We start from the raw sequence: 115,343 nt of genomic DNA, 5'->3' as shown, positions 1-115,343 counted from the left end.
AAAATGATTTAATCTGATTTTCCTGTTATAAAATTTTTCATCGTTCCATTTCCATTGTTTCTCTTTTTCTACTTGATTTCTTTGTAGCCTTCGACTGCTCTACATTACCAGGCTCTGGCTCCTTGTCTTTTTCTTTACTATTCGTTTGTTTTCCGTTCAATGGCTGAATTTTTTTATCTACATCCATTTCCTTTGAAGTTGTAGACTGATTCACCATTATTCCTTCTTTCCCAAGCTTCTCATCCACCTGGTTTTCTAATTTCACTACGTGTTCCTGGCTTACCAGCTCATTATCAATCGAAACGTACTTTGTTCTATAATACCGCTCTTCAGCTTTTACACGAGTGACAATACTATCAATATTATCTGGTGTTTCTTCATATTGTGAGCGTCTGTATGCTTCGTATTTCCGGCTTAAATCCTTATCTAAAGTAGCTGACTCTTTTTCTTTTGAAGGTTGAATTTGTTGATCTAAAGAAGCAATAGGTGCATATCCTTCCTTTTTCATTTCTTTATACAATTCCACTTCTTTTTCATTAAATGAGGAATCTTTTTGTTCTTCCGCTTTATCAACTAAGATTCCATATCGTTCATCTTTTACAATTTCATCTAGACTCAAATTTGCATCCTTTTCATAAACAACAAATGACAAATTTCCTCTTCCATCAAATATAGAGCTTTGAACCTTTTCATATAAATCTGGTTTCAAAATGTTATCTAGATACACATTTTCTCGTTTCCCGTTCTTTTCCATGAGGGAAACATATAAATCGTCCCGATCTGTTTTATCTTGATTCCATACAGACAAATAATTGATATCTTTCGTAACGGCATCCATCATGTGGATTCTTGCCTGCTCTTCATCTTGTATACTGTTTGCTAATACTTCAATTGTAACTAAGTGATTGGGTGTCTCTTTCGGTTTTTCTAATGGATTTTCTTGTGCTTTTTCCATCGGTATTTCTTTGTTATTTCTATAATTCATCACTTCATCTCGTAACGCTTGTTTTACTTCATCCGATAAATACCTTTTCTCGTTTAATATTTGTTCATACGGTGTCTTGTAGTCCCCATCCCCCATATCCAAACGATCCATACTCACAAGCTCCATTCTCCCAAAATCTCTATCTACTTCTTTTGGAATGGCAATATGATAACGAGTTTTATCATATGGTACGTATTCATCCCTTTCTCTTGCTTCCTCTTTTGCTTTTTCAATATTTTTAATGACTTCAGCCATTTTTTCATTGGCTTCTCCAAATGGAATCAACTGACTACCCTTAAAATTTTCGTTTTCGCTCCATTGAATTAACATAGTTGGACGAGTAATTTCATCCTGATTTAATGCTGCATACTTCTCTTGATTTGCCACGTTAAATGCATCAATAAATTCTTTATCACTCAATTTTTCTCCACCTTCTACAGGTTCAAACTCACGGTTCCTATCTGCTTGTTCCCTTAACTCTGTAACAGAAACAAGTTCTTGTGTCGTGTTACTTAAACTCATAAATTCGACCAATAAAATATTTTTTTCGTCCTGTTTTTCATTTTGATTCGCCATACTTTCCACCTCTTTTTCATTTATTTGTTCTTTTTCCTTTTCTAATGTGTTTTCAATTGTCTCAATAAATTCAATCGAAGTTTCATGTACTTCTTTCAACAACTTGGTTTTATCTTTCATTTCTTTTCCTTGTGTCCAGCTCGCTAAATATCCTAATGAATATTCGCTTGTATCAATTCCAAAATAAGAAGAAACGGCGTAAGCTGTCATTTCTGCTTGAAACTCTTTTTCTGGTGCTGTGTAATTCATATGTGTCTCTGCTGTATGAAGTTTGGCATGTGCCAATTCATGAAGAAGTGTTTTAACATTTTGTAATTCACTGTTTCTAGGATTCAAAGCAACCTCTTTTGTTAAGGTGTAACTAACTCCCTTTGCGACCCCAAGTTCTTGCTTCGGCTCAATAATTTTTACACCGTTTTTTTCCGCAATGGCTTCCATTCCTTTATACAAACTCTGGTAATCCGTAACGCTCCCTTCTAGCCAACGATTCGGAAAAATACGAGGTATATCTTCCGCTTTTGCGTTTGTTTGAGACAGGTCAAACACATGACCGACAGCAAAATATAAGCGACCAGGCATCACTTCTACGCTTTTAGATTCAATTTGTTTCTTCTCTTCCTCATTTGCCTTAGTTACTGTTTTCCAAGTGCCTTCTTTGTCCTTAAATTTTGCAACAGTTCGGTTTGGAACAAGAATTTTAATTCCTTTCTCACCCTTCTTAACCGGAAATCCTTTTTCTTTCCAAAAAGAAAAGGAACCAACTGCACTGGCTCCCTGGAATTGACTTTGTATTAATGAAATATTAGATGGTGAATAGTGATAAAACTTTGCCATAAAGGTTAAGTACTCTTTTAAATCTTCCGGTGTACGAAAATAACCTTCTACACTTTTTTCCATCTTTTTTATTAAAGCTTGCACCGCTTCTTTCTTTTCTTCTGGTGATTTCGTTTGATACTTTTTCTTATAACTTTTACTCATGATCTTCTCCTACTCTTTCACTCGCTTTTTGTAATTCCTCCATTTCTTCTTCATTCCATCTCTCAGCTGTATCAAAGAAAAGCTCATGAGTTTTTACATTAACCGGAACTAACATATTTTCTTGATTCATAACATGAACTGCAAGTTCTTCCTCTTGTTCTCGTGTAATTTTGATTGTTAGTTCTTCCTCTTTTACAAGTAAAACAAGTTCACCTTCTCCAACCTCTTTAATGACACCTAATGTGATATCTTCACGAAATAATAACATCCTACTAACCTCCTGTTTTTTTATAAAAAGAAACAATGTAGCTTACGTTACATTGTTCTTTGCTGCTTCATGATCTATACGTTTTTGTCTTGCGTTACTTATTCGCTCCGCTACGACTTCTTTTGCTATTTTCACACTTCCCATCTCTTGTTTATCAGTCGTAATAAGGCTATCTACGCCCTCTAAAAAGAAATAACCATTTAATAACTCAATTAAAATTTGCGTATTTCTATCCGCACTATTTGCACCAAGACGAATTTTTGTTAGCTCACTTTTTAACACATCATGTAAGTTTTTTGATACCACTTCTGTTATATAATTTAACGACCATTCTGTATTTTTTGCCGCTTCATGCTCCTTGCAAATTCTTCCCATTGCTTCCCCTGTGTATCGAATTCCGTGTTCCTCCATGTAATCCTTTATATAATCCTCTGTCTCTTGATCCATCGTTACCTGTCTTCTAATTGTACTCATTTAATAACCCCTCTCATTTTGGTATGCACTTTCTTTTTGCATACGCTCATAATACTTTTGGTTCTTCCAGCTTTCATATTCACTTTTAAAAGCACGTTCCACTTTTCTCATAGAATACTGAATAGAAACATTCTGTTGAAATTTTTGAAACGGCTTTGATTTCTTCATGTGATGGATTCTCTTTTGTTCCTTATCATATGCCTTCATTTCTTGTAAAAAGGCGTTCCCCATTCTTTTATACAAGTCATTAATTTTATTCGTCTTGTAATTTTCATATTGCTTCTTATCATACTTGCCTTCTCCATATGCTTCTTTAAAAACTTGCACTTCTTTATCTAACTTTTGGAGAAACTGATCGTAATCTTTTTTATGATGATGCTGAATATATCGACTGCTTAATTTGTCAATTTCCGGCTTTAATGGTTGCATCGTATTGTAGCTATATTGCCACTGTCTTTTGTCACTTGGTAGCTGTTTATAGATTTGTAAAAATAACGGCTTAAGATGTTGATTGCGCCAATCAAAAACGGAATCTTCTTTTTTCCTTCCCACCATATTGTTTCGAATCAGATCATTAATTTGTTTTTGTTCCTGCTTACGATCTAACAAATTGTTTACGACTTTTCCCTTCATCGCATCTAATGTTTTGGGTTTTCTTTTACCACGTTCTCTCGTTGGGAATGGCTCAACAGTTGCTACATGAATATGAATATTGTCCGTGTTAAAATGAATAGCTGCTGACCAGATTGAACTTTTTTCTATCCCCTCTCTTTTTTGCATTTCCTTCATCGCAAGCCGTGTTACATCCATTAACTTTTTTTCATCCAATGTTTTTGTTTTCTCATCATAAATCCCTTGTTTCTCTAACCAGGGATTATGAAAAGAAATGACATCTTGCCACATGATACTTCCATTTTCATGAGCGGTTTTAAACATTTCCTTTAAGGACTTTTTTTCACTTTCTGTTAAACGATTTGCGTGTTCCGTAAATAGTGCCGATGTCTTTTCTGAATTCCCCATATAGTCTTGATACGTTTCGAACATTTTCGGATTCAGCTTCACTTCACTTTTCGCTTCCTCTCGATCTACATACTCAATATAGTTCTGAAACGCATCGGAACTTGGTAACACAAATTTCGTTTTTAAAACAACACCCGGTGTGACGGAAGACTGAACAGGAACCGCATTACTCATTTTCAACATCCTGCATCATCATTTGAATAAACTCATTCATTTTTTCCATTGCACTATAACAATCACTCATCATATGGATGTTCTTTTCAATGAGATTTTCTAATTCCATTTCCCTTTTATTTTGCTGCTGAAAAAATGCCAGCATTTCAATTTGGTCTTTCAAAAATTTCTGCCGGGATAATCCTTTCCTCTTTGCAATTTCATCTATTTTCTTTACGGCAATTGGATCTACTTCTCTAATTCTAATTTCCACTTTTCCCTCTCCTTTCTGCAAATCTGGGTAGAGATCAAAAAATAGTGAGAAGAGCATAAGGGGTTTTTGTTCCCACCTAAGGTGTGAAGCTAGGCGGAGCCTAGCAAAACGATGGGAACAAGAAAACCTGCAAGGTGAGTACTCACTGATGACACAATTTAAACTGATGAGTACTCACTGATGACACAAAAACCAACAAATGAGCACTCAATGAGTACTCAAATTTCACTGGTGAGTACTCACTGACGATATGACTTTTTTCACTTTTTATTAATTTCTTGTGCCTTTTGCTCTAACTTTTTGATTTTATCTCGTGCGATTTTTTGTTCTCCTTTAAACAATTCAACGTTCTTTTCTGATGATTTTATTTTTGATTCTAAGGATGCTATTTTGAATTGTGTTTCCGTTTTTTCTGCTTCAGTTTGGTACTTCATTTCACCTTGTAATTCTTTTACTTTTTCATAAACTGTCTTCGCATTTTCTTCTTCCAGTTTGATTGCTTTCCCATAATTTTTTATCTTTGTTTCGATATCCTTTTTGTCTCTTTCTATAAAATCTAGCTCATATGTTTTTTTATCTTCGGCTAACAGTTCATCATTTGCTTTTGTTTTTCTTTGATCTGTAAAAATTGTCTGAACTAATTTATTCGGACTTTTTGTTGCTGCATTTTCTTCTTCATATTCATTAACATCTTGTGTGAATTTACGAATATCCATTTGTTCTTTTTCACCGTTTTTATTGTAAATATCGAAAGCTAACGCTCCCCAATTCGGAGATAACTCTTTTACTTCTACAACATATTTTCCGTTCTCTTCATACAATACTTTGACAGGTAACTGAACACCTGGATTTGCTTTTTGCTGTGCCTTAAATGTATATCCTGTTTCCTCATATCCTTCTAATCGAAAGTAAATTTGTATAAAGTTTTTGTGTGGATTGTATTCCCTTTTTTCTACAATCAATTTCCCCATACCCGACAACTTAATTACTTTATTTGTCTCTGTATGGAATAGTTTTTCATCGTTTGGCATGTAAATTTTAGATGTCAAGAAAGCGAAAAATCCAAAAAATAGAAAGCTGATAATTGTTAGGTAGATCCACGACTTATTTTTTCTTAGATTGATTCTTTCACTCTTCTTACCAATTGCACCTATCACACTCTCACCCCACCTTTTTCGTTATAAAACTTTCATATTTAACTCTTCCACACTTGTAACTCGCCATGTTTCCTTATCTTTTTTCATGATGATTCGTAACACATTGTTTACTTTTTCTTCTCGGTTTTGCGTTGAATCTGTCGTGACATTTATAAATTCAGCTAACATATTTACCTCCTCTTTATCGGGTTCATTTTCTTGTAAATAAAACTTCATTTCTATTGGTTTCGTTTTATACGTATCTCCTAATTCGTATTTATCAGTTGGATAAAATTGTTGTAAAAGTTCTTCGCTCATAATGGATTTTGCCTTTTCTTTTCGCTCGCTGTACCCTTCTTTTTCTCTGTGAAATGATAATTGTATAAATGTTTCGGCTGTCGATAAGTATGCCCTTCTCTGTTGTTCCTGTGCGGAAGGAAGCACCTTATCTAGTCGTTTTTTTAAGTCTTCATTTTGTTTTGTTAGTAATTCATTTGAAAGTTTTAACTGTTTTTCTTTGCCATCACTCATTGACTTTTTGCTCAAATAGATATTAAAAGCTGTCACACCTACAACTAAAATGACAAACACAATAAACAAAAATTTTCGTTTATCTTTCATTCTTTCAGTCTCCCATTCCTTCTGTTTTTAGAACCTTCTTACATGACCAGAAAAGACTTTTTTCCAATACGGATTATTTAAATTTTCAATAGAAACACCTTTATTCGTTTGGCATCCTATGAACGTATTCTTATCAATTACAATTCCAACGTGTCCGTCATGTTTGTAGGTATCAAAGAAAATAACATCACCCGGTTTCATATCATTTGCGGATACTTTTGTACCGATTTTATTTAATGTTTCCGTACTTACAGCTCCTATCGGACTGGTGTACATCCCTACTTGTTCGAATGCCCAACGTACAAAACTTGAACAATCAAAAATCCCTCTTGCAATGTCATTTGTGTTACGTCCCCCACCAAATACATAGGTAGAACGCCCTATCCATTGGCGACCTACATCGGCAACTTTTGAACCGCTACTGCCTCCACTTCCTGGATTTCCTCCTCCACCAGAAACGACAGAACCCGGCTGATAATATTTTAAAACTGCGTCAACGTACAAAATGTCGCCGTAGCACGCTTGATATGGTACGGCTTCTGGTCTAAGGCAATGATACATGCCAGTATGTTTTACTTTTTGATACTGTTGTTGTGAAAATTTAATTGCTAACTCTTTCGTATACTTGCCACCATTTGCGCCAACAAAATCAAAAAATCCTGTTCCAAAATTGTATGCTTGAAGGGCTGTTTTGATATGATCCATATCACCAGGACTCGTTACACCAGCTCTTTCTATCGCATGTTTAAATTCCTGTACACCAGCCCATATACTGTAGTCTGGATCTGTAATACAGTTAGGTGATTTACAATATTTCGTATTAAAAGCCCCCTCTGATGATTGCATCGGATCGCTACCTCGGCCTCCACTTTCCTGCATCATTTGAGCAAGCATTAAAGCGACAAATGGTTCCACACCAAAGGCTTTCGCATGCTTCCGAATAGTTGGCTCCCATTTTAAAACTTCGGGCGAAACATTCATGACTTGCCCTTCACCTGTATACGTAATATCACCTGTGTCTGTTCCACTATCGCTCCCCATTGCTGCAATAAAAATGCTTAAGATTCCAAGTAAAAGAAAAGAAAAAAGACCCATCACAAGTAGTGCTAAAGTGATGAGCCATTTTTTTGGTATAACCTTTAAAACTAGATGCATGGTATTAAGCACCTCCCCCGAATAACATCAATTCTTCATCTGTTACTTCTACATGGAAGTGAATGTTTTTGACAGCCCCAATACTTAAAATGACATCCCCTGTTGGTAAATGTGGAATCGCTGCAATTTCACTTTCACTTAACTGTCCTGCAAATACTTTTCGTAACATATCTAAACTGTTATTATCTTGCTGCATAATAAATTTGTACTGTGTAAGTTCAAATAACTTTTTAATTTCATCAATCATTTCTTGTGAAGATCCTTCCGGTACAAAATCCCGAATCGTGTGACTTGCATATAAAAGCCCTGCAAAATATTTTCGATCTTCTCGGCTAAATTTCGTTAAAAATTGTAGCGCATGAGCGCTTTCTTTTTTCGTGTTTATGATATGATGCGCCTCGTCAATAATAATGAAATAACGAATTACATCTTCAAAAGCAAGTTGTTGTTTAGTATATGCCTCTAATTGTGGCGCACCATTGGATATCATTTCATCCCATATTAAATTAAAAACATTAAAAATTTGCGCTTGGAATACTTCCGGTTTAAAATTTGAAATGTTTCGTAAGGAAAACGATACAACTTGTTCTTTTTTAAAGTTTTCAATAGTGGAATGACCATCAAATAATTGTGCATATGCTTCTACTAAATTTACAAGATTTAATTCAATCAACTCTAAACGATGTTTTCTGCTTTCTCCTAAATTCTCATGGTGTTTTCTATTTTTTACATTCTCATATAATTCATCACGAACAAAAGATAAAAAGTTTGAGAAAATGGGATACTCATTTGGTTTTCTTGTTGTAATTTCATTTTTCGCTCCTTTTTCGTCATTCCATAATCCCATTCGAATATATAATTTACGAAGCAAGTTTTCATATTCTTTAATTTCATCATCTTTTGCTTCTGGCGCAATGAATCGATAAAAAATTGTCAATTTAGATAAATGTTGAGTGAAACTAACTTCTTCAAGTTCTGCTGTCTTATATACTTGAAGTGGGTTAATTTGACCTTGTGAACCATCTAATGCAATTGTTTTCCCGTTCAGATCACGTACTGTTTCCTCAAATTCACCAACAATATCAAAAATACGAATAAAATGCCCTTTACTTGCATAGTCTACTGATTTCTTTTTTAGTAATGTTGATTTTCCAGCACCAGGCTTTCCAATCATTACACCGTTATAAAACTTTCTTTGTTCGTCTTTATGAAAAATATCAAAAATAACATTTCCTTTTGTTTTCGTTGTTCCATAATACGTACCGTATGGATCGTGCAAATAAGAATAATGAAACGGACACCCACCAGCCAAACTGACTGCCGGAATTTCTTTCCCTTTTCTTCGGTTCACATAATTTTTTTGTGTATCAAAGCTTGTTACGAGTGCATCCCACTCATACTCTTGTTCATTTAAAAAAACAGCTCCACGAAAGTTATAAGACTCTAATGTTTCCATGATTTCTTTTACTTGTTTTTCTAACTCATCTAACGTTCTAGCGGAAACATAGATACGGATATGAATACGTTTCATGACCTCACCTTGTTTCAAATCCGTATAGAGAGCTTCCAACTCTAAAAATTCATTTTTCGCATCAATCCGATCTATATTATCCTTTGCTGTATCATGCCGAACACTTTGTTCACTCATGGATTTATTAATCGATTCAACTACTTCTTTTCGATCATCACTCATTACATCTAATGTTGTGATCACATTTGGCATATTCATAATTTGCTCTAACCAAAAATCATTTACCTCTGCTGGAAAGTCAAAAACATGAATACAAGTAGCAAATCCATCACCTGTTTGCACATAGCTTTCTTTAAAGCTGATTCCCCCTTGTGGCTGAACTCTAGCCACTAAATAAGGGTTGTAACCTTTCTTCTTTTTTAGTTCTTCTTGTTTTTCCTTTTTGGATTTTTTACTTTTGTACGCAAACATCTTGTTTCCCCCTTACTACCATATATTTTTCGTTCCCAATTTTGCATTTTGATTAAACAATTTAAACATAAGCTCTAACTTTTTCTCTTCATCCACATCTAATAGTTCGGTAGAGCGTTTAATATACCGCTTTGCTGCATCTACACGTTCTTTTACGATTAATTCCGTTTCTCCGTAAATAAATAAGAAGGCTTCCCGATTTGTTCTGCCCCATTCTAAAAACTGCAGTTCTTTTAACTTTTGATTTAAAATCCGTTCATACAAAGGACTAGTACATTCTTTAATTTTCTTCTCTATATAACGTTGTTGTTCAGTTGTTTGACATGGAAAGTTTAAGAAAACAAGTTTAATGGACTGTTTGTAGGCTTGATAAAAATAAGCATGTGAGAAAATAACAAATGCTTGCTCATCGCTATTTTTAGAGAACATATCGTCACCTTCCACTTGAAGAATTTCTAAAAACTCCTCATTTTTCAGTTCAAATATGCCATCCTCCGTCATGTCTACAATTTGCATAATTTCCGCAATACTTTTCTTTACCTTTGGTGGTGCTTCTTTCTTTTTTCTAGATAAAAAACCTAACAGTTTTGGATTTTTCTTTTTCGAAACGTCTTTCTTTGGCTTTTCTTTCTTCTGTTTTTTTACTTTTGGTTCTACCTTTGGTTTTTCTTCTTTCTTTTTGTCGGGTACCACCTTAACAATATCTTTTGGCTCGGAAAGTTTTTTTTCTAACTGTATTTCGTTAAAATGAAATGCCTTTTTGATCGGTTTTTCTATTTGTTTGGGTTTCTCTTTTTCTACATCTTTTTCGCTGAATAACGCCATATGTGACCCCTCCCTTATTGATCGTTATCAATGGCGCAATATGCACCTTTTCTTCTTAGCAATGTAATAATCAACACTTCATACATTCGTTTTTGAGGATTCGTACTTGGTCGCCAAATCATGATAATTGCAATAACTGCCATGAAAATAACAAATGGTAATTGAAAGGAATCATGTACAAAATTCCTAAGAATCATCGTTACAACTAATAAGCCAATTAATAAAAAGAAATCTATTAAATAAAGCACTTTATTAATCCGTAATTCTGTACTGATTTCCTTCGGAATCCGATAGCTTCTCATCGGGATTCCCTCCTTTTCGACAATAAAAAATAAGCGTAATCGTACGCTTATTTTTTATCTGTATTATTTTTATTTTTGTTTACAATATCTCTCCAACTTTTACCCGTGTTTTGCCCCAACTGATAAAAACGCTTTGTATTTTGTACCGTTTCAGAATTATGAATGCGTTCTTGTACTCCTCTTACCTTTTGTTTCACGGATGATGTTGTATTTTTAACTTTATCAGTTGTATATTGTCCTAATGTCCGTGTTTCCTGACTTCTACTTGCTGCCACTTCCTTATCACTTTCATAAGGAATAATTGGGCTACTATGTGTCACCGTTACATTGTCGGCTGATGCCGGACTTCCTCCACTTGGTACTGGTCTTGGTGTTTCTACTGGTGCCGGGCTTCCTCCACTTGGTACTGATCTTGGTGTTTCTACTGGTGCCGGGCTTCCTCCACTTGGTACTGATCTTGGTGTTTCTACTGGTGCCGGACTTCCTCCACTTGGTACTGGTCTTGGTGTTTCTACTGGTGCCGGACTTCCTCCACTTGGTACTGGTCTTGGTGTTTCTACTGGTGCCGGACTTCCTCCACTTGGTACTGATCTTGGTGTTTCTACTGGTGCCGGGCTTCCTCCACTTGGTACTGATCTTGGTGTTTCTACTGGTGCCGGACTTCCTCCACTTGGTACTGGTCTTGGTGTTTCTACTGGTGCCGGACTTCCTCCACTTGGTACTGGTCTTGGTGTTTCTACTGGTGCCGGACTTCCTCCACTTGGTACTGGTCTTGATGCTTCTACTGGTGCCGGGCTTGATGTTTGACCTCCTTCATTTGCTCCTTGTCTTACTGTTCCTGCTGTTTGACTTCCTTCACTTGTTCCTTGTCTTACTGTTTCTGCTGTTTGATTTCCTTCACTTGTTCCATTTGATTTTCCAGCTTCTTTCATTTCATCTTGAAGACTTGTTGTTCTCGATTCTTGCCCATTCGCTACCCCTGGGTTTTCGTTCCCTCCTTTTTTCATTTCTTCTTGAATAGATGGCATACCACCATTCTTTTTATCTTTTTCCTTATTTGCTACATCATTTCCATTTGCTTCCTTCTCACCAGCTTTTTTCATTTGATCTTGTAAGGAATCTTTATTTTCAGATTCATTTTCATTTTTCAAGCCACTTATGAGACCAGCCATTCCACCTGTTGCCATCGCTGCCGCACTTGCGGTTTTAGCCGCTGCAACACCAGTTCCTTGTGCTGCACCTTTCGCTCCTTTTCCAATCATATTTCCGAGACCCTTCATTGGTTTTGAACTTGCAAGACCAGCGATTCCTTTACCAAGTGCGTAACCACCTACTAACATGCCCCAACTACTCTTTAAACCAATATCTATTCCAAATAGTCTTTCTACGACTGCCGGGCCATCTAGAACTGCCATACTAAATGCGGCTAATGCAATCAGATACGGTACACCATTTAATTTGTCATGGAGAAACGCTGTTCCCATTATATATAGTTTCAAAGATAGGAATATCATAATCGTTGCTATAAATATATTGAGGATATTAGATAATACAGCTTTTAACTTTTGACCATTCGCAACATCCGCTGGTGCTAATATGTTGGCTAACAAATAGTTAAATGCTAATTCATAACATAATCTAGCTAATTTAATACTTACCAATAACAAAGTTAATCCTGTTATCAGTAAAGTAAAGAATATATTCCAAAAATTCCAATGCCAGCGATAATACTTTTCTGGAAAGAAATCAAACCACCCATCTTTTAGTTCAGCTAAAGATGCAACTCCTAATGCATCCATCACCCTTTTATTCTGTAGGATTTTTTGACCACCATCTGATAAATCCTTGTCTTCCGTAAATTTGAAATCGGAATCAATTTTTTCTGTAATATCTATTTGTCTAATATTTTTTTCAGGAATATTATTTTTCGGATTCAAATCTTCTTTCTTTTTCCATCCATTTTGATCTATTACTGCAACATCTGTTATGTTTTTCTTAATAATTTCATCACTTAAGGAACCTTTTTGTTCTGATTTTACAACAGCTATGGCATCATCGGTGAACTTATCGACCTTTGTCATACCAGTACTTAATAAACAAAGTACACTCAATGTTACGAAAATATTGATGATAATTTGAGAACGGTTCATTTGTTTGTTCATAATGAACATGTAGCCAATATATAAAAATGATATGGCTAGCAAAACGACAAACAATGGATATAGCATATCAACAAAATTTTGTATTTCTGGTGAATTAAAGAACCCCTTAATCCCCAGTATGGCATCTGTCACACCTTCTAAAGCATCTACAACTAAAGATAAACCTACAATTAGGAACCATCCTAGCCAACGCAATACATAATTCACGATATCCCCTACTTGAAGATAATCCGAGAACGTTTCTAAGACCTTTAAAATCTCTTCATCTTTCACTATTTATCCTCCTCTCATGCTTGCTATTGCCCTAATACTTCTTTTGCTGTCCATTTCACTCTTTCATTCAGTCTGTCCATACGAATAATCAATTTCCCTTTTTGTTCCCGATCTACTGAAAGGAAAAGAACCGCATCTTCCAGACCAAGAATGACCTCATTTTCTTCTGTTACAAATGACGAGTAACTATCTAAAATCAATTGCATTTTATCCGTTATTGTCGGTACACCCATTACCTATTCCCCCTTTATATTTGGATTCAAAAAAGCACTCAATCATTTGAGTGCTTTGTTACTTGTTCTTTTTCTTCTAAATCACGCAAGGTTCGATTAATCTTGTTTTCGACTGCTTGATAAACACTTTTGTCGATGTGGTCATTGTGAGCTAACATTTGAAATTCACTGTAAAACTCGCCCATTTCTTGATTTTCCACTTCATCTATTGATTTGCCTAACTGTGCTAAAAAGAACTTATCAACCAGTTTCAAAAACGCTAAATCAGATTCGAAAAATTCGTTAACCGTTTTTCCTTTCCAATTTTCAATGGAGAGGGAATCAAACGGGCTAACTTCCTGTTGAAACGCCTCTTCCGGAATCTCTTCATCAATTCCCATCATTGTTGGCTCTTCTACTGGCTGCGGTGTCTCTACTGGTGGCAAATCTTCCTGTTCTGGCTCTGATGGTTCTTTCTGAATTTGTTCTTCCTTTCTTTCTCCTAGAAAATCTACAATAAGTTTTTTCGGTTCTACATCATCATGTAAGGAGTGGATATCTATATCTAAAATAGATTTATCTGTATCGAACTCTTTCCCTAAGTACTCCCATCTATACTTCAAAGCTGTTTCTCCTGTATTATAAATTGGACGTGGTCTGATACGCTTTTTATTATTATCTTGACGTTTTATGACACGAATAACGGCACTTTCTCCTTCTTTAAAATTCATCAGTTCATTTGATGTTAACAGTGGACGTTGATCTAGACCTTCCGTTTTATTTTTATCAGTAGAAAGACCTTTTCCACTTCGGGAAGGTAGGTTAATCGTCTGATTCCCTAGTTTTTTGGAAACCTTTTCAGCGGTTTCTTGATCGTTAGTTAGAATATAAATTGTATTCCCACAGTTTCCATCAATTGTATCTGCATCCTCACCATACTTATTTTTCAATTGTGCATATGCCTGGATCACAAGGTTAAAGCGAACATTTCTACCGAGACAAACTGTAATAATATTAGCCATTCCTTCTATACTCGGCATATTTCCATACTCGTCGAGGCAAAAAACTACCTCACGGTAACATTTCCCTCCACGAGCGAAGGATGCACCTTTAGCCAATATAAAATAAAGCTGCCTTACAAAAATAGAAGCAATCACATGATTCGAAGAATCAAAGTCTGGTGTAATCATAAAAATAGCCACTGGTTTATCGAAATAATCCACTTTTGTTATTTCCATACCTTCATTTTCTTCTACTACTTTAAATTCTGTATGACCCGTTTTTCCATCTATTTTTGTAATAGAAATAGATGTTTTCGTTTTAGGCTCTTCCTTTTCATTACATTGAATGGTATCTCCAACTTGTATTACTTGTTTAAAGTCTAATGCAAAACGTCCTGTAATATCTGCCTTAATAGATTCCTTTGAACCATCTGGAAATACAATTTCTACTCGTTTTCTCGGTGTTACTTTTCCTTTTATCGTTTTTCCAAAACCGACACATTTTAAATCTACACTATTTTTCGCTGTCATTTTAGCGATTTCATCAAATGTAAAAATAGAAAGTCCGTTCATTGTTTGGGTGAAAATTCCGCCTCGTGTTGTTCCTTTTGAGAAGTTTGAGGTTGCATATTGCATTTTCGCAACGCTATCCGCTGGTAAGCCTTCAAAGTATAAATCTAATGCATTTTGTGGATCAGCTTCCGGATCTACGATTACCTCTTTTGAACCAAGTTCCGATAACATATTTGCAACTGCATACATTGTGATTTTTTCTTCTGTACCTTCCGCAATACATTTATCTGTAACTGCTAATATCATGGCGTTGCACAAGCTCATAGCACACTGTTGCCAAAAAGGATCTTTTACAGTTGGGTTGTAATACAAAGTGTGTGAGAGTGTTTTACATAATGCCTGGGCCGTTGAATAGTCTCCATCTTTATAGGCATCTTTGACAAGCTGCAACAAGTTGTAGCTCATAGAATCAAGTGGGTTTAATAAATTCAAAACTTCAATGTGATATCTCCGTTTTTCCAACGTTTCTTTGGAAGCACTAAAAATTTCACCTTTTGGATCATTAATTATTAATGAAGGCTTATGTTCCGCTCTAGAATAGACATCAATTGTAGGAAATACAAAGGTTTCCCCTTTACCAGAGCGTGTTGTACCAATAATTAAGTTGTTTACCGGGCTATCATCAATAACTACCTTGTCACCTAATCGTGAGATAACAACACCACCGCCACCTTTAAATGATTCTTCTCGATCTGGTACAGCTCGGTATTGCTTTTTCAACTCTTCAACTGTTGTAAAACGACTAGACCCTTTCTGATGATTATTTAAGTTTTTAAAGGAAGATTTCAATTTGTACACTGTTCTCGCTATAGTTCCAATCACTACAAGGAAAACAAGCAAGTAGTAAATTGGATGTTCTGCAATTGGCATCTGAAAAAGAAATCCTACCTCCATATGAAATGGTTTAGGATGTAATAAATCACTAAATGTTGTTTCTATCAGCTCTAAAGATAAGTTGAGTAAAAAATTAGCGATCAAAAACATTCCAACAAACAAAAAAGCACTCAATGGAATGAGTACTTCTTTTTCAGCTAATTTATATTTGATTGATATCTTTTCACTATACATATCAAAGCATCACCTCTGTTCAATCTAGCCACACGTATTACTTTTTCAAGCCAAATCCCGAATCATAATTATATTTTTCATACTCTGTTATCTTATCGAAATCATTCGTTACATCTAAAGATATAATATACACAAATTTCTTAGTAATTTGGGCATCTGAAGGCATTTGTTGAAAACTTGCTATTACTTTTATATCGGAATCCTTCATTTGTTGAAGAAAGTATATAAAATCTTCCTGACATAAATAATTGGTTTTATCTACAATTACATATTCAAATTGTTTAGCTACATTTATCACATCATCTGTAATTTTAAAATCTCTATATTCTTCATTTGATTCACAATCTAAATATTGTAAAGTTACATGCCCTTCTGTTTGATTCTCTAATTCTTCGTATTCCTTAAATGGATCTAACACTAATACTTTTGATAAACTTAAAGCCATTTTCTTCAATTCCCTCGTTTTCCCTGTTCCCACTCGACCTACCACCATTAAACTTTTATCTAGACTTGAAATTTGTACTAAATTTGCACTATTAACAAACATCTATATGACCCCTTTCAAATTAAAAAGGTACTCTTTTTATGAGTACCCTTTTTGACAATATCAGTTGATTTTTTCTTTATTTACTTGCTACCATCTTTTCATTTTGTTTCAGAACTGGCTTTTCTTGATTCGTTGGTTTCTCTGGATTTGTTGGCTTTTCCGGTTCTGTCGGCTTCTCTGGATCTGTTGGCTTCTCTGGATCTGTCGGTTTCTCTGGATCTGTTGGCTTCTCTGGATCTGTTGGTTTTTCTGGATCTGTTGGCTTCTCTGGATCTGTTGGTTTTTCTGGATCTGTCGGTTTCTCTGGATCTGTTGGCTTCTCTGGATCTGTTGGTTTTTCTGGATCTGTTGGCTTCTCTGGATCTGTTGGTTTTTCTGGATCTGTTGGCTTCTCTGGATCTGTTGGTTTTTCTGGATCTGTTGGCTTCTCTGGATCTGTTGGTTTTTCTGGATCTGTTGGTTTTTCTGGATCTGTCGGTTTCTCTGGATCTGTTGGCTTCTCTGGATCTGTTGGCTTCTCTGGATCTGTTGGTTTTTCCAGTTCTGTCGGTTTCTCCGGATTTGTTGGTTTCTCCGGATTTGTTGGTTTTTCCGGTTCTGTCGGTTTTTCCGGATTTGTTGGTTTTTCCGGTTCTGTCGGTTTTTCCGGATTTGTTGGTTTTTCCGGTTCTGTCGGTTTTTCCGGATTTGTTGGTTTTTCCGGTTCTATTGGTGGCTCTATCGGTGGTTTTGGTTTTTCTGTCCCTGTATTTTCCGTATTACCATTCTCACCCTCCGTTATAATTGGTGGGTTCACAATTGCATCTGGTTTCTTCTCTGGTGGAAGAATATCTCCTATACTCGCTACTGAAGAATCAATATTTTGATCGCCAAATGCAAAATGATCTCCATTCACGCTGACTTGTGGCTTATTATCCGTAATGGCTGCAATCACATTATCCTTTGCTGTATCCTGAATTGATTGATCTTTCGTTTCTTTATCAAAGAGTGCTAGAACACGGGAAGTCGTTTCATCTCCATTTTGAAGATTACCTACAATAGATTTCTCTTTAAAATTAATTTTCGATTTATCCAGTTCTTCGAGAACATAAGCAACTTCATTATCCTTACTTTGAATTGCATTCTCTGTAATTGCTTCGAAATCTTGTTTGTTCAGATCTTCTTTCTTTTCATCCGGCTTATTCTTATCTACTTTTTTTGTAATAGCTGATTTACTTTTTGATGACTCCTTACTTCCAAACCAACTGCAACCTGTCGTACTCAATATCAATGAACCACCAAGAAAAACAATCCCCATTTTTTTATACAGATTCTCATAATTTAAAGGCATGTTATTCTCTCCCCCTTAGATGTTCTGTAGATCTTTATCAATTTTTTCAATCTTAGCTTTCTTTTCTTCTTCACTTATCGTAGATTGTTGAATATCTCGTTTCTCTAATTCTTTGACCTCTTTTATTATGTTTTTATTTCCTTGCGTTTTGGCAAAAGAATAACAGTCTTCATATTTTTTTAGATTTACAAAAGCTTCAACAATGAGTTTTTCACGTCTACCGTCCATATTGACTTTCCCTTTAAGCTTAACTACCTCCTCATATTTCTTATTAAGTGCTGCTCTTTCAAAGTCGATTACATCATTTTTGACATCAATTTCATTGATTTTATTCATATTGTCTATTCCGATAAAATAAGCAACCACACTTTCTGCAAATTTCGGCTCATATTGTAATGCCTTATTCGCCTTTCCATTTAATAAATAAGTAAATAGAACTGCCTTCTGACTATCTTTGTCTAATTCTGTGTAATTGACCTTATCGAAGTATTTAACGGCTTCTCCATACTGTTGAATGGCTGCCTGTTGTAATCCTTTTACTACATATTGTTCAGAGCCAGCATTTGCACTCGAAACTGGCTCGGAAGAGAATAACTTAAAGGCGAATATGGCACCAGCTCCAATTAACACCATGCTTCCTATGACACTCGCAATAACCTTGAATCCTTTTCTATTTTCCTTTCCAGGCTTTATTTGTGTTTTCACTTCATTCGATGGACTATAAGAGGCTTCTCCCTTCCTTTCTGGTGATTCTTCTTGATATTCATATTCTTCATGAAAAGGAGATTCATTGATTTCTCTTTCTAATGTTTCTAACAGCTCCTTCTTTTGTTCCTCTTGTTCCGGATCTAATTGCATCACATTCATTTTTTTAGAAATGTGATCAAAAATATGATCTGCATATCTCGAACCAAGTGATAACGTACCGTTATAAATTTCATTGGAATGACCATCTAACAAATCGAAATCAATATGTTCTTGCCGGCCTGTCTCTCTATAAACTCGTTCTAATCGCTTCGTTAAGATATAAGCTTCATGAAACGAATATTGCTTACCCGACTCAATTTCTGTTCCATTACTACTCTTAAAAATGACAAACATAGCTTCTCCTCTCTCTCATTTACTTTAAATTCCATGAAAAAAGGCAACAAAAAAAGCCATACCCTTTGCATAGCCTCCTCATTGCCTTAATTATATTTTTTCACTAGTTCATCCAGAAAAACGGGAATAAGATTTGACCAAATTTAATATTACTCGTTACGCTCTCTGATAAGTACATGCATCCCATTACGATAACGAGTCCGGCTGCCCCACCAATAAACCACCAAACACATTTATGTCTTCCTCGTTCACCACCCCAAATTAAAAGATAAGCGCCCCAGCAAAATACAATCGCTGTACTAACCTGTGCTCCTCTTTGCATCCATGTAATAAATGAAATTCCTGTATTAACTAGGCCATCCATCGCATCACCTAACACTAACATTTGAGATAATGTTTCCAACATTGACATATACATTCACTCCCTTTTCATTTTTAAATGCTTATACATTACTAAGCTGACTTGATTCATTCGCCTTACTGTATTCCTTTACTTCTGTTGATGTTGCTTTATAGGCCTGTAAAGCTTTCATTACTAAATCTTGATTTTCTTCAATGTATTTCTGATGATGTAAATGAAGCCAATGGTTATAATCCTGACCATTGGCTCTTAATAGGTTTGCTACCATATCTTTTTCTTTTTTTAATTCCCTCTGTGTAATCGCCACTATATCACCACCTTTCAATGATTATGTGATTACTTCTGATATTGCTCTTTGCAATTTTGAACAAAATAGGTTACTTCCTTTTCAAGTTCCGAAAGTTTATCACTTGTAAATTTAATCTCTTTTTTTACCTTACCTTTTTCATAATATGCAAGAGTATCCCTTCTTTGCCATAATCCCCAATCATGAGGGTTACTTGTACTTGGAATATCGTCACGATTTTCATCTAAACCTTTTACTTCAATCTTTTCTTTTTCAGCTATTTTTTTTACAAGGAAGATCCAATCTTCACTATGCCTCATGTTAGACGTTAGCATAACAAAACCTGTGCCATCCTCACTCATGAACTTCTTCATTTCTAACGGACTAAGTCCCATTACTTCCCCTTTTCCCGAACTAAAGACAAATGTTGAACCAATACCAATTGCAATTAACAGTCCAACAACAGCGGAAATGATCCACCCTTTACGACTCATGTATGTTCCTCCCTATATCAAATTTTTACAAGCGATTTTGAAGTGTGATGAGACACATTTAAACTTAAACATTTGTCTTTATTTCATAACATTTATCGTTTTCCGACAGAAGACTCCTTCCTCAAAAATGTGAAGGTGTGAAACACCAATTTTAGGTGGGAGATGATTGTCGGTTGGCGTAGGCCAACATGTTTGCTATCATTTACTTGTACAGATTGCTCTTTGAAAACTAAAGATATGAGGTTGGTTGCAGAAAAACGTTGCAACCGTAAAATCTTCAACGTTCTATCGCCCACACTTGCCGAAGTTGCGAAAACCAAGCTAAAGTAGGGAGTGTGGTGAGTCAACGTACAAGATACTTATGTTCTCACCGTAGGGACTACGGGTAGAGCCTGCTAAGATAACTGGTGGATAATCGGTGTTCGCAGGAATCTCCCACTTCAAACAGTCCGTTAGGACGTTAAGTGGTGAGTAGTTCAAAAGAAATAAGTGTATAAAACGGAAATATCATTTATGGCTGGAATGACGAACCCTGTATTGGCATGCGTATAGAGACTAATCCCGACCTAGCTTCTATATGCCCAATACCGCACTACGTATTTTGGCGTGAACGTAGAACCTTATGTATCTACTGTTGTGATGTTCCTCGCTTCTTCAGAATGTCAAAATGGGATATTCCTCACGAGTACTGACACAAACAGGTCTTTGATACAATGCATTTCCCAGTGGTCACAGATGAGTTTTACGATCTTACTCACCCAACAATAATCGTATACCTACCCCCTCTAGTGACCTTTCGAAGGGAAGCACGCATATATATTGAAAGCCGTATATCATCCTTCTACATCATTACGAAAAGGAAAAGATACACAATATATATATTCAAATTTTCAAAGAGCAACTTGTTTTGTGCTATATTCTCAGCACACTTCAAAATCGCTTTTTTTATTTACACTTTTGTTTTACAGCTACTAATTCCGCATGTTTATTTTTTCGTTTAGCAATTAAGTTTTGATGCTCATCTCTTACCGAGCGCACTTGATAATAAATTTGAGCTACCTTTTCGATGCTTCCTGTGCTATTTTCAATTGCGATGGTACCTTTCAGTTCGTATGTTTTTCCATCAAAAGTTTTAACACTGTGAGCTTGTGATGCGGCAATATCATAAAATGTGAGTCTTTTTTCTTTTCCCATATGAACGCCTCCTATTTTGATAAAGAAGGGAGAAAAATGCTTCTCCCTTGTCTAGTTTTCTAGCCATCTAGATAGGATGAAATAGTGAACGAGTGCTTCATATCATGCTAAGATTGTTGTGTTATACGAGGTCATGATGCGTTGCGCTGCTTCTTTTCCGTATATGTGTTGTAATGCGGATTGAGATTCAACTACGATTGAATGCTGAATGTGGTATGTTGCGCTTTCTTTTAAAAACTGCTCCATATGAGGGATTGGGTACAAATCATATTGATGAAATACCAGGTGAATCGGTCTTATATTCTTGCATTCTGTTAGATATTGAAGGAAATTTGATAATGCTTCCCCTCTCTCTTGATACGTACTCGTTTCCGTTTCTACACTGATGTACACAACGGATTTTTGTTTTAGATCCATTTGTAGTGTTTCATAACCAGTTAGTAAATCATGTTTGATGATTTGATATCCTTGTTTTCGTTTTTCTTGATGAGTATCTTCATAAAAGTTGCCTTTCGGATCAAAAATGAAAATAAAATCATCTGTTGTTTCTTTCACACCTTCTATGACTGATTTATACGCCCCAAAACGAGCTTTTATCACGCCTGCGACCTTTTCCCTTTCATTCAGCTCTTTCAACGCTCTAATCAACTTTGTATACTTCTTAGCTACACCTAACATACGTTGCACTCCTTCCTATTTCATTTTCCACTAATAACTAATACTGAAACCCAAGATACTCTCTCTGTTTCTCTAATTTTTCATATTGTTCTTGCTGCTCATCTAAAATTCGTAAAATTGTACTGATTGTGCCTTGCCTTGTTTCTTTTGCTGATAAGGCTAATACGCTGAACATTTGATAGGCCGGATGATCTTTCTTCAATAACTCACTTAACTCCAAAAGATAGGGATCTTTTTCTTTTGCTTGTTGTACAAATTCCCTAACCTTTTCTAAATCTAAATAGTACAAATCTCCATGTCGTTGATTTAAGTACAAAATAATTCCTGCTAGTAAGGTCGTAGCGGATTCTATCCAGAAATCATACCGTTCTTTTAGCTTGATTACAGTTTGAGCGATTGAAATACCTTGTATAAGTTCTTTAGAAAGCCAAGCATTCTTGCACCGCATCACGGCTTCCCCAAGTTTCCCTAAATTTTTTATTTTACCGACGTAGATTTCTGACATTTCATATCATCTCCCTCTCGGTTTCTTATATCTTGCTCTCTATCCAAAAAATAACCGTCCAAATGGGAATGACGAGTAAACATGCATTCCGACATCCAATAACGAGGCTTAACGGACTTTCAGCTACATCACTAAAATGAGGTTCATATTCTTTTATATCACGATTGAGCTTTCGTACGGATTCTAACTGCAAATACGGCTCCAATTAAGTCAAGTACAACACATGCAAGACTGATCCATCTTATGTAAGGATTTTCGGCTTTTCCGCCTGTTGTTGGAAGATAAATTTCAATTTTCTTTGGTATTTGTTGTGGTTGTGGTTTTATAACAATCTGTAGTGGTTTCTCTAGTGTGGAATGACAGGTTTTCCGGTTACTTTTGGTTGTTCCGGTACCTGTGGTTGCGATGCTTCTGATTGCTTCGGTTTTTATGATTGTTCTGATTGTGGTGTCTCTGGTGTAGTTCGTGTCAGTTTCTTCTAATCCTTTACCATGTACTTAATAAATCGACCCACTTCTTTAATTTTAAAAGAGAGTATTTCCTCCTTCGGTAATATCCGTCTGGTGCGGATGTTTCTTTATATGTCTACTATCCATATGGAAGCTTCAGCGTTCAGAAGTTTATTGTTGTCGGAAATAGGAGGTTTAATGCTACAAGGAGCGTAGTCATTGTAATGAGTAGCATTTGACTTGAACGTTTCAACATGACTAACAGCTTCCTCATATGTTATGCAATTTATAAAGTTCGCCAAAAACTAAATTTTCAGTTTTATCAACTTAAAAAAGTAATTATGTTACCCCTTTTCTGTATTGTTCATTTACAATATAGATGTATAATTATTGTTTAATGAGTAAATGAAATTTGTTTTATTCTAATCTTGCACGATAGTACGTAGCAAAAAACAGTTTTTCAATTGGCTCATTGAAAATATCAGCAAGAACTTTTGCCCTATTTTCAATAACTCCTTTGGTACCAGTTTCAATGTGATACAGAGTTTTCATGGGTATTTCAGAAGCATCCGACAGCTCTTGAATTGATAACCCTTTTGATTCTCTAATATTGCGTATAATAGTCAATTTCTCACCCCCTTACTCACATTCTATTCTCCTTAAAGTAGAATGTCAATCCCTTCGGGATACTTTTCTATCCTTAAGGTGAATTTAATTCACCTTAAGGAGTTGATTAATATCCTAAAGGTGAAAATATCGATTGGAGTGAACTAGATGATACAGAATTATTTCGGGGAAAATGTTAGAATTCTAAGAACACTTAAAGGATTAAATATGAAGGAACTTGGTGCTGTTTTAGGAGTCGCTAGTAGTACTATTTCCAACTGGGAAAATAACAGGAAAGAGCCAAGTTTTGAAATGCTCCAAAAGATTTCCATTTATTTTAATGTAAGTACTGATCGACTCCTAAATCATAAAATTGGTGATAGTGAAGCTCTTACAACTGAAGATCGAAAATTAATTGTAGAACGTTTAGCACAAGATTTGTATGAAAGTTATAAAAGCATTCCTGATAAAGATAAACCATTATTAGAAAATGAGTTAATTGAGTATGCAAAATACTTAACGCACAGAATTGAGACTAAAAATAAATTAAAACATAGCTGAAAGGCATTATTTTTCTTGGAAACTTCCAATTAACAGTAATAATTCACGATAAGTTTCTAAAATATTATTATCCTGGTTAATCATTTCATTAAACCACTCTTGATTAAGATTCATCTTGTAAACCTCCCGTATTTTGCACAAATTGTATGTGTTAGTGGCACGAAATTTTTACGCTTTTTAATAATGAGCCACCATTATAAAGTACGAAAGACGCTACTTTTTAGTAGCGTCTTTCTTGCTTAAACGGCTTAACCACCACCGGGGTCGACCATCCTTTGCATAACATATTTATTTGTATCTTGCGCTTTTGCGTGTTGTGAATCTGGTGTTTCTAATTGAAAAAACGATGTCAATAGCATTACGGTATATAACGTAACCGCTAAAAATTTATTCACTTGACTTCACCTCTTCTTTTAATAGGTCTTTCTTGACGTATTGCGAATAAAAAATATTACCTGTTAATTCAAAAGATTCTAACGATTCTTTTAATCCTATTATATCATTATTTACTTTTGAAAACGAATACTGCTGGAAAGCCGTGAATTTTTTACCATCCTTTCTCAAATCTTCATATAGTTTAATTCCTTTTTCCCAATCACCATGCATACATTCAAAAAAAGCCTTCTCAGACGAATGAATAAGATCAAATCTTATCTCATCTAAATTAATACCATTTTCTATATACAAATGCGCTAGTGTGGTATGAAACGCTAAATACTTTTGTGTTTTTTGTGGAACTTGAATACTTTCACAAAGAGAAATGGCTTTCTTAATGTACTTCTCAGCCGTAGATGGACATTCAAACGTAAAACTTTCTCCTAAACAGCACCAAGCTGTAGCCTTGATAATGGAAATATCCAATTCAGAGTCTAAAATTTCATAACATGTATTGCGGCATCTATCTAAGTCATTTCTCATTAAATATATATAAGCCAGTCGCTCTTTATATTTCATTTGCATGCATCTCTTAACGTACTCTTGTTTCACTTCTTTTAAAATAACATTGGTACGATCAGCATAAGGAATAACCGCATTATAATTTTGCTTATCGTACATTGCTTCCATATATAAAATATTTAAAGCTGCTTGACACACTGTATCTGAAGAGAAATCTTTGGTATACATCTCATCCAGAAGTTGCTGACCTCTTGCTATATTTTGATTTCTTTTATTCTGTATTTTATAAACTGTTATGTACTTCTTTAATCCCTTCGTATCAGCATGCTTTTCTATAATATCCGTTATTACTTTGTATTCTCCCATTGCTTGGCAATAGCATAATGCTTTTTGTACATTTAATGGTGTTTTACAAAGAAGAATATATTCATGAATGATTTTTCTTTGCTCTTCCAAATTATCACAAATGGCTTGAACTAATTTTAAGAAAACCTCAAATTTAAACTCTTCTGTTTTACATTGAAGTCCGTTATCAATTGTTGTTTTACTTGTTCCAATTTCCTTTGCTAGTTGTCTACTACTGATTTTCTTTTCAGCTTTAATTTTCGACAATTTCCCCATTAAATTCTCCAATGTAAAGCCCCCTTCCAAGCACAAGACACATCACCCAATATAAATTATTAAAAAGACGTTTTAATCTATAGTGTAGTATTTCAGTATATTCTTGGAGGTTAATAATTAAATTTAATCATTGGGTAATCAAAACTTGTCATTATATTATCTAATATTTTTTCACAAATTTCATAATTAGAAATATTTTAACACGAAGGCCTTATAGTTATGTGTAAAGTGCCCATTTTTAAAATTTTATATTTATTTATCCGAAAATTCAAAAAATTAATAGGATATAAACATTTAAATACAGATATGTTTAAATGAATTAAAATGTTTTTTTACAGATGGGATAACAAAGGCTACTTAAGGGGATTGATATTATTTTAATAACAATATAAGATAGATAGAAAGATTGTATTTTGAAGAGAAAATGTTTTTTAAAAATATGTACACATAAAAAAAACCCCACTATACTCAGTTTTAAATTGGTCTCTAGTTTGGCGACATGAACCAATTTAAAACTCCTATAATAGCAAGGGTCTTATTTAACATTTTTTAATGTTCACTTATGACTATAATTATAACATAAAGTGAATTTAATGTGAATAAGAACCTCTATTTTTCCATGTTTTTCTGTATGTGTTTAGTGGGAGAAATAGGAGGTTTTTTTGTGATTTTACAAAATTTTTTGCTCAGTCGAGCAAAAGCTGAATTAAGTCCACGTATCAAACACTTATCAAAGACTTCTGGAGCTATAAATCAAGCAATAAAGAAAATTACTACTTATATTGATACTATTGTCCTAGAATATGAGGGTGTTACCACTAAAGATTATCTTACCAAAAGAAAATATGAAGCTTTAGAGACTGTTTTATCTTATTTAGTACAAGAAGGCTATAGTCAAGTTAGGCAAGAACACATTAGCAAAAAATCAGGCATTTCAAAACCAGTCATTAACTACGTGTTAACATGGCTGCAAGATCTGGGCGTATGCCAACAAATTAAAGTGCGAAGACATGGTAAAATCGCCCCTTCAATTTACATATTAACCATACATAACAACTATTTAAAAATCATTGAATATTTTAAGATAAAATGGGCTTTAGCAATTGATGTGTGCTCTACTTTCACTAAATTTCTACGTGAAAAACTCTTTAAGAAAAATTTTGTAGCCAATCCTGAAAATCTAAAGAATGATATACAAGTCTCGTCTAATTCTTTAGATGTTTTCGACATAAATAAACAAGAAAAATCAGATAAGGATTGTGTATTAAAAGAAAAGCATAACAGATTACAAGATTTAGATGACTATCTAAGTGAGGATCAGAGAAAAGCTTATTACTACATTTTAAGCCAAGAACTAAATCATCTTAGTGAAAAAGATGCATATACAATTGCTTTAAGGATGCCACATTATATCGACCGCTATGCTAGATGGGATTTTGAAGAATGTGTGCAATGGTTCCAATACAATGAAGCTCAAAATAGCAATCCTGCACATTTTATAAAAATGTTTGGGCAAAAATCTAAACAAAACTGGGAACGAAGAAATCAAAACGCATTAGAAAAGAAATCACTGCATGGTTTAAATAAAAAAAGAGAATTTGTTTTCTATAATTTTTTAGAAGAGAGTAATTAAATTTAAAAAATCATACTAGTCTGTAGCCTTGCTTAAAAAAATCAACCATAGCAAGGCTATTTGTCATATCCTCTTATAAACAGTCATAAACTTGCTATTTTTCGACACAAGAAACTTCAAAATACAAATCATCTTATAGGATTTGTATTTTGAAGTTTCAGGAAATCTACGTATACAGTTAACCATAATATATTTATAGTTAGCTCTTCTTTAACTATCAAATTAAACTTGAAATTTACTAAGAGAAAATGCTGAATAGCTTGCTAGAGTAAGTTTAAAAGCATCATTATTTATTCTAATGTTATTAATGCTTTTACTTTTTAAAACAAGATTTATTTAATATAGCATTCTGGAATTCTTTCTCTTTTGTCTAATTTTAGGGAATCCGATTCAACTTGCAAAATATATAAATGATTATGTAGATGCCTGTAATCAGCTTCCCTAAAATCTGATAAAATTCTATTCATTTCAAATGGAATCTATATGCCTCCCCCTTCCTCCCCCACTTCTAAAGAATATCACTAGCTATTGAATACACTTTAAAAAGATAGACCATACTAAAAAACGTAAACTATTAAATATAACCTAGTAGCATTATTTTTGTTTAAGATTAAATACCTCTAATACTTTGTAGATTATGTAAAAGTTTAAAACACCTTATAAGCCATTTTGAGGAAAAAAATTTCATTAGAAGTATCTCTATTTCACATTGAGTATTATTATTTACTAGTAAAACGCTATTTAAACGCATAGCGTTCAATACACCCCCTCATTATTTTTTGTATTTTGAATTAAAAGAATATTAACTGGATACTAATTCTATTAATGAAAACTTTGATTCTTGCACATATATCTAGTAAAATTCTTATATTGGAAACAAACTTTTAATAATAAAATTTTAAGTAATTCTTTAGTTATTCTATTGTCTACTAAATATCTTTTTACTTCCAAAGGTGAACGTTATCAAAACGGATAACCTTTATAATTTAATTCACATTAATACTAGATACATAGACTAATCTAGCACACAAGTAGCTGCACTGAAAACATTTTAAAGATAGTAAAGCTTCTTACCTAGTGGCCCAATAAAGATTTTTATTATTAGAGGAATGATCCTTCTAATAAAGAAAGAATATCTAACACACAAATAATGGAGGTGTGAAGTTTGGAATATGGATATTTTGCACAAGAAGTAGCAAAGCAACTGGATATAAACACCAATACACTTCGTAGATGGTCAATTGAACTAGAAAAAATGGAGTACATATTTGAAAGAAATGAACGTAACCAAAGAATTTATTATGAAAATGATATAGATATTTTAAAACAAATGAAGGAATACCTAAATCAAAACTGGAAATTAGAAGAGGCCGCTACACGAAGCATGGAGACAGCCGAAGAAAACGCCCCGAAAACGGATAGTGTTCAGGAAGAAAATGAAACTGAAGTAACACTTCAGAAACGTTCACAAACAGATATTTCAATAATTCAAGATAAGTTTTCCTATATGTTTAACCAGCAAGAAAAAATTGTACAACAAAACCAAGATATTATTAATTTATTATTACAAGAACGCTCAGAAAAGGAAGAAAAAGATTTACAAATCCAGTTACTACAGGAAAAACTGGATAAAGCCATTCAATTGTTAAATGAGGATCGCCAAGAACAACAAGATAACAGTAAACAAACGTTCATTCAACGTTTGTTCAATCGAAAATAATTGGGCGATTTTCTTTTAAACACATTTCCCAAATAAGAAAAAGCGGTAATTACCGCTTTTTTTTATTTGGGAAATCACCTTCACAAGGCTAAATATACATCATTAAAAAGAATTCCTCTTATGTCTGTCTTTAATACTTATTTAACTTCAAAAGTAAAACGTATATTTACTAATATACATCTAACTAATACTCATTAAAAGTTCATATACTTTTTTACTAAAGTTCATACATATCGCCTAAGTATAATAAAGAGAAAAACACTTAATTTCAATTATAATATTATTAGTTGAAAAAGCCAAAAAACCCTGTCTTTTTCTCAACCTTTTCTTAATTACTTTTCTTAATTTAAACATATCAAAGTCATCTTAATCCTTTTAATATCAAAGGATTAACGCACCATAAACGCCTAGCGTTCACGACAAATCTTAATTTTTCTATACTTCAATTCTATATAGTTAATCCTCAACTCAAATTTAAATTTAATTTTGTATAAAATTTAGAGTATTACTTTCAATTTTATTGCGTTTAAGGTACTTCCACCATTTCAACAATTAGACGTATTTATATATTTCTTTGGCCTTACCTATGACTCCCAAAAATCATCGGTATTAATTAATATCAATGTATAGATCGTTATTTTCAAAATCATCAAAATTCCATCAGTTTTTCGGGAAGCTTGGTTAGACGCTGTAACGCCCTAACTTCTTAATATTTTCATATCATGGAACTTAAGTAAGAATGCCTTAACCCCATAAAACAATGGGTTTAACGGATTATGAACGCTATGCGTTCACGTTTGTTAGAACGTTAATTTACCACTTCACAAGCGTTCATTCTGTATTCATTTTAATCTTGTTGTAATGAAATTATATATTGAATACTTAAATTACGTTTCTTTATTACAAATATAGAATGCTAGCTTATTTTAAATGAAACTACAAATTTAAAATAACGCGTCCCTAAGATCCTCAACTTTCAGCTTTACCAGCAAATCTTTTATCATTATCTCTAAGCAATCTTAGTACAAGTCGCATCCCTCTAAATAGATGAGCCCTCATAAACGTTGATATGAAAGGGATAGTCGTTGCAAAAACGGATAGCGTTTACGTATTCTTAAACACTAAAATAACACTTTGATAACGTTTACGATTTAGGGGGTTTAGTTACATTCTCTAAAACATCACATCCTCTTGGAAGTATTAAACTTTCAGATCCAACTAACTACTTTATTTACTTAAAAATGAATTCTAACTTAAATAATTAGGTTGGTTCATATACAAATTACTCGCTCTAATTAATGCTTTCATTATTACTTTTGGACACTATAACTTAAGCTGTCTATCAGTTATTACACTAAATCTAGAGGGTCATGCCGAATGTTATTATGTAAACTGTGAACTCACGTTTATATACATGGATCAGAGAAAGCAAAACATCCTAAATTAATCTATTTAATGGCTTACATGTTCTTCTGAAATATTGACAGATTATAGGGATGAGTGACTAATATCAGTTAATAAGATAGAAGAATATTGGCATATGTACGCGAGAGAAAATGAGTTAAACATAAGTGTTCCAGATGCATAGGTGTTCAGAGATGATTCCAAGGAAATGAGAGATGAATTAAGAAGTTTGATTGTTAAAGGAATCAAAACAGGAACATACGCTGCACATTGTGTTTACGGGCTTGAAGGAGAGGAAATTCAAAAGTTTGGTCAGTACGATATTGTATTGGCTGGAGACAATACTCGATTAGCAATTATAAAATATACAGAGATTGATTTTTTAAAAATGAATGAAGTAACAAGTGATTTTTCCAGATCTGAGGGTACAGGTGATTTAAGCTATGATTATTGGTATAGTGAGCGTGTTGAATTTCTCACTTGGGAATTAAGCCCGTATGGACTTACTTTTGCTCCAGACTTATTGCTAATTTCTCAAACGTTTAGGGTGATGGATGTTTATAAGGATAGAGTATAAATTGAAATCCAAACATGCTTTATTCTAGCTATATACAAGAAACAGGCTGTAAAAATCCGATTTTACAGCCTGTTTCTAAACAACTATTTTATTTTTAAAACAACTTTATTATTCGTTAACAAAAACCTTACAAACGTTGTTATTAAAGGGATAAACGCCATAATAACGTATAGCGTTCATGTATTATTAAACACCAAATTAACACTTCAATAACGTTTGTCTGTTAGCGGATTTTATACATCCTCGAAAACTTCAAATTCTCTTAAAAAGATTATAATTTAAATTATTAATTCTAACTTAATTCCTAAGAATATCTTAAAGGAATTCATTCAACTCATATAGAAAACTTCTCCAAGGTTTATATAAATGCCTTACAAAAGATACAATTAACTCAGAAAACAATTAATCTAGCAAACGAATTGAACCTAATTCTAATAAATATAAAATAAATATCTAATTTATATTTATTTTATATAAAAACCTGATTAATTAACTGTTGAATTCAAACCAATTCCATTAAATATTAATTTTATATTTAAATTATATCTAATTGATATTTAATTAAGGTTAATTCCTTTCAAAACCTTGTAATCACTCTAATTTTAAGGTATAATATATTTATTAAATATAAATAAAAAATAAATTTTATAGAGGTGATGTATAATGAAGAATTCAAAAGGGAAAACTCTTCATATAGACATTGAAGGCGATATTGGGAACGATTCTTTTAAAGGTTACATTAATGGTGAATACATAAAAATGAAAAACGTATATCAAAGCGTTTACTCAATGCCAAATGTAACAGAAACAAACACTCAAAAAAATGTGATTAATCTAGTAGACAATATGTTTGTAAATATTGCTAGTAAATCAATTAGAAGATCTGGTATGTACTTTATTGGTAATCGAGCGATGCTGACAGGGAAGAACCCAAAAAACATGAACATTAAAGTAGGTCAAAAATATAACGATGATTTGCCGTTAATTAATATGCTAGGACTAATTGCAAATAAATCCGTTCAGCTTGAGTGGGAAAGAACTGAACAACTACCACAATCAATTAATGTGACTGTTGATCTTATTTCAGCTATTCCAGCAAGCCAATGGACACCAGTAAATGCAAAACACCTAGAGCAACGTTTTACTAATTCAAATCATGTTGTAGTTGTTTATGTAGGGGAAGAACAAGTAACAGTCAGCTTAACATTCAACAGTGCAAACATTACCCAGGAAGGCGTTCCTCCTTTATATGCAATCCTTGAAGGCGAAGAAGATATGTTTAGTGACTTTATTAAACTATATAAAGACAAACTTGAGGTAGAGACAGTTGAAAAATCCTTCTTTAAGAACAAAAAAATCTTACATAGCGACATTGGAGATGGAACAACTGAGTATATATACACAGTTGGTGTAAATCCAGTCATTGATGCTTGTAGTGGAGAAAGACGTGGAGTTGGGCATGCTACAGAAGAAGCTGTTAAGCTATTAAACCAAGAACGTGGAACAAACATTAAACGCCAACAATTCTCACAAATCCTTCAAGATCCAGATCATAAATACTATGAAGAAGCAACTGGGTACTTTAATATTACAAAAGTAGAACAAGCTGAACTTATCTTAGAAGATACAAGTGAAAAGTATGTAAGCAATACCGCCAGTGAAGCTGAAATTTTATGTGTATACGGTGGGGGAAGTGTTACTTTTAAAGATGAGTTATATAATCAACTATTAGAGTATTGTGAGCAAGTTGGTATGTACTTATTATGGATACCAGAAAAATATGCTGTAGATATGAATGCTAGAGGGATGCAAGTAATCAAGAAGATTCTTACTCGAAAAAAGGTGAGATAATATGGCTGACAAGAAAAGAGAATCTTTCTTTTGGAATCTCAAAAAAATTGAGAATGAAGAGTTCTTTAAATGGTTTGAATCTCAAGGGAATATAGCAGATTCATTATATAAACTTGTCTGTTACTTTATTGATAAACATGGTTTACAAGATGTTGGTGATTATAAGATTCAACAACAAATGCAAAGAGAGATCTTACTTCAAGATAAAGATTTTTTAAATGAGGTTAAACGGGTCCTATTGAATGATTCAAAACTCATTATCAAAAATGATGATCAAAACATCCATAATGAGATTAAATCTTCTAATGAAGTAATTGGAACTTCTGAAGAGAAGCCCGATAATGAAGATGAAAAAAAAGAAGACGTTTCTAAATCTGAAACAAATGTTTTGAATGATGAATATGATGATCTTGATACAGCAAGTTTATTTGGTAATTAGTATGTAAATACTCTAAAAAAAGAGTCCTAGAAATAGGACTCTTTTTTTAGGTTTAATTTTCAACTTACATCTTATCAATGATTAACTGTCGTTTATACCATTGATTTAATTTGCTTCTCGCCGTACTAGAGAGACGTTTTGTTTTTTTATTATAAAATCTAGAAAGAGTAGGCTGCGATATACCTATCTCAATTGAAAGTTCTCGCATAGTTATATTCTTTTTCATATGCACAAACTCTATTTTTTCTCTAATTACTTGTTCATTTTCAGTTGTATCTAATGGTTTTTCTACAATTTTTATTGGCTGATTTTCCTCATGTATTGTATCAATTGTTTTCTTTTTTGCTAAGTTTTCCATTGAACTAATTAGTTCTTTTGGCGGCAATATTACTATTCCTAACTGTGAATAATAGTTTTTAAACCAATTCTTTTTTGTTAGTTTTTCTTCTTCTAAACCATTATCATATTCCCAATGAGAAATTACCTCTTCTTTTTCTAGATCCATAAGAACATTTTCTAATTGTTCGCGAATACGATTCGGTTTTTGTTTCTGGTTTATCCCCATAACTGCTAACAAACCTTTATCTCCACCTATGGAATAAGGTCTTTGTAAACTAGAAAACATTTGACGTATTCTCCATTGCCATGTCAAATATCGAATTAACCTTTTATGATATTTATGTCTATAACTATTATATTCAAGTGCCTTTTTTGATAATAATGCGGTAGTACTATTAGATCCATATAAATATCCAGATAAGAAACTTCCTGGTTTGATTCGGCACGATTCTATTCCCATGTATTCGTTTGTGTTTTTATCTCTCCATAAAACTACAGAATCTAATACGAATAGTCTTTTAATTACCTCACGTTTTACTTCATAATGCTTACCTGTTTCAGCACGATCATTTAATACGACTACTTCATTGTCATCATTTAGATATATAAAAATACTTGCTAGGGCCGCAATCCGCTTCGCTACTTTAATTTTATCTTCTACCCTGTAGTATTCAACACCATTTGCCTTAGCCTTTGAAATACTGCACATCTCTAAAACTTGTTCATATGAAAAATCAATAAATTCATCGGGCGATTTTGCTTCATTCAACCATTGAATCGTGATGGTATCTAAACAATCTGCAGTTAAATCATCCATATTACTCATTACACCATCTACTAATGTATTCCATCTTGCTGCCTCTTCAATATTCGTTAATTTTAGATCTTCATCTTTATGAGAGGAAAGCTGTGCCACTCCATTACTATCCTTTGTTTCAATAGGATATGATTTTAACAGTGTATTTTCATCTTCTTCAAATTGATTTTTAGCTATTCCATCCCTTAACTTATAATATACTGCGGAGTTATTCACTTCTAAATAATTTTCATTCAATGTGCTTGCATTTGATTCACTTGTTGCTGTATGCACTTTATTACTAGCTGTCTGATTTTTACGAAACTCTTGTTCAATAAAGACACCTATTGTCTCATCAATGATTAATCTATATTCATCAATATTTCTATATATATCTAGAGGAGAAATACCTTTTCTTTGTTGTTGCTCTAGCCACTGTACGAGCATTGAAAATGATGGAGAAAGGTATTCTGAAGTCACAATTTTACTTTTATCTGTTTCAACCTCAACATAATAGGACACCCATTTTTGCCACAATTGCTCATCTTTTTTATACAATTGTTCCGTTATTGATAGTGCATCTCTAAACAATTGTAGAACGTCATCCATATAAATTCTGCTCCTTATATACATTTAGTTATTCTTAATCTGAACTTGAAAATAATTAGCTATATGATGTTCCTTTTTATAAAAACTAGAAACGAAGTCAGAATATTCACATTCCTGTTTCGTTGTTAACATGTTAAAGGCTCTAGTTTGCATACTTATAGCCCGCTCTGTAACTGATTATACAAGACTCAATCAATTTGTAAAATCCAAAGTGATAGAACAGAGCACCTTTTTTATAAAAAGATAATCTTTTTATAAACGGTTAAACTTTATTTCAACTTCAAAAAAAGATTGCTTCCGTTTTCTTTAAAAATTATTTGTGACAAAAATATAGAAAAAGAAAAAGCAGCTAAAGCTGCTATGGAATAAATGAAAAAAGAAAAGATTAGATACGAACAAGTCGCTTTCTTTTATAAGGAAGAACAAAGAAAGAGTGGAAAGCAATACACAAACAGGTAAATCACATGAAGTAAACTGATAAAGAGATTGAAAATTCTGACATTTTAATCGCTAAGGGTTTTTGTTTACTCTTTCTTTGTTGAAATGAGTTTAACATGAAAAATAATATAAATCAACAAAAAAATACAAAATTCTTATAATTACGACATTTTATTCGTCTTTCCTTACATTCACGTTAAACACATTGTTACTATGGTTTGAAAAAACAGTTTAATCGTTTTATAACTGGTACTCAACAGTGACACTCGGCTTAACAAGTCTTGTTTAATGCTGTTATTTTTCGATTACTTCGAACACCACAAATTAATCAATATGAAAATTTATAGTCATATCATGTCCCTTTTTTACAAAACATGAAACAAAAATAACATTATGTGTCTCTTTCTTACTAACTCGAAATTTTTTTCTAATATTGCTTAAACCTTGATATATAAGCTTTTCTATTACAGCAATACTATTAGTTATGAAAATTTACAGCTATATGATGTCCCTTTCTTTTTAGATAAAAAGCCCATAAACCCTTTCATATTAAGGATTTACACGTTTCTAACTCTATTTTCATGTATTTATGCAACATGAAAACATATAGCTATATGATGTTCCTTTTTTTAACCGAACATGAAAACTCGCCTAGCTAATTCATGTCCCTTTTTCAATTGGAAAATTACAGATAAAGCCCATTAACATCACTATTTAAAGAGTTATTCCTATTTAACTCATGATTATTAACATGAAAATTTATAGCCATATCATGTCCCTTTTTATTTTTTAAAAATCGATATAATTGTTGATTTAATCATGTTTATAAGGTTTTTTTTCTATTTTTCATCTTTTCTACCAATATGAAAATCTATAGCTATATCATGTCCATAAAAAAAAAAGAACAAATCCTGAAACCCCTTGATACACAAGGGATTAAAGGGCGTTTCATCTTTTCATTTTTTCTCTTAAAGGGACGCATTTCATCAAATTTCGATTTGATATAATCAAAATTGATATATTTTATAGTTTTTGGTATTTATTTCAATATTTATAGGTAGGAGGTGAAAAAGATGGGAAAATCATTTATTATTCGTAATCAACGTAGTCTAAATGGACAATCTACAAATGCAGTTTTAGTAACACTGAAGTCTTGGCAAAAACTTGTTGAAACTTTCGAAGAGAAATACTACAGCTATAAAGATACATACCTTGAGGATATTGTTGATGATATGACATACGAAGAGCGTATTGCCGATGTGGATGGCTTCGTAGCACAGGCTAAACCATCTTTTTCACGTCGTACACTATCTGCTATTTCGGAAACAATGGGAAGAAAGCATAAATTATATGGCATTACAAACGCAGATCTGGAGGTCTTCTTATATCTACATAAAAAATGTTACACAAATGGAGTCATTCCAAATGTAACAATACATATGATGTGGGAAGATTACAAACTGTATAAAGAAGAATTTGCTTACATACAGCATTCTCAATTCTATATTGCATTAAAGAAATTAAGTATACATAACATTATTTCGATTGAAAATGAATTAGATGGCCGATATACAATTAAATTAACTCATTTTATGAATGAAGAAACTGAAAAGGCCAATGCATATGTTTATATTAGCCCAGTGGTATTTACAAAAGCTTTCTTTGAGTTATCAATTGCATCTAAGAAACTATTCTTAGATATGGCTATGCAACAGCACAGTGAAACTACACTAAAACGTTCCTTAGACAAACAAGATGAAAGAGGGAATAGAACTCATTTTGGTGGAATGTACCGCTTCTTGCATAAAAAATACCCACATCAGATACGTGCGGTTATAACAGAGTTAACAACTGCATTACCATGTACAGGGACTCCACTATTCAAAATTTGTAAATTACAAAAAGGGGTTAAGAATAAAAAAAGATATACAACTCTATATCTATCCTTACATACGGATTTCTTATGTACAAAAGAAATCGGAGAAGTACAGTATCGTGATCCATTCACACCAAAGCTTACTTATGCTCGTAAAGCTCGTTTTATCGAATCCGTACTACAAGAGATGAGTATTGGAGAATTTACACAAGACATGAACAAATTTATTCATGTGCTAAAACATACATGCAATCGACAAATTCGAAGTGTAATCCATAGCTTACGTGACATGATAGATCGTAATGAAGAATATCCAAGCAAGTTAGTATATACACTGAAGAAATTATTAAATCAAACATCACAATATAAAATTCTTGATACAGCTGCTAAAGAGGGTATCTATCCTCTTATTACACAGCATGTTCCAAAAGAACAAAAAGAACAAGCTGTATTTGATTTCGGATTGCATTTCTCTATGTACTCTCTGCGAAACATCAAAAAGTTGTTCCGCAAAACGTATGAATTACTAAACTCTAAATTTGCTATACCTGTTACAGAGGAATCGTATCACCGCAACTATCTAAAGTATCAAGAAGAAACGTTGTTTAGAAAGTACGCCTATGAACAAGGTACAAACCTAAACGCTTATATGGCTTTAGAAATTGAAATACGTGAACTCTTAAAAGCAAGAGGGCATAAAGAGCGTATTATTCCTAGTGATGTTCGTGAATTGTTCATTGAAAAGATAGATAGATTACCGAAAGAAAAGCTTCGTGTTATTGAAGTACCAGATAGCTTCAATTTAATTACATTTATGCGTGCCTTTGAACAGTTAATACGCGCTGGTATCCAAGTAACAACAGCTGAGCAAGTACTGACAGCAATGAAAGCGAACTAATCATCATTAGCTCTCTATTTTTGAAAAAATTCAAGATAGAGGGCTATTCGTGTTGATCCGTTTATTTAAAAGAAATTTACTCCTTCTTCACAATAAATAACTTTACTCGATTCTATTCATAATAGAGTCTTTTTTTATGCAATCATATACAAAAATAGTATGGTACTTATCTCAATTTCCACACATACTTTCATAAAAAGACGTTATGAGTTGTCTAAATACATTCAAATACCTACAAGAAATCATAAGAAATAAATTAAATCTCGTGGATAAGTAGATAAATAGCACTTAATGTGAGTAATTTAGTGCAATTATCATTGATATAAATAGCTTATAGGCCTTCATCTATCAAAAATCATCAATATTCATGTGAGTTATGTGCTAAATATGGATTATGTTGATTAATTAACACATAATGTGAATCTTTTGTGGGTAACTTTAATCAAATTGTGGAGATTCCGTTAATTCATATGAAATTTCACGATTGAATAAATATGTTTAATAATGTATTAATTTGTTTCATTTTTTATGTAGAAATACTAAGTTTCATTTATGATTATTTGTAGTTTTTAGAGCTTAATATGGTTTGTTTTTTTGCTGTAAAATTCTACTATTTATGATTTTTTACGCTATGTAATGTTAAAAGGCTTTGTTACAGTAAGGATAAACGTACATTTCTCAGTCCTATATAAGTTTTATCTTTATATTTTAAATATATATAAGATATATATTTATATTAGATTTTATTAACTAATATTCATAAACAAACTAATATAGTATAACGATAAACAATAATTATAGAAAAACTAACAAAACTATAGTCTTCATTAAATACCATTGTGTGTTCAAAAATAAATCTATAGATATCCTCACAGTTATTTTTTAAGGCTATAGCAACATGTCAGAGAATTTAAGATTCCTGTTAAACGTCATTCCTATTTTGGAATGACGTATTTTTTTAGGGACAAATTCGAAAACTCATATCATTATCATATGTATTTAGTGTATCTAGAATTCTATATGGATGGTGAAGACATATGAATCAATATCAAATGCTGTATAGTACACCTTATCTGTATTCTTCTCGAACATTGAAACAAATGTACAAAGCGACTAAAAATGAAGAAAACGTATGTGCTATACAAGAACACATGCGACGACATGAAGTATACTTAGACCGACAATACCGAGGGTATTATTATTTAAGTCAAAAAATTGAAGAGGATCTATATGGTGATGAACTGGCTGTCTCCTGGAATCAGCTATTAGATGAATATCAACTTTTTAAGAACGGTAAAGGGAATTTGTCCATTAAACCAAAAGGATGGGGTTAATATGACTATCATAGGAGAGCTAGGGATTGTGTATGGCGTGACGGGAGCTTCAGTTTTAGGAATACAATTGCTGAAGAAGAAAGGTTTTTATCTTCCAGGTTGGTTGCTACGTGCGGGTCTTAAATGTTTACTAATTGGGAGCGTTTGGTACGTTCTAATGGATATGCTAGATGTGTTTCTACGCTAGCATTACATCTGGTAGTTGAAAATGATTATAATAGCGCATTTTAAACAGCTTTTTCTAAGCTTCCATACAGGCTCAACTACCTTAAGGAGGTATGGAGGGAATGTTGTCACTTTTATTAATCCCAGCAACCTTTATAACTGTGGCTTATTTTTACCAAAGTAATGGACCGAATGATAAGAAAAAAATTGCAACGTTTTTTGAAATTACAAAGGTTTGTGTTCAACATAAAGGTGAATTACAATATCCCATTTTTATAAAAGAAATTAAAGATGATATAAGTATGAATTATGTTTACAAGTTACCACTTGGTGTACCTAGTCAACTAATCCAAAAGTTAGCTGAAGTATTAGAAGAAGGTCTATATAAACCTGTTAAAATATCGTTTCATCAAAGAGAGCTTCATATTCGAGTATTTAGCCAAAGAATACCTGAAATGTGGAATTGGTCTAAGGATCTATTAAAAGAGCATACATGGAGAGTTATGGTGGGGAAAGCGTTAGATAAATATGTATATCATGATTTTGAGAAAACACCGCATATGTGTGTAAGTGGAATGACTCGTTTTGGAAAGACAGTATTCTTAAAAAATGTGATGACTAGTTTAATTTTACAACAATCTCAACACGTGAAATTTTTTATTATTGATTTGAAAGAAGGGTTAGAGTTTAGCCCTTACAAAGAGTTATCCCAAGTTGTAGAAGTCGCTGAAAACCCGAAACAGTCATTAGAAATGTTGGGAAGAGTACGTGAAAAGATGGTAAAACAGATTGAAATAATGAAGAAGTCCTATTTTACCAATATCATAGACACATCAATTAGAGAACGTTGCTTCATCATAGTAGATGAAGGAGCAAATCTTTGTCCGACACAAGGATTACCTAAAAAACAACGTGATGTTTTATTTTTGTGCCAGGAGATGCTATCTGAAATCGCAAGAATTGGAGGTAGTTTAGGATTCCGGCTCATATTTTGTACGCAATATCCAACCTCTGATACATTACCAAGGCAAATTAAACAGAATGCTGATGCGAAAATAGGCTTTCGATTACCAACGGTGGTCGCTTCACAAGTTGCTTTGGATGAACCAGGTCTTGAAGATTTACCTTCTCTTCCAGGAAGAGCATTATTTAAGACTGATCGTACAGAAGAAATTCAGGTACCTTTTTTAAAGGATACAGATATGTGGGAGTTACTAAAGCAATATAAGGTGGTGAAGCAAAATGAGGCATCAAACACTCAAACAGAAAGCGAGACAAATCGAGATTTTATCCACTTTGAGTAAGTTGGATTTTTTAACTAGGAGGCAATTACAAGCCATCCACTGTCTAGGGAGTATTCGAAATGCAAATCGTGTATTAAAGGATATGCACCCGTATTGTCACATTACAAAAATGGCTCGTGAACACGTATATTATTTAAATAAAAAGGGACGGGATTTATTAGGAATTACAAAAGAAGTAAAGAAAAGTAGTCAATTACAGCACATATTAATGCGAAACGAAAGCTGGATATGGCTTGGATTTCCAGAATGGAAAACAGAAAGACCTATCGAGTTTTCAATTAATGGTCAACGGTATCAGATTATTCCTGACGCAACGTATTTTGAAGATAATGTTCCCCATTTTGTTGAAATAGATCGTATGCAACATATGAAGGCAAACGAACATAAAATACAGTTATATGGCCATATAACAGATATCTACAAAAGACAGAATGCTATTGTTCCAGTAATTAATTTTTTTACATTATCAGACTATCGACAATCAAAGTTAGAGCAATATGCTATAAACCGAAATGTGTTTATGAGAACATTTGTAATGGAAGATATATTTTAGTTGTTTTAAGCATTTATGTCCCAAAAATCATGATAATCAATACGTTTATCAAATTTCCTTAGTGTTTTAATGATTTTAGTTGCGGATGTTAAGGTGGGGATTCGATTCTTCTTATTTGCTAAATCACTTATTAAAGATTTACTTAATCCAGTTCGTTGTACTAACCATTGTTGTTTAATCCCTCTACGGTCTAAATATTCACCAAATGGAGTTCTCTTTTTTCCTAACCCAAACATCGGGATCCCCCCTAAGTAAGCTTGTGGTAATAATAACTTGTCCAAATTTCCATAAATCTAAACTTTTGTTCATAAATATGGAATTATAATTTTAAATAAAGCATAGAATAATATAAAGAAAATCTAAAAAATGTGTAATAATTTTGAAGAATGTAGCATTCATAGTAATAGCTACAAGTTGCTGATACACTATCCTAATGGCAACTTGTTGCAAAGGGTATTCTTACAAAATAAAAAGCTTAAATCCATTGGTGCATAAGGATTTAAGCTTTTTTAAATTTATGAAGAATTGAGGGTGAGTTTAATAAATTAAGAGATATTAGACTGTTCAGCATTCGAATTTTGAAGAACATTGTACTTATTTCATTGGTTTTAAAGAAATAAGTATTTCTCTTTTATAACAATCTGGGTATAACGTGTTTCTTAAGAATTTTCCGCTGTTCAGTATCCAATAGGATCCACTCTTTAAAATGATCTGGATATGTATCATGCAATGGTTGATTTAGGTTTCCATGTAAAGAGATAGACATGACTTAAGGAGGGGATGTCTATCTTCTTTATTAATCCAAGACTTAATTAAATTTCACGTACTGGAATTTAATTAAAAAATGTTTGTATAAACCAAAACAAAAGGTTTATAGTAAGAACAAAGGTTCTGTTTTGGAGGGTGAAACAATGTTTGATTACTCGAAATGAGTTAAGAGTTATTGATAAACATGAAAAGGTGATATGTATATACATCAATCATATTACAGACATAAAACATACATAATTTGAAAAATAGGATAGGTTGTTATATTGAAACGAACAGGTGAAGATGTAATTGGACTGATTGGTACGTTGTTAGGATTACTATGTTCGCTAGTCATTCTATTTCTAGGGAGACTAGCATACGAAATGGGAGAGTTAGAAGGAGCTGAAAAAGGTCTTACTGTTGGATGTATGGGAGCATTTTTTTCTATTTTAGGATTCTTTGGCTTTATAAAAGCTAAGGGTGCATGTAAAGAGGCTGGATTTTTGATGATTGTATCCGCAATAGGTTTATTTGTTTGTGTAAATAAAATTACATTTTATCTATTCCCTGGCTTGGCACTTTTACTTAGTGGACTAAATAATATTTTTGGCAAGAAATAATACATAAATAGCAAAAAAATATTAATTAAGGAGTGGTAAGTGTGAAATATTTTGTATTTGAAGATGATGAATTAATAGGGGGATGTGAAGAGACAATATACGTTTTTGAACAAACCAAAAGAAAAAATAACTACGACAGTATTAATGATTTGGAGGAGTTTGCAGTACAATGCCTATTCATTGAACGGAGAAATACACATTGGTATTGGTATAAAGGAAAAAATGAGATGGAAATGACCATGCAGGAACTCGAAGAGGGGATTAGAGCGGAACTAAAAGAATTGAAAATGATATCCAAAGAAGAATTTACAGAAGTAAGAAACAGATATTCTCCTTATATCAAACCTATCGAGTTTCCTCGAAGTGGAATCAGATGTGCATATGCTTATGAACCAGACTGGAATGATGTGTTCTTTGTTATGGAAACAGAAGAAAGTTATTTTGCCCTTTATTGGTTCACAGGGGCGTGAAATTCACACTCCCTTATAATAAGCATTAATTCTAGATTCACTTAACAAGTTATATTTTTTAATAATCTTATTTGATTGTTTTAAAACATCACTATGTTATTAAATATAAGCCTCTTTAAATATATCTAAGAAGACATACTTACTTACTATCCTCTTCATCTATCTCATAAGAATTCCGGTCTACAGTTAAATAAGTAGCAGTACACTAAACCCTACTATAAAGTGACAAATTACTTTGGATACAGTATTTTGTTACAATGAATTCAAGAGTTATGAAGCTCATTATTTTTAAATACAAACGTGATTTAAACGTTAGTTTTTGTTACAAAACATAGACCAATTATAATAAAACAGGAAAACTCACAAAGTACTTATGCCTGTGGGTGACGAAGGGAATGTGTACGAAATTGAGTAAATCAAGTGAAATAAGTAGATTTGAAAATAGATTCTCAGAAAATGTGATTGAAATAGCAGCTGTCACAGGGGCATTAGGAATTGGTGCATCAAAAGGCGGTGACAACATTTTGTGGACTGCGTCAATTGATTTGATTGCGTGGAAAGACTTACATAACAATGAAACGATTACAAAAGAAGACATACGACTCGCATGGTTGGTTGATGATGAAGAATGGAGAAAATCAAAAGACATTTTGACAGCAAATACAGTTGTAACATTACAGGTGCGTAAGTCAGAAAATTCATTGATGCTTGTTAAGGTTTTGGAAACACCATATAAAGATGATGAGTTGGAAATCATCTTACAAGATGCGATGAAACCGGTTTTTTATGATGATGGGATCTTGGGTGAGTTTGAACTTGATAAAAGAGTGAAAACTTTTGAAAAGAGAATGTCTTGGGCTGGTGAAGAATGTCATTTATATTTTGATTGGAATGAAGACAAACATATGATGAAGTCTGCACTGGAAACAGCACATGTACTTTTCAAAGAGCAATATGAATGGAACATGAAAATGAAAATGTACGCCGCAAAAGAACTGGTAGAGTTAGCAAATGAATGGCTACAAGATGATGAAGAAGCGGAAATCGACGAAATTACAAAAGAAATGTTCATCGATTCCATCACATTAAGCAGCTTAAGCGTTTATTCAGAAGGTGATTTTGAAATATTCTTTTTGGATGGAGATATATTTTGGGGACATTCCATCATTGTAAGTGGTAATATTCATGAGGGACTATCTTCGGCTGAGATTGCAGGATAAATTGAAACTTCCATCAGTGGGGATTTTTCTTCATCCCTACTGATGGATTAGTTGGACCAATCGGGCTCTTACTGCTCTAAAGTAGCGGGATAAATTGTTATACTTTTTGATGTGTACCGATAATAAAATGGTTTAAAAATCTAAGTTTTATTCAAAAAATGGCGCTCGATTGTTAAACCATCTAACATTGTTTGCGAACTATAAAGTAAAGGCTTAGTTTATTTTTACCAAATTTCTCATTACCACGCTTGAAATTACCCGTAATTTTAGCTAACAATAACTGTACCTCGGTTATATTATCTTCAACTTTTTTGATTCTTGTTATAAGGGATAGCACCTCATACGCATCAAGCTAAGATTTTATAGTACCTCCAAAACGAATCTTTGTACTAACTTGTAACAAAAATTCGTTCTGGGGTATTTATTTTTCTTAAATTGATGGGCATATAGGGTACCCCAAAATGGAAAATAGCAGGATTTTCGTTAGCATGCAATAATGCATGTTCATTCAGCGAAAAAATCTGGTAAAATCTAAGCACCTGTTCTATTTTTCAGTTATCTTGGAAACTTTACTTTTTAATTACCCAAATGGGGGGCGCTTTATCGCGTCTTTTTTTTATTTTCAAAAGGATCGGCTCAATTTCTTCTTAGAGCCGTACTTTAATTTAAATGTGATACGATAGTTGTATATAGACAATTATGAGAGGCAGCAAGTATTAGAAGATAAGTAGATATAATTAGGGGGCGCATTTCATGTATAACTTACAAGAAGATATGTATGAACAATTGAAAGAAAAAAAGGGGAAGTTACTGTGTTTTTAAAGAATGGCGTTCCAGTACGTGGGCAGATCCTTGCAATGGATAAATTCACCGTTCTTATGATGGCTCATGGTAAGCAACAACTAGTCTACAAGCAAGCAATTTCCACAATTCTTAAGTAATTCTTTTTCCTTTTTTCGAGGGAGGAGGAAAAAACACAAAAAAAATAGAAGATTGAGATCAACCTTCTTCAAAAAAAGGAACAGATGACAGATTACTATTCCAACTCTTAATCAATTATATATAAGCGTATGGGAATATTCAAGTCGTTCGAAATTTTCTCAATTTATTTATATTATTTTTAAATTAAAATATAAGTAATTCTTTTTATTATTATATATTTGTTCTTTCCTGTTGCAGAATCCTTATTATAAGGATTCTCTTTTTTATATTTCAAACCCAAAAACAAAAAAGATAAGATGGCGTACCATTACAGAAGATAGATATTAGCATAATTTTCTCAATAAGGAATTTTTTGCTTTTAATATAATTTTTTCACAATTCATGGTATATCTGTATTAAGGGGACCTTTTCGGTTGATTAGGGAGAAAGATTATAAAAATGATATGGGAGGAACAAAAAATGTCATTGAAAAAGAAATTAGGTGTTGGAGTGGTTTCAGCCGCTCTTGGTTTATCTTTAATTGGTGGGGGAACATATGCATATTTTAGCGATCAAGTGGTGACAAATAATGCATTTGCTGCAGGTACATTGGATTTAGCTATGCAACCAACTACTTCACTTAACTTAGAAAATTTAAAACCTGGGGACAAAATATTAAAGAAATTCAATTTAAAAAATAGTGGTACATTAGATATTAAAGATATCATGATGAAAATAGACTATACTGTAAACGATTTAAAACAAAATAACACTACAGAAGATTTCGGTAAACATATTAAAGTACAATTTCTTTTGGATTGGGATCCTGCGAAAAGCCCTGTATACGAGACAACTCTTGCAGAACTAAAATCACAAAGCCCAGAGATTGCCTCCAAAAAAGTATTTCATTCTAAGTGGACTGAAACAGGGGGATTAAAACCTGGGAAAATGGATTGGTTTTGGATAAAGTTTGTATTTGAAGATAACGGCACAGATCAGAACGTGTTCCAAGGGGATAGTATTGCGCTAAAAATGGAGTTCCAAGCCAATCAAACAGATGGACAAGAAAGATAAAATTAAGAGCATATTACTGGTAAAAAGTAAAACTGAGCTTATGCCTTTTAATTATTTAAAAAATTGTAGGTTATTTAAAATAAAACACAAAAAGAACTTGTAGGAATCCCTACAAGTTCTTTTTTAGATAATGCAAAAAAGGTGAAACAAACTATCTCATAATTTGAATCGGAGCAAACACTCTAACTACGGGTTGCCTTTATTATATATCAAATCTTAAAATGTGAAGTTATAATATTTGAAAATTATGTGAATTCAGAGAGAAAATAAAACCCTGATTATAATTCCTAAAAATATCCAAAGGTTTTGCAATTAGACTATTAAAAAGAGTCTTATTTAAGATATTTCTATAATGAAAAAAGACACCTGTGAAGGTGCTTTTTCATCTCTTCTTATTAATCCTAGGCAGAATAATATTTATAACAATAATAGGTAGTAGGTACTCTTAGGTTAATGGCGATATGATGATACCCCTAAATGAATAAAACAATTTAACATAATAAAATAATACTCGGATGGGAGCCCAATACATATTATTAAAATTAAAGTGGTTCAAGTCGGAAGGCACCTTTGGGTGTCTTTTTTTTATTTTCCTTCGACAGAATATGACAAAATAGTTGTAACCGTTTCTGTTATGATAGTTTTGGAAATCTTACATTTTACATAACTGGAGGAAACATAATGTATAAGAAATTGGGTACAATCGCTTTAACAGGAGCACTTGCTTTTAGTTTAGCTGCATGCGGATCTAACGAGAAGACTAGTAATGGAGTAGAAACAAAAGAAAAAGAGCAACCAAAACAAGAAACAAAAAAAGATAATTCAAAAGAAGGAAAAACAGAATCCGCTAAGGGTAACCGTTCTAATCCTATAGCATTTAATGAAACTGCTTCTATAGACGATGTTATTTTAAATACTGACGGTGGAGAATTTAAGAAATTCAAAGCGAAAGTTGAAGTTTCCATTTTAGAAGTTATACGTGGTGAACAAGCTTTTGGAATTCTAAAAAAAGAAAATGAATTCAACGAACCTGCTCCTGAGGGAAAAGAATGGGTATTAGTTAAAGTAAAAGGGAAAGTAGTAGATGCTGAAACACAAGATTTTGAATATTTACTGTCTGATATGAACTTTAAATTAGTATCAAAAGAAGGACAAGTATATAATCATGAACTATCCGCTGTAACACCTAACCAGTTACATCAAAAATTATACAAAGGCGCTGAAGGCGAAGGTTATATTTCACAAGTTGTAAATGCTGGTGATGACTTTACGATTCAATTTGAAACTCAGAAACAGAATAAAGTATTCTTTAAATCTAAATAATTATATAGGGAGTTAAACATGAAACGAACAGCTGAATTTGTATTAGGACTTATTGGTGGTATTTTTGGTATTATTTGTGCATTTGTTGCACTATTAATCGGTGGTATGGGAGCAGCTTTCGAAGCTGATGGTGCAAATACGATTATCGGATTAGGTTGGGGCGCTGTAGCTCTATCTGTATTAGGAATCGTTGGATCTGTTATGGTAAGAAGTAAAGCGAAAGTTGGCGGTATCATGATGACTGTTGCTGCTATCGGAGGATTTATTTGTATTTCTCTGATTTACTTATTACCAGGAGTATTATTATTAATCGGCGGATTAATGGGTATCTTCCGTAAAGATAAAGCTACTGTATCTGCATAAAATAGGCACTCGAAAGAGTGCTTTTATTTTGATTCGATAAATAAAATCTAACATCCGAGAACAATCGATTGGAGGAATGTATATGAATAAAAAAATTATTGGCAGTGTCATTGGTTTTATAGTTATAATAATCGCACTTGTATCTATGAACATGGTACAAAAAAATTCGGAAGAAACCGAAAAGCAAAAAAAGAAAGAAGCGAATAATATTGCATCTGCTGCTGCATTTTATATCGCAACGGAAACAATGGGTATGATCTCCGAGGATGTATTATCTGGATACTCAACAACCTGGTCAAACGCAATTAATAATCGTAAGGATTTCAATCTAGCTATCGCTGAAAAGAAAAAATCATTTGATAAAACAATTGATACTGTGTCCTCAACCTATATCGGCATGGAAATGAGCCTAAGAGAGTTATCTGAAGCTGCAAAAGAACAACCAGAAAAGTATAAGGAACTTTATGAAGAATATAAAAAAATGTACAGTACCATTACAGCTTTAAAAGAACAAATGGAATCACCGAGCGGGACATTAATAACGTTTAATCAAAATGCGAATGAATTACTTCAAGAATACAAAAAAACAAAAGGCAATATTGATGTTATTATCTCTGACGAAATTAAAGGGAAAATTATAAAAGTTAAAGAAGAAGTGAAAAAAAACAAATAGTATACTTAATAAAATATAGATTTGAACCATATTTTTCAATAACCAACATTACTTAAAATAATATTTGGATGGGAGTCCAATACATATTATTAAAATTAAAGTGGTTCAAGTCGGAGAAAGGCACCATGAGGTGTCTTTCTTATTATTTTTCGACAAAATACGACATTATACAGATAACTAGTTTGCTACCATTAGATTAGAAATCTTACATTTTTTCTGAAATAACTAGTATATACTGGAGGCACTCAACATGAAACGAAAATTACTTACAGCATTAGCATGTAGCGCATTATTTATTGGAATGGTTGCTTGTAGCTCAAATGAGAAGACCACAAATGAATTAAAACCTAAACAAGAAGAAAAGGTTCAGGAAAAGCCGAAAGTTCAAACCATTCAAAAGCAACCTAAAGATAGTTATGTAGTAAATGAAGATGATTTATCTAAAGCAGCACAGTCGATTGGAGAAATCCGAGATGAGCAAACTATAAATGACATGATGATACATATGTGTCTCCAAAAAATCACATTTCATGGGAATAATCTTCATGGTCCCGGTACCCGTTTTATAGGTCAATTTCAAGTGACCAAAGAAAACATTCAATACCTAAAAAACAACTTAAATGTTATCAATACTGATGATGAAAGACAAAGATATGAATCTCTTCTGAACAAATGGTACGCTGGAGATTTTGAATCTCCAGTTGAAGACTATAGTGAAATTCATTATTTACGCTCTGGAAAAAAGCAAAGTATGGAAGGATCTAAACTAGCTAAAAAAACTGATAGTGATGAAAAAGAATTTATTCTCCATTACTTTGGCCAAGAAGGATTAGATATTCATAATAAAGAGTGGAAACATGGAGAATTATGATAGCTTAACTTGATCGGCTTGGCATCCAATACATATTATTAAAATTAAGATGGTTCAAGTCGCAGGAAGGCACCTTTGGGTGTCTTTTATTGTACATAAAAAAGCCTCACCATCTTATAGAAACTTTAAGTCCTTGAAAATAAACATGAATTGCAAATATATTAATTTTATATTAGATTAAAGATTAGCGAATATTCTTAAACTAATAAAGTTCTAAATAGTAGGTGAAAAAATGGAATTTTACGATTTGGGTATTACCATTAAAGATATTAGAATTAAAAAAAATATATCACAATCTGAATTATGTCATGGAATATGTTCACAAAGTCAAATTAGCAAAATAGAAAAAGGTATGATTTATCCATCTAGCATATTGTTGTATCAATTATCTGAACGGCTTGGTATTGATCCAAATAATATATTTGCACTAACTCAAAACAAGAAATTAAAATACGTAAAAAATGTAAAATACGTAATGAGAGATTGCGCAAAGCAAAAACAATATAAAGAACTTTATGAAATAGTAAAACAAGAAAAAAAACAAAATAATTTTCAATCAAAAGAAGATAAACAATTTCTAATATGGCATGAAGCAATTGCTATATTTGAGGTAAATAGATCAACAAAAACTGCTTTAACTCTTTTAAATCATGCATTAGAACTAACTTTAACCAATTCTGATTTTTTATCAGAAAGAGAAATAGATATTATGCAGACAATGGCTATATTTTATGCAGAACACAAAGAATATGAAAAAAGTATTAATATATTAAGAAGATGTTTAACCAATTTTAATAAGTTAGATTTTCCTAGAGATAAAGAAATTAAATTAAAAATCATTTTAAATTCAGCAAAATTTTTGGACCTCACATATCAACATGAAGAGGCAATAAAATACCTTGATAAGGGCATCAAATTAGCTATTAATCTAGACACTTTATACCTACTAGGTGAACTATACTATTTAAAAAGTCAGTATTTATTAAAGATTAAACAACATAATGAAGAAGATGTTGTTAATAACATGAAAAAAGCATTATTTATATTTGAACTAAGAGAAAAAGAACATTATATACAAATGATTAAAGATGAACTTATTGAAATACAGAATAAAAAACACTCATAATTTCGTAAAAACTACTTACAAAGCCCACAGAAAAAATCCCTATAGTTTTTAAACTTAGAACTATATTATTAAAATTAAAGTCGTTCAAGTCGGAGGAAGGCACTTTGGGGTGTTTTTTCTTTGTTTCTCAATATAGGAACTTTAAGGATATGCTATTATTTAAATACAAATTCCCTTTTGTGCACTGAGATAGTAATACCCAATAAAAAAGCCCACCTATTTCCGTAGGTGGGCCTTGTCTTTATTACACAATATCAAAGTATACTCTCTTTTTCTCATAAGCTTTATGTAATTATACATATTCGTAAAATTACACTAAATAAATATTGCATATAGTAAAATATAAATCGTGGACACGTTCTATAAAGCAGATTCTTTTGAAAGACGTAACATATTGACAATTATAAAAGATGTCGCGTCACTCTAATATTGATCTCAAATCTCTTGTATTTTGTAAACTAACAATCTGGTGTATATAGACGATTCTGTTTTATAGGATGTGTTTACACGTATAACAAGGGGATAATACGGATAGATTTATACTAAATGAACGTGGTTCAGGTCGGAAGAAGGCGCCTTATGGCGTCTTTTCTTTATTTTCAAAAGGACCTGCTCAATTAATACCTAAAAACATAAGGTAATGTGAACCCATTAAAATACATGGAATGAACCCTAGTTTTACCCTCTGGCCTAAAGGAGGCACTATTGTTATGGGATATGGTGGTAGTTGTGGCGAAGGCTGCGGTTTCGCTGGAGGATTTGCTTTATTAGTTGTATTATTTATTCTATTAATCATTATCGGATGCAGTTGCTTCTGCTAAAAAAACTATTAGAAAAGGCACCCTTATCTGGGCGCCTTTTCTTTATGTATATTATTTATTATCCGATTTATCAGTTTTATTATAAACACATTTGGCTTCTCCAAAAAGACCACCTGTGTCCCATTCGCCACCATAATACGAATACTTCCTAAGTGAACCATTGTCTCGTATACTTGGATATGATTTTAGTTTATAGTCATAAACCGAAATCATAATGATAATAAATATATCCCCCCGATTAAAAGTGCCGTAGCAACGATTAATATTATTATTCCATCAGGACTATTAAGAATTTCTTTTATATGTTTTTTGCTATTTGCTTAGTTTCTCCACTTGAAAAGAGATAAACAATGGAATGGAGAATTAGTAAGAAAAATGCCGTAATTACCTCTAACATGGCTTATGTACCTCCCTAATATATGTGCACTATTAATTAACCAATAATCTCCTTATACATTATATGAGCTAGGGTACATGGAAATATAACAAATTATTTTTATAATTTAATTTGCTGATCGAAACGGCATTAATACAGGATAGTCCAAGTCGTAGGAAGGCACCTTAGGGGGTCTTTTCTTTATAAAAAAGGACTCCTAAAACGCCTTAAATTAGTAAACTTCAATATTAATCTTTTTATTAATTTGTTTTAACTTAATATATTAATTTTAAGTTAAAAATTTGTTATAATTAGTAAATAATTATATTAATTAGATGGAGAGGATACAATATTATGGGTTATAAGTTTCGTAGAATTATCCAAGTTTCCCCGGGTGTGAAAATTAACTTTACATACACAGGTACGGGAGGGAACTCCATTCCAACTGAATCAAGAATAACAACTTATATACCTGGAACTGGAATCTCGTATACACCACGAATAGCTGAGTCAAACAACTATTATATACAACGAGGGTTTCAAGGGCAAAACACTTCCTATCCCACTATGAATGAACAAGATTACAATACGGTAAGAGCATTTGAGCAGGTAAGAGAAACCAAAACTTACATTGTTACTGCTTTTCGTAAGAAGGATAATCAAGTAAACTCCGTGGGTAGAAAACTAATGAAACCACTTTCCATAATTGGAGGCGTTTTTGCGGGCCTATTCTTAATTATGATGCTTGTTATACCAGCTCTAATCCTGGCAGCCCTTTCTTTCTTATGTTATAAAAATATAAAAACACCATTTGCGGTTGTATGCCCAGAATGTGATGCTGAAAACTTATTCATTTTTGAGGAAGAGAAGATTGCTTGTCGTAAATGTGAGAGCACTCTTATAATCCAAAAATAAAAGGCTCTCAAATACACTTCCCAAAAATGAATTGTAGTATTGAATTCCAAGATGGCCCTCGAAGCTCATAATTGTTTCCATACCTCCTTGAAGGCTCCAGCTCTCTTTTTTATTTTCGTTCGACAATATATGACAATATAAAGATAGATAATTTGTTATTATATTTACGGATTTATTTACATTAGGAGGAATGAACAACTATGTTTAAAAAATTAGCAGTATTACTTATTGGAGCTCTATTATTATTTGGTTTATCCGCTTGTGACAGCGTTAAATCAATGACAAGTAATGTCACGGTTGGTAAGGTAATTGAAGAATTTAAAGCTGCAGAATTAGAAGCTGACAATCCTAGTGACCTACCAGAAAAAGAATTTGGAAATACTAGAAAAGAAGCAAAACGCATTCTTGTTCCAGCATTAGGTGAAGATAGTGGTGGTAGAATATTTGAGTTTAAAAACAAAGAAGACCTTGAAAAAGCTAAGAAATACTATGACGATTTAGGTAATGGTAATCAGATGCTATTCTCTCATACTTACGCAAAAGGTAACTTCCTTATACAAATGAATGGTGATATGGAAGATGCCCAATTTAACAAATATAAAGAAGTTATGGACAAAGTAATTAAGTAAGTTAAAGAATTCGCTTTCATTTATATAAAAACATGTTAGAATTATCTTTGGGTGGGAGTCCAATACATATTATTAAAATTAAAGTGGTTCAAGTCGGAGGAAGGCACCTTTGGGTGTCTTTTTTTCTACCTAAAACTATTTAATTGTTATATAATGATTAAATAGTTTTAGGAGGAACATAAATGAACGAAAAACTAATCATTGGCATTATCGCCGTAATAGTTGTTATCATTGCTTCCGTATCTATTTTTAAGGATTCCAAATCAGAAGATATGAAACCTAAGTATTCACAAAAAGATATGGATAAAGTTATCGATAAACACTTTAATGAACAACAAGAATTAAAAACACAAATCAAAGAGTTGAAATCTAAAGTAACTTCCTATGAAAAAGAGCAAACTAGTTCACCTCAAAAAACGACACAACCGAGTCAAGAAACACCTAAACCGCAAGAACAACCAGAACAAGAAAAGCCTAAAAGTGATCCGCCAACTACAACTGAGTATACTCTTCAACAATTAAAAGAGGCATTCCCAGTTGGCATGGAATTTAATCAATATGTAGAGAAGAAAAAAACGATGAATGTAGATCATCCTTTTAGTATTTCTCTAAAAAAGGGCAATGTTGGAAGTGTTATTCAAGCTAAAGATGGATTATTAGTAGTATGTGTTGATGGTAACAAAATATTTAACCTGAAAACATTTGGATCAACTGATGAAATTAAAGCATATGAACAGAGCCTACGAGGAAAATAAAATGCGGTTATTAAGCCGAGGAAGGCACCTTTGGGTGTCTTTTTTTATTTTTATTCGACACAATGTGACAATATACAAATGAATCGTTTGCTACTATGAGATGAGAAATCTTACATATTGTAAATGGCATCCATTAAAACAATAAGAATTAAGGACAACTATGAAAAGAATCATTTTAACTATTATCACTGCAATGTTAGTTTTATCAGGTTGTGGGGGCCCAGAGCAAACCACTGAGAATTTGGATAGTATTGTTTCCGAAATACCGAATGATAAAGAGATTAAAAAGCACCTAAAATCCGTAACATATAAAGAAATAGAAAAATCAGATCAAAATGCTAAAAATCCATATTATTATTATGATATCGTAGTTTATCTTAACGATTCATTTGATAACTTACAACCTAAAGAACAATATGAATACTTGGTATCTATAGGTAAAATCATCAAGAAACAAAGTGGAACGCCACAAGGTAAAGATGGTGAGGGAGAATTATACTGTGGAAAAGGCGTTAAATGTGAATTGTTAAATGTTGTTTTAAAAACTGATAAACACGAATACTATGCAAACTATAATCTTCCTTACTTAATTGGGGATTGGCTTCACTTAGATGATAAAGACAAAAGTGCTGATGAGAAGAATATTATTTACGATGCAAGTGCCAAAGATGGAAAATATATCGAACCTACCAAAAATAGTACCCCATCCCCTTCAACTAGTACTTCCTCATCAGCTAATGAAGAAGTAGAAAAAATTAAGAATGCCACTGGCAGAGATTGGGTTAAATTATCATTTGATGATAAATTTATATATGTTCAAACAGTTATTGAATCAATGAAATCTGCAGGTAGGTCAGTAACGGCCGATGCATATTGGTTTATCAACGCATTAAACGCATACTATGGAGGCGGAGAAGAAGCCATCGTATCAGATAAAATAATTGATATTATGGAAATGTCTGGGTTTTCTGGTGGCGTAATCAAGTAATTTAAAAATATAGACCTGATTCATATTTCTCAATATATAAAACAATTTAACATGGTAAAATAATATTTGGATTGGCATCCGATACCATATCACGATGGTTCAAGTCGCAGGAAGGCACCTTAGGGTGTCTTTTCTTTTTTCTTAAAAGGGGATTTCCAGCACTTCGGAAAAAAAGCACGCTAAGAGTATGCAAGATATTATACAGTTTTTCGGCTAATCCCGTAACAAACGAGTACTCTAAAACCTTTTCAGGATAGGAATGTATAAAAAATGTATAGATCCATAGAACAAAAAAAGAAGGTTCCTTTGTGAGAATAAGATTCCGTCTTTTTCCTTGCTACCGATAATGAGACGTTATGTGAACTAGAAATGAATGTACTATACATAAGTTGAATTGTGTTTCTTCTTCACAAATAAGTGATGTTTAAAGGTATATTAATAAATAGAGAAATATATCCTGGAGGTACATATGGAAAAAAAGATCGGTAATGTCAGAGTAAGAGAAGACTCAGATGGGATAGAAGTTTTAGTATCAAATAAGTATTTGAGTGAATGTATTGAGTATATAAACCACCATCGGATTACTCAGGTAGCTATAATAGACTGGTATTATAAAAGCGAAGACGTGAATTTTTTAAGTGAATGTCCTACCGTTGAAGAAATATCCTTAGATAGCAATTATTTAAAGGATATTTCAGGTTTATATCATATAAAAAATTTAAAAGCTCTTAGTTTAACTGATTCAACTGTTCTGGATGGAAAAAATGAAATTGACCTAAGGGCATTTTCAAATTTAGAACGGCTTTTTCTAACTTGGAGCAAGAAGATAAAAGGACTTGATCATCTCAAAAACCTAAAAGGATTATGGATGTGGAAATATGCCCCAAAAGAAAGAAATCTACAAGAGTTGAATAACTTAGAACAGCTCGAAGAATTAGTTCTTACTCAATGTAAAATAAGTTCTCTCACAGGTATAGGAAAGTTAAAAAATTTAAGGAAATTAGAATTGAATTATTTACGAACATTAAATGATGTAGGAGATTTAAAAGGCTTAAATCATTCTTTACAAAGATTAGAAATTGAGGCGTGTAAAAATATTGAAAACTTATATAAAATTGGGGATTTAAAGGCACTAGAGTTTTTTATTCTTTGGAATTGTGGTGATATACCTTCCATTGGTTTTGTTAAGGAATTGCACCAATTAAAGCATTTTGCTTTTGGTGGTACCAATATTTTGGATGGGGATCTCAGTCCATGCATAGGAATTGATTATATTCACTTTACGGAGAAGAAACATTACTCGCACAAAAGAAAAGATTTCATAAATAATTAATAATTTTAACTTCCGATATCGGGAATTATGTAAATAAGCTGTCCATATGGACAGCTTATTTTATTTTTTGCTTAGCGTATTTTTTCATTTTATGGGGTATTTTGTTTTGATGGCTTGATAGCGATGGGGTGGGATCCCTTTTTAACTTAGGGGGGATTTATGTCGTATTTAGCAATTATTAATTACATAATGCAAATGATTATTTACATTTTGTTAGTAATCATTTACAATTACAGTAATTGTAAATGAGGAAAGGGAAATTATGATGCTAGAAAACAGAGTTAGAGAATTACGAGCACGATTTAGATGGACTCAGCAAGACTTGGCTGATGCAATTGGGGTCACAAGGCAAACAATTGGATTAATAGAAAAAGGTGATTATTCTCCATCTGTCACTATGGCGTTAAAAATAGCTGCTGTATTTCAAGTTACCGTAGAAGAGGTTTTTTATTTAAAGGGAGAGGAACGATTATGATAAAACAGGTTTTAAGATCCCCACTCATAGGGGCCAGTATATTTGTGTTGATTATTGCATTTTTACTATTTTCTCTTATGAATACACAAGTCATTTTAGCTAAGTTATGTTTCGGGATTTTAGTGACGGTTACTTTTTTATGGCTCATTCTCACAAGAATTTATAACCGAAAGAATCCTCATGATAAGATCAGGTTATTTGGCTTTATACCATCTGAATTTCGTGAAATAGATGAAGGGCAGCAGTGGGTAACCTATAAGGCTTGTCGAAATGTGTATATTTACTATAGCATTACGCTTCCAGTAACGGCAGGGATTTGCTTCCTCTTTTCTCAACATAATTTTGTTCCGTTATTGTGCATTGGTTTACTAGGTGCAGGTCAATACACTGTCTATTGGTTAACTACTATTCTTATTTTAAATCGTATTTAACAAAGGGGATGAAACAATATGGTGGAGTGGGCTCAAAATGCAGGTGCATTATGGCAATATGTAGTGTTATTTCTTTTAGCTTTTGCCCCATGGATGGATGTATCAATCGTTATACCACTTGGTATCGCATGGGGGTTACAACCAATTGCAGTAGGAGTAACAGCATTTGCAGGAAATCTTATCTTGGTTCTATTACTCGGTTTTTTCTTTAAACAGTATGCCAAATGGCAAGCAGCAAGAAAACTAAAAAAAGGTATAACAAAACCTTCTAAAAAAGAAACCCGATCAAGAAAAATATGGGAACGATATGGTATTCCAGGTTTGGCTCTTCTAGCTCCAATTCTCGTAGGAACTGATATTGCAGCCGTATTAGCTTTAACATTTGGATCTAACCGGACACACGTCATAAGTTGGATGACGGTCAGCCTTGCAGTATGGACAGTCATTTTTACAGTTGCTGCGATGTATGGGCTTAGCTTTTTAAATATTATTTAGGATATCATGATGATTTTAGGTAATCTAAAATCGTTCACTATCTAAAAATTATGGAGTAATAGGAATCACCATATCATTTCGGGAAAATTGTACGTTTAGACACAATTTGGACACAAATTACCCGATTCCCTGTACGTTAAGAAAACAACTATTCATTAACGGTGCTCGGATTAAATGTGTAAATCGTATATTATCAAGACTTAATTCCTATTAAAAAATTAGAAGAAGTAAATGATTAAATTTTTAAAGAATATTGGAGCTTTAAATTAATAGACCTCTATAATTTAGTAGATCATTACAAAAAAAGAAATAATAAATTCCGATTATTTATTCGATTAATTTTATTTGTAATTATGGTAAGATTTAGATAAAACTTTAGAAGGTAGTGATTTTATGAATCCATGTAGAGTTGTCGTATTAACAAAAAAGGAAATAATAAAAGATAAAAACTTGATTTTCAATGATGTTAAAGAAGTGATTAAAGAGCTTAAAAATTCCCACATTGTTACCGCGACGATTATTAATACCATAAGACAATCTTCCAACATAAACAAACAGATTGTTCAAGAACAAAAAACTGTAGTAACAGATTTAAATCTACCAAGAAATGAATTTCCCATTGATGAATTAGAATATGAAGGTAAGATTTATCCTTTTTCAAAGACACGTCTTGCTGTTAGTGAAGAAAATTCAAATGATGCATTTATTACATATATATTTGACGGTGGAAAAGAAGAATTAGATTTAGATTCATTATTTGTGGAATTCAAAGAAATTCTTAAAAGAGATAAAGAGTTCTTAGAGATCAAAGAAAGAATTTGGCCTGAAGGCTTTACGAATGAATCGGATAAAAAGAATTTTGAGGAACGAAAAGTTAAATCATAAAAGGTAAATATAAATTTTAATCTAACTTTATCTTAAAGCTACATAAACAGCTAATAGGGGTCACCATGATAGTTTGTTTTGCCCTTGCATTATCTCACGGAGAACTTGTAGTAATTACTACAGGTTCTCTTTGTTTTTCTTAAAAAAACGAAAGTAAACTTTTAGCCATTAGTTTACATTAAATTTTAAAAGGGGTATCGTCACACATCCATCAACTTAAGGTATACCACTCCACCCTAATCGCCGAGTTTGATACCATTGAGAAAGCGTCTATATCTTAAGGATAAAGGGTTTGTCTTTGTTTATTATTATGGACAGTAATTTGGAGAAATAAACGTACTCGGTGATTAGGGGATAAGAAACTATTTAAAATATTTGATACTTCGGTAATTGAGTGAATAAAAAATACGTTATAATTCTTCCTGTAAGAAGGCATGGGGTGACCTGTTTTCTTAGGTTGATGGGAATGGGGTACTGCACTATAAATGAAGAAATTCATTGTTCTCCATAACGAAAATTTGATCTTTCTACAGTTATTCAAGATAAGCGGTTCTGGTACAAATATATGAAGAAGAACCTTTTATACTTTTATAATATATTTTATTCTCGAGAGTAATTTCTAGTTTTTTACATGGTATAATTTCGTATTAGGGAAGAAGGGGTATACAAAGGTTAGTTGATAAGTTAGAAGAATTGAAATTTCACTGGTATGTTCAGAACACTATAGAAAGGGTTTTTAAGAATGGGGCAATTTCAAAGTAATTTACAAACAGCAACACAAATCGCTACGCAAATGAGGAAAGCTTCGGATACAATCCAAAGTGCCTCAAATCGTTCAATCACGAAGGCGACGGGTACGACGCTAACGATTAATTCCAAAGCACAAGAAGCGAATCAACAAGCCTTAGATTTAACACAACAATTTTGGACCGCCTTTCAACGAGAGGTCGATAATATTCATTCGGTAGCCAAAGAGTTTGAGAGAATGGATCACGAGCTTCACAACACTTTTCGCTAATGTGACCACCTTCGTAAAGATAAAACGGTAGGAGGAAGAAGATGGATCGAGATATCGAAAACCAAAGCAAACAGTTAAATCAGAAGTTACGAAATGTATTTGAAAAACAGGACCGAAATCAATCCGCGATTCAAACTCAGGAACAAGCGGAAGCAGATTTTCACGAATGGAAAAATCGAAGTAATCGCTTATTTAACCGCATTTTAGAAACTTGGCAAAGCGATAGAGAATTATCTCATTTTTTTATGAATATCCGCCAGGAAGCACAACACATTGAGCGAAAACTTACGTTCGAATTGGAAAACAAAAAAGAAACATTGCTTAAGGAAAGACGAGACCTTAATAATTTAGAAGAAGACTTATCCTACCAGCAACAACAATTAGCAAGGGGGACTAATGCATGAGTTTAAATATGTATTTGGGAGAAGTACAGAACCAAACTCAAAGCATGAACGCTGTATGTACCGCTACCATTCAAGGTATGGAACAAGCTATTCAGTCGATTGATGCTTTTGCAATTGATACTGTTCTACAAGGACAAACATATAGCAGTGCAAAATCATTTTTTGTACAAACCTTTCGTCCTTTAGCACAAGGAATCATTTACTTATGTGAAGAACTAATCCGTCAGAATGATGCCTTTCCAAGTCAATTTCAATCACAAGTAGCTTCAACAGATGTCATCGAACAAGAAATACTAGAACAAATTCGAGGGATTGACCGAATGAAAGCAAGTATGGAAGCCATCAGTCAAACCATGCCAGTTCCGGGGATGGATGCTATGGCGAATCTTTTTACTGTCATGAGGCATAAACTTCAAGAAAAGTTAAATCACCTATATGAATTTAATCAAACATCCAGTAATAACTACAGCACGGCCCTTCAACTAGCATCTAGTATTGCTACTGGTCTTGCCGAAGTTCAAAGTGGAAAAGGATTTAGTCCTGCAAGTGGCACGTTTAGTACACAAGGATTGAATATGGAGTGGACAACTTCTATCCAAGCGATTACAGAAGAAAAAAAACATCATTCTGAAGAAACCAGTATTATAGAAGAATCGTTGTTCGATAAACTTAAAGATACTGTTGAAAATAACGTAGAAGCGATGGATCAGTTGTACGAAAAATTTATTCGCCAGATAGAAAATACTCCTATTATCGGGCAATATCATAACTACAAAAAAGGGCAAAATGAAGCGGTGTTAGATGAACTTAAAGGAATATTAAACACAATTTTACATCCAATAGATAGTGTTGAGGGCGCTGTGTATGCTCTTTCTCACATCGACGAGACATTTGCTGCTGTAGAACAAGCTATTTCTGATTCGTGGGATCAAGATGTTGTAAATGGAGATTGGAATAGCAGAGCTAAATGGGTTGGAAATGTAGAGATGCAAGTTAAATTAGCAATTGCCGAATTATTTGTAGGAACAAAAGGTGCAGATAAAATTTCAACATTAGGTAAAGTATCAAAGTCAGGCAAAACCTCAAAACTTAGTGAAAGTGTAAACTTTATACAAGGTACTAAAAACGTAATAACTTTAGATAAGTATAAGCAAAGCGTTGACATGTTGAATAATATTCTAATGCCCAAAAATCAATTTGCTCTTGCCGATACCAATGCACTTAATCTAAGATCTTTTGATTACACTACTTTTAATAAAGCCAAAGATACTTTTTCACTTGCTGAAAACATAGATAGATCCAATCAATATAGTCCACGTGTATTTGATGGTGATTTAAAGAAACACGAAGATAAAGGCGGACATTTAATAGAAAAACATGTTGCAATACCTGATGAGGCATTGGCTCAACGATTAATAGATGATCAGAAAATCACTGGGTCTTCATCTTTTAATGATTTAGAAAAAGCCCAAAAAGTTGCTGATGCAGTATTAACTAATCCTCAAAATATACGTAAAATAGAAAGGTGGCTAGCTGATCCCTACAGCCCACCAACTTTAGCGTTGAGGTATAGAGGTGATGAAATTATTGGTCGATCTATATTAAGAACATCTGAAGATGTTTTAGAGGTAACGAACGCTAAAATTGTCTTAAAAAAAGATGGAGAAGGAAGTTATATTAGAACAGGATTCCCCATAAGATAGAAATTTAGGAGGCTATTTATGAATGATAAAGATTATATTTATGAAGAATTAAGTGATTTTTTAGATGGAACATTCCATCAAGATATGGGAACACCAGAAAAAGCCTTACACGAATTTATAGAAGAAGCCCACAAGGTTTGTATAGAAAATACTATAAATTACATAACTGCATTTTTAAACAGTGATCTATCCACGGAAAAAAAAGAAGAATTCATTGAATATTATACAGACATTTATTTTCCTGCTTTAAAACTGGCTCCCCTAGAATGGCTTGAACAAACAAGTGAAACGTTAAAACAAGCATTAAAAAATACTTAGTAAAAATCGACCGCCCATAGTAGGCGGTCTTTTCTTCGTCTTAATTTACATTCACATACGCATGGCTAACTGTAATATGGAACGTACTTCCCTTCCAGTTTTGTACTTTATATTTTATATATTGAGGCGAACCGTTAATGTCAACTTGGGCGTCGATAGTAAATCCAGGGCCTACGTCAACAATGCCAGCTATACTAGGGGGACCTCTTAACGTACAGGTAATTGATTAAATGTGTCTAAACGTACAATTTTCTTTTCTGATATGGTGCCCCCATGAGGGATTAATGATTATTGAGTCTAAAATACAATACCTCTTTAAAGGGGAATGTATTTCTTGAGGTATAAATAATAAAGTTACAAGTGAGTTTTGGGAACAGAATATAATTAAATTTGGTTACATCCCAGCTAACTAAACCAGTACAACACTTCACCATATACCCAAACATATTTTTTATTTAAGAGATTGAAGAGCATGCGGCTGAAAACAAATGATTGTGAGAGTATCAAAATGTCCAAGTTTTATAGATTTCTTGTACTAGAACCACAAAAAGGTCCAATGCTAAGAGCATCGGACCCAAGGTTGCTTTTTCATCGGATATCTTCCAACTTCTTAATAATCATATTTGGTGTTGCCCACTCATCGCGATCGAAATCAGAAATAGATACTTCAATATTTAGACGTTCTTGGAATTCTACTAGTAAAGATACTGTACCAAAAGAATCAAGGATACCTTCTTCAAATAGTTGAACATCAGGATTTTCTTTTACAATATCATTTTCACATACTTCTTCTAAAATATCTAATACTTGATTTTTGAATTCTGTCATTAAAAAATCTCCTTTATATCCGAAATGTACTATTAGTAACTTCTTAGTTACAAGAATAGAAATTACTTATTAAAAATAATGATTTAGGTGACCAGAGAAAATTAGGAAACCGAAACATACGAAATGGAATGTAATCACAATTGCAAGGACATGCATGAACGTATTGTTGGGCCAAAATTTATGCTTCTTGTTTTTTCGTTCGAAAATATCAAATAAAATAAACAGAGCAATATGATATAGAGCATAAATAATATATTGAGCAATATCATGACCAGTAATGTGCCAAATTCCCATGACCAAAAAGTTTAAAAAGACGCCAATATATGAAATCATATAGCGATTTTTAATGAGCTTTTTCTTTGTTGCAAAAAAGACAAAGCGCATGTAAATAAAATCACGGAGCCAAAATGATAAGCTCATGTGCCAACGATTCCAGAAGTCTTTAATATTCCGACTGATAAACGGTTTATTAAAGTTTTCTGGTGTTTTAATACCCATCATATAACTGACACCAATTACGAATGAGCTATAACCTGCGAAGTCAAAGAATAGATATAAACTATAGCTATACATGTAAATCATATTTGATAAAATGGTGTTTTGGTGAGCTAATGTTGCATCCATAATATTTTCTTTTATTAGGTAAGCAAGTATAAATTTATACAGAAAACCTTGAAAAATACGGTTAATACCCATGTATAGTAGATTTTGATATTCTTCAGCACTTGGTGGTTTTTGAATATCTTTTTGGAACCTGCGATACCGATCGATAGGTCCGGTTGAAATAGCAGGGAAGAACAAAATGAATTCCCAGAAATTAAAAAATGAGCATTCTTTAATTAAGCCATCACGAATTTCAAATACCATTTGTACCGCCCTGAATGTTACATAAGATATACCAGTAAAAACAATGAATTTTAATTCAGGTACAAATGGTGCAATTTTTGCCAAAATCAGTGGCAAAATCGACAAAATAACAGCCATGTAAAACATGAACGTATTATTATTTTGTTTTCTTAGTAGTAAATAGCCTTTAATAAGGACATATTGCCAAATAATAAATACTGCTAACAGCATTGCTTGATTTGGTTTATCCGAGAAGATAATAGCAAGCATAATTAGCGTTAGGACAGCATTATATTTGCGCAACATTTTACCTCTTAATCCAGCTACGATAGTAGGTATCAATAAAATACCAACTATAGCGAAAAAATAAAATGATCCATATGCGGTCATGCTGTAGCCTCACTTTATAATGTTTTGCAATCCTTTATTCCATATGGTGTTATGAATAATGGATTGGCACATGAATTTTCTTAAAATTATATAGCTTAGTAATCGCTCATTGCGTTTTTGGGGTTGCAGATGCTAATAAATACTTTTTCTATAATCGCATATGCCGGAGCAATTTGTTCCTCTGAAGCCCCATGCATAACTTGTAACGCTAATCCATTAATCGAAGCCAATAAAGCCCTTGAAAATGCTTCTAAATCTGTGATTTCTACATTGGAAGTTTGAGCATATTCTTGAATTAGATCTATCAATTGGTTCTGTAGAACCCGAATTTCTTCCATAATTTTCGGTGACCATGATGCTGCTGCCAATAAACTAAAATACACTTTTCTCCATTCAGAACTTTTGAATTGGTGATGTACTACAAATATAAGTTTTTTTAATTTCTCTGAAAAATCTTGTATATCTGAGAGTTCCTTCTGAATTTCTTTAATTTGTTTTTGCATGACATAAGAGGTAGCGTTAACTAATAACCCCTCCTTTGTTGGAAAATAATAATGAATTAAACTTAAAGTAATTCCCGCTTTTGTAGCAATATCTCGTAATGTAATAGCGGTTGTACCTTTTTCAGCTAAGCATTCAAACGTAGCCATTAGTATTTGATCCCGAGTAGCTGTTTTTTTAGAATTAGACATTGTATTTCACCTTCTTATTTTTTTGTTTGGTCAACCGACCAATAAATATAAAATTATACTACCCCATTAGAGCATTTTTTACAATACTGAGTACCACTCCCATGTCCACCAAGCTAAGGTTTTGAAGTACACCCTAAATGAAAATTCTCTTTCTCTACAGTTAGTTTTTTGAGAATTCAGCTCATTTTTTCTTTTTGGGGGTGTTTATTTTTCTAAAGTTGATGGATATGGTGAGACCTCATAGATAAAGATAAGAGATAGCATATATTCTTGTAGTTGTATTTGGCTTATAAAAATTTTCATTTAAATAAACGATGGCATAAAAGCGTCCAAATAGGATGCTTTTTTCTTTGTTGTGTAAAAAATATACAATAAGTATAGGTTTGGACATAGTTATATTGATTGTGTAATTGATTATGAATGTTCAAATAAATATTTGGCTAGATATTTATAAAAGATTTCAATATGGAGGCAGTACGCCATCGCCATGTGAAGCGCCGGTCTGCTAGATCCTCTAGATTTCAAACACTTTTCCATGCTTTACGTACGATAAGAGGAATCGAAACCATTCATACCCTATACAAACAAAGGCGGAGTCTTCAAATAGATTCCGCCTTTTCAGCCTAAAATGAACTAAAACAATTACTAACCACGGCCTAAATGGTTTGCCGGATTTATATACATAAAATAAAAGTAATAGATGTATGAAAGAATTTTTATACTTACGAAAGACTTTTGTAACACTTTTGAGAGAGAAATGAAAGAGGTATTAGATATGATGAAGTTGTTCTTAATAGTAGGTGTTCTAACTCACCTGAAAATCAAGGAGGAAAAATAACAATGAAGAAATTGAAGCCAGCACTTAGTGTATTAGGTAGTGTATCGATGGCACTGACTTTAGCATCCCCTGCTTTAGCAGATATAAAACAGCCGAATGCAGGAAGCACAATTGAAATGTTTAAAGAGGATGCAAATGCAAAAGAAGGAAAAGATCTTATCTATGGAATTGATGGAAAAAAGGGAAAGATGTCTACTGAAAAAATTGAAATACAAAATGACGATTGGGATCAAGATGGTATTTCTAACGACTTAGAAATAAAAGGCTATAAAATTGAGTTCAATCGACAAACCGGGAAAAATGAAGCACAGGCATGGGATCCAGAGCGAGACAAAGATAAATTAAAATTTATTACAAATCCTATGAGCGCGAATTCGGATGGAGATCCTTTTACAGATGCATATGAAGTTCAGTATTATGGCAGTAACTCTGATACTGAATTTAATCCAATGGTCGCAAATATACCGAATTTGCAAGTTGGTATAAAACGTATTGGGGTTACTCCTCTTGCGGCTATTACGGATTCAAACGGTGGGTCCATTGATAAAGGTTGGGAAAAAAGTGTATCGACACAACATTCGTTTGGTGTAGGAGCAGGTGTAGAAGGTGGTGTCGAAGGTTCCGCAGCCGGTCCTGTTCCTTCTGGGAAGGCCTCATTAAATGTAAGCTATGGATACTCGAAAACATCAACAGATACCGAAAGATATTCTTCTAATATAGATTGGTCTACCGCAAAAACTGTCGATTCAGCAAAAGCAGCAAAAGTGAGCTTACAGTTAGAATATAAAAATACAGGGACGGCATCTGCTCAAAATGTTTCTCCTCATTTTAACATTCGTTTAGGAGACAAGATTATCAGTACAGTAAAGGCAACACAAGATCGTTATAAAGCAAATCAGTTAAGTACAGAAAAAGGTGGAAGAAATACAACAGAAGTATTGATAGATAGTGTAGATAATCAAGCAGATGTAAATATTTACTTATCGTTAGATGAATTGAAAGCTGTTGAACAAGGTGCAATTCTTTCTGTTGAAGTACTACCTACGAGTACAATGGAATTGTATATTGAGAAAGATGGAGAATTTATGAATTTAGGAGATTCAGGAAAATTTGAATCTCGTGTAAATGCTTCGACTACAATACTAGAGACTGATATCGGGAACAAACCGAAGTTTAGAATGTATGCACCAGAAGGTGTTGGTAGTGATACAAATTTAACGTTTAATGAGGTTCTGAAGCATGTTAAAGTAGATTCTAAAAAGATAAATGAATTTATAGATAATAGCAGAGGAGATCAAGTTATCATTGCGAAAGAAAATCTAGAAAATGCTAAAAAATCTTATGTTTCGAAAGGCGCAAAAGTCGGTGTTTTCACAAAAATTCAGCAACCGGAATTGTCATATAGTGCTTATGATCCATTTACGAAAAAGTTTTATGCAGCAGTCGTACCTGGCTTATTCGGAGCGAGTAATGAAATCTCTGTTTCTTTTGAAAATAAAAATTCTAAACAAACACAACAAGTAACATTAGTGAGAAAAGGAAACGTATATGAGTCTAAAGAAGCTGTAAGCTTGAATGATTTCAATCCATCACAAAAAGTTACATTTGAAATCAATGATGCACAAAAGAAACTTCCGACACAAAAAATCTCTACAGTTGTTACGTATAATAAAGAATATGAAAATTATTTGACCCATCGATTCAGCGACGAACTTATTGTAGAAGGAACTCCTTATACTCTGCAGCTTAGTGGAAATCCTGTGCTCAGTTATAAAGGAAATGATAAGTGGCAATACCTTGCGTCTGGTGGGAATTACACTCAACCAGTTAATGTAATTATTGAAAGAAAAGGGCAGCCTAAACCTGGACAACCAATCAAAGCAGGTGAAGAGTTACACATTAAAGTTCAAAATAGTGCTTATTCAGGCTATGAATATTTAAAACTTCAAGATAAGTATATCCATTTTGACCAAAAACAAAATGCAAGTACTTTTAAATTTAATCATGCACATAGCCCTGGCTACCTTGATTACCAGAGAGAATGGCACCTACAATCTGATGGTAACAAGTTAGGGTTTTCTACTTATGACGCTGGTTATATCTCATATGGTAATGATAGACAGACATATGGTGGTAGGTTTGAAGATAAATGGAGTCTCGTCAAAGCTAAGTAAAAAGGAACGATTTTGTTGCAAAGTTTAAAAAAACATCGGTAATGGACTGAACCCAAAAAGTTAGAAACAAGAATGTAGGCTGCTAATAGGGAATGAGTTCGATATTGAACTCATTCCTTTTAATGTATCCTTCATTTGTTTGTACTTGAAATCATGTATGTAAAAAACCATAGCTAAAGCAGTGGTTTTTTACTATAAAGATCTTGGAAAATAGATACACAATAAAATCGATCCTGACAAGATAAATAAGTAATCTCTGTAATAAAAAATCTGATTTGAATTTTCGATTTATATGATTGGGATACTACTATTTTAAGTGTTTATCTAGTCATATAAGTAATTAAATACTAAAATTATCATCTAGATTATATTGGCACTTTTAATCGTTTTTAGTGACCATAAGACCAAAGTGTAGGATTCTGATTTAGATCTAGGATTAGTCGTTACATCTTTATATCTGAATTTTATATCTGTAATAGATGAAAGCAGATAAGAGCACCTTTTGTATTATTGGTAAAAAGAAGAGAGGATTACAGATGAAAAGAAGAGTTTTAATCGTAGAAGATGAAGAAAATATTCGAGAAGTATGCAAACGGTATTTAGAAAGAGAAGAATATGAAGTATATACCGCTGTAAATGGCACAGAAGGTTGGGATTTATTTCTTACTCATCAACCAGATTTAATTATTTTAGATTTAATGATGCCGAAAAAAGATGGATGGGAATTATGCGAGGAAATTCGTCAACAATCAAATGTACCAATTATTATGTTAACTGCTAAGGGAGAGGAAAGGGATCGAATTTTAGGCTTAACAATGGGAGCAGATGATTATGTAACAAAGCCGTTTTCCCCTCGTGAATTAGTATTAAGGGTTCAAATTATACTAAGAAGAGGCAGCCAGGTACCGATACAAGCAAAAGAATCCCTAACGGAAGTGATAGAATTTCCAGATTTAAAAATTTATCCAAAGACGAGATGTGTATTGGTTTGTGAAAATAAAGTGGAATTAACAGCGAAAGAGTTTGAGGTACTTTATCTCATGGCAAAGCATCCAAAACAAGTTTTTTCTCGTTCGCAACTTCTTGAACTCATTTGGGATACTGAACATGAAGTGGCTACAAACATAGTAACTGTTTTAGTCAGTCGTTTACGTGACAAACTGGAGAAGCATACGATAAAGAGTCGTTGGATTCACACGGTTTGGGGGATAGGATATCGTTTTGAGCCAAATGGAGGAAGTGAAACATGAGATTACGTATTCAATTATTACTGATGAATGTATTAAGTACGAGTATCATGGTACTTGCTATATGGTATAGTGAGACGAAAATGTTACTTGAACCAGAACAAACAAAGCTATTAACAATAATTGCGGTTGTGGCATTTATAATTTCTACGTTTATTTACTGGTTAATGACACGCCCTATCATGAGATCTATCAAAAATTTAATGGCATTAACGAAACAATTTAGTGATAGACAATTTGAAACAATGTATATAATTGGAAAAGAACCACAGGAGTTTAAAGAATTAGCAACAGCCTTTCAACAGATGGCGAAAAAATTAGAAGAAGGGTTTACTAGGTTAGAAGAAGGAGAAAATGCACGTAAGGAGCTGATCACGAATATTTCACATGACTTACGAACGCCTATGGCTAGCATACAATTGATGATAGAAGCGTTACAAGATAACCTGATCGAAGATCCTGAAATGAGAAAGCAATACTTAGCGACGATCTTAAAAGAAATAGAAAGATTAAGTGGATTAATCAATGACTTATTTGAACTTTCAAAGTTAGAGTTTGAACAAGTAGATTTTTATCCAAGTTTCACACATATAGATAAAGTTCTATTAGATGTATTAGAGTCACATTCTGTCTTATTAGAAGACAAACAGATTGATTTACAATTGCAGGTTCCTGATAGATTACCCCGACTATTAATTATGCCGTGTAAAATAGCAAGGGTCATAGGTAATTTGTTAGATAATGCTATTCGATATTCCCCTGTCTCTGGAACAATTGAGTTGATTGTAGAGGAAAATAAGCAAAATCAACAAGTCCAGTTCATTTTGCGTGATGAAGGAGAAGGAATTTCTCCAAATGACCAATTACGCGTATTTGAACGCTTTTTTAGGACAGATCAATCAAGAAGTTCACAATCTGGAGGATCTGGTCTTGGACTAGCCATTGCAAAATCATTGATTGAAAGGCACAAAGGAGAAATTGGTGTGAGAGATCGCGCAGATGGAAAACAGGGCAGTGAATTTTGGTTTATTCTTCCCATCACATCAGAAAAAAATAAGAACGTTGAAAGACTTTTGTAATATTTATGAAAGAAAAATGAAAGACCTCCTTGTTAACATACTATTAAACAGTATATTAACGGAGGTCTTTTACTTTATGAAAAGAAAATATATATGGTTTACAGGTGGATTTATAATTGTCGTGGGAATCTTATGGTCCTTGTTCCGACCGGAGAAATTATTCATTGATAAGCAAGTGAATGAAGCATTACCACAGACAGAAATGCAACCAATGAAAACAAAACAAGTTCAAGATCAAGTTATAAGTACAGGTCAGTTTCAAAACGGTGTCCATGAAACAACTGGAACAGCAACAATCTATCAATTAGCGGATGGAAAACGTGTTTTACGACTTTCTAATTTTTCAACATCTAACGGGCCAGATGTGCGAGTAGTATTAGTTCCTACAGATCGTTTGAAAAATAATGAAGATGTGAAAAACCACCAGTATATTGAATTAGGAAAGTTAAAGGGAAACAAAGGCGACCAAAACTATGAAATTCCTGAAGGGATAGATGTAAGTACATATGGCTCGGTTTCTGTTTGGTGTAAGAGATTTAATGAAAACTTTGGTGTTGCTTATTTTAAAAAGTAAGCAAGAACATAAAAGTGTGATTTGTGTAACATAAGTATCATTCTATAGAACAAGAAAATGATTAAATACAAAACGACTGCAACCAATGGTGATAGCAATTCATATTTCTTGTCTCTTATTTGGGGTTACCATATCAAAAAAAATTGTACGTTTAGACACATTTTAGACACAAATCAACCTATTCTCTTTACGTTAAGGAAAAGATGGTATACGGCAACGATTTTTTACTTTTGGAGCCACTGAAGATAAGTGTACTTTATAATCCCATTTTTATAATTTTTTCGTATTCGGTATAGTCAAAAAAGAAGAATTTGTTGCCGTATGCCTAAAAAACACCTCTAAAATACATTAAAAATTAAATAATCAAGCTCACCCTTATAAACTTGAGAATTCAATGTTTCATAGATATGGGATTCAGCCGATAGGGGTGGGTTATTGCCGTTTACTTATAGCACCAACTTAACAAACAATTCATATCTATTCGATTTAGCGCACCTTAATAATCTAATAGGCGTCCATTATCATGCCATTGACCGTACATTTTATTTCTTTTAGTGTTTGTTATAAATTTGTCTAATCTACTCTTAAATAATTCTGGCTGATTTTTATTGCTTTGTATCGTGTCAATCCGAATTCTTTTATAAAGAGCTGGAAATTCCAAAAAGTTTCCATATACTTGCCCGTCCTCTTTTAGCCGTTCCTCTATAACCCTATCTATTTTAATAGAATCGTAATCCATATCAGGAAGTACCCTTCTTCCCTCGTCTCTCATTAACTCCAACTTTTCGAGGCGGCGGACACGTTCTTTATTCAATTCAGTCCATGAACTTTTTTTGCTTCTAGGAGACAGTCTCTGCGCCAGTTGGGTTTCAGATATTTTCTTTTTGACTCCATCAATCCATCCAAAGCACAAAGATTCTTCGACCGCGTCCAAATATAGCAACGTATCTGGGGTTGGTTTCATACTAACTACTACCCAACAAAATTTTTCAGTTGTACAATTTTCTTGTAGCCAAACCCTTAAATCGTCTCTCGAATTTATTGGAATTAGATTTTCAATTTCCATAGATAAAACAATCTCCTTTCTAAGTATGGAAAGTAATTATATTCATTATACAACCTTTGATTCTAGTCAATATTGAAGTTATAAGCAAGAGAGTGTAATGATACATATATTCATTTTACAAGCAGTAAAAAGGTCGATTTCTCTGTTCTCAGAAATATCGACCTTTTTAGACTGAATTGATTAAATTCAAAGCAACGTTCAGTGCCTTAACCAAGACTTTAAAACGATTTTTCATACGTTCCTGCTGAGGATTTAGATACTGATGATGTCATTTCATCATATCGAAGTTCTCCTGTCCGTTGTACAGAAAACGGGATTGGATATCATCGACATACTCTCTCGACGTCAGAGATTAAATTGATTTCGTAGATTCCTGATACCAATAAAGTGAATAATCGTTCATGGTAGATGCGTGGCCCAACTGACGCAACATTGTAGAAACATTGCCTCTGTGATAGGTCCCGTGATTGACCACATGCAGTACAATTTCCGACAACCGTGTTTGGCGGATGCTGGCAAATGGATTGTCAAGCAGAATGGTTTGCTCCAAATCGGTCTGGCTTCGGAACCATTCCCTGTATTGTTCCTCTAACTCGGCAAAGTTATGAGAGTATTCATCTACAGAAGACAGAATACTCTCATTCAAGGGTATGCATGCATGCAGCGCCTCTTGCATTCCAGTGCCTGTTAAAACCAGATACCACATCTTATCAACCGCATAGATATGACTAAGGGCATGGGCGATGGTGGGAAACGAGCTGTTCACTTCTTGACTCAGCATAGCGGACGGGAGTTCCTTGATTCTCCCAAGAATCGTTTGGTTCGCCCATGTGTGGTAGTTATACATTTCTATTGGATGATTCATAATTCGTATCGTCTCCTTTTGACTTTTCATAGATTTGATTTTGTTTCTATAGTTATAATAAAAAAAGATAAGATCGGGAACACAATCTTATCTTTAGCACAAGGAGTAAACAAAAGGAATAACCATCATATTTTTATAATACTCCAATTTTTATTAATTTTGAATATTGGAACCGTAATTACTAAATATATCTATATTGAGAAATTCATTACAAAATTAGTTATAAATGATTCAAAACTCCAATGTAAACTTTTATTTTTTGAAGGGTATGAGAAATAGTTTAGAAAAAACTGAAAATTAAAATATTTAAATGTATAATAATGTATAGAAGATATTGAAGAAATAAAAGAGAAGAGGGAATATTGTATGACTAGTTTAAAAAATGTTCTTGAGCTTGATTTTGCATATCTTGAAACCTTTACTAGCCGAATAGAGAAATCATGGGGTTCTATATTTTGTAATGAAAGTAATCCGTATTATTATGATGCGAATCATGCACATGTAAGTGTAGTAAGCTTAGATCCACAAATAATAGTAGATGAAGTAGTCCATTTCTATAAGACTAAAAATATAGTACCTAGATTTTATATATACAACTTAGATATGCAAGAAAAACTGATTTCTGAATTACAAATAAAGAATTTTGGATTTGAAGAATTAATAAATCCAGTCCAATTATGGAATAAGAAATTAACTAAAAAAGATAAAAATGAAAAAGTTACTATTGAAAAGGTGACTGAATTAAACTTTGAAGAAGCTTTAGATATTGAATGTAATATAAAAGAGTTTGGAGGAGGCGAAGTTAGAAAAAAAGCTTTTCAAGGGGAATTCCAACATCCAGCATTCACTCACTATTTACTTAGATACAATGGAGTAGCATGTTCCATCGCTTGTATTTTTGAACATGAAAAACAGGCCCGAATGGAAAGTGTAGCTACAATTGAAAAGTTTAGAGGTAAAGGGTTAATAGGTGAACTTATTCATTTTATTCAAAGTGAAGTAATGAATAGAGGACTAGATAATCTTTGGGTGATTCCAATTAACGAAAAAGTAGAAAAAGTGTATGAAAAGTATGGATTTGAAACAGTAGAAAAAATTAAAACAGGACATGCATTTTTAGAAGGAAAAAGTATTAAAGAAATTCACGAGGGATAGAAAAAATCAACTCATTTTGTTAAAGAAAAATATTAAGTTAACAAGTGTATTGAAAGAAAAAAGACGACTTTACATTAGTCGCCTTTTTTCTAAAGAATTATATTAAACCAATCAAGTTATTAAGCATTTATTTTATTTAAAATTGAAACTTTATTAGTAGTAAATAATACATAATCTTCCTTTTTAGTTTTAATTAAGATGCGATCAGTTGTAGCATAAGGTGTCCCAATTCGAATTGCATCATTTTTTTCAACGCCAGCATAAGTATCATCTTCAGTAACTTCAATAATTTCATTTAGTGGAATATTAACTTTTGCCAATTGCCATTTAATAATTAATTCCTCTGTTGTTTTTATAACATCAATACCCAACATATTATCAAGACCTTTCCATTCTATTTTCTAAATATAATTATAAATCAAATAATTGCATTTGTAATTAAGTATGTTTATTGAACATTTATGTTTGTTAATGATATGAATTAAAAATTTTTTATCTATTTCCCAATGTAAACTTTTAGCCAGTAGTTTACTTTCATAATATTGATTTTGATACGTGTTTGGTAAAGAAAAACACAATGAATTGCAAATAAAAACTATACAGAAATCTAGTTCCGTATAGTAAAGTGCATATGATAAATCCCTCTTTGCTATCTCCCAAAAAAGAATCTTGGCTGCAGACTCTATAAACTGTATTTTCAGAAACATTGCAAGCGTGTAAGAAAAATGAAAGGTAATTCAATATGAGAATAACAATCTTAATACTACAATGAAAACAGAAACATTCATAAAAATTCTGAGGTACGATATCAAGTTATTTTAGTGCTTAAAACATTCGATTAAGAATTACAGGCTAAATAAGGAAATACGAAACTAGACCATCAATTAATAGAAAATTATTCGTATTTTAAAAAAAGGAAAAATGTCGGCAGGCATCATCTATCAGCGCTCATACTTAGTTTGTATATTTGGAGGGGATTTCTCATATGAAAATAGTAAAAGTAAAAGATCTTAGTAAAGAATACACAGGAAAGGTTTCACATACAGCACTTTCAAATATTAATTTAACAATTACAGAAGGAGAATTTGTTGGGATTATGGGTCCTTCTGGTAGTGGGAAAACAACGTTATTGAATATGATTTCTACTATTGACTCGCCAACATCAGGCAGTGTATTCATTAATAGTAAAAATCCTTATCAACTATCACCCAATGATTTGGCCGTATTTCGCAGACAGGAATTAGGGTTCGTCTTTCAATCCTTTAACCTGTTGCATACATTAACAGTAAAAGAGAATATGGTTCTTCCGCTCGTATTAGATGGCATGAATGTGAAAAGAATAAATAAACGAGTAGAATCTATTTCAAAAAAATTAGGAATCAGTGAAATTTTAAATAAACGAACATATGAAATATCAGGAGGACAAGCACAGCGAACAGCGATTGCCCGTGCACTCATTCATTATCCTAAATTGGTTCTTGCCGATGAGCCAACAGGAAACTTAGATTCTAAGGCTTCCCAAGATGTAATGGAGATATTAACACAATTAAATAAAGAGGAAAAGGCAACAATGATGTTAGTAACGCACGATCCAGTTGCTGCAAGTTACTGTGACCGCGTTATTTTTATTAAAGATGGACAGTTATATAATGAAATTTTCTACAATGACAATCGTTCGTTATTTTATCAAAATATTATGGACATTCTTTCTATGTTAGGAGGGAACAAAAATGAATTTTCGACAGCTCGCATTTAATAATGTTATACGGAATAAACGAATATATCTTGGCCATTTTTTTAGTAGTACATTTGCGGTAATGATTTTCTTTACTTATGGGCTACTTGTCTTTCATCCGAATCTACAAGGGGAACTGACTCATGCAAGTACCATAATGAATACATTTGGGAAAATAGGATTTCAACTATCGTATTACTTAATCTTTGTTTTCTCTTTTCTATTTATTTTCTATTCTGTTAGCGCATTTTTAAAAAATAGAAAAAAAGAGTTTGGATTATTAATGTTACATGGAATGTCTCATAAACAGCTTCATCGATTAATTTTTTTCGAAAATATGTTGATTGGAATCCCGTCTATACTAGCAGGCATTGGACTTGGGATGGTTTTTTCTAAATTATTTTTACTAGTTAGTGGGTCTTTATTAGGAGTAGAGCATACGTTATCATTTTACTTCCCATTAAAGTCTATGGGAGTAACAGCTCTTTCCTTTTTTGTTTTATTCCTACTCATTTCATTATTTACATCAAAAATGTTGAATATGAATGAGCTTGTAGAACTCATAAAATCAGAGGAAAAACCAAAACCTGAGCCGAAAGCGTCCGTTTGGATATCCTTGTTAGCAATGATCTTAATTGGAGCAGGTTACTCCGCTGTCCACTACTGTATCGTCGCGGTGCATTACGTGAGTAGTTTGAATCAATTATTCCTACTCGTAGGTGTAGGTGTCTTATTAATTGTATTTGGAACCTATTTTTTCTTTACTCAATTGTGTGTATATGTGATATACACTTTAAAAAATAGAGAAACTACATTCTTTAAAAGAACCAATCTCCTTGTTATTTCAGAATTAGCGTTCCGAATGAAAGATAATGCGAGAACGTTCTTTATCGTTACAATTATATCAGCTGTATCATTTACAGCAATTGGAGTTTGTACGGCAATCGCAAATCCTGAATTGGCAAAAAGTGCGACCCCATATGCATTTACCTATCGATCGGATAAGGGAAATACACAAGAAAAATCCCATATTGAAGAGATAAAGAAACAATTAAAAGAATCTGGATTTTATTATAAACTTGTAGCAACAAAATTTAAAAGGGCACAAAACGGGTTGATGTTAATTAATATTTCTACGTATAATGAATACGCTAAAAAATTAGGGTATGAAATAGAAAAATTAACAAATGAAAATGAAAGTATCGCAATACTACCAAAGAAAAACCAAACAAGTGCAGAGGATAGAAAAACATTTGAATTAAAAGAAGTAGAAGTACCAATTTCTGTTCAAAAAACAATTTATATCCCAGAATTCGCCGAGATTGACAACCCTTTTATTGTCTCTGATGCTGTTTACAGTAAAGTTCTAAGTGTACAACAAGAAGGCGTACTCCGAGATTATACCATATATGGTTTTATCATAAAAAATTGGCCTGAAACAAGTGCAATTTCTACAAAACTTATGAAGTTCATTGGTACGAGTCAAGAGGATTATTATGCCTTTTCTTCTTTGTATTCAAAATGGCTTGAACTGAAACAACAAAATGGATTACTTTCTATTTCAAGTGTATTGGTGGGGATTGTATTTTTCGTATTTACACTAAGCTTTCTATATTTCCGTCTATTTACTGATTTAGAACGTGATAAAGAGCAATATCAGATGCTTTCAAAATTAGGTTTAAGACAAAAAGAGTTAAAGCAAATTGTGACAAGACAAATGATAATTCTATTTTTCTTGCCGATTGTAGCGGCTATGGTTCACAGCAGTTTTGCATTTATAACTTTTCACCAATTAGGACAAACAGTAAGTAGGGAACTGTCCGTTATTCAAAGCTCAATTGTTGTATTAGTAAGCTTTATTTGTATGCAAATTATTTACTTCCTTATTATTAGAAATCACTATATAAAACGCATATGTACAAAAATATATTCATAAAAAAGAGAAACAAAAAATTGAAGGTGCATACTCAATCACTAATTATGCTTGGATATGCACCTTGAAAGTAAGTTTGATCTAAATGCAGTTGGAAATCAGGGCACATCCCTTGGACTGTTTCTACTCCATCGAGGTGGAGTAGCACCCAGAGATTTAACGAACGAAGATTTGAAAAATGCAGAAACCTATACTCGAATTGCAATAACTAATATGACACGTGCATATAACCGTGGTTTACAGAAAAGTTTAAAAGGACCAGACCTATTAAAGCATGTTATTAATACCTCAGGTTGGCCTGGTAATAAGAGTGTTCAATGGACAGAGAAACAGACAAACTATAACAAGGGTTTAGAAAAGAGTTTTATAATGCTTTCTAAACGACAATACAATGTTCTAGAATGAAATTTTTAACGATTATTATTATATAATTCATGCTTAAAGACGAAAATTCTCTTCAAAAGATGCACAGATTGACTTTGTACTGCTTATATCAGGAATTTAAAGAAGCATAAGCACAATATGTACAATTCAGTGGTCTATATTAACAGCAAAATAACTTTTAAAATAAGTAAATATGTTTATGTGTGTCAATAAATTAGAATAAAACCTTAATAAAACCTTAAAAAAAACTTTAGATAAAATTTCTTTTATCTTTCTATATTTATTCTATAATTTATGTATAAATATGAAAAAGCTCTTTAAAAGATACACAATTTTTTGTAGCGTTTATATCGGGAGTTTAACGAAAAATAAACACAATATATTTACTTTGCTTACCACACTAGTATAGTCATCTATATTAATAATAAAAACTACAATTTACAAGGAGAATACTTTATGAGTAAGAGAATAAACGAATTAGACTCAATACGAGGACTAGCGGCTATCACAGTGGTATTTGGACACTTTTGTTTAATGCTACCATCGTTGCCTAATTCTATTAAATTTTCCCCGCTTAGGTTTTTATGGGCTGGTGGGGAAGCTGTAATCGTTTTTTATGTACTCAGTGGTTTTGTGCTATCTATGGCACTCTATCATTCAAAAACAAATTATTGGGGATATTTAATTAAGCGATTTGTACGAATCTATATCCCTTATTATTTTTGGATATTCATCACTTTTGCTTTATTTATTTTGTTTTCACCATATGAAGTTACGGGACTACGAGATTGGTTCTATGATAAGTGGCAAGGGCCAATAACAAAATTAGATATGATGAATCACTTTGTACTTCTTAATAACTTTTTTACGGATAATTATAATCCGGTTATCTGGTCATTAGCTCAAGAAATGCGTATATCTATCGTATTTCCCTTGTTATTCCTTCTGTTTTATAAACAGAGTTGGAAGAAAACGATACTGTTTGCTATGAGCTTTTCTTTAATTGGTATTTTCCTTAATATGTTGCATATTGGGAAAGCTGAGGGGTTTTATAATGGTTATGCCGATACACTGCATTTCACATCTATGTTTATGGTTGGAATGCTACTTTTTAAACATCAGGAAGAACTTACTCAATTATATAGAAGTATGAAAAACTTAAACAGAAAACTTCTTATCGCATTAGGGGTCTTTCTATATCTATATTCCATTATGATTTATGGGCTTTCTAGTAATGATACTACTTTCTTATTAAAAGATTGGGGTGTGGTCATTGGTGTTAGTATAATAATCATTATGGCAATGAATAACCTAAAGGTAAAAGCTATTTTAAATAAGGGTGTATTTGTATACTTAGGGGAAATTTCATATAGTATCTATTTATGTCATTTTCCAATCACGATGGTACTCTTTAAACTTTTGTATGCAAAGATACCCACCCTTTTTCTTCTTATCTTATGTATTACAACGACAATACTTTGTTCTATATTATCGTATCATTTAATTGAAAAGAAATGTATCAATTGGGCAAAACAAAGAACAGCAAAGTTCAAAAAAAAAGTGTGACATTTGTAGGGGGACGGAAACGATTCAAAGAATAACCCGCTTTGAAAAATCCTCCAATTCAGGCGGTTGTTTTTCTTTAAATTTCTATATTAAACTTTGCACCGAAAAGAAATAATTTTAAGTCCGAAAAGGTACGAATTTTTAATACGAGGAGGAGGAGTGTATGAAGGATACGATTAAAACACGATTTATTATATTATTCTATATTAGTATTTTAGGTTTAGGAACCATGCTTGGAATATTTTATGTTAAACATAAAACCAATATTCAAAGAAATAAAGTGATTGCTGCCGAAAAACGCTTATTGCAATATGAGCTCACCTTGAAAAAAGAATTAGAAAAATATAATTTGGGAGAGAAAACAGCAGTTTTATTAGGAATTATGTACCAAGAGAGTAGAGGTGAGGGAAACGACCCTATGCAGTCTTCTGAATCACTGGGATTAAAGCCAAATGAAATTCAAGAGACAAGCTTGAGCATTAAACAAGGGGTAAAACACTTTGCTCAAATGTACAAATATGGAACGGAAAAAGATGTTAGCATGGATACAATTATTCAAAGCTATAATATGGGACCAGGGTATATTGATTTTATTGCGAGTCAAGAAGTTAAACAACACTCGGAAGATTCGGCCAAAAATTTTTCTAAGATGAAAGTTGATCAAAATCCAGAGATGTACACTTGTGGTGGAAATAAAAATAATTTTAGGTATCCATATTGTTATGGTGATTTCACATATGCAACAAAGGTGAATGAAAAAGCAAAACTTATTGAAGAACTTCTCCGAAAAAATCCAAAATTTAATTCAGAAAATTTTTAATGTAAGAGCTTTAAGATTCATGTGAGGGATCTATTAAATCAGGTCATAGTGATACCCGTATTCTAAAAATAGTCTGACTACATGTCTGGTTCAGATAGGTTTGGAGTGACTCATGCAAAGTAGATAGGATTTAAAAAGCACTCCACCAAGTCACAAAAATTTAGGTTTTACCGTAGGTACCGTTTCACGTTCAACAAAATAATATTAGGTTGATAATGTCTCCATTTAAATAAACTTTCCTCATCCACACTAATCATAGACCTTTTTAAAGTAGTCTAATCAGTATGGATAATTTTGAGAATGTTCAATCTATCCTTATTATTGTAAAATATTAATAAATGTTAATGTACACATAAAAAACAGGATAGTTCCTATAAAAAGTAAATACAAAAATGTCTAGGGGGGTAATGGTGGAAAAAATAGTTTTTTTAAAAAAATTAGATAAGAAACTAATATTCATTTTATTCATATTATGTATCACCAGTATTGTTGCAATATACAGTAGTCAGCAAACCGGGCAATATGGTAACCAAAATTTTGCTATGAAACAAATGGTAAATTACGCCATCGGATTTGTTTTATTATTAATTGTTGCCAATCTCGATTTAGATCAATTACAAAAATTAGCTTGGCCGATTTATATTGTGGGGTTCATCTCAATTATCATCTTAAAGGTATTACCAGTATCAAGTTTTACACCTGAAATATCAGGTGCAAAAAGATGGTTTAGATTTCCAATTATTGGTGCTACGCAACCAGCTGAATTTTTTAAGCTTGCCTTACTTCTTCTGGTCGCAAGTTTAGTTGTAAAACATAATGCACAGTATATGGCACGGACATTTCAAACTGATTTACTTTTGATTGGTAAAATATTTTTGATATCTATTCCACCAGCGTTACTTGTATATAGTCAACCCGATACGGGAATGGTGTTCCTATATATAGCAGCCATTGCATGTATTATATTTATGTCAGGAATTCAAAAAAAGTTAATCGTACTATGTGCAGGAATTCCAATGACTGTATTGTCTGCTTTAATATTTATATACTTGAAATATCCAGATATTTTCTTCAATAAGTTAGTTACTTTATTAAAGCCTCACCAACAATCGCGAATTTTAGGCTGGTTAGATCCATTTCAGCATACAGATCAGGGATATCAAACTCAACAATCACTTTTAGCTGTTGGTAGTGGAGGGGTAGAAGGAAAAGGCTTCGGTTCTGGAAATGTTTATATTCCAGAAAAACATACTGATTTCATTTTTGCCACAATTGCCGAAGAAGGCGGTTTTATAGTTGCCACTTTTATAATATGCATATTCTTCTTACTGCTTTCCCGAATACTTATAATTGGTAATTCCGCAAATAATTTATTCGGCACCTTACTATGCGCAGGAATAGTAGGCGTTCTGATGTTACAATTTTTTCAAAATATCGGTATGATTGTGGGATTAATGCCTGTCAAAGGTATTGCACTTCCATTTTTATCATATGGCGGAAGCTCTTTATTTTCGAACATGCTAATGATGGGGCTTATTCTATCCACACGAAAAACATACAAAGAATATATGTTTTCAGTGAATCAGCACTAAATATTAAATAAGAAGTACTTATACCTTAAACTATTCGTAGAATAACACGAGATGAAAGAGTTATAATCAAGTATTGTTAATAGACAGAGGGAAGAGAATATTGAACTACTCACCACTTAACGTCCTAACGGACTGTTTGAAGTGGGAGATTCCTGCGAACACCGATTATCCACCGGTTATCTTAGCAGGCTCTATCCGTAGTCCCTACGGTGAGAACATAAGTATCTTGTACGTTGACTCACCACACTCCCTACTTTAGCTTGGTTTTCGCAACTTCGGCAAGTGTGGGCGATAGAACGTTGAAGATTTTACGGTTGCAACGTTTGTCTGCAACCAACCTCATATCTTCAGTTTTCAAAGAGCAATCTGTACAAGTAAATGATAGCAAACATGTTGGCCTATGCCAACCGAAATTCATCTCCCACCTAAAATTGGTGTTTCACACCTTCACATTTTTGAGGAAGGAGTCTTCTGTCGGAAAACGATAAATCTACAAATTATGGTCAGGAGAGGTTTTGCTCTTTGTAAGGATGAAAGGTGAAAAGAACAACTTTCCATCACCGGGTGCAGATTTTATATATTTAATACCAGATGATATCGAAGAAAAATAAAGAATATTCCTGTTGCAGAATCCTTAAGCCAGTAAGGATTCTTTTTTGTATCTAAAATCCAAAAATAAAAAGACAAGATCCGGGAAAAGGATCCTATCTTTAGCACAAGGAGTAAACAAAAGGATAACCATCATATTTTTATTATAATTTATCTTTTGTTAATTTTGAATATTAGATCCATAATTAACAAGTATATCTATATTGAGAAATTTATTACAAAATTAGTTATAAATAATCCAAAACTCCAAAAAAGTATACATTCAAAACACTTTTATTTGGGTGGTTATGAACAGTTATTCCTTTTACATAAAAATACTCGAACAGCTTACGAATTATATTTATTTGTCCGATTAACTAAAATGATTTATCAAATCAAAAAGGAGAGTGGGGCAGATGAAAATAAAAATTCGAAGTTGGTAAATTGAAAGTGGATATCGAGATTAACAAAGCTACATTTAATGTTTGTTATGGGAGATTGTTCATGGTAATGAGTTTAAGAACTGTTTTTTTACCATATTTCTTTCAGTTTTGTTAGAACTAAATAAAGCTCCTTAAATGGTCGTTTTTAGAACTATTAATAGTGTTTAATACATAATCAATATGGATATTTATGGTGCATTGATTGGGGGAGTAAAAAGAAATGTACTTAAAGCATTTGAGTAAAATAATGAAATAACACTCTAGGATATGATAAAATAAAGAATGTACGTTCGGTCGGTCGGTCGGTCGTTGTAGGGTTATTATAATTTAAGGGGGAGAAATAATTGGAAGAAACAAAATATTCGCAAGTTTGGAACTTAGATAATCTATTCCCAGGTGGAAGTAAATCGTCTCAATTAAGTGAACATATAAAAGATTTAGATGTTAAAGTCAATAAATTTGAAGACAAACTAAATTTTTTTAATACCCCGCGAAACATAAATGAATCAGAAAAAGTTGCAGATTTACTTGATTACATAGGAGAAATTCAAATTTATATATCACAATCTAATTCTTTTATAACCTGTCTTCTTGCTCAAAATCCTAAGGATCAACATGCTATAACTTTAAAAGGAGAAATAACAAAAATACATACTCGTTTTGAATCTGCATTGAATAAAGTGAAAAATCCTTTAATAAAAACGAATCAATGTTTGTGGGCGGACCTACTTAATACTGGTGTTTTAGCAAATTACAAGTTCATACTAAATGAATGGCGTAAAGATACTAAGATGAAACTTTCAGATGAAGAACAAAATTTAGTGTCGGGCCTTATGGTAGATGGGTATCATGCTTGGGGGCAATTTTATAATTCGTTTATGAGCAATATTAGAATTAAAGTTCAAATAAATGGTCAACAAAAAGAATTATCAGTGGGACAAGCTATAAATTTACGTTCACATCCTAATGAAGAAGTTCGTAAAGAATCTCATACTGCTTTAGAAAATAAGTGGAGAGAAAACGAAGATTTATTTGCGAAAATATTAAATCATATTGCAGGATTTCGATTACAAGTTTACAAAAATTGTGGCTTAGATAATGTAATAGAAGAACCCTTAATGAAAAACCGTATGAAAAAGGAAACGCTAAATGCAATGTGGTCTGCGGTTCGTAAATTCAAAACCCCCTTCACTAACTACTTAAATCAAAAAGCAAAAATGAATGGTCATGAAAAAATGAAATCTTTTAACTTTTGGGCACCTGTTACAAAGAGTGATGCAAAAATAGAATATGAAGATGCTGTTGATTTTATATTGGAGCATTTTAGTCAATTTGGAACGGAATTAGAGGATTTCGCTAAACAGGCTTTCAATAAGGGTTGGATAGAATCAGAAAATCGCTCTAATAAGTCAGCTGTTGCTTTTTGTGCTGGGTTTCCACTTTCGAAGGAATCAAGAGTTTTTATGACATACGACGGTACGTTTACAAATCTATTAACACTAGTTCATGAGTTAGGTCATGCTTTTCATAACCATGCGATGAAACCTATTAATGGAATGAATAAACAATATCCAATGAGTATTGCCGAAACTGCTTCAACGTTTTCTGAGATGATTATTTTAGATGCTGCAATGAAAAAAGCGGGATCTACTGATGAAAAATTGTTTTTACTTGATGAGAAATTAAAGCGTAGCGTCATGAATTTTATGAATATTCATTCTAGATTTTTGTTTGAAATGAAATTTTATGAGGAACGTAAAAAGGGAGTTGTTTCATCATCACGCTTAAATGAAATAATGCAAGAAGCAATAGATATAGGGTATGCTGGTTCCCTTGATAATGCTTCACTCCATTCATGGATATGGACACCACATTATTACATTACACAGTCTCCTTTTTACAATTTCCCATATACATTTGGATATTTATTTGCATTAAGTATATTTGCAAACGCAAAAGAAAAAGGGAAAGAATTTGAAAAAGACTATTTAAAATTGCTTCGTGATTCAGGAAGTATGTCAACAGAAGATTTAGTAATGAAACACTTAGGAGAAGATATCACATTAGAAACCTTTTGGGAAAAAGGGATAAAATTATGTGTTAAAGATGCTAATGAATTCTTAAAATTAACTTCTTCACAAAGTAAAGTGTTTCAATAAATATAAAATACTGGAGGAAATAAAATGACTCAAAATGGGATTGTTTTAGTAGTTAGTATATCAGTATTTAAAGATGATAAAGTCTTAATAATAAAAGAAAATAAACCAACTGCCATTGAGAAGTGGAATTTTCCAAGTGGACGTATTGAATATGGTGAAGACATTTTCCATTCAGCTTGCAGGGAAGTAAAAGAGGAAACAGGCTTTGATGTAAAACTTAATAGCACAACTGGTGTATATAATTTTATCAGCAGTACAAACACTCAAGTTATCCTATTTCATTTTAATGCCGAGGTTACTGGTGGTTCATTGTATCTTGAAGAAGAAGAAATCTTAGATAGTAAGTGGATTAAGATAAATGAGCTAGTGAAATTTGATAATAAAGAACTAAGGGAGTCCAGGGTATTAAAGCAAATAATAGATAACTTATTAGCAGAAAAGGTACATTCAATTAATATTTATAATAAACAATTGGGTAAATAATAATTATTTTGCCAATTGTAGAATTCTAATTTAAAAGAAATCCCAAAAGTCAATTTCTTAACGTATAGGAAATCGGCTTTTTCTTTATAAAATTTTTCTTAGCGTACGAAATTCGCGTTTTGTTGGTGCTACACCATGCCCATCAACCTAAGAAAAGCAAATACCCCCAAAACGAGAAAATTGACATCTCCAGATGAAAATGTACAATTTTTTTGTTTTAGGGATGCTTTAAAATATTAGCTTGATAGCAATGGGGTGTAACCCCATATAGAAGAAACTTATTCTATATGGAAAAGTGAAGGAATAACAGCTATCATGTTTATGCAAATGTTGGAGCTAAAGAAAAACACGGTTTATAAAATAATGAAGGAATATAAAGAAATAAAGTAGCATCTCTACTATGAAAAATCCTACTTTTTCTATACTTGTAAGAATCTTTGATTTTTTGCATCAGAATAGTATTATGTATATTGAAAAAAATAAAAGACAACTCCAATTAAGAGTTGTCTTTTTGTGCAATAAAATTCCCAAAATATGAAGATATACAAACGAATATAATACGTTATAGTTGATATTATAACAAAAATAAATAGGATTGCGAATAAAAAGAATATTATATTTTTTTGGGTATAGTTAAAAATCTCTTAAAATAAACCTTTTATAAAGGTTTATTTTAAATATGATTATTGTATTTGAGGGGCTCCTTATAAATCTTAGCTATATATTTTACAAAATCAATGACGGGATAGTGTATGAGTGAACGATGCTGCGCAAAACTGACCCCTTCTTTTTCCATTTCTGAAATAATTTGTTCGATTTCCAACTCTTTTTGTTGTATTCTATTATAATTTTGATATACAATGTTTTTCCATTTATAAGAAGAACCGTGAAAATAACCTTCTCCTTTTACCATATGGCTGAATATTATTTCTATTTTTTCTCTGCGTTGTTTTTCCTTCATATGCGCTTCCGTTGACTCCATGTTTATCGCCTCTTTCCTTTGTGTGATAAATTCGGTCTAACTTAGCCAATGTATATTAATCTTGTTGGGAATTGTCGTTTAAGGCTATCTCATCAACTGTATTTGTTTTTCAAGCGCTAAATGGATTTTACATCTAAATAAGTTGATAGTGTGTATAAAATACTATCAATCTTTATTATAAAACGATTCTTTATAGGCTTGCACCTTTTTACACTCACCAAGATTTAAAACATGACGAGTATCTTCATCCATGAATGTTATCCTCAGTATCCCTTTTTATATGAAAAAATTATATAAAAAAATAGCGCTCTTAAAAGAATTTTGTTACAAATTTATTATGTTTGACTTTAAAAAAGGAACGTAATATTTATTTGTAGAAAATTTTAAGAGTAAATATAGAATGACTATTTATATGATAAGAAAAGGGGGCACTTATATGCTAACAAATGATTTAGATTTCCGATTAGAACCACGTTTAAAAGAACTGTATGAACAACATAAAATAAGAGCACAGAAGATAGACTGGGGTTATCATGAGTTTTTACCATGGGATAAGGGAATGGACTTTAAAAGAGTTCCTTGGGATGAAAGTCAAGTTACTCTTCCATCTGGTGTAATTACAGCCATTGAAACAGCTTTATTAACAGAAGTGAATTTACCATGGTTTACAACGTATTTATCTGCGACTTTTAAAGGTTCCCTTTCTGTTATTACAGACTTTATTCACACATGGACTTCAGAAGAGGATCAACATTCGAATTCATTGGAGACATATTTACTACTCACTCGAAGTGTGAACCCTAAACGAATACATGAATTAAGAAAGTCAGTCGTTGAGGGTGGATTCGAGCCAGATTTTCATACACCAATCGAAGCCATGACGTATACGACGCTACAAGAACTTGCAACGATGGTGTTTTACAATAATGTAGCTAAGGTTGCAAGTAAGCATGATCCAGATCTTGCTACATTATTACGCCGTCTCGCCAAAGATGAGACTCTTCATTATGCGTTTTATCGAGACGTCATTCGAACACATTTGGAATTAGAACCTAATTATTGCTACCATATTGCCAATGTGATTAAGAATTTTAAAATGCCAGGTGCCGTCATGCCTGATTTTGAAAATAGAATGGCTGTGATTGCAAAAGAAGCAAACTATGGACCACTACAATATTTTGATCAAGTACTTGATGTAGTGGTTGAGTATTGGGGGTTAAAAGACTTACGACCAATTGCCCCTCTAGCAGAAAAAGCAAGAATTGAGATTTTGGAGTACCATATAAGATTGAAAAAAATACGGGATCGATTTGGCCGGTTTCAAGGGAAAACTGATCTACGTTAATGAGTATGGATTTAAGAATATAAGCGGGGAAATTCCCTTACCTTTATGGGAAATCTGACACAATCCCTATTGTTTTGGGTGTGTTTTTTACTTAATTTAATTTTCGTTAAAAAAGTTATTGACGATAAAAATGATTTTATGATATTATGAAATATTTGATAAAAAATAACATATGTGTTAAGCTTGAGAAGGTTACCACATATGGAGGTGGATTATATGTTTCAAATTGGCGATAACATTGTTTATCCAATGCACGGAGCAGGTATAATTGAAGCCATAGAAGAAAAAGAGTTCTCAGGGAAAAAGCAATTGTATTATGTAATAAAAATGTCAATTAGTAATATGCAAGTCATGATTCCTACGGGTAAAATATTGAGTTCGAATATACGCCCAGTTATTGATATACTTGCATTAACGCACATTATACAAATTTTTCAGCATGGAGAGTCAGATGAATTACTGCCGTGGAAACAAAGGCATAAAGTAAACACGGATAAAATAAAAACGGGTGAAATACAAGAAGGTGCTGAAGTTATACGTGATTTAATCCGTATGAAGAAGGAAAAAGCACTGAATACAAGCGAAAAAAAATTGTTGGATGATGCATATAAATTTTTGGTCAGTGAGCTAGAATTAATTAAAGGAATCACTGAAAAACAAATAAAAAGTTTCTGTTGAGATTTATTATAAATAATGTATGACATCCCCCAGAAATATCCTGAATTTTCTGGGTATATGATGGTTATTAAAAGTAAATTATTTCAAAGACATTCAACTTCTTCAACTCACTTTTAGAGTAGGAACCTCTTTTGTTATTACTTCAATCTTATCCATTTTTATTTTTAAATTTCTTTTACGAACGTTCAAAGTTTCATCAAATAACTCGATTAAATAGTCACTTGATTTTTGCAATCCTGATTCACACTGGCACGGACAAGGATCCGTAAGGATGAAAGAGAGGTAGGGCTTTCATTGTTTTAGGTAATATATTATCTAAGTCATTATTTCTAGAAGAAAAAACAATCAATCTCACCGCTATCTCTTTAAGAGTTCCTTATATCTACTGAGACAGTGAATAGTAATTGTTTATCTTCTTTACGTAAAATTGATAAACGAACTGGTAACACCATATGGTCAACTACAAAAAATGGTTTCCAGACCAGGAAACCATTTTTAATCTTATTTACATAACAATAGTAAATGAAGCAGTAAGAAGGAGTGCACACATGAAAAAAATGTTAACAAAAGAATTAAGTAATGAATTAAGGAAGCGAGAAGGGATTATTTCTATTACAGTTGAGCCTTATGAAAAAATCGAAGTTGGTGGAATTCGTGTAGATGGACCAGCTGTGATTCTAATTAATCAAGAATAGCTAAAAATAGCTGAATGAACGAAGAAAAGGATCAGCCTTTACGAGAAGGGCAGATCCTTTTTGTTTGCTACGACTAATAATAGGATATTCGTATATTCCATCTGATGTGATGAGGTAAAAGGAAGGAGAGGGTCGGGATTATCATAGTGGAAAGCTTAATATTGGTAGGATTTCTTTTTATTTTATATACATTAGTTGATAAAAAACAAACTAAGTATTTGAAACGATAGATTGTTTTCTTTTTAAGAGCAGGATTTACCTTATAGTGAAACGGATAATTTAAAGGAGGAATTTAGATGGATGCAAGGAAAGAACGCATAAAATACGAGAAGATGTCAAAGAACTATAATCGTATTTATTTCGTTTCGTTTATCCTATTAATTGTACTTGTTTGTAGTAGTGTGATTATCATAGGAGCTACAGGTGGGAAATACGGAGTGTATTTATTGTTAGCAATTTTACTTAATGCACGTATTACGAAAGAATCTCAAAAAAAGTATGAGCACTATTCTAATAAAGGGCGTATTTAAAATCATACATATCCTAAAAGGAACAACCTAGATGTACATTCAAAATATCCGTATATCATCATCTATTAACTAGTAAAAATAACTTTATATAAATAATTTTTAGCAATTTAGAAATAGAAACCGTACCTTATTAAAATGTTATTTCCGTTCCTATAATGAATTATCCTTCTAGCATATTTATAAGATTTATATCATATATTAGGAGAAAGAATGCAAATTAGAAAGGAGTCTTATAGAATGAGTTATTCGGAAGGAAATGACTTGAGTGAACAACATATGGTAAGTACACCTAATCCCTACGTATATCAGACATTACAATCAGTAATTGGTAAATATGTGGTTATTGAAACTGTAAGAGGTAATGTAAGAGGAAAGTTAAAGGATGTGAAACCAGATCATTTGCTTATTGAAGATACGGTACCGTATATTGTACGAATTCAACAAATTGTATGGATTATGCCAAAACAATGATTAAATTACATTTAATTTGATTTATAACAAATTGGTTTCATAGACGTCCAAATAAAAACACAGGGTTTTATCTCTGTGTTTCTTCAAATTTCCTTTTTTGGATATATGCTTGAGCATGGATAATTTCTTGCTGAAGTTCTTTTAATTCTTCCGTAGATCCTGATTCAATCCCCATGTACGTAGTAACTAGACTAATCATCATATCCATCTTCTCTACTATATTTTGAATGACCTGTTCAGATTGCTCTTTTTTAGGGTGTTGTATTGCTATTAATACATTTTCTATATAATTGTTCTTTCTTTGCTGGATATCATAAATAAACTGTTTTGTGTTTGAATTCATTTGTTTTCCCTCCGTTTTGGATATATTTTCATTCTATCATATTTGAATAGAAAATATTGAGTGGGCCGTTCTTACTTGCAACATTCATCGGTCAAAGGGATTGTCACAAGTGATTTTGGTGAAGAACTCAATTATAAATGGTATGAAGTTAAGAGGTAGGTGAAAAGAGTGATTCTAAACGAGTCACTCTTTTGTTGTATAATTTTTAAATCTTAATAGATTAAATGTATTGTAAAGAAGAACAAAGAGATAGTGAACGCAACAAATTTTTACCATTCTGTTTAGGAGATGTTACTGTGAAAACTATAGAAATTGAAATAGTTAGAACTGGGAGTCGTAAGGATTTAAAAATGGACTTAGATAAAGTTGTAAAAAAGTTTCGTTCAAAGGGTTTAGAGGGTGTAGTACAATATCGAACACAAGCAATTGTAAATGGAATTGAATATTCAGCTTCAATCATTGGGTGTAAATCAGAATGATAAGGGGAAACGTAAGGGGGAGTGAAAATGATAATAAGTATTATAGCGGGAGTATTTCACTTCAGTTATTATTGTAATTATCGTTACGACTTTAATTGCACCTCGATTGTTAAAGTATTTAATACAAGGAGCATTTTAAAAAAGCAATTAATGAGTGAGGTCAGATTTTAGTTATTTTGTATATAAGCTGTCCATATGGGTAGTTTATTGTATTTTTGCTTAGCGTGGGTTTTTTCCGAAATGCTGGCGATACCTCTCATAATAAAATGAAAATAAACTTTTGAATATTAGTTTACTTTTGTTTTTAATTCCCCAATAAATATTAAATTAACTATTTGTGGTAAAATATGTATATGGTATTCAAAAAATAATAACAGAAAGAAAACTTAATGGAAAGCTCGCATCAATTGGATCCTTACTACCCAATTGATGCGAGCTAAGCAAATAAAAAAGCAGTACCACCGCTATAAAAGTGTTGGTACTGCCATATAGAGTGACAAGTGTTTTGTTAATTAAAACGTACTTGCTACTTTAATCGCTTTTTCAAGCCCTGCAGCAACAATTTCTTCTGCTTTATCAGGAAATTGATTGTGGCCCTCAATCACGACTTTCTCCATATCTTTTACACCAAAGAAGCTCATCATACTTGCTACATATTTAACAGCCATTTCCATTGGGGCTTTTGGTCCTTCAGAATATACACCGCCACTTGCGTTTAATAATGCAATTTTCTTATTTCCAATAAGACCTACTGGACCTTCTGACGTATATTTAAATGTTTTTCCCGCGCGGTTTAAGTAATCAATATAAGTGTGTAGTACAGCTGGGATTGTTAAATTCCATAATGGGAAACAAAAAACAACTTTATCAGCTGCAAGGAATTGATCTAAATATTTATCAGCAATACCTACAGCCGTTGCTTCTTCTGCTGTTAAATCAAATCCTCTACCAGACTTAAATGTACCGTTAATCATATCTACTCCTACATATGGCAATTCCTCATTGTATAAATCAAGCTCTACCACTGTATCATTTGGATGTGATTCTTTATAACTTGCTAAAAATGCATAATATAATTTCACACTCACTGATTGATCTGCTGGACGGTTGTTTGCTTTTACAAATAAAACTGTTGTCATTCTCTTCTCCTCCTGTTACTCACTTTTACGTTGTTCTATATTTACCCAGTAAAAATGGGTATCCCATTTCTTTTATAATAAAAAACAATGTGGTCAACTTTATTGACTATGTTCCGTATAGTACAATAAAAATCGAATAAAGTCAACTCGATTGACTTTATTCGATTTTATATATGAATCATCAAGTATTTATAGCATTAACAATCTCCGTATACATTACAGTCCAGCTAACTCATTCTCTTTACCCTTTTCTAATTCTTGATCAATCGCCTTTGCTAATATTTCTTTGCTAGTAAATCCTTGAATGGCTTCGTCACCAATAATGAACGTTGGAACAGCCATAATTTGAGCTTCTTGATGGGCATGTCTTAGAGCTTCTTGATGCATTTTTCGGTACTTTCGTGATACTAATGCTTCTTTAAATGCAACCTGAGAAAGTCCCACTTCCACCGCTAATTTTGTTAGCACTTCGATGTCTTCAATATTTTGTACCTCTTGGAAATGTGCAATAAACACTCTATGGTGAAACTCATTTCCTTTTCCAAGTTCCTTTGCAAATTGATAACCTTCAAACGCAAGATGTGTATACGAACGAAAATGTGGTAACTTTATTTCTAATCCTAATTTTTCAGCAGTAGGATAAATAAATGAATCCCAAGCTGCCATTACACGAGTTTGTGTCCGTGGATCAATTTTCGGAGATGGACTAGGACGCAATTCAAATGGCATCCATTCTACTTCTACATCTTTTTCCTTTACAACCTCATTCAAAGGACCTGTTGCTAAAAAACAAAATGCGCATATAAAATCAGAATAAACTTTAATTTTTATAGTCATATATACGTTTCCTCACTTTTTTTATCCAGATGTAACACGTTAAGTTACATCTGGATAAAAAAATATATGCTTACATTGTATCCGCATACTTACGGCGAAAAATTTATTTACTAATAATGTAACGGGATTGTTCCATTCTTATACTCTCTAAATACTTGACCCATGATTTATTGTGCTTAGATTACAATAAACTCTAAAACAATTTTTAGATTTGCTCCTATAGGAGAATCAAGATTCGGTTTTTCATAGAAATGAAACAATTCTTTTGCTTCTACAACATCCCCCGAGCAGTATACGTCTAATTAAGTATCTACACTGTTTTTAGAAAAAGAAAAAAGTTTCTTTTGAAACTGATCTTTCCTAACCTTAGTTTGATAACAATGGTATACCGGCAACAAAATAGAAAAACTCGAATGGTTTTTTCATCATTATTTTAACATCGATTTAAATTATATTGCCTGGAATCATCTATAACGGCATGAAACCAATAGCATTTCTTATATAGATTTATTTCATATGGGTTTTCCCATTTTGCGAGCGATATACCTATCATGAATACAAATTTATCTTGGTTCAATAACAATGTGGTAAAACATCATCCTTACAATATCTTTTTAAAACTGTACTCCATGTCCCCACCTAGAGCTTCAGGTGTATCACCAGTTTCTCTGAAATCATGTGTATGAATTTGTTCGAACGGACCAAAATCTGTTTGTTTATAAAATTCATAGCAAGGGAATCCATCATGTTTACCTTCAATATCAACAGTACCATCTTTTTTGACATGCACAATTAAAAGATAGTCAACAGTAGGTGCATTTATATTTAATGGATTGCTAGCACTTGCACTCATTTGAAACTTGACGTCATCAGAAGCCCATTCAATATCAGTGCATACAATACGTTCTGTACTAGCTTTTCCTGTTTTTTTATTGACGACACCATCTGAATTTGTAACTCTTTCCGTTGTTATACCCGTATTCCCATATGTGAAAATTTCTTCTTTATGAAAATCTACAACTACTTCTTGTTCAACTCTAGAACGCATAGCGTTTACAGTATAAGGGGTAAATTCACGTGAGTCACCTTCGAATTCGATTAAGTTTCCCTTTTGTTTATCTTCCTTAGGTCCAGTCCAACCTATTGCAGTCCAAGACATTGGAATGAATACACTTGCTCTAATTTTAACGATATTAGTCATGAGAAGCACCTCTGTAATTTTAATTTTATTTTGGATAATACATAACCTTTAATCATTGAGCAAAACAGGCCACAATTTCTTTAGAACAATCAATTGTTTTCCATTTATACTAGCTACCGCTTGTAAAGTGTGATACTCTTCTGATTCATATTTATATTTAAATTGTCTTTTTAAAACTGTATTCCATCTCTCCAGCTAGCGCCGCTGGAGTGTCACCAGTTTCTCTGTAATCATGTGTATAGATTAATTCAAATCGACCAAAATCCGTTTGCTTATAAAATTCATAGCAAGGGAACCCATCATGAGAACCTTCAATATGCAAGGCTCCACTTTTGTTAACACGTATAGTTAATAAATAGTCAGCCGCAGGTGCTGCTGTATTTAAAGGATTGTTAGCACTTGCCTTCATTTCAAAAGAGACTTCATCAGCGCCCCACAAAACATTCGTACATACAATGTTTTGTGTATCTGTTTTTCCTTTTTTATGCTCAATAGAACCATCTGGATTTGTAATTTTTACAGTTGTAATACAAGCATCTGCAAATGTGAAAATTTCTTTTTTATAAAAATCAATAATTACTTCTTGCTCTAATCTTGACCGCATTGTGTTTACAGCATATGGTGTAAATTCACGTGCATCACCAGTATATTCGAATACTCTTCCTGTTGAAGAATCTTTAATAGGTGCCAACCAAGCATATGGTGCAAATACACTACCTCTAATTTTAACGATATTAGCCATGAGAAACCTCCATAATTTATTAATTTTTATTTTGGTGAATCCTATTTCTTTCATAATCATAATATAGCCAATTCAATTGACTATATTATGCATAGTGCGATGGAATCTAACATAGTCAACATAATTGACTATGTTAAGCATAGTACAATGGAATTCCAACAAAGTCAACCGGGTTGACTTTGTTGGAGGAGGTTTTATATATGAATCATCAAGTATGTAATGAATTGGATCTTAAATCGCTTTTGTCATTATCCTTTAGTACATCGATTAATGAACTACATGACAGATTGAGTGAATTGGAATTTGAAGACATTAGACCTGTACATGATTTTATGTTTAAATGCATCACTCCTAGTGGAGCAACAGGTATAGAACTAGCCGAATATTTAGGAATTACAAAGCAAGCTGTGAGTAAAATGGTGGATTATCTTGAGAAAAGTGGTTATGTAATGCGCCAAACTTATCCCACTGATAAGAGAGGGAATATTATTGTTTTGACTGAACGAGGGTGGTTAGTAGTGCAAGCAAAAGAGGAGATACTAGCTGAGATTGAGGGGAGCTGGATTGAAAACATAGGTGCAGAACGAATGCAAATGCTCAAAGAGGATTTAACAAAATTAGTATATGAAGCAAATGAAGGTAAATTGTCACCGTGGTTAAGACCTGTCTGGTAAGAATAAAGTCTATAAAGGTGATCAACCAAACATTCATTAACTTACGAAACAGATGATTCCCCAAATGATAAAATCCGTATTTGTCTGTCAATAGTGCAAAAAAATTGTTTAGTGATGAATTAGGTAAAAGTTAAGTAGAAGCTTAGTGATTTGTTAAAAAAATATTTAAAAATCTTTAGCAACTTCTTTAGCTCTAAGAATAGCCTTTTTCTTCATTTCTTGTGCCTTTTCTGGAAACTTGTTGTGGCCTCAATAAATATTCCTTCAAAGGAGGAAGTACCGAAAAATTCCATCATAACTTCTAAATAAAGATGACCCATTTCTCTATAAGCTTCTGACCCTTCAGAGTAAATATCACCGCGTGCTTGAATGTGTAAGGCTTTTTTCCCTGTCAGTAATCCTATTGATCCTTCTTTTGAATATTTAAATGTTTTTCCTGAAACAGCCACAGCGTCCAAATATGTTTTCAAAATGGCTGGAATAACAACCGATTAACGTACTGCAATTTCCCTACCCATTTCTATATTTGTATAAAAATTGCAAATAAATAATATATGATTTTTATAAAAGAATATAGTGATATTTTGTCGTGAGTTGTACTATTTTGATATTTTATAGTAATATTTTGTCGTGAGTTATACCTGACGGCAAATAATTTATGAATCTATAAAGGAATAATGTGAAAATTTATCATTTAACCCAATTAAAAGGAGAAGGTAATGAATAATTCCATCGACATACAACACTTGTGTGATCTCGCACATAAAGCCTTTAATGTACCTGTTCACATTTTATCTACAGACAAAAAAATCTTATATCATTCTATTTCTGATGATGTTTGTAGTCCATTTTATTCTTCTAAAGAAGAACATCTTAGTGACATTTATCAAGGAAATGATCCCGATAACTTCCCACTTTTCAGATGTAACAGTTATCTTGAAAATTTCGTCCTAATTCATATAGCAAATCATGATTGTGTAAAAGGGACTATTATAATCGGTCCCACTATACACCCAAAGAGCTCAGATGATATAGCCTTTAACATCCGGAAAGAATTTAACTCAAGTAATAAAATTGAAGAAAGACTAGCCTACTATCAGTGCCTACCTGAGATTAAAAAAACTACTTTAATTGATATCGGAATCTTATTACATTACATGATTTTCAATGAAAAGTTAGATGTAGATATCGTTTTAGAAAAAAATAAATTGCTAGAGGAAGTTCCCTATAAAATTGTGAAACCTGATTTATATATTTTAAAACGCCGACAAAATAATCCTGAAACTCACAACAGGGCATTTGTACATAATTATTTTTTAGCAATCAAAGAAGGAAATAAAGAAAAATTATTACAATATATGTATGCGATTCCAAAAGAAGGTGATGGGATTATTTTAGCAGCAGATCCACTCAGAAACCAAAAGGTTCTTGGAATTATTGCGATTACTCTAGCTACTCGATATGCGATAGATGGTAACCTTCCATCAGATATTGCTTTTTCTCTTAGTCTTTTGTATATACAAACCATGGAACAACTAGATAACGTAGACTCTGTAAAGCGATTGTCAGGAGACGCTTTACGTACTTTTGCAGATCGTGTGAAAGAATACAATGCGCAAAAGTATTCAAAAACGATTACTGCATGCCTGAATCATATTAGAAAAAATGTTTACAATGAAATATCTCTCAATGAACTCGCTGATCATTTGGCGATTACCCCTACTTATTTATCTAAATTATTTAAAAAAGAAGTGGGAATTCCTTTAAGTGAATATATTCAAAGGGAACGAGTAGAAGAAGCAAAAAAATTATTAACACTAACTACATATCCATTATTAGATATTTGCACTTTGCTTAACTTTCATGACCAAAGTTATTTTATAAAGGTTTTTAAAAAAATTACAAACATGACTCCTAGACAGTATCGTGAAAAATATACCGTAATATAAGCTTGGTATCTGTTTCTGGTGCAAAAACTTTAATATACGTGTAAGTAATCTCTAAAACTTGAGCATACTGTTTCTATTACTCTAGAAATGGTACGTTATTTTGTGAAAATGATGGAGAAACGGGGTTTATCCATTTTTTATACAACTATTATGCGTTGCGTTCATCAGTATGGTTCTGAATTGGACAAATGAATCTGATTTCACCTCAAACCAATGACTCTTGAAGAGTCCATGAAACATATATCAAAGTAAAATGGCAATGGATATATTTATATCATGGTGTTAATTTGAAAGGAAACACAAACCATTTTTTTAAGCAAAACAAGAAACCAGAAGGCTGCAAAGCGCTTTTTCAAGAAAGCTTTGCGGCCTTTTCATGTTTCAATACTTCTTGTTATAACGGATCGATAAGAATCCATCTTATTATCTTCATGTCAAGTATTGAGGTGGTTAGAATGAATTGTATTTCAGAGGTTTTTTTATGACTATATAAAGATGTTTTTGAATAATATGGAAAATTAATTATTTATTAACAGTAATATCGGGAATTATTCCATAAAACTTAATAATATATCATATATTACTTGATATATCCACATTTCATGCAATTATGCATACCTAAATAAAGGTAAAAAAGTATAAGTAATACCATTAAATTATTCTATAAATGTTTTTCTAAAATACAAACTACCCCCCTCTAAATTAATATAGTTATTTTTTTATTGAATATATTAAGTTATAATCATTATAATTAATACAATAGAATTCATCATTAATTTTATTAGTATAATATCCTTTCACTCATATTAAGTATGTAACAATAAAATTATCAAATATATAAGATAAAATTCTACTATTTACGACAAAATCTTACTATATACGCATCGGAAATTTAATGTTTTAATAAATAACATAACTGGTACGACCACTAAGAAAGGGGCAAATTACACTAAATAGGAGTTTAGTAAAGTTGCAAGTAACATTATGTTGTTTCAAACTTTCTTAATATTCAGTTATTTTAAAAGGTCTCGAATCACAAAAGTATTATATTTGTACAAAATTGGTTTTAAGTTTCTACATAGCAAAAGTGATTTTATTTCGCAATAAAAGTATAAGCAATGTACAGTATAATTTCATCTTTTGTAATTTTGTAGGGATTTTACCGGCAAAACTAGGGGGAAATATTATGAGATCAGTATCAAAAAAAGTCATGGCAGGGTTAGGTGTAGGAGCAATGAGTCTATCTATCTGGGCTCCTTCAAGTCAAGCAGCAGCTCCAGCAAATAATGAATATCATACTATTCATTTGGCAGCTAATACAAACATAGCTTGGGATGTATATAAAGGGTGGCAATCTGATGATGCAGGTATTGTTCTATGGGATGGAGCCCGTGGTGACAATGAACAATTTGTATTTTTCCCACTTGATGGAGGAGCATATGCAATCGTAAATAAAAATAGTGGAAAACCTGTAGGGATTGGTAATGCTTTCATTGGTAGTGATGGTGTTCGTGATTTTTACAATGACAATGATCAGGGGTTGCGACAAACGAGTTGGACTGGTGCCGCTAATGAACAATGGTATTTACGAGACAAGGGAAATAATAATTTTGAAATTGTAAACCAAGGATCTGGGAAAGTTGCATCTTGGGCGGGGGTTCAAAGGTATGGATTTAAAGATTATGTAGATTTGGATGAATCAAATCCTTCTGATAATAATAGGGTATTTCATATTCCAGCTGCACGCAGTACTTTTTCATTACCAACCTTACCAGCTGTAGGAACTAGACCAAATGCTCCAGATTATAATACAAGTGGGACTATTGATCAACAATTACCTCAAACGTCAAATTCTGTTGTTGTTGGGGCATCTTTAATACCATCTATCATGGTCAAGGATAATGGTGCGAGTGATTATACAAAAATACACAATTCACCATATTATGTCTTAGTAAAAGAAGAATATTGGGAGAAAGTACGCTCAGAAATTATTCCTGCTGGTGCCACTAGTAAATATACAGTTAAATCAGGTGTAAGTGAGATAGATCAAAAAAAGATGTCTGATACGCTTGCAATGAGCTTTGGTTCAGACTTGGGATTGAAATTTGGAGAATCATCTCTATCAATTAAATCGAGTGTTTCAAGAACAATACAAACAGAAGTTACTAAAACTTCTACGAATGCAACGGAAGAAACAGAGGAAAAGAGTATTCCAAGTATACCTGGTAAAAACACAGGATTTACAGCATATCAACTGGTAACAAAATATACAGTAAAGAGAACAGACGGTTCAGTTGTTACAGATCCTTCGATTGTAAGAGACAGTAAGCAAACGATAGCAAGAACAATAGCTAAATAAATAAGAAACATATTGCAATATACTTCAACAGTACGTGGACAAGCAAAGTGAAGTGCTGGAGCCCCCTCAAAAAATGAGGGGGTTTCCCTTGTTATAATTATTTGTTTACTTCAAATGATAAAATAAGTATTTCTATTCCAATTACATATTCCCTCCTTGCTATATTTAAAAGGAAGAAATATTTAGATTCGAAAAAAGAGAAACGTCAAGTAACTCCCAAATACACAATAAGGGTTGATTTTAAGTCACTTTTTGTTTGAAAGGACTTTAATGGAACGAATTGAAAAGGAAAGGATGATTTATATGAAGAAAAGGAATAATTTTATGTTCCAAAAACCGATGAAAGTACTTGCTACATCTGTTATTTTGGCAACTACACTATTTACACCTACTTTAACAAATAACTTGACAGTTCAAGCTGAAACGGTTGCCACGCAAACTGAAAATCAGTATGAACAGAGGGAGTTTAAACTTCCAGGTACAGGAGATTACTATGAAGAAGCACAAAGAGAAAGAAGATCATATACAAAATCATATATGCCAACAGGAATCTATGTAAAACCGAATGAACAAGTTACAATTGAAGTATCGGGAACAAAAAAGATTAAAGCAATTATTGGGACAACTGAATATGATAAAGAAGGAGGAAAAGAAATTGACCTTTCTCCTGGTTCTAACACGATCTCCTCTCCGAACGGTGGTTTATTAGGGTTTGATAACTATCAAAAAACAGGAACAGTTACGGTGAAAGTAACACAAGGCGGGAGCCCTGTTCCATTCTTTGAACTAGGGAAACATACGAAAGAAGACTGGATTGCAATGATGGACAAGTACCCAGATGCACATGCTGTACAATTGAAATCAGAAAAAGCAGTACTTACTGTTACGCAGGATAGTGCCAAGAAATATATCGTGGACCAAGATCCTGTTCCTCTATTAAAAAAATATGATGAAATGATTCGAGCACAAGATAAGATATCAGGGTTATCTGAAACAGACCCGAGTCCGTTGCATCGTCCAACTCGTCGCATTTGGGCTTTTGCAGAAAATCCTAACAAAAACACTTGGGGCATGTATGCAAGTACTAATGGAGTATTTTTTACTACTGCTGGTAACGCAATCGAAAGTGCTTTAGATGTTAATAAATTTGGATGGGGACAAATGCATGAAGCAGGACATAAAAGGCAGCAACAGCCATGGACGTGGGATGATCGAAGGGGTACGTGGGAAGTAACTGTTAACCTATATTCTTTAGCTGCACAAAAGCAATTATTCCCGAATCAACCAACACGTTTAGAACAAAATAAGGATTACGATAGAGCCTTTACGTATTTAAAACAAACAGATAAAGAATATAAAAATATTGACGACTTGTTTGTGAAACTTGTTATGCTTTGGCAACTTCAATTAGCATATGGTGAAGATTTTTATCCAAATCTTCACAAACTATATCGAGAGTTACCACAGAATCAAACTAGATTAGATGCTGAAGGAAAAATACAATTATTTATTTACAATACATCGAAAGTAGCGAAACAAAATTTACTTCCATTTTTTGATCAATGGGGGCTGAAAGCATCACAAGAAACGAGACAAAAAGTAGAAGCTTTAAATAATCCAACATTAATTGCCCCTATATGGGAAGCGACGGATGCTAAACCTGTTAAACCACTAGCTGTATTGTCTAAAAAAATAATGAAAGCAAGTGCAAACAGCGAGGAATCATGGCATGATCCAGCTAGGAATGCAATTGATGACAATCCAAACACTATTTGGCATAGCAAATGGAGTACAACAAATCAATATCCATACAACTTAACGTTAGATCTCGATCAGACGAAATCGATTACTCAAGTAGCGTGTCTCCCGCGTCAAGATGGTGGGATTAATGGCCGTATTTTAAACTATAATATTTATACAAGTATGGATGGTAGTAACTATCAAAAAGTAGCTTCTGGAACATGGGAAAATAGTATGACACAAAAATTGGCAACATTCGAACCTGTTTCCGCTAAATATGTAAAAGTGGAAGTAACGAACGGAAAGAATGGATTTGCTTCTATAGCAGAAGTAGATGTTCTAACTGATTCTTCGCCTGTTAAACCATAAGTATTACCAAAACATACAAGGTGTAACTTTTAAATAAAGTTTGATAAAAAAGCTTGCTTGATTAATAATCACAAGCTTTTTTTGTTTCTTGGGTGTTTTTGTCTATCCCCTTGAAAAGAGGGAATTAGAAAAAAGTAACCCAAAATCCTTATTTATAAGGATTTTGGGTTATTTTTAAAAATAGGTGTGTCAAAACATCTAGAATTCTACTGATATGTTTCAAAAGTGATTTGGTTGTAATTTTGAAATGAAAAGACCTATTTTTTGCTATGTCATATAGTACACTTTTTGACATAGCGTATAAATTTAAAATCAATTAAGCTAATTCCCCCTGTTCGGGGGTTTGAGAAAAAATACCCAATCTAGCTTATTTAGAAAGGATAACGTTTTTTAATACCCCATCACAATCAAGCTAAGAAAAGCAAATGCCCCAAAACGATAAAAACGATCAAGATGTAAAGATGGGGGTATTATGATATCTTAACTTGATGGGTGCACGGTTAGGCCCCTTTTATAAACTCATTATTTACCAGACAGGTCTTAACCTCGATGATGTTTTACCCTCATTTGCTTCATAAACTAACTTTGTTAAATCTTCCTTGAGCATTTGCATTCTTTCATCGCCTATGTTTTCAATCCAACGTTGTTCAATTTCAGTTAGTATCTTCTCTTTTGCTTGCACTACTAGCCAACCTTTTTCGGTCAAAACAATAATTTTCCCTCTCTTATCAGTTGGATGAGCTTTGCGCATTACATAACCACTTTTCTCAAGATAATCCACCATTTTACTCACAGCTTGCTTTGTAATTCCTAAATATTCGGCTAGTTCTATACCTGTCGCTCCATTAGGAGTGATGCATTTAAACATAAAACCGTGTATAGGTCTAATATCTCCAAATCCCAATTCCCTCAATTTGTCATGTAGTTCATTGATTGATGCGCTAAAGGATAATGACAAAAGTGACGTAAGGTCCAATTCACTAAATACTGGATGACTCATACATAAAACCTCCTTAAATGAAGTCAATACGATTGACTTCATCCGATTTCTATTGTACTATATGGCATATAGTCAATCAAATTTACTATAATTAGTTATAAGAGAAATAAGGGATCCAACGAAACAAAAATTAATAAATTATGGAGGTTTCTCATGGCCGACATCGTGAAAATTAGAGGAAGTGTGTTTGCCCCGTATGCTTGGTTAGAACATATTAAAGATCCTACAACAGGAAAACTTTTTGAATATCCTGGTGATGCGCGTGAATTTACACCATATGCTGTAAACACAATGCGGTCAAGATTAGAGCAAGAAGTGATTATTGATTTTTATAAAAAGAAATTTTTTCACATGCAAATGCTTGTATCGTAACTGTGAAAATTACAAATCCAGATGGTTATATCGAGTATAAAAAAGGGCCCGTTCCATGTTGAGATTGAAATCATTTCGAACAGCACCTATATACTAAGTAGTATCGAAGCTATGCATATGGTTAAAAAACCTCTTGAAAACGTTATCAAACATAGTTGTAATCTAAGTGGTTAATGATAAACAGTAATTGAATACTTTTCACATAGGATTGTGACTGTTCGGCAGGCAAAACCTAAATTCATACCAAGAATACAATTATGCTGTATTTTTGGTATGAATTTAGGTTTTTTATTTAGGCTAATAAGTAGGTGATGATATATGAAAATCAAAAAAGTATTAAACAATAACGTAGTCTTAGTAGAAAATGATAATAATACAGAAATGATTGTCATGGGTAAAGGTATTGCTTTCCAAAAAAAATCGGGCGAAGATATTGATCCTTCCCAAGTTGATAAAACATTTGTTTTAGAAGCAAAAGGTTTAACAGATAAATTAGCCCATCTTATTAACGAAATTCCATCCGAACATTTGGATTTATCGGATGAAATTATCACCTACGCTAAATCAAAGTTATCTGGAAAAATTGGTGATAATATTTATCTTACCTTAACCGATCATATTAGTTTTTCAATTTCTCGCTTTCAACAAGGTTTCATACTCAAAAACGCGTTGCTTTGGGAAGTAAAGAAATTCTATCGCAATGAATATGAAGTTGCCTTACACGCATTACAAATCATTGAAAGGAAAACTGGTTATAAGCTACCTGAAGATGAAGCTGGTTCGATTGCTCTTCACCTCATTAATGCTCAACAAAACCAAAATGATATGGAAGACACGATGAATATGACGAAAATGGTAAATGATGTTCTTACTATCGTTAAATATCATTACGGTTTAGAGCTAGATGAAAATTCAATTAATTATAGTCGCTTTGTTACTCATTTAAGATATTTTGCCTATAGATTGACTCATAATCAATCTGCTATTGAAGGTGAGAAAGAATTATATGAACAAGTAAAGGCAAAATATCCTGAAGCTTATCAATGTACCCAAAAGGTAAAAGCTTATATTGAGTCTACTTATGGTAAAAAACCAAACAAAGATGAAATGCTTTATTTAATGCTTCACATTAACCGTATTACATCACGAGAAAAACATAATAATTGAACCACAGGATTGTGACTGTTCGGCAGGCAAAACCTGGGTTGACCTTTCTTATTCGAGTTCATTATTTCGAATAAGAAAAATCAACCCAGGTTTTTTTATAAAAATAAAATTAAAGGAGTGCTATAAATGAGCTATACAAGCTTAGCTAAAGAAATTCTCCAACATATTGGTGGAGAGAATAACGTCAATAGTTTAGAACATTGTGCTACACGCTTACGCTTTAAAGTAAAAGACAGCAACAAAGTAAATAAAGAAGTATTAGAAAATGTAAAAGGTGTTATTAGTGTTGTTCAAACTGGTGGCCAACAACAAGTAGTAATTGGTAGCCATGTTTCTGATGTATTTAAAGAAATTAATAAAATTGGTAACTTCTCAAAAGATGCTAATGAAACATCTGAAGAAAAAACATCGCTTTCTGGAAAAATATTCGAATTAATTTCTGGTACGTTTACTCCATTACTAGCACCGCTTGCAGGAGCAGGTATGCTGAAGGCTCTTTTAGGCGTATTAGTCATGTTTGATTTGTTATCGGATAAAAGTGGTACGTATGCTATTTTATCTGCCGCTGGTAATGCTATTCTATACTTCTTACCTATAATGATAGGTTTTACTTTAGCTACGAAATTAGGAGCTAACCCATACATGGGTGGTATTATCGGAGCCGCTCTATTAGAACCAAACTTTACAGCTTTATTAGCTAATGGAGATACAAGCTCATTCCTAGGAATACCAGTTATCTTGATAGACTATTCTTCTCAAATCGTACCATCATTTATATCGGTACTTATTTACGCTCAGTTAGAGAAATTCTTGAAAAAAGTTATATACAAAGATTTACAAATGTTTTTAGTACCAATGCTTTCATTAATGATTATCGTACCATTAGCTGCTATCGCATTCGGTCCTTTTGGAACCTATGTAGGTAAAATGGTTGCTACAGGAATTAATTTCTTAAGTGAACATAGCGGACTATTAACTGGGGCTGTTGTTGGTGGTACCATGGTTTTCCTTATTATGTTTGGATTACATTGGGCTCTTGTTCCAATGAGTATCGAAAACTTAATGAACGGTGGAGACCCAATCGACCCAATGTGGGCTGCAAGTACATTCGCTCAAACGGGTATCGCACTAGGTATCTTTTTAAAAACAAAAAATAAAGAAACAAAATCTCTTGCTGGTTCAACAGCATTAACAGGGATACTTGCAGGTGTAACAGAACCCATTCTATACGGATTAATTGCAACTCATAAACGTACATTAAAATATGTTGTTATTGTCGGAGCGATTGGTGGTGCTTTCATTGGGGCATTTAAAGCTGAAAACAATGCCTTTGCCCTTCATTCTATATTTACACTAAGTGGTACAACAACACCATGGCTTCCATACTTCTTAATGATTATCATGACAGTAGGGGGAGCAGCAGCCTTAACATATTTCTTAGGTTACGAGAATAAAGAGGAACTACAAAATAAAGAAACATCTAAAGAAGCTGGTGCAACGGTTGTAAAAAAAGAAGGAATTGTAAGTCCTTTAACAGGAACCATTACTCCTTTAAACCAAGTAAAAGATGCTGTATTTGCATCTGAGGCAATGGGAAAAGGGATTGCGATTGAGCCAACTGTTGGTGAAGTCCATTCACCAGTAAACGGTGTCATTACAACGATCTTCCCTACTGGACATGCTGTTGGTATTACATCAGATGATGGAGCAGAAATTCTTATTCATATTGGCATTGATACGGTTCAATTAGAAGGAAAATATTTCAATGCACATGTGAAAACGGGTGACAAAGTAAGAAAAGGACAACATTTAATCGACTTTGATATAGAAAAGATTAAAGAGGCTGGCTACCTTGTAACAACACCTGTAATTATTACAAATACTGCACAATATACGGATATCATTGAAACAAATAAAGAACAAATTACTAAAAATGAAGATTTACTAACTCTAATATTTTAATAACATCTAGCTGATTGGGGATAAACTATACTTATTCCCAATTGGTTGAACATATTTTGGAGGGACACATAATGTTGAATAGCTTCTCAAAACCGTTTCCAAAAGACTTTTTATGGGGTGGTGCAACGGCAGCAAACCAAATAGAAGGTGCATACCAAGAAAAAGGAAAAGGCCTTTCTACAGCAGACGTATTACCACATGGTGTTTTTAGCCCGCAAGATTATTCAATGGAAGGCTATTATCCTTACCACACTGCAATTGATTTTTATCACAACTATAAAGAAGATATCGCCTTGTTTGCTGAAATGGGCTTTAAATGCTTCCGTATGAGTATTGCATGGACTCGTATTTTCCCAAATGGTGACGAATTAGAACCAAATGAGGAAGGTTTAAAATTTTACGATGACATATTTTCTGAATTGGCAAAATACAACATTCAGCCTATTGTTACCATTTCTCACTATGAAATGCCACTCGCTTTAGTGAAAAATTATGGTGGTTGGAAAAACCGTAAACTTATAGAATTTTATGAGCGCTTTGCTAGAACTCTTTTTACTCGCTACAAAGATCAAGTAAAATATTGGATGACATTTAATGAAATTAATTTTGTTATCCATGCCCCATTTACTGGCGGTGGACTTGAGTTTGAGGAAGGAGAAAATGTAAAACACACACAATATCAAGCGGCTCATCACCAATTTGTTGCCAGTGCTCTGGCAGTAAAAGCAGGTCATGAGCTTATTCCAGATAGCAAAATTGGTTGTATGCTTGCCTATGCTCCAACTTATCCTTATTCTTGTAATCCAGAAGATGTGTGGACAGCCATGATGTTAGATCGTGAAACAGTGTTTTTCACAGATGTACAAGTACGTGGATACTATCCTTCCTATACGGAGCGCTACTTTGCTGAACATAATATTACAATTAAAGTGGAGCCTAGTGATGAAGAAATTCTTCGTACTCATAAAGTAGACTATTTAGGCTTCAGTTATTATAACAGCGGTACGGCCTCTGCAACTCCTGAAGAACATAAGGCTTCTGATGGTAACTTACAATTAGGAGGCGTAGAAAACCCATACTTAGAAGCATCTGAATGGGGATGGGAAATCGATCCGAAAGGCCTTCGAATTGCTTTAAATACGTTATACGACCGTTACCAAATCCCTTTATTTATCGTTGAAAATGGTTTTGGTGCTGTTGATATTTTAGAAAATGAGTCTGTAAATGATGATTACCGTATTAGCTATTTCCGTGATCATATTGCTGAAATAAAGGAAGCTATCGCTGATGGTGTGGACTTAATCGGTTATACTACATGGGGGCCTATTGACCTTGTAAGTGCTTCTACTGCTGAAATGAAAAAACGTTACGGCTTTATCTATGTAGATAAGGATAACGGAGGTAATGGAACATTAAAACGTTACAAAAAGAAAAGTTTCAATTGGTACAAGCAAGTCATTGCTTCTAATGGTGAAGATTTAAATTAAGAATGTATAAAGGATGGTCGTAATTAAAGATTGATTACGATCATCCTTTTATATTTTGTATCTTTAGGGGTCCTACCACATTGCTATCAACCTTAGAAAAACAAATATTCCAAAGCGCGAAAATTGGCATCAAAAGGTGAAAATGTACAGTCTTTTTTTAGGTGTTATGAAGTTCTTAAGTTGATGGGCATGTTGCTGTACACCTATATGAAAAAGCTCGAATTCTCAATTTCATGCTGAGAATTTGGGCTTTTTCATTACTCCAGAAAAGAAATAAAAACACTATATGTTTTTATTCTTCCAGTGGTAATCCCTTTTTTTAAAAAATTTTTAGAAATTTAAAGATGAAGTATTGTATGCATGTAAGTATGATTAAAAATGAAAAGTTATAAACACTGAATTTGATTAAATACTTCTTGCTATCTTTACTGTTGGCTTGAATGAATAGTTTATACGAGATTACACTGGCTAAAGATGCAATAATTGTTCCAAGCCCTCCAATATTTACTCCTAGTAATAATGGTTTCCAATCAGAAGTAAAGTTTGATAGAAGAATTGAAGTAGGAAAATTGCTAATTAATTGACTCAAAAATATGGAACTAAAGAAGACTGAGGTGTCTCCTCTTAAATTAGCGTGAGCAAATGTCTCAAACGCATTAGAATGGGAAATATTCCCGATGAAAATAAAAAAACAGACAAAGGTTATCAGAAGTAAATAATCAATCTTAAATAGTAATTTTCTATCCAAAATAAAAATTGCCATCAATGTGACTATTAGCGCAATGTAATAATTAATGAACCCAAAAATAGATGCAATGATAGTGACAAGTATCAAAATCCAGACTGTAGCTTTTTTTCGACTCTTTACGGTAATAACAGGTAGATCTAATTTTAAATTTGTTTTTTGAAGTTTTTGAGTAAATATAAACAACAAACTAATCCCAAGCACAGCTAAAAGCAGGATTGAACCTAAAAATGGGATAAGCTTAATTCCGTAGTAAGAATAGAGGTACAAATTTTGTGGATTTCCCATAGGCATTAAGCTACTTCCGATGTTTGCCGCAATTGTCTGCAAGATAATTGTATCCATCATATTTATTTGTGTCTTTTTACTAATGAAAAGTGTTATTGGTACAAAAGTGAGGAGAGCAACATCATTTGTTACAAACATAGAGCAAACAAAGCATAACAAAATCAGAAATATAGATATTGACCTGCTGTTATGGCATTTATTCAAAATAGCAACGGCAAGTTTGTCTAATATCTTTAGTTCTTCAAAAGCCTTAATGGCCACCATTAGATTAAATAAGCTAATAAGCACTTCAAAGTTAATATATTCAATCTTTGGCGAATATATTAAACAGCTTACAACTGCTAGTATCAGTGAAATGGTAAACACTATATCCTTTTTTAAAAATACGAATTTCGTAAAGAGTCTTTTTTTATTTGGAAGGAATACTACTTCTTTCACAATACACCACCTGTAATCTATTTTAGTAGAAGGAAACGGAAGAAAAATATACATTCACTAATATATATCCAACAAACTCCCTATATTGCAATTAACTTAATAGCCTTTCTTATTAATTGGTTGTTCTATAATCTGTATATTAAATAGGAATTTCTTAATATGTCATTCCTTCAAAATAATTTATTTTCCTTAGAGCTTTTAACGTTTTAACTTTGTCTAATATAGGCGAATTTACCTAGAGGATTAATTGAGAAAACAAATGTTTTTTTAGTATGATATCATAAATAAATTAAATACATTGTTTTTTGAACATTCCGTAAATACACTGTCAACTCTTGATTTCAATTAATTCACATGAAGTCTTAAAAGAGAAAAAATATATATGATTTTATTAGGTAAGTAGAGACCTATCAAAGGTTAGGTAGAACAGAACCCGCGATGTTCGGATACTGTATAAAAACCTATTCTGAAATAAATGCCAATATTATCAATGAATTAGTATACATACGTATTTCCTAAGGGTACCTCACTGCCAATGCTTCTCGTAACATTTTTCCTTATATCCCAATATAGTTCGAAATTGTGACCAAGTTACTTCGCTAATCGCTTTTAACAGCTGTTTTAGGGGAGCATGTTACTAACTTATAAGTCTGCCATACTGATAATATTGTGTTTTTTGATGATTTCAGTAGAAAGTTTATGTAGATAATTAGATTTTACATTTGCAATATGTTTATGCATTTTTGCAATTTTCACTTGTTGTTTATTCTAGTTCGAAGAATCCTTTGTTCTTTCTAGAAGAATGAAAGGATTATCTGTTGTGTTGTCCACTTTGATTATTTTAATTTTTCTGATTCAAAAGATAGAGCATCCTTAAAATTCTTCTCTCTATATCACTTCCAAATCAGGAGGTGAATTATGTGTAATTAGAGCAATTTTCCTACCAATAACTTTATGTACTCAACAATTAATCAGGTTTTCTTATTCATATGGAACATCCATTTAAAATTCAATGTTTTCTTCAAAGGTGCACAATTCCTTTATTAATAAATTTTAATGATGTGAAAAATATCAGTATTTTTTGTGATGAAAAAATCTTTAAAAATTTATAAAAATTTTTATAAATATCTGTACTTTTTGGTAACATTCTGTACTTTTGATTATAAATTAAGGGCACGCTTCTCTTAACTTAAGATTGAAAGCGCTTCATAGGTTTTTCGTAAATTTTTTATCTAGGCTAAATTTTTTTACTAACAGGCTATTTTTAGAGATTAGTAGTGAGAAAGGAGATATATTCGTGTTCTTAAGAAAATTAGCAAAAAAACACTTAATCACTATTGATTATTATAAAACCGGACATTTACAAACGTGTAAGGGGCGAGTTTGTAATCTTGATTTACACCAACAAATACTCTTTTTAATAAATGAACAGCAAAAAATCGTTAGTATATGTTTATCAAAAATAAAAAAAATTTATTAATGATTTTCGTTATTTCATAGAAGGAAATAGAATTAAAAGCTTCTGGGATGTAGAAAATTTTTTAAAAATTTATGTTAAAAAGTATTTTAAAGATGGTTTTACAGCAAAATTTTGTAGGTAAATGAAGAGAAAGATATATAAATATAAAGTATTTAGAAGGGAATAAAAAGGCAACCTAGTGCTTTTCTAAGAAGCATTAATTAAAAATCAAAGAAAATAAATTGTGAATAAATGTGAGAGCGCATAAAGGTGTTTGAATTTTTTTGGTAATTTATTTTATATGTTTGTGCAAATAATAGAAATATATATAAAGGATTATTGTGATTTAAATTTAAATCACCGGTAAACGAAACAAACATGATGGTGCAACCGCATTGCTGAAGTAGAATATTAGTTTTACAGAAGGACCTAGAGCATCCATATGTACAAGTGTTAGGTCCTGCAAGATGTCAGTTTTTTGGTTACATATTGTAGAGGTTCGTTTAAACAAGGCAATCCCATTATTATATAAAATTTTTATCTTGTATATGAAATGAGGTATTTATGTCAGGAAATATAGGTGACTTTATATAGATTAAGGTATATGAATTTTTGATATGGGGTGATAATATGGAAAGATTTTTGGTGGATATAGTAGGGTCAACGAATGATTTTTTATGGTCAAAATTGTTAATTATTATGCTAGTTGTTTGCGGAATTTATTTTACATTTAAATTGAAATTTGTGCAGTTTCGAATGCTAAAAGAAATGGTCCGTGTGTTAATGGAGGGAAAGAATGGTTCTAAAGATCAAATCTCTCCTTTTCAAGCATTTTGTATTGGTATGGCAGCTCGCGTTGGAACAGGGAATATCACAGGAATTGCGATTGCAATTGCATTAGGTGGTCCTGGAGCTGTATTTTGGATGTGGATTATTTCTATTATTAGCTCGGCATCCAGTTTTGTTGAAAGCACATTAGCACAAATATATAAAGTAAAAGATAAAACTGGTTTCCGAGGCGGTCCATCCTATTATATGGAAAAGGGATTGAACAAACGCTGGATGGGAGTATTATTCTCTATTTTAATCACCATTACTTTTGGCCTTGTATTTAATTCTGTACAATCAAATACAGTTACAATTGCTTTTCAAAACTCATTCGGTACAGATCGTCTAACTGTTGGGATAATAATGGCCATTGCTTTCGCTGCTATTATCTTTGGTGGTGTACAACGTATTGCAAAAATGGCGGAATACAAGGTGATGTTTCTAGCGGTATTATACATTGGAGTTGCATTATTTGTTGTAGTGACCAATATATCAAAAATGCCGGAAGTTCTTTCTCTTATTGTCCAAAACGCATTTGGTTTTAAACAAATAGCAGGCGGTTCAATTGGTGCAGCGCTTATGCATGGAGTTAAACGTGGTTTATTCTCAAATGAGGCTGGTATGGGAAGTGCACCAAATGTTGCTGCAACGGCAACAACGAGCCATCCGGTGAAGCAAGGATTGATTCAAGCATTTGGTGTATTAACGGATACACTAATAATTTGTACTAGCACCGCATTTATTATTTTGCTTTCTGATGCATACAAACAACCGGGGTTAAATGGTATTGCACTTACACAAGCAGCATTAAGTGAACACATCGGTTCTTGGGCATCGGGTTGTCTTGCTATCTTTGTTTTTCTATTTGGATTTGGCGCGTTAATTGGTAACTATTATTATGGGGAAACAAATATTCGATTCTTACATACAAGTAAAGTATGGTTAATGATATACCGAATAAGTGTGTTGGCTATGATTGTATTCGGTTCGGTTGCAAAGGTCCAAATTGTATGGGATTTAGCGGATTTATTTATGGGCTTTATGGTTATTATTAATTTAATTGCTATTACCTTACTTTCAAAAATAGCCTTTGCTGCGTTACAAGATTATATAAAACAGAAAAAGGCTGGTAAAGATCCTATTTTTTATAAAGAAAACATTAAAGGGCTTGACGACATTGAATGTTGGGACAATTATCAGGAAACTTCAAAAAAGAAAAGTATGTAACAAGAAAGATATTCAGACTGTAAAATGTCTGAATATCTTTCTTGGTTCTAGTGCAAATATTATTGATTATATTAAAGAAAAAATTATTCTATATGAAGTTAATAGTACGGAGGAATATAGTTAAATGATAAAGGATTCTAGCGTTCAAATTGAGGGTCAAAAAAAAGTATGCTTAGATCAATGGGTAGCTCATTATCGAACTTATGCAGCTAAGGGACAAAGCGCCAGTTATATTCCCGCTTTGGGAAATGTAAATTTATCGCAATTAGGTATTTGTATAGTAGAACCAGATGGAAATATCATAAAGTCAGGAGATTGGGATGTACCTTTCACTCTACAAAGTATATCAAAAGTAATTGGCTTTATAGCCGCTTGTTTAAGCCGTGGTATTTCTTATGTATTAGAGCGAGTTGACGTAGAGCCAACTGGAGATGCCTTCAATTCGATTATTCGTTTAGAGATGCATAAACCAGGAAAACCTTTTAATCCTATGATTAATGCTGGAGCAATTACGATAGCTTCGCTTTTACCAGGAGAAACGGTGCAAGAAAAATTAGAATCTCTATTCGTATTAATTGAAAAAATGATAGGGAAGCGTCCCTCTATTAATGAAATAGTATTTCAATCAGAATGGCAAACAGCTCATCGCAATAGGGCTTTAGCACATTATTTAAAGGGGAGTGGTTTTTTAGAGTCAGATGTGGAGGAGGTACTAGAGGTTTACTTAAAACAATGTTCAATTGAAATAAACACAGAGGATATTGCCTTAATAGGGCTTATACTGGCACATGATGGATATCACCCTATTCGTAAAGAACAAGTGCTTCCTAAAGAATTGGCTAGGTTAACAAAAGCTTTAATGCTTACCTGTGGAATGTACAATGCTTCTGGCAAATTTGCAGCTTTCATTGGGTTACCAGCTAAAAGTGGGGTGTCCGGAGGAATTATGACACTTGTTCCCTCAAAATCTAGGAAATATCTACCGTTCCAAGATGGATGTGGTATTGGTATTTATGGACCAGCCATTGATGAATATGGGAATAGTTTACCAGGGATTATGTTATTAGAACATATTGCAAAACAATGGGATTTAAGTATATTTTAAAAAGGATCATAAATGTTTTGGTGTCACTGCGAATACAAAAATGTTCAGAGCGTATAATGTGTCTGAACATTTTTAGATTACAAAATATCTTTCTAAAATAGAAGAATGTATTGAATACTCACAATATGTAATGCTTTCGTTTATATCTTATTTATCGTTTTTTGAAAAAATAGAGTAATTGTTGTATTAATGTAAATAGGTTTGTATACTGACTGTTAGGCGAAAGTGAGAAGTGATTATTTTGAATCTTAGTAATTTAGTAAAAAAAGACATCTATATTCTGATTTTGATGATATTTACAGTACCATTAGTAGGTGAAATAAAGTCATTTCCCTTAAATGAAACATTTAGAATGAGCTTTGGTGCACCAACATTTTTCTTTTTTTTGTTATTATTTCGACGAGTCCCAGCATTTTTACCAGGTTTTTTAACAGCAATAGTCGTTGTAGTATTTCGTATCTCAATGGATGTCATCATAAAAGATAATATGGATTGGATAGCTGCTTTCCATACCCACTATCCTAGTTTTTTCTTTTATTTTACTTATTCTTATCTCTTTCATTTAGCAAAAGTCGAACGTTTTCATCATCAACCATTGATGATTGGATTCATTGGTTGCATCATTGAAATATTGTCAGACAGTGTGGAATTAATGATTCAATATTTCGTATTAAAAACATCGATAACATCAGAGGCAATAAATGAGATAATCGTTACCGCATGTTCCCATAGTTTTATAGTTCTAAGCTTTTTC

104 protein-coding genes and 12 pseudogenes (1 of these 116 only partly in view) are annotated in these 115,343 nt (G+C 32.7%); 69 read left to right on the top strand and 47 right to left on the bottom strand.

Features of this window, described 5'->3' with window-relative positions; genetic code table 11:
• Positions 1–37: 37 nt before the first annotated feature.
• The 25 genes and pseudogenes from F0362_RS29645 to F0362_RS29520 form a co-directional block, all read right to left on the bottom strand.
• On the bottom strand, positions 38–2,539 hold the full coding sequence (locus tag F0362_RS29645) for an LPD25 domain-containing protein (protein WP_149890195.1): 2,502 nt from the start codon (positions 2,537–2,539) through the stop codon (positions 38–40).
• The gene (locus F0362_RS29640; RefSeq protein WP_149890194.1) at positions 2,532–2,807 is read right to left on the bottom strand and encodes a hypothetical protein; all 276 of its coding nucleotides are present in this window, start codon (positions 2,805–2,807) and stop codon (positions 2,532–2,534) included. The genes F0362_RS29645 and F0362_RS29640 overlap by 8 nt, the downstream gene beginning before the upstream one ends.
• A 42-nt stretch (positions 2,808–2,849) precedes the next feature.
• Entirely contained in the window at positions 2,850–3,281 is a 432-nt protein-coding gene (locus tag F0362_RS29635) for a hypothetical protein (protein ID WP_000104364.1), read from the bottom strand.
• Entirely contained in the window at positions 3,282–4,475 is a 1,194-nt protein-coding gene (gene mobP2 / locus F0362_RS29630) for a MobP2 family relaxase (RefSeq protein ID WP_000063695.1), read from the bottom strand.
• The gene (locus tag F0362_RS29625; RefSeq protein WP_002090361.1) at positions 4,468–4,728 is read right to left on the bottom strand and encodes a hypothetical protein; all 261 of its coding nucleotides are present in this window, start codon (positions 4,726–4,728) and stop codon (positions 4,468–4,470) included. The genes mobP2 and F0362_RS29625 overlap by 8 nt, the downstream gene beginning before the upstream one ends.
• Before the next feature lie 260 nt (positions 4,729–4,988).
• Complete coding sequence (locus F0362_RS29620; RefSeq protein WP_149890193.1) at positions 4,989–5,885, bottom strand: hypothetical protein; 897 nt, start codon at positions 5,883–5,885, stop codon at positions 4,989–4,991.
• 21 nt (positions 5,886–5,906) lie between these two features.
• Complete coding sequence (locus tag F0362_RS29615) at positions 5,907–6,485, bottom strand: MerR family transcriptional regulator (protein ID WP_149890192.1); 579 nt, start codon at positions 6,483–6,485, stop codon at positions 5,907–5,909.
• 27 nt (positions 6,486–6,512) lie between these two features.
• Positions 6,513–7,640 (bottom strand): bifunctional lytic transglycosylase/C40 family peptidase, encoded by a 1,128-nt coding sequence (locus tag F0362_RS29610; RefSeq protein ID WP_149890191.1) that lies wholly within the window; start codon positions 7,638–7,640, stop codon positions 6,513–6,515.
• A gap of 4 nt (positions 7,641–7,644) precedes the next feature.
• A complete protein-coding gene (locus tag F0362_RS29605) occupies positions 7,645–9,582 on the bottom strand; it encodes a VirB4 family type IV secretion system protein (protein ID WP_098009364.1) in 1,938 nt (645 codons plus the stop codon).
• A gap of 15 nt (positions 9,583–9,597) precedes the next feature.
• Entirely contained in the window at positions 9,598–10,407 is an 810-nt protein-coding gene (locus F0362_RS29600; protein ID WP_098009362.1) for a hypothetical protein, read from the bottom strand.
• Between the two features lie 14 nt (positions 10,408–10,421).
• On the bottom strand, positions 10,422–10,709 hold the full coding sequence (locus tag F0362_RS29595) for a DUF5592 family protein (protein ID WP_001258275.1): 288 nt from the start codon (positions 10,707–10,709) through the stop codon (positions 10,422–10,424).
• A gap of 47 nt (positions 10,710–10,756) precedes the next feature.
• Positions 10,757–13,144: a pLS20_p028 family conjugation system transmembrane protein gene (locus tag F0362_RS29590; protein ID WP_149890190.1), complete on the bottom strand. Its 2,388-nt coding sequence runs from the start codon at positions 13,142–13,144 to the stop codon at positions 10,757–10,759.
• Between the two features lie 23 nt (positions 13,145–13,167).
• Entirely contained in the window at positions 13,168–13,377 is a 210-nt protein-coding gene (locus tag F0362_RS29585; protein WP_098009914.1) for a hypothetical protein, read from the bottom strand.
• A 38-nt stretch (positions 13,378–13,415) separates the two neighbouring features.
• On the bottom strand, positions 13,416–15,998 hold the full coding sequence (locus F0362_RS29580; protein ID WP_098009915.1) for a VirD4-like conjugal transfer protein, CD1115 family: 2,583 nt from the start codon (positions 15,996–15,998) through the stop codon (positions 13,416–13,418).
• Positions 15,999–16,035: 37 nt separating this feature from the next.
• Entirely contained in the window at positions 16,036–16,545 is a 510-nt protein-coding gene (locus F0362_RS29575) for a hypothetical protein (RefSeq protein ID WP_098009917.1), read from the bottom strand.
• 76 nt (positions 16,546–16,621) lie between these two features.
• A complete protein-coding gene (locus tag F0362_RS30765; protein WP_216370153.1) occupies positions 16,622–17,875 on the bottom strand; it encodes a hypothetical protein in 1,254 nt (417 codons plus the stop codon).
• A gap of 15 nt (positions 17,876–17,890) precedes the next feature.
• Positions 17,891–18,976: a hypothetical protein gene (locus F0362_RS29565; RefSeq protein ID WP_098009919.1), complete on the bottom strand. Its 1,086-nt coding sequence runs from the start codon at positions 18,974–18,976 to the stop codon at positions 17,891–17,893.
• Between the two features lie 103 nt (positions 18,977–19,079).
• Entirely contained in the window at positions 19,080–19,388 is a 309-nt protein-coding gene (locus F0362_RS29560) for a hypothetical protein (protein WP_000062192.1), read from the bottom strand.
• Between the two features lie 31 nt (positions 19,389–19,419).
• The gene (locus tag F0362_RS29555) at positions 19,420–19,644 is read right to left on the bottom strand and encodes a hypothetical protein (protein WP_001018800.1); all 225 of its coding nucleotides are present in this window, start codon (positions 19,642–19,644) and stop codon (positions 19,420–19,422) included.
• A 29-nt stretch (positions 19,645–19,673) separates the two neighbouring features.
• Positions 19,674–20,117 (bottom strand): hypothetical protein, encoded by a 444-nt coding sequence (locus tag F0362_RS29550; RefSeq protein WP_098009920.1) that lies wholly within the window; start codon positions 20,115–20,117, stop codon positions 19,674–19,676.
• Between the two features lie 945 nt (positions 20,118–21,062).
• Complete coding sequence (locus tag F0362_RS29540; RefSeq protein WP_000514061.1) at positions 21,063–21,311, bottom strand: hypothetical protein; 249 nt, start codon at positions 21,309–21,311, stop codon at positions 21,063–21,065.
• Between the two features lie 102 nt (positions 21,312–21,413).
• On the bottom strand, positions 21,414–21,989 hold the full coding sequence (locus F0362_RS29535) for a TraM recognition domain-containing protein (protein WP_098064051.1): 576 nt from the start codon (positions 21,987–21,989) through the stop codon (positions 21,414–21,416).
• A 37-nt stretch (positions 21,990–22,026) separates the two neighbouring features.
• Positions 22,027–22,494 (bottom strand): type IV secretory system conjugative DNA transfer family protein, encoded by a 468-nt coding sequence (locus F0362_RS29530; protein WP_098009924.1) that lies wholly within the window; start codon positions 22,492–22,494, stop codon positions 22,027–22,029.
• A 158-nt stretch (positions 22,495–22,652) separates the two neighbouring features.
• A pseudogene (locus tag F0362_RS31175) lies at positions 22,653–23,100 on the bottom strand (adhesin); the annotation flags it as partial.
• Positions 23,101–23,360: 260 nt separating this feature from the next.
• Entirely contained in the window at positions 23,361–23,570 is a 210-nt protein-coding gene (locus F0362_RS29520; RefSeq protein WP_000152610.1) for a helix-turn-helix transcriptional regulator, read from the bottom strand.
• A 147-nt stretch (positions 23,571–23,717) separates the two neighbouring features.
• Here F0362_RS29520 and F0362_RS29515 point away from each other — a divergent pair, with 147 nt between their 5' ends.
• A complete protein-coding gene (locus F0362_RS29515) occupies positions 23,718–24,110 on the top strand; it encodes a helix-turn-helix domain-containing protein (protein ID WP_000615756.1) in 393 nt (130 codons plus the stop codon).
• Positions 24,111–24,497: 387 nt separating this feature from the next.
• Here the strand turns inward: F0362_RS29515 and F0362_RS29510 are convergent, their stop codons facing one another.
• Positions 24,498–25,628: an AimR family lysis-lysogeny pheromone receptor gene (locus F0362_RS29510; RefSeq protein ID WP_002156188.1), complete on the bottom strand. Its 1,131-nt coding sequence runs from the start codon at positions 25,626–25,628 to the stop codon at positions 24,498–24,500.
• Positions 25,629–26,292: 664 nt separating this feature from the next.
• Between F0362_RS29510 and F0362_RS29505 the strand changes: the two genes are divergently transcribed.
• The 5 genes from F0362_RS29505 to F0362_RS29485 all read left to right on the top strand — a co-directional run bounded on the left by F0362_RS29505 (position 26,293) and on the right by F0362_RS29485 (position 33,252).
• Positions 26,293–27,261: a Replicase RepFR55 gene (locus tag F0362_RS29505; RefSeq protein WP_087971371.1), complete on the top strand. Its 969-nt coding sequence runs from the start codon at positions 26,293–26,295 to the stop codon at positions 27,259–27,261.
• Between the two features lie 1,165 nt (positions 27,262–28,426).
• Complete coding sequence (locus tag F0362_RS29500) at positions 28,427–28,981, top strand: MerR family transcriptional regulator (RefSeq protein ID WP_000455694.1); 555 nt, start codon at positions 28,427–28,429, stop codon at positions 28,979–28,981.
• A 1,612-nt stretch (positions 28,982–30,593) separates the two neighbouring features.
• Positions 30,594–30,962, top strand: coding sequence for an ASCH domain-containing protein (locus F0362_RS29495; protein WP_001204122.1), 369 nt, complete (start codon positions 30,594–30,596; stop codon positions 30,960–30,962).
• 663 nt (positions 30,963–31,625) lie between these two features.
• Positions 31,626–32,813: a ParM/StbA family protein gene (locus F0362_RS29490; RefSeq protein ID WP_000798156.1), complete on the top strand. Its 1,188-nt coding sequence runs from the start codon at positions 31,626–31,628 to the stop codon at positions 32,811–32,813.
• 1 nt (position 32,814) lies between these two features.
• The gene (locus tag F0362_RS29485; protein ID WP_000763937.1) at positions 32,815–33,252 is read left to right on the top strand and encodes a hypothetical protein; all 438 of its coding nucleotides are present in this window, start codon (positions 32,815–32,817) and stop codon (positions 33,250–33,252) included.
• Between the two features lie 64 nt (positions 33,253–33,316).
• On the opposite strand, the gene F0362_RS29480 is transcribed toward F0362_RS29485, so the two are convergent.
• Positions 33,317–34,996, bottom strand: a complete 1,680-nt coding sequence (locus F0362_RS29480; RefSeq protein ID WP_000342933.1) for a helix-turn-helix domain-containing protein — start codon at positions 34,994–34,996, stop codon at positions 33,317–33,319.
• Positions 34,997–36,507: 1,511 nt separating this feature from the next.
• Between F0362_RS29480 and F0362_RS29470 the strand changes: the two genes are divergently transcribed.
• The 5 genes from F0362_RS29470 (at position 36,508) to F0362_RS29450 (ending at position 41,564) form a co-directional block, all read left to right on the top strand.
• Entirely contained in the window at positions 36,508–38,208 is a 1,701-nt protein-coding gene (locus F0362_RS29470; protein ID WP_000520214.1) for a hypothetical protein, read from the top strand.
• 1,037 nt (positions 38,209–39,245) lie between these two features.
• On the top strand, positions 39,246–39,542 hold the full coding sequence (locus tag F0362_RS29465; RefSeq protein ID WP_001077846.1) for a hypothetical protein: 297 nt from the start codon (positions 39,246–39,248) through the stop codon (positions 39,540–39,542).
• A 1-nt stretch (position 39,543) separates the two neighbouring features.
• Complete coding sequence (locus tag F0362_RS29460; RefSeq protein WP_000152457.1) at positions 39,544–39,729, top strand: hypothetical protein; 186 nt, start codon at positions 39,544–39,546, stop codon at positions 39,727–39,729.
• Positions 39,730–39,829: 100 nt separating this feature from the next.
• A complete protein-coding gene (locus tag F0362_RS29455) occupies positions 39,830–41,011 on the top strand; it encodes an FtsK/SpoIIIE domain-containing protein (RefSeq protein WP_098009926.1) in 1,182 nt (393 codons plus the stop codon).
• On the top strand, positions 40,950–41,564 hold the full coding sequence (locus tag F0362_RS29450; RefSeq protein WP_001216348.1) for a replication-relaxation family protein: 615 nt from the start codon (positions 40,950–40,952) through the stop codon (positions 41,562–41,564). The genes F0362_RS29455 and F0362_RS29450 overlap by 62 nt, the downstream gene beginning before the upstream one ends.
• A gap of 5 nt (positions 41,565–41,569) precedes the next feature.
• Here F0362_RS29450 and F0362_RS29445 read toward each other — a convergent pair whose 3' ends face one another.
• A complete protein-coding gene (locus F0362_RS29445) occupies positions 41,570–41,800 on the bottom strand; it encodes a helix-turn-helix domain-containing protein (protein WP_000467337.1) in 231 nt (76 codons plus the stop codon).
• Between the two features lie 798 nt (positions 41,801–42,598).
• Here F0362_RS29445 and F0362_RS29435 point away from each other — a divergent pair.
• The 11 genes and pseudogenes from F0362_RS29435 (at position 42,599) to F0362_RS29385 (ending at position 51,796) form a co-directional block, all read left to right on the top strand.
• Positions 42,599–42,934, top strand: coding sequence for a hypothetical protein (locus F0362_RS29435; RefSeq protein WP_000831332.1), 336 nt, complete (start codon positions 42,599–42,601; stop codon positions 42,932–42,934).
• Positions 42,935–42,975: 41 nt separating this feature from the next.
• The gene (locus F0362_RS29430) at positions 42,976–43,404 is read left to right on the top strand and encodes a hypothetical protein (protein WP_000873459.1); all 429 of its coding nucleotides are present in this window, start codon (positions 42,976–42,978) and stop codon (positions 43,402–43,404) included.
• Positions 43,405–43,799: 395 nt separating this feature from the next.
• Entirely contained in the window at positions 43,800–44,624 is an 825-nt protein-coding gene (locus F0362_RS29425) for a DUF2262 domain-containing protein (RefSeq protein WP_141438367.1), read from the top strand.
• A gap of 753 nt (positions 44,625–45,377) precedes the next feature.
• Positions 45,378–45,565, top strand: a pseudogene (gene hfq, locus F0362_RS29420) (RNA chaperone Hfq).
• Positions 45,566–46,025: 460 nt separating this feature from the next.
• Positions 46,026–46,619 (top strand): TasA family protein, encoded by a 594-nt coding sequence (locus F0362_RS29415; protein WP_000053750.1) that lies wholly within the window; start codon positions 46,026–46,028, stop codon positions 46,617–46,619.
• 681 nt (positions 46,620–47,300) lie between these two features.
• On the top strand, positions 47,301–47,942 hold the full coding sequence (locus F0362_RS29410) for a hypothetical protein (RefSeq protein ID WP_000277060.1): 642 nt from the start codon (positions 47,301–47,303) through the stop codon (positions 47,940–47,942).
• A gap of 18 nt (positions 47,943–47,960) precedes the next feature.
• Complete coding sequence (locus tag F0362_RS29405; RefSeq protein ID WP_000831285.1) at positions 47,961–48,305, top strand: DUF4064 domain-containing protein; 345 nt, start codon at positions 47,961–47,963, stop codon at positions 48,303–48,305.
• Positions 48,306–48,387: 82 nt separating this feature from the next.
• Positions 48,388–48,978, top strand: a complete 591-nt coding sequence (locus F0362_RS29400; RefSeq protein ID WP_001034980.1) for a hypothetical protein — start codon at positions 48,388–48,390, stop codon at positions 48,976–48,978.
• Positions 48,979–49,228: 250 nt separating this feature from the next.
• The gene (locus F0362_RS29395; RefSeq protein WP_000823713.1) at positions 49,229–49,849 is read left to right on the top strand and encodes a DUF6241 domain-containing protein; all 621 of its coding nucleotides are present in this window, start codon (positions 49,229–49,231) and stop codon (positions 49,847–49,849) included.
• Between the two features lie 232 nt (positions 49,850–50,081).
• Positions 50,082–50,975 carry a helix-turn-helix domain-containing protein gene (locus tag F0362_RS29390; protein WP_000397862.1) on the top strand — a complete coding sequence of 298 codons (894 nt, stop codon included), beginning with the start codon at positions 50,082–50,084 and terminating at the stop codon, positions 50,973–50,975.
• A 710-nt stretch (positions 50,976–51,685) separates the two neighbouring features.
• A complete protein-coding gene (locus F0362_RS29385; protein WP_000540371.1) occupies positions 51,686–51,796 on the top strand; it encodes a YjcZ family sporulation protein in 111 nt (36 codons plus the stop codon).
• A gap of 209 nt (positions 51,797–52,005) precedes the next feature.
• On the opposite strand, the pseudogene F0362_RS31170 reads toward F0362_RS29385, so the two are convergent.
• Positions 52,006–52,193: pseudogene (locus tag F0362_RS31170) on the bottom strand (hypothetical protein).
• Between the two features lie 333 nt (positions 52,194–52,526).
• Here F0362_RS31170 and F0362_RS29375 point away from each other — a divergent pair.
• The 13 genes from F0362_RS29375 to F0362_RS29305 all read left to right on the top strand — a co-directional run bounded on the left by F0362_RS29375 (position 52,527) and on the right by F0362_RS29305 (position 62,521).
• Positions 52,527–53,087: a DUF4236 domain-containing protein gene (locus F0362_RS29375; protein ID WP_000540765.1), complete on the top strand. Its 561-nt coding sequence runs from the start codon at positions 52,527–52,529 to the stop codon at positions 53,085–53,087.
• 200 nt (positions 53,088–53,287) lie between these two features.
• Positions 53,288–53,716: a stress protein gene (locus tag F0362_RS29370; protein WP_149890189.1), complete on the top strand. Its 429-nt coding sequence runs from the start codon at positions 53,288–53,290 to the stop codon at positions 53,714–53,716.
• Between the two features lie 182 nt (positions 53,717–53,898).
• Positions 53,899–54,471 carry a hypothetical protein gene (locus F0362_RS29365; protein WP_149890188.1) on the top strand — a complete coding sequence of 191 codons (573 nt, stop codon included), beginning with the start codon at positions 53,899–53,901 and terminating at the stop codon, positions 54,469–54,471.
• Between the two features lie 160 nt (positions 54,472–54,631).
• Complete coding sequence (locus F0362_RS29360) at positions 54,632–55,459, top strand: hypothetical protein (protein WP_000821262.1); 828 nt, start codon at positions 54,632–54,634, stop codon at positions 55,457–55,459.
• 469 nt (positions 55,460–55,928) lie between these two features.
• Positions 55,929–56,792: a leucine-rich repeat domain-containing protein gene (locus tag F0362_RS29350; RefSeq protein ID WP_098009814.1), complete on the top strand. Its 864-nt coding sequence runs from the start codon at positions 55,929–55,931 to the stop codon at positions 56,790–56,792.
• Between the two features lie 262 nt (positions 56,793–57,054).
• Positions 57,055–57,267, top strand: a complete 213-nt coding sequence (locus F0362_RS29345) for a helix-turn-helix transcriptional regulator (protein ID WP_000979036.1) — start codon at positions 57,055–57,057, stop codon at positions 57,265–57,267.
• Positions 57,264–57,698: a hypothetical protein gene (locus F0362_RS29340; RefSeq protein WP_000595644.1), complete on the top strand. Its 435-nt coding sequence runs from the start codon at positions 57,264–57,266 to the stop codon at positions 57,696–57,698. Before F0362_RS29345 ends, F0362_RS29340 begins: the two co-directional genes overlap by 4 nt.
• An 18-nt stretch (positions 57,699–57,716) precedes the next feature.
• Complete coding sequence (locus tag F0362_RS29335; RefSeq protein WP_098009812.1) at positions 57,717–58,193, top strand: small multi-drug export protein; 477 nt, start codon at positions 57,717–57,719, stop codon at positions 58,191–58,193.
• Positions 58,194–58,586: 393 nt separating this feature from the next.
• Positions 58,587–59,078 carry a hypothetical protein gene (locus F0362_RS29325; RefSeq protein WP_001067533.1) on the top strand — a complete coding sequence of 164 codons (492 nt, stop codon included), beginning with the start codon at positions 58,587–58,589 and terminating at the stop codon, positions 59,076–59,078.
• Between the two features lie 742 nt (positions 59,079–59,820).
• Positions 59,821–60,096 (top strand): TIGR04197 family type VII secretion effector, encoded by a 276-nt coding sequence (locus F0362_RS29320; protein WP_000529675.1) that lies wholly within the window; start codon positions 59,821–59,823, stop codon positions 60,094–60,096.
• A 41-nt stretch (positions 60,097–60,137) separates the two neighbouring features.
• A complete protein-coding gene (locus F0362_RS29315; protein WP_000373350.1) occupies positions 60,138–60,500 on the top strand; it encodes a DUF3958 family protein in 363 nt (120 codons plus the stop codon).
• Complete coding sequence (locus F0362_RS29310; RefSeq protein WP_000056066.1) at positions 60,497–62,203, top strand: RNase A-like domain-containing protein; 1,707 nt, start codon at positions 60,497–60,499, stop codon at positions 62,201–62,203. The genes F0362_RS29315 and F0362_RS29310 overlap by 4 nt, the downstream gene beginning before the upstream one ends.
• Positions 62,204–62,221: 18 nt before the next feature.
• Positions 62,222–62,521 carry a contact-dependent growth inhibition system immunity protein gene (locus F0362_RS29305; RefSeq protein WP_000998175.1) on the top strand — a complete coding sequence of 100 codons (300 nt, stop codon included), beginning with the start codon at positions 62,222–62,224 and terminating at the stop codon, positions 62,519–62,521.
• A 40-nt stretch (positions 62,522–62,561) separates the two neighbouring features.
• Here F0362_RS29305 and F0362_RS31165 read toward each other — a convergent pair.
• The 4 genes and pseudogenes from F0362_RS31165 to F0362_RS29290 form a co-directional block, all read right to left on the bottom strand.
• A pseudogene (locus F0362_RS31165) lies at positions 62,562–62,714 on the bottom strand (N-acetylmuramoyl-L-alanine amidase); the annotation flags it as partial.
• 395 nt (positions 62,715–63,109) lie between these two features.
• Positions 63,110–63,349 carry a D-alanine--poly(phosphoribitol) ligase subunit DltC gene (dltC, locus tag F0362_RS29300; RefSeq protein WP_000134285.1) on the bottom strand — a complete coding sequence of 80 codons (240 nt, stop codon included), beginning with the start codon at positions 63,347–63,349 and terminating at the stop codon, positions 63,110–63,112.
• A gap of 69 nt (positions 63,350–63,418) precedes the next feature.
• On the bottom strand, positions 63,419–64,585 hold the full coding sequence (gene dltB / locus F0362_RS29295) for a D-alanyl-lipoteichoic acid biosynthesis protein DltB (RefSeq protein WP_098009810.1): 1,167 nt from the start codon (positions 64,583–64,585) through the stop codon (positions 63,419–63,421).
• 95 nt (positions 64,586–64,680) lie between these two features.
• Entirely contained in the window at positions 64,681–65,277 is a 597-nt protein-coding gene (locus F0362_RS29290) for a TetR/AcrR family transcriptional regulator (RefSeq protein ID WP_098009808.1), read from the bottom strand.
• 480 nt (positions 65,278–65,757) lie between these two features.
• Here F0362_RS29290 and F0362_RS31160 point away from each other — a divergent pair.
• From F0362_RS31160 to F0362_RS29265, 5 genes and pseudogenes are all read left to right on the top strand, one after another.
• Positions 65,758–65,904, top strand: a pseudogene (locus tag F0362_RS31160) (IS6 family transposase); the annotation flags it as partial.
• 213 nt (positions 65,905–66,117) lie between these two features.
• Positions 66,118–68,289, top strand: coding sequence for a binary toxin-like calcium binding domain-containing protein (locus tag F0362_RS29280; protein ID WP_000734347.1), 2,172 nt, complete (start codon positions 66,118–66,120; stop codon positions 68,287–68,289).
• A 536-nt stretch (positions 68,290–68,825) separates the two neighbouring features.
• Positions 68,826–69,539 (top strand): response regulator transcription factor, encoded by a 714-nt coding sequence (locus F0362_RS29275; RefSeq protein ID WP_000830325.1) that lies wholly within the window; start codon positions 68,826–68,828, stop codon positions 69,537–69,539.
• Positions 69,536–70,615, top strand: coding sequence for a sensor histidine kinase (locus F0362_RS29270; RefSeq protein ID WP_001239405.1), 1,080 nt, complete (start codon positions 69,536–69,538; stop codon positions 70,613–70,615). Before F0362_RS29275 ends, F0362_RS29270 begins: the two co-directional genes overlap by 4 nt.
• Positions 70,616–70,691: 76 nt before the next feature.
• Positions 70,692–71,189 (top strand): DM13 domain-containing protein, encoded by a 498-nt coding sequence (locus tag F0362_RS29265; RefSeq protein ID WP_000824691.1) that lies wholly within the window; start codon positions 70,692–70,694, stop codon positions 71,187–71,189.
• Positions 71,190–71,240: 51 nt separating this feature from the next.
• Here the strand turns inward: F0362_RS29265 and F0362_RS31310 are convergent.
• The 3 genes and pseudogenes from F0362_RS31310 to F0362_RS29250 form a co-directional block, all read right to left on the bottom strand.
• Positions 71,241–71,321 (bottom strand): annotated as a pseudogene (locus tag F0362_RS31310) (helix-turn-helix domain-containing protein); the annotation flags it as partial.
• A 364-nt stretch (positions 71,322–71,685) separates the two neighbouring features.
• Positions 71,686–72,255 (bottom strand): YdeI/OmpD-associated family protein, encoded by a 570-nt coding sequence (locus F0362_RS29255; RefSeq protein ID WP_000402104.1) that lies wholly within the window; start codon positions 72,253–72,255, stop codon positions 71,686–71,688.
• Between the two features lie 352 nt (positions 72,256–72,607).
• Positions 72,608–73,120 carry a DinB family protein gene (locus tag F0362_RS29250; protein WP_001016311.1) on the bottom strand — a complete coding sequence of 171 codons (513 nt, stop codon included), beginning with the start codon at positions 73,118–73,120 and terminating at the stop codon, positions 72,608–72,610.
• 366 nt (positions 73,121–73,486) lie between these two features.
• On the opposite strand from F0362_RS29250, the gene F0362_RS29240 reads away from it, so the two are divergent.
• On the top strand, positions 73,487–74,275 hold the full coding sequence (locus F0362_RS29240) for a GNAT family N-acetyltransferase (RefSeq protein ID WP_000202497.1): 789 nt from the start codon (positions 73,487–73,489) through the stop codon (positions 74,273–74,275).
• 119 nt (positions 74,276–74,394) lie between these two features.
• Here the strand turns inward: F0362_RS29240 and F0362_RS29235 are convergent, their stop codons facing one another.
• Complete coding sequence (locus tag F0362_RS29235; protein WP_000900580.1) at positions 74,395–74,649, bottom strand: SunI/YnzG family protein; 255 nt, start codon at positions 74,647–74,649, stop codon at positions 74,395–74,397.
• 611 nt (positions 74,650–75,260) lie between these two features.
• Here F0362_RS29235 and F0362_RS29225 point away from each other — a divergent pair.
• The 5 genes and pseudogenes from F0362_RS29225 (at position 75,261) to F0362_RS29205 (ending at position 80,713) form a co-directional block, all read left to right on the top strand.
• Entirely contained in the window at positions 75,261–76,031 is a 771-nt protein-coding gene (locus tag F0362_RS29225; RefSeq protein WP_080609099.1) for an ABC transporter ATP-binding protein, read from the top strand.
• On the top strand, positions 76,006–77,946 hold the full coding sequence (locus tag F0362_RS29220; protein ID WP_001011365.1) for an FtsX-like permease family protein: 1,941 nt from the start codon (positions 76,006–76,008) through the stop codon (positions 77,944–77,946). Before F0362_RS29225 ends, F0362_RS29220 begins: the two co-directional genes overlap by 26 nt.
• A 63-nt stretch (positions 77,947–78,009) precedes the next feature.
• Positions 78,010–78,348: pseudogene (locus F0362_RS31510) on the top strand (transglycosylase); the annotation flags it as partial.
• A gap of 435 nt (positions 78,349–78,783) precedes the next feature.
• On the top strand, positions 78,784–79,893 hold the full coding sequence (locus F0362_RS29210) for an acyltransferase family protein (RefSeq protein ID WP_000044247.1): 1,110 nt from the start codon (positions 78,784–78,786) through the stop codon (positions 79,891–79,893).
• Between the two features lie 163 nt (positions 79,894–80,056).
• Complete coding sequence (locus F0362_RS29205; protein WP_000655506.1) at positions 80,057–80,713, top strand: lysozyme family protein; 657 nt, start codon at positions 80,057–80,059, stop codon at positions 80,711–80,713.
• 170 nt (positions 80,714–80,883) lie between these two features.
• On the opposite strand, the pseudogene F0362_RS29200 reads toward F0362_RS29205, so the two are convergent.
• Positions 80,884–80,970 (bottom strand): annotated as a pseudogene (locus tag F0362_RS29200) (IS6 family transposase); the annotation flags it as partial.
• 150 nt (positions 80,971–81,120) lie between these two features.
• On the opposite strand from F0362_RS29200, the gene F0362_RS29195 reads away from it, so the two are divergent.
• From F0362_RS29195 to F0362_RS31150, 4 genes and pseudogenes are all read left to right on the top strand, one after another.
• Positions 81,121–82,305: an FtsW/RodA/SpoVE family cell cycle protein gene (locus F0362_RS29195; RefSeq protein WP_080609097.1), complete on the top strand. Its 1,185-nt coding sequence runs from the start codon at positions 81,121–81,123 to the stop codon at positions 82,303–82,305.
• 1,375 nt (positions 82,306–83,680) lie between these two features.
• Positions 83,681–85,495 carry a M3 family oligoendopeptidase gene (locus tag F0362_RS29185; protein ID WP_098009806.1) on the top strand — a complete coding sequence of 605 codons (1,815 nt, stop codon included), beginning with the start codon at positions 83,681–83,683 and terminating at the stop codon, positions 85,493–85,495.
• Between the two features lie 24 nt (positions 85,496–85,519).
• The gene (locus tag F0362_RS29180) at positions 85,520–85,978 is read left to right on the top strand and encodes an NUDIX hydrolase (RefSeq protein ID WP_000192937.1); all 459 of its coding nucleotides are present in this window, start codon (positions 85,520–85,522) and stop codon (positions 85,976–85,978) included.
• Between the two features lie 267 nt (positions 85,979–86,245).
• A pseudogene (locus F0362_RS31150) lies at positions 86,246–86,368 on the top strand (recombinase family protein); the annotation flags it as partial.
• 283 nt (positions 86,369–86,651) lie between these two features.
• Here the strand turns inward: F0362_RS31150 and F0362_RS29170 are convergent.
• Positions 86,652–86,960 (bottom strand): hypothetical protein, encoded by a 309-nt coding sequence (locus F0362_RS29170; protein ID WP_000446158.1) that lies wholly within the window; start codon positions 86,958–86,960, stop codon positions 86,652–86,654.
• 436 nt (positions 86,961–87,396) lie between these two features.
• Here F0362_RS29170 and F0362_RS29165 point away from each other — a divergent pair, with 436 nt between their 5' ends.
• The 5 genes from F0362_RS29165 (at position 87,397) to F0362_RS29140 (ending at position 90,679) form a co-directional block, all read left to right on the top strand.
• Positions 87,397–88,305: an acyl-ACP desaturase gene (locus F0362_RS29165; RefSeq protein ID WP_000957106.1), complete on the top strand. Its 909-nt coding sequence runs from the start codon at positions 87,397–87,399 to the stop codon at positions 88,303–88,305.
• 216 nt (positions 88,306–88,521) lie between these two features.
• Positions 88,522–88,983, top strand: a complete 462-nt coding sequence (locus F0362_RS29160; RefSeq protein WP_000486300.1) for a CarD family transcriptional regulator — start codon at positions 88,522–88,524, stop codon at positions 88,981–88,983.
• A gap of 548 nt (positions 88,984–89,531) precedes the next feature.
• Positions 89,532–89,678 carry a BC1881 family protein gene (locus F0362_RS29150; protein WP_000738554.1) on the top strand — a complete coding sequence of 49 codons (147 nt, stop codon included), beginning with the start codon at positions 89,532–89,534 and terminating at the stop codon, positions 89,676–89,678.
• 296 nt (positions 89,679–89,974) lie between these two features.
• The gene (locus tag F0362_RS29145) at positions 89,975–90,208 is read left to right on the top strand and encodes a hypothetical protein (RefSeq protein WP_000340040.1); all 234 of its coding nucleotides are present in this window, start codon (positions 89,975–89,977) and stop codon (positions 90,206–90,208) included.
• A gap of 237 nt (positions 90,209–90,445) precedes the next feature.
• A complete protein-coding gene (locus F0362_RS29140) occupies positions 90,446–90,679 on the top strand; it encodes a YuzF family protein (protein WP_000122224.1) in 234 nt (77 codons plus the stop codon).
• A 67-nt stretch (positions 90,680–90,746) separates the two neighbouring features.
• Here the strand turns inward: F0362_RS29140 and F0362_RS29135 are convergent, their stop codons facing one another.
• Positions 90,747–91,022: a hypothetical protein gene (locus F0362_RS29135; protein ID WP_001087721.1), complete on the bottom strand. Its 276-nt coding sequence runs from the start codon at positions 91,020–91,022 to the stop codon at positions 90,747–90,749.
• Positions 91,023–91,318: 296 nt separating this feature from the next.
• On the opposite strand from F0362_RS29135, the gene F0362_RS29130 reads away from it, so the two are divergent.
• Positions 91,319–91,501, top strand: a complete 183-nt coding sequence (locus F0362_RS29130) for a hypothetical protein (protein WP_000848331.1) — start codon at positions 91,319–91,321, stop codon at positions 91,499–91,501.
• A gap of 512 nt (positions 91,502–92,013) precedes the next feature.
• On the opposite strand, the gene F0362_RS29125 is transcribed toward F0362_RS29130, so the two are convergent.
• The 4 genes from F0362_RS29125 to F0362_RS29110 form a co-directional block, all read right to left on the bottom strand.
• A complete protein-coding gene (locus tag F0362_RS29125) occupies positions 92,014–92,640 on the bottom strand; it encodes an FMN-dependent NADH-azoreductase (RefSeq protein ID WP_000214301.1) in 627 nt (208 codons plus the stop codon).
• A 216-nt stretch (positions 92,641–92,856) separates the two neighbouring features.
• Positions 92,857–93,477, bottom strand: a complete 621-nt coding sequence (locus F0362_RS29120; protein WP_002040165.1) for a DsbA family oxidoreductase — start codon at positions 93,475–93,477, stop codon at positions 92,857–92,859.
• Positions 93,478–94,078: 601 nt separating this feature from the next.
• Positions 94,079–94,678, bottom strand: a complete 600-nt coding sequence (locus F0362_RS29115) for a DUF3238 domain-containing protein (protein ID WP_000182098.1) — start codon at positions 94,676–94,678, stop codon at positions 94,079–94,081.
• 157 nt (positions 94,679–94,835) lie between these two features.
• Complete coding sequence (locus tag F0362_RS29110; RefSeq protein ID WP_001284288.1) at positions 94,836–95,420, bottom strand: DUF3238 domain-containing protein; 585 nt, start codon at positions 95,418–95,420, stop codon at positions 94,836–94,838.
• A 200-nt stretch (positions 95,421–95,620) separates the two neighbouring features.
• Between F0362_RS29110 and F0362_RS29105 the strand changes: the two genes are divergently transcribed.
• Positions 95,621–96,094 (top strand): MarR family winged helix-turn-helix transcriptional regulator, encoded by a 474-nt coding sequence (locus F0362_RS29105; protein WP_001016480.1) that lies wholly within the window; start codon positions 95,621–95,623, stop codon positions 96,092–96,094.
• Positions 96,095–96,259: 165 nt separating this feature from the next.
• Here F0362_RS29105 and F0362_RS29100 read toward each other — a convergent pair.
• Positions 96,260–96,573 (bottom strand): annotated as a pseudogene (locus F0362_RS29100) (NAD(P)H-dependent oxidoreductase); the annotation flags it as partial.
• Positions 96,574–96,813: 240 nt separating this feature from the next.
• Here F0362_RS29100 and F0362_RS29095 point away from each other — a divergent pair.
• The 4 genes and pseudogenes from F0362_RS29095 to F0362_RS29080 all read left to right on the top strand — a co-directional run bounded on the left by F0362_RS29095 (position 96,814) and on the right by F0362_RS29080 (position 102,511).
• A complete protein-coding gene (locus tag F0362_RS29095; protein ID WP_001065619.1) occupies positions 96,814–98,043 on the top strand; it encodes a helix-turn-helix domain-containing protein in 1,230 nt (409 codons plus the stop codon).
• Between the two features lie 102 nt (positions 98,044–98,145).
• Positions 98,146–98,482, top strand: a pseudogene (locus F0362_RS31145) (DDE-type integrase/transposase/recombinase); the annotation flags it as partial.
• A 747-nt stretch (positions 98,483–99,229) separates the two neighbouring features.
• Complete coding sequence (locus tag F0362_RS29085) at positions 99,230–100,402, top strand: RICIN domain-containing protein (protein ID WP_001258160.1); 1,173 nt, start codon at positions 99,230–99,232, stop codon at positions 100,400–100,402.
• Positions 100,403–100,672: 270 nt separating this feature from the next.
• Positions 100,673–102,511: a M60 family metallopeptidase gene (locus F0362_RS29080; protein ID WP_002156201.1), complete on the top strand. Its 1,839-nt coding sequence runs from the start codon at positions 100,673–100,675 to the stop codon at positions 102,509–102,511.
• Between the two features lie 526 nt (positions 102,512–103,037).
• Here the strand turns inward: F0362_RS29080 and F0362_RS29075 are convergent.
• Positions 103,038–103,511, bottom strand: a complete 474-nt coding sequence (locus F0362_RS29075) for a MarR family winged helix-turn-helix transcriptional regulator (RefSeq protein ID WP_098009804.1) — start codon at positions 103,509–103,511, stop codon at positions 103,038–103,040.
• Positions 103,512–103,664: 153 nt separating this feature from the next.
• On the opposite strand from F0362_RS29075, the pseudogene F0362_RS29070 reads away from it, so the two are divergent.
• The 4 genes and pseudogenes from F0362_RS29070 (at position 103,665) to F0362_RS29055 (ending at position 108,499) form a co-directional block, all read left to right on the top strand.
• Positions 103,665–103,945 (top strand): annotated as a pseudogene (locus F0362_RS29070) (DUF3238 domain-containing protein).
• 256 nt (positions 103,946–104,201) lie between these two features.
• Positions 104,202–105,050 (top strand): BglG family transcription antiterminator LicT, encoded by an 849-nt coding sequence (gene licT, locus F0362_RS29065; RefSeq protein ID WP_000694490.1) that lies wholly within the window; start codon positions 104,202–104,204, stop codon positions 105,048–105,050.
• 126 nt (positions 105,051–105,176) lie between these two features.
• Positions 105,177–107,012, top strand: coding sequence for a beta-glucoside-specific PTS transporter subunit IIABC (locus F0362_RS29060; protein WP_000122701.1), 1,836 nt, complete (start codon positions 105,177–105,179; stop codon positions 107,010–107,012).
• A gap of 74 nt (positions 107,013–107,086) precedes the next feature.
• Positions 107,087–108,499, top strand: a complete 1,413-nt coding sequence (locus tag F0362_RS29055; protein ID WP_149890210.1) for an aryl-phospho-beta-d-glucosidase — start codon at positions 107,087–107,089, stop codon at positions 108,497–108,499.
• 319 nt (positions 108,500–108,818) lie between these two features.
• Here F0362_RS29055 and F0362_RS29050 read toward each other — a convergent pair whose 3' ends face one another.
• Positions 108,819–109,970 carry an anion transporter gene (locus tag F0362_RS29050; protein WP_000665966.1) on the bottom strand — a complete coding sequence of 384 codons (1,152 nt, stop codon included), beginning with the start codon at positions 109,968–109,970 and terminating at the stop codon, positions 108,819–108,821.
• 1,297 nt (positions 109,971–111,267) lie between these two features.
• Between F0362_RS29050 and F0362_RS29045 the strand changes: the two genes are divergently transcribed.
• The 4 genes from F0362_RS29045 to F0362_RS29030 all read left to right on the top strand — a co-directional run.
• The gene (locus F0362_RS29045) at positions 111,268–111,450 is read left to right on the top strand and encodes a YolD-like family protein (protein WP_000479762.1); all 183 of its coding nucleotides are present in this window, start codon (positions 111,268–111,270) and stop codon (positions 111,448–111,450) included.
• 609 nt (positions 111,451–112,059) lie between these two features.
• Entirely contained in the window at positions 112,060–113,484 is a 1,425-nt protein-coding gene (locus F0362_RS29040) for an alanine/glycine:cation symporter family protein (protein WP_000439352.1), read from the top strand.
• A 124-nt stretch (positions 113,485–113,608) separates the two neighbouring features.
• Complete coding sequence (locus tag F0362_RS29035; protein ID WP_000588643.1) at positions 113,609–114,589, top strand: glutaminase; 981 nt, start codon at positions 113,609–113,611, stop codon at positions 114,587–114,589.
• A 232-nt stretch (positions 114,590–114,821) separates the two neighbouring features.
• On the top strand, positions 114,822–115,343 hold the start of the coding sequence (locus F0362_RS29030; protein WP_000584785.1) for an ATP-binding protein. It continues 795 nt past the right edge of the window; the window shows 522 of its 1,317 coding nt (coding positions 1–522); it begins with the start codon at positions 114,822–114,824; the stop codon falls past the right edge of the window.

Source organism: Bacillus sp. BS98, from assembly GCF_008432245.1.
Classification (GTDB): domain Bacteria; phylum Bacillota; class Bacilli; order Bacillales; family Bacillaceae_G; genus Bacillus_A; species Bacillus_A toyonensis.
This window is presented reverse-complemented; position numbering and strand designations above follow the sequence as displayed.

What these genes read in the sequence shown, in the direction of transcription:
- F0362_RS29615 (WP_149890192.1), bottom strand. Translation starts at nt 6,485, where the DNA reads ATGAAAGATAAACGAAAATTTTTGTTTATTGTGTTTGTCATTTTAGTT.
- F0362_RS29205 (WP_000655506.1), top strand. Translation starts at nt 80,057, where the DNA reads ATGAAGGATACGATTAAAACACGATTTATTATATTATTCTATATTAGT.
- F0362_RS29270 (WP_001239405.1), top strand. Translation starts at nt 69,536, where the DNA reads ATGAGATTACGTATTCAATTATTACTGATGAATGTATTAAGTACGAGT.
- F0362_RS29290 (WP_098009808.1), bottom strand. Translation starts at nt 65,277, where the DNA reads ATGTCTAATTCTAAAAAAACAGCTACTCGGGATCAAATACTAATGGCT.
- F0362_RS29515 (WP_000615756.1), top strand. Translation starts at nt 23,718, where the DNA reads ATGATACAGAATTATTTCGGGGAAAATGTTAGAATTCTAAGAACACTT.
- F0362_RS29115 (WP_000182098.1), bottom strand. Translation starts at nt 94,678, where the DNA reads ATGACTAATATCGTTAAAATTAGAGCAAGTGTATTCATTCCAATGTCT.
- F0362_RS29445 (WP_000467337.1), bottom strand. Translation starts at nt 41,800, where the DNA reads ATGTTTGGGTTAGGAAAAAAGAGAACTCCATTTGGTGAATATTTAGAC.
- F0362_RS29410 (WP_000277060.1), top strand. Translation starts at nt 47,301, where the DNA reads ATGTATAAGAAATTGGGTACAATCGCTTTAACAGGAGCACTTGCTTTT.
- F0362_RS29375 (WP_000540765.1), top strand. Translation starts at nt 52,527, where the DNA reads ATGGGTTATAAGTTTCGTAGAATTATCCAAGTTTCCCCGGGTGTGAAA.
- F0362_RS29640 (WP_149890194.1), bottom strand. Translation starts at nt 2,807, where the DNA reads ATGTTATTATTTCGTGAAGATATCACATTAGGTGTCATTAAAGAGGTT.
- F0362_RS29180 (WP_000192937.1), top strand. Translation starts at nt 85,520, where the DNA reads ATGACTCAAAATGGGATTGTTTTAGTAGTTAGTATATCAGTATTTAAA.
- F0362_RS29605 (WP_098009364.1), bottom strand. Translation starts at nt 9,582, where the DNA reads ATGTTTGCGTACAAAAGTAAAAAATCCAAAAAGGAAAAACAAGAAGAA.
- F0362_RS29540 (WP_000514061.1), bottom strand. Translation starts at nt 21,311, where the DNA reads ATGGGAAAAGAAAAAAGACTCACATTTTATGATATTGCCGCATCACAA.
- F0362_RS29610 (WP_149890191.1), bottom strand. Translation starts at nt 7,640, where the DNA reads ATGCATCTAGTTTTAAAGGTTATACCAAAAAAATGGCTCATCACTTTA.
- F0362_RS29425 (WP_141438367.1), top strand. Translation starts at nt 43,800, where the DNA reads ATGTGTACGAAATTGAGTAAATCAAGTGAAATAAGTAGATTTGAAAAT.
- F0362_RS29575 (WP_098009917.1), bottom strand. Translation starts at nt 16,545, where the DNA reads ATGTTTGTTAATAGTGCAAATTTAGTACAAATTTCAAGTCTAGATAAA.
- F0362_RS29365 (WP_149890188.1), top strand. Translation starts at nt 53,899, where the DNA reads ATGAACGAAAAACTAATCATTGGCATTATCGCCGTAATAGTTGTTATC.
- F0362_RS29040 (WP_000439352.1), top strand. Translation starts at nt 112,060, where the DNA reads ATGGAAAGATTTTTGGTGGATATAGTAGGGTCAACGAATGATTTTTTA.
- F0362_RS29255 (WP_000402104.1), bottom strand. Translation starts at nt 72,255, where the DNA reads ATGGAAATTGAAAATCTAATTCCAATAAATTCGAGAGACGATTTAAGG.
- F0362_RS29495 (WP_001204122.1), top strand. Translation starts at nt 30,594, where the DNA reads ATGAGAGATGAATTAAGAAGTTTGATTGTTAAAGGAATCAAAACAGGA.
- F0362_RS29085 (WP_001258160.1), top strand. Translation starts at nt 99,230, where the DNA reads ATGAGATCAGTATCAAAAAAAGTCATGGCAGGGTTAGGTGTAGGAGCA.
- F0362_RS29645 (WP_149890195.1), bottom strand. Translation starts at nt 2,539, where the DNA reads ATGAGTAAAAGTTATAAGAAAAAGTATCAAACGAAATCACCAGAAGAA.
- F0362_RS29315 (WP_000373350.1), top strand. Translation starts at nt 60,138, where the DNA reads ATGGATCGAGATATCGAAAACCAAAGCAAACAGTTAAATCAGAAGTTA.
- F0362_RS29600 (WP_098009362.1), bottom strand. Translation starts at nt 10,407, where the DNA reads ATGGCGTTATTCAGCGAAAAAGATGTAGAAAAAGAGAAACCCAAACAA.
- F0362_RS29350 (WP_098009814.1), top strand. Translation starts at nt 55,929, where the DNA reads ATGGAAAAAAAGATCGGTAATGTCAGAGTAAGAGAAGACTCAGATGGG.
- F0362_RS29585 (WP_098009914.1), bottom strand. Translation starts at nt 13,377, where the DNA reads ATGGGTGTACCGACAATAACGGATAAAATGCAATTGATTTTAGATAGT.
- F0362_RS29390 (WP_000397862.1), top strand. Translation starts at nt 50,082, where the DNA reads ATGGAATTTTACGATTTGGGTATTACCATTAAAGATATTAGAATTAAA.
- F0362_RS29345 (WP_000979036.1), top strand. Translation starts at nt 57,055, where the DNA reads ATGATGCTAGAAAACAGAGTTAGAGAATTACGAGCACGATTTAGATGG.
- F0362_RS29580 (WP_098009915.1), bottom strand. Translation starts at nt 15,998, where the DNA reads ATGTATAGTGAAAAGATATCAATCAAATATAAATTAGCTGAAAAAGAA.
- F0362_RS29415 (WP_000053750.1), top strand. Translation starts at nt 46,026, where the DNA reads ATGTCATTGAAAAAGAAATTAGGTGTTGGAGTGGTTTCAGCCGCTCTT.
- F0362_RS29340 (WP_000595644.1), top strand. Translation starts at nt 57,264, where the DNA reads ATGATAAAACAGGTTTTAAGATCCCCACTCATAGGGGCCAGTATATTT.
- F0362_RS29145 (WP_000340040.1), top strand. Translation starts at nt 89,975, where the DNA reads ATGGATGCAAGGAAAGAACGCATAAAATACGAGAAGATGTCAAAGAAC.
- F0362_RS29035 (WP_000588643.1), top strand. Translation starts at nt 113,609, where the DNA reads ATGATAAAGGATTCTAGCGTTCAAATTGAGGGTCAAAAAAAAGTATGC.
- F0362_RS29405 (WP_000831285.1), top strand. Translation starts at nt 47,961, where the DNA reads ATGAAACGAACAGCTGAATTTGTATTAGGACTTATTGGTGGTATTTTT.
- F0362_RS29250 (WP_001016311.1), bottom strand. Translation starts at nt 73,120, where the DNA reads ATGAATCATCCAATAGAAATGTATAACTACCACACATGGGCGAACCAA.
- F0362_RS29485 (WP_000763937.1), top strand. Translation starts at nt 32,815, where the DNA reads ATGGCTGACAAGAAAAGAGAATCTTTCTTTTGGAATCTCAAAAAAATT.
- F0362_RS29170 (WP_000446158.1), bottom strand. Translation starts at nt 86,960, where the DNA reads ATGGAGTCAACGGAAGCGCATATGAAGGAAAAACAACGCAGAGAAAAA.
- F0362_RS29165 (WP_000957106.1), top strand. Translation starts at nt 87,397, where the DNA reads ATGCTAACAAATGATTTAGATTTCCGATTAGAACCACGTTTAAAAGAA.
- F0362_RS29210 (WP_000044247.1), top strand. Translation starts at nt 78,784, where the DNA reads ATGAGTAAGAGAATAAACGAATTAGACTCAATACGAGGACTAGCGGCT.
- F0362_RS30765 (WP_216370153.1), bottom strand. Translation starts at nt 17,875, where the DNA reads ATGCCTTTAAATTATGAGAATCTGTATAAAAAAATGGGGATTGTTTTT.
- F0362_RS29370 (WP_149890189.1), top strand. Translation starts at nt 53,288, where the DNA reads ATGTTTAAAAAATTAGCAGTATTACTTATTGGAGCTCTATTATTATTT.
- F0362_RS29110 (WP_001284288.1), bottom strand. Translation starts at nt 95,420, where the DNA reads ATGGCTAATATCGTTAAAATTAGAGGTAGTGTATTTGCACCATATGCT.
- F0362_RS29265 (WP_000824691.1), top strand. Translation starts at nt 70,692, where the DNA reads ATGAAAAGAAAATATATATGGTTTACAGGTGGATTTATAATTGTCGTG.
- F0362_RS29120 (WP_002040165.1), bottom strand. Translation starts at nt 93,477, where the DNA reads ATGACTATAAAAATTAAAGTTTATTCTGATTTTATATGCGCATTTTGT.
- F0362_RS29595 (WP_001258275.1), bottom strand. Translation starts at nt 10,709, where the DNA reads ATGAGAAGCTATCGGATTCCGAAGGAAATCAGTACAGAATTACGGATT.
- mobP2 (WP_000063695.1), bottom strand. Translation starts at nt 4,475, where the DNA reads ATGAGTAATGCGGTTCCTGTTCAGTCTTCCGTCACACCGGGTGTTGTT.
- F0362_RS29385 (WP_000540371.1), top strand. Translation starts at nt 51,686, where the DNA reads ATGGGATATGGTGGTAGTTGTGGCGAAGGCTGCGGTTTCGCTGGAGGA.
- F0362_RS29360 (WP_000821262.1), top strand. Translation starts at nt 54,632, where the DNA reads ATGAAAAGAATCATTTTAACTATTATCACTGCAATGTTAGTTTTATCA.
- F0362_RS29450 (WP_001216348.1), top strand. Translation starts at nt 40,950, where the DNA reads ATGAGGCATCAAACACTCAAACAGAAAGCGAGACAAATCGAGATTTTA.
- F0362_RS29565 (WP_098009919.1), bottom strand. Translation starts at nt 18,976, where the DNA reads ATGTTTGTCATTTTTAAGAGTAGTAATGGAACAGAAATTGAGTCGGGT.
- F0362_RS29060 (WP_000122701.1), top strand. Translation starts at nt 105,177, where the DNA reads ATGAGCTATACAAGCTTAGCTAAAGAAATTCTCCAACATATTGGTGGA.
- F0362_RS29395 (WP_000823713.1), top strand. Translation starts at nt 49,229, where the DNA reads ATGAAACGAAAATTACTTACAGCATTAGCATGTAGCGCATTATTTATT.
- F0362_RS29140 (WP_000122224.1), top strand. Translation starts at nt 90,446, where the DNA reads ATGAGTTATTCGGAAGGAAATGACTTGAGTGAACAACATATGGTAAGT.
- F0362_RS29510 (WP_002156188.1), bottom strand. Translation starts at nt 25,628, where the DNA reads ATGGGGAAATTGTCGAAAATTAAAGCTGAAAAGAAAATCAGTAGTAGA.
- F0362_RS29325 (WP_001067533.1), top strand. Translation starts at nt 58,587, where the DNA reads ATGAATCCATGTAGAGTTGTCGTATTAACAAAAAAGGAAATAATAAAA.
- licT (WP_000694490.1), top strand. Translation starts at nt 104,202, where the DNA reads ATGAAAATCAAAAAAGTATTAAACAATAACGTAGTCTTAGTAGAAAAT.
- F0362_RS29490 (WP_000798156.1), top strand. Translation starts at nt 31,626, where the DNA reads ATGAAGAATTCAAAAGGGAAAACTCTTCATATAGACATTGAAGGCGAT.
- F0362_RS29275 (WP_000830325.1), top strand. Translation starts at nt 68,826, where the DNA reads ATGAAAAGAAGAGTTTTAATCGTAGAAGATGAAGAAAATATTCGAGAA.
- F0362_RS29125 (WP_000214301.1), bottom strand. Translation starts at nt 92,640, where the DNA reads ATGACAACAGTTTTATTTGTAAAAGCAAACAACCGTCCAGCAGATCAA.
- F0362_RS29220 (WP_001011365.1), top strand. Translation starts at nt 76,006, where the DNA reads ATGAATTTTCGACAGCTCGCATTTAATAATGTTATACGGAATAAACGA.
- F0362_RS29335 (WP_098009812.1), top strand. Translation starts at nt 57,717, where the DNA reads ATGGTGGAGTGGGCTCAAAATGCAGGTGCATTATGGCAATATGTAGTG.
- F0362_RS29535 (WP_098064051.1), bottom strand. Translation starts at nt 21,989, where the DNA reads ATGTTAGGTGTAGCTAAGAAGTATACAAAGTTGATTAGAGCGTTGAAA.
- F0362_RS29080 (WP_002156201.1), top strand. Translation starts at nt 100,673, where the DNA reads ATGGAACGAATTGAAAAGGAAAGGATGATTTATATGAAGAAAAGGAAT.
- F0362_RS29235 (WP_000900580.1), bottom strand. Translation starts at nt 74,649, where the DNA reads ATGTTGGGTATTGATGTTATAAAAACAACAGAGGAATTAATTATTAAA.
- F0362_RS29465 (WP_001077846.1), top strand. Translation starts at nt 39,246, where the DNA reads ATGAATCAATATCAAATGCTGTATAGTACACCTTATCTGTATTCTTCT.
- F0362_RS29160 (WP_000486300.1), top strand. Translation starts at nt 88,522, where the DNA reads ATGTTTCAAATTGGCGATAACATTGTTTATCCAATGCACGGAGCAGGT.
- F0362_RS29480 (WP_000342933.1), bottom strand. Translation starts at nt 34,996, where the DNA reads ATGGATGACGTTCTACAATTGTTTAGAGATGCACTATCAATAACGGAA.
- F0362_RS29075 (WP_098009804.1), bottom strand. Translation starts at nt 103,511, where the DNA reads ATGAGTCATCCAGTATTTAGTGAATTGGACCTTACGTCACTTTTGTCA.
- dltC (WP_000134285.1), bottom strand. Translation starts at nt 63,349, where the DNA reads ATGACAGAATTCAAAAATCAAGTATTAGATATTTTAGAAGAAGTATGT.
- F0362_RS29095 (WP_001065619.1), top strand. Translation starts at nt 96,814, where the DNA reads ATGAATAATTCCATCGACATACAACACTTGTGTGATCTCGCACATAAA.
- F0362_RS29455 (WP_098009926.1), top strand. Translation starts at nt 39,830, where the DNA reads ATGTTGTCACTTTTATTAATCCCAGCAACCTTTATAACTGTGGCTTAT.
- F0362_RS29320 (WP_000529675.1), top strand. Translation starts at nt 59,821, where the DNA reads ATGGGGCAATTTCAAAGTAATTTACAAACAGCAACACAAATCGCTACG.
- F0362_RS29310 (WP_000056066.1), top strand. Translation starts at nt 60,497, where the DNA reads ATGAGTTTAAATATGTATTTGGGAGAAGTACAGAACCAAACTCAAAGC.
- dltB (WP_098009810.1), bottom strand. Translation starts at nt 64,585, where the DNA reads ATGACCGCATATGGATCATTTTATTTTTTCGCTATAGTTGGTATTTTA.
- F0362_RS29530 (WP_098009924.1), bottom strand. Translation starts at nt 22,494, where the DNA reads ATGTCAGAAATCTACGTCGGTAAAATAAAAAATTTAGGGAAACTTGGG.
- F0362_RS29470 (WP_000520214.1), top strand. Translation starts at nt 36,508, where the DNA reads ATGGGAAAATCATTTATTATTCGTAATCAACGTAGTCTAAATGGACAA.
- F0362_RS29280 (WP_000734347.1), top strand. Translation starts at nt 66,118, where the DNA reads ATGAAGAAATTGAAGCCAGCACTTAGTGTATTAGGTAGTGTATCGATG.
- F0362_RS29225 (WP_080609099.1), top strand. Translation starts at nt 75,261, where the DNA reads ATGAAAATAGTAAAAGTAAAAGATCTTAGTAAAGAATACACAGGAAAG.
- F0362_RS29105 (WP_001016480.1), top strand. Translation starts at nt 95,621, where the DNA reads ATGAATCATCAAGTATGTAATGAATTGGATCTTAAATCGCTTTTGTCA.
- F0362_RS29240 (WP_000202497.1), top strand. Translation starts at nt 73,487, where the DNA reads ATGACTAGTTTAAAAAATGTTCTTGAGCTTGATTTTGCATATCTTGAA.
- F0362_RS29560 (WP_000062192.1), bottom strand. Translation starts at nt 19,388, where the DNA reads ATGTCAATGTTGGAAACATTATCTCAAATGTTAGTGTTAGGTGATGCG.
- F0362_RS29400 (WP_001034980.1), top strand. Translation starts at nt 48,388, where the DNA reads ATGAATAAAAAAATTATTGGCAGTGTCATTGGTTTTATAGTTATAATA.
- F0362_RS29460 (WP_000152457.1), top strand. Translation starts at nt 39,544, where the DNA reads ATGACTATCATAGGAGAGCTAGGGATTGTGTATGGCGTGACGGGAGCT.
- F0362_RS29635 (WP_000104364.1), bottom strand. Translation starts at nt 3,281, where the DNA reads ATGAGTACAATTAGAAGACAGGTAACGATGGATCAAGAGACAGAGGAT.
- F0362_RS29550 (WP_098009920.1), bottom strand. Translation starts at nt 20,117, where the DNA reads ATGAGTCGTAAAGGGTGGATCATTTCCGCTGTTGTTGGACTGTTAATT.
- F0362_RS29195 (WP_080609097.1), top strand. Translation starts at nt 81,121, where the DNA reads ATGGTGGAAAAAATAGTTTTTTTAAAAAAATTAGATAAGAAACTAATA.
- F0362_RS29135 (WP_001087721.1), bottom strand. Translation starts at nt 91,022, where the DNA reads ATGAATTCAAACACAAAACAGTTTATTTATGATATCCAGCAAAGAAAG.
- F0362_RS29305 (WP_000998175.1), top strand. Translation starts at nt 62,222, where the DNA reads ATGAATGATAAAGATTATATTTATGAAGAATTAAGTGATTTTTTAGAT.
- F0362_RS29150 (WP_000738554.1), top strand. Translation starts at nt 89,532, where the DNA reads ATGAAAAAAATGTTAACAAAAGAATTAAGTAATGAATTAAGGAAGCGA.